At 70.5% G+C, this 115,343-nt stretch carries 96 protein-coding genes, 9 pseudogenes, 2 CRISPR repeat arrays and 2 riboswitches (2 of these 109 cut by a window edge); of the genes and pseudogenes, 59 read left to right on the top strand and 46 right to left on the bottom strand.

Features of this window, described 5'->3' with window-relative positions:
* Positions 1–87, bottom strand: a pseudogene (locus QM809_RS17790) (CdaR family transcriptional regulator); its annotated part reaches 1,308 nt to the left of the window's first position; the annotation flags it as partial.
* A gap of 209 nt (positions 88–296) precedes the next feature.
* On the opposite strand from QM809_RS17790, the gene QM809_RS17795 reads away from it, so the two are divergent.
* The 3 genes from QM809_RS17795 (at position 297) to QM809_RS17805 (ending at position 6,906) form a co-directional block, all read left to right on the top strand.
* A complete protein-coding gene (locus QM809_RS17795; protein ID WP_415047191.1) occupies positions 297–3,890 on the top strand; it encodes a bifunctional proline dehydrogenase/L-glutamate gamma-semialdehyde dehydrogenase in 3,594 nt (1,197 codons plus the stop codon).
* A 135-nt stretch (positions 3,891–4,025) separates the two neighbouring features.
* Positions 4,026–5,567 carry a sodium/proline symporter PutP gene (putP, locus tag QM809_RS17800; RefSeq protein ID WP_415047192.1) on the top strand — a complete coding sequence of 514 codons (1,542 nt, stop codon included), beginning with the start codon at positions 4,026–4,028 and terminating at the stop codon, positions 5,565–5,567.
* A 43-nt stretch (positions 5,568–5,610) separates the two neighbouring features.
* Positions 5,611–6,906, top strand: coding sequence for a serine hydrolase (locus QM809_RS17805; RefSeq protein WP_415047193.1), 1,296 nt, complete (start codon positions 5,611–5,613; stop codon positions 6,904–6,906).
* Positions 6,907–7,146: 240 nt separating this feature from the next.
* On the opposite strand, the gene QM809_RS17810 is transcribed toward QM809_RS17805, so the two are convergent.
* The 3 genes from QM809_RS17810 to QM809_RS17820 are packed head-to-tail and all read right to left on the bottom strand — an operon-like array spanning position 7,147 to position 8,758.
* On the bottom strand, positions 7,147–7,662 hold the full coding sequence (locus QM809_RS17810) for a histidine phosphatase family protein (RefSeq protein ID WP_415047194.1): 516 nt from the start codon (positions 7,660–7,662) through the stop codon (positions 7,147–7,149).
* 1 nt (position 7,663) lies between these two features.
* Positions 7,664–8,494 carry a CbtA family protein gene (locus QM809_RS17815; protein WP_415047195.1) on the bottom strand — a complete coding sequence of 277 codons (831 nt, stop codon included), beginning with the start codon at positions 8,492–8,494 and terminating at the stop codon, positions 7,664–7,666.
* 27 nt (positions 8,495–8,521) lie between these two features.
* Positions 8,522–8,758 carry a CbtB domain-containing protein gene (locus QM809_RS17820; RefSeq protein WP_415047196.1) on the bottom strand — a complete coding sequence of 79 codons (237 nt, stop codon included), beginning with the start codon at positions 8,756–8,758 and terminating at the stop codon, positions 8,522–8,524.
* Positions 8,759–8,797: 39 nt separating this feature from the next.
* Positions 8,798–8,924: riboswitch (cobalamin riboswitch) on the bottom strand.
* 38 nt (positions 8,925–8,962) lie between these two features.
* On the opposite strand from QM809_RS17820, the gene QM809_RS17825 reads away from it, so the two are divergent.
* The 4 genes from QM809_RS17825 (at position 8,963) to QM809_RS17840 (ending at position 17,852) form a co-directional block, all read left to right on the top strand.
* Positions 8,963–14,122: a DNA glycosylase AlkZ-like family protein gene (locus tag QM809_RS17825; protein WP_415047197.1), complete on the top strand. Its 5,160-nt coding sequence runs from the start codon at positions 8,963–8,965 to the stop codon at positions 14,120–14,122.
* A complete protein-coding gene (locus tag QM809_RS17830) occupies positions 14,115–14,978 on the top strand; it encodes a DNA-formamidopyrimidine glycosylase family protein (RefSeq protein WP_415047198.1) in 864 nt (287 codons plus the stop codon). Before QM809_RS17825 ends, QM809_RS17830 begins: the two co-directional genes overlap by 8 nt.
* A 61-nt stretch (positions 14,979–15,039) precedes the next feature.
* Positions 15,040–16,581, top strand: a complete 1,542-nt coding sequence (locus QM809_RS17835; RefSeq protein ID WP_415047199.1) for an ATP-binding cassette domain-containing protein — start codon at positions 15,040–15,042, stop codon at positions 16,579–16,581.
* A gap of 635 nt (positions 16,582–17,216) precedes the next feature.
* Positions 17,217–17,852: a hypothetical protein gene (locus tag QM809_RS17840; RefSeq protein ID WP_415047200.1), complete on the top strand. Its 636-nt coding sequence runs from the start codon at positions 17,217–17,219 to the stop codon at positions 17,850–17,852.
* Positions 17,853–17,916: 64 nt separating this feature from the next.
* Here the strand turns inward: QM809_RS17840 and QM809_RS17845 are convergent, their stop codons facing one another.
* Positions 17,917–18,333 carry a pyridoxamine 5'-phosphate oxidase family protein gene (locus tag QM809_RS17845; protein WP_415047201.1) on the bottom strand — a complete coding sequence of 139 codons (417 nt, stop codon included), beginning with the start codon at positions 18,331–18,333 and terminating at the stop codon, positions 17,917–17,919.
* A gap of 199 nt (positions 18,334–18,532) precedes the next feature.
* A complete protein-coding gene (gene glpD, locus QM809_RS17850; protein WP_415047202.1) occupies positions 18,533–20,275 on the bottom strand; it encodes a glycerol-3-phosphate dehydrogenase in 1,743 nt (580 codons plus the stop codon).
* Positions 20,276–20,324: 49 nt separating this feature from the next.
* On the opposite strand from glpD, the gene glpK reads away from it, so the two are divergent.
* The 3 genes from glpK (at position 20,325) to QM809_RS17865 (ending at position 22,909) form a co-directional block, all read left to right on the top strand.
* Positions 20,325–21,848 (top strand): glycerol kinase GlpK, encoded by a 1,524-nt coding sequence (gene glpK / locus QM809_RS17855; RefSeq protein ID WP_415047203.1) that lies wholly within the window; start codon positions 20,325–20,327, stop codon positions 21,846–21,848.
* A 146-nt stretch (positions 21,849–21,994) separates the two neighbouring features.
* Positions 21,995–22,345 carry an ArsR/SmtB family transcription factor gene (locus QM809_RS17860; protein ID WP_415047204.1) on the top strand — a complete coding sequence of 117 codons (351 nt, stop codon included), beginning with the start codon at positions 21,995–21,997 and terminating at the stop codon, positions 22,343–22,345.
* Between the two features lie 75 nt (positions 22,346–22,420).
* Positions 22,421–22,909 (top strand): SRPBCC family protein, encoded by a 489-nt coding sequence (locus QM809_RS17865; RefSeq protein WP_415047205.1) that lies wholly within the window; start codon positions 22,421–22,423, stop codon positions 22,907–22,909.
* 51 nt (positions 22,910–22,960) lie between these two features.
* On the opposite strand, the gene QM809_RS17870 is transcribed toward QM809_RS17865, so the two are convergent.
* Complete coding sequence (locus QM809_RS17870) at positions 22,961–24,421, bottom strand: MFS transporter (RefSeq protein WP_415047206.1); 1,461 nt, start codon at positions 24,419–24,421, stop codon at positions 22,961–22,963.
* Positions 24,422–24,427: 6 nt separating this feature from the next.
* The gene (locus QM809_RS17875) at positions 24,428–25,831 is read right to left on the bottom strand and encodes an NAD(P)H-quinone dehydrogenase (protein WP_415047451.1); all 1,404 of its coding nucleotides are present in this window, start codon (positions 25,829–25,831) and stop codon (positions 24,428–24,430) included.
* A gap of 137 nt (positions 25,832–25,968) precedes the next feature.
* Here QM809_RS17875 and QM809_RS17880 point away from each other — a divergent pair.
* Positions 25,969–26,461: pseudogene (locus QM809_RS17880) on the top strand (gamma-glutamylcyclotransferase).
* Positions 26,462–26,519: 58 nt separating this feature from the next.
* Here the strand turns inward: QM809_RS17880 and QM809_RS17885 are convergent.
* Together QM809_RS17885 and QM809_RS17890 are read right to left on the bottom strand one after the other, a co-directional pair.
* Positions 26,520–27,764: an amidohydrolase gene (locus QM809_RS17885; RefSeq protein ID WP_415047207.1), complete on the bottom strand. Its 1,245-nt coding sequence runs from the start codon at positions 27,762–27,764 to the stop codon at positions 26,520–26,522.
* Positions 27,764–28,459, bottom strand: coding sequence for an enoyl-CoA hydratase/isomerase family protein (locus QM809_RS17890; RefSeq protein WP_415047208.1), 696 nt, complete (start codon positions 28,457–28,459; stop codon positions 27,764–27,766). Before QM809_RS17890 ends, QM809_RS17885 begins: the two co-directional genes overlap by 1 nt.
* Before the next feature lie 53 nt (positions 28,460–28,512).
* Between QM809_RS17890 and QM809_RS17895 the strand changes: the two genes are divergently transcribed.
* From QM809_RS17895 to QM809_RS17905, 3 genes are read left to right on the top strand one after another with little or no spacing between them, the layout of a single operon-like run.
* On the top strand, positions 28,513–29,325 hold the full coding sequence (locus QM809_RS17895) for a purine-nucleoside phosphorylase (RefSeq protein ID WP_415047209.1): 813 nt from the start codon (positions 28,513–28,515) through the stop codon (positions 29,323–29,325).
* Positions 29,322–30,950: a phospho-sugar mutase gene (locus tag QM809_RS17900; RefSeq protein ID WP_415047210.1), complete on the top strand. Its 1,629-nt coding sequence runs from the start codon at positions 29,322–29,324 to the stop codon at positions 30,948–30,950. The genes QM809_RS17895 and QM809_RS17900 overlap by 4 nt, the downstream gene beginning before the upstream one ends.
* Complete coding sequence (locus QM809_RS17905) at positions 30,947–31,555, top strand: hypothetical protein (RefSeq protein WP_415047211.1); 609 nt, start codon at positions 30,947–30,949, stop codon at positions 31,553–31,555. The genes QM809_RS17900 and QM809_RS17905 overlap by 4 nt, the downstream gene beginning before the upstream one ends.
* 25 nt (positions 31,556–31,580) lie before the next feature.
* Here QM809_RS17905 and upp read toward each other — a convergent pair whose 3' ends face one another.
* Positions 31,581–32,240, bottom strand: coding sequence for a uracil phosphoribosyltransferase (gene upp / locus QM809_RS17910; RefSeq protein ID WP_415047212.1), 660 nt, complete (start codon positions 32,238–32,240; stop codon positions 31,581–31,583).
* A gap of 80 nt (positions 32,241–32,320) precedes the next feature.
* On the opposite strand from upp, the gene QM809_RS17915 reads away from it, so the two are divergent.
* From QM809_RS17915 to QM809_RS17925, 3 genes are read left to right on the top strand one after another with little or no spacing between them, the layout of a single operon-like run.
* On the top strand, positions 32,321–32,620 hold the full coding sequence (locus QM809_RS17915) for a type VII secretion target (protein ID WP_415047213.1): 300 nt from the start codon (positions 32,321–32,323) through the stop codon (positions 32,618–32,620).
* A complete protein-coding gene (locus QM809_RS17920; RefSeq protein ID WP_415047214.1) occupies positions 32,617–33,624 on the top strand; it encodes an NlpC/P60 family protein in 1,008 nt (335 codons plus the stop codon). The genes QM809_RS17915 and QM809_RS17920 overlap by 4 nt, the downstream gene beginning before the upstream one ends.
* A gap of 10 nt (positions 33,625–33,634) precedes the next feature.
* Positions 33,635–34,927: a primosomal protein gene (locus tag QM809_RS17925; RefSeq protein ID WP_415047215.1), complete on the top strand. Its 1,293-nt coding sequence runs from the start codon at positions 33,635–33,637 to the stop codon at positions 34,925–34,927.
* A 21-nt stretch (positions 34,928–34,948) separates the two neighbouring features.
* Here the strand turns inward: QM809_RS17925 and QM809_RS17930 are convergent, their stop codons facing one another.
* Positions 34,949–36,097 carry an adenosine deaminase gene (locus QM809_RS17930; protein WP_415047216.1) on the bottom strand — a complete coding sequence of 383 codons (1,149 nt, stop codon included), beginning with the start codon at positions 36,095–36,097 and terminating at the stop codon, positions 34,949–34,951.
* 95 nt (positions 36,098–36,192) lie between these two features.
* Here QM809_RS17930 and QM809_RS17935 point away from each other — a divergent pair, with 95 nt between their 5' ends.
* Positions 36,193–37,212 carry a hypothetical protein gene (locus QM809_RS17935; RefSeq protein WP_415047217.1) on the top strand — a complete coding sequence of 340 codons (1,020 nt, stop codon included), beginning with the start codon at positions 36,193–36,195 and terminating at the stop codon, positions 37,210–37,212.
* Between the two features lie 84 nt (positions 37,213–37,296).
* Here the strand turns inward: QM809_RS17935 and QM809_RS17940 are convergent, their stop codons facing one another.
* Positions 37,297–38,607 carry a thymidine phosphorylase gene (locus tag QM809_RS17940; RefSeq protein ID WP_415047218.1) on the bottom strand — a complete coding sequence of 437 codons (1,311 nt, stop codon included), beginning with the start codon at positions 38,605–38,607 and terminating at the stop codon, positions 37,297–37,299.
* The gene (locus QM809_RS17945) at positions 38,604–39,014 is read right to left on the bottom strand and encodes a cytidine deaminase (RefSeq protein WP_415047219.1); all 411 of its coding nucleotides are present in this window, start codon (positions 39,012–39,014) and stop codon (positions 38,604–38,606) included. The genes QM809_RS17940 and QM809_RS17945 overlap by 4 nt, the downstream gene beginning before the upstream one ends.
* A gap of 195 nt (positions 39,015–39,209) precedes the next feature.
* Between QM809_RS17945 and sdhC the strand changes: the two genes are divergently transcribed.
* The 5 genes from sdhC to QM809_RS17970 all read left to right on the top strand — a co-directional run bounded on the left by sdhC (position 39,210) and on the right by QM809_RS17970 (position 44,155).
* Positions 39,210–39,617, top strand: a complete 408-nt coding sequence (sdhC, locus tag QM809_RS17950; RefSeq protein ID WP_415047220.1) for a succinate dehydrogenase, cytochrome b556 subunit — start codon at positions 39,210–39,212, stop codon at positions 39,615–39,617.
* Between the two features lie 13 nt (positions 39,618–39,630).
* Positions 39,631–40,059 carry a succinate dehydrogenase hydrophobic membrane anchor subunit gene (locus QM809_RS17955; protein WP_415047221.1) on the top strand — a complete coding sequence of 143 codons (429 nt, stop codon included), beginning with the start codon at positions 39,631–39,633 and terminating at the stop codon, positions 40,057–40,059.
* Between the two features lie 15 nt (positions 40,060–40,074).
* Complete coding sequence (sdhA, locus tag QM809_RS17960; protein ID WP_415047222.1) at positions 40,075–41,829, top strand: succinate dehydrogenase flavoprotein subunit; 1,755 nt, start codon at positions 40,075–40,077, stop codon at positions 41,827–41,829.
* Positions 41,829–42,611, top strand: a complete 783-nt coding sequence (locus QM809_RS17965; RefSeq protein WP_415047223.1) for a succinate dehydrogenase iron-sulfur subunit — start codon at positions 41,829–41,831, stop codon at positions 42,609–42,611. The genes sdhA and QM809_RS17965 overlap by 1 nt, the downstream gene beginning before the upstream one ends.
* Positions 42,612–42,817: 206 nt before the next feature.
* Positions 42,818–44,155 carry a D-alanyl-D-alanine carboxypeptidase family protein gene (locus QM809_RS17970; protein ID WP_415047224.1) on the top strand — a complete coding sequence of 446 codons (1,338 nt, stop codon included), beginning with the start codon at positions 42,818–42,820 and terminating at the stop codon, positions 44,153–44,155.
* 23 nt (positions 44,156–44,178) lie between these two features.
* Here the strand turns inward: QM809_RS17970 and QM809_RS17975 are convergent, their stop codons facing one another.
* From QM809_RS17975 to QM809_RS17995, 5 genes are all read right to left on the bottom strand, one after another.
* Positions 44,179–45,246, bottom strand: a complete 1,068-nt coding sequence (locus QM809_RS17975; protein WP_415047225.1) for a YhjD/YihY/BrkB family envelope integrity protein — start codon at positions 45,244–45,246, stop codon at positions 44,179–44,181.
* Between the two features lie 120 nt (positions 45,247–45,366).
* A complete protein-coding gene (gene trpS, locus QM809_RS17980; RefSeq protein ID WP_415047226.1) occupies positions 45,367–46,389 on the bottom strand; it encodes a tryptophan--tRNA ligase in 1,023 nt (340 codons plus the stop codon).
* Between the two features lie 23 nt (positions 46,390–46,412).
* Positions 46,413–47,255, bottom strand: coding sequence for an exodeoxyribonuclease III (locus QM809_RS17985; RefSeq protein WP_415047227.1), 843 nt, complete (start codon positions 47,253–47,255; stop codon positions 46,413–46,415).
* Positions 47,248–48,573 carry an MFS transporter gene (locus QM809_RS17990; RefSeq protein ID WP_415047228.1) on the bottom strand — a complete coding sequence of 442 codons (1,326 nt, stop codon included), beginning with the start codon at positions 48,571–48,573 and terminating at the stop codon, positions 47,248–47,250. Before QM809_RS17990 ends, QM809_RS17985 begins: the two co-directional genes overlap by 8 nt.
* A gap of 963 nt (positions 48,574–49,536) precedes the next feature.
* Positions 49,537–50,490, bottom strand: coding sequence for a cutinase family protein (locus QM809_RS17995; protein ID WP_415047229.1), 954 nt, complete (start codon positions 50,488–50,490; stop codon positions 49,537–49,539).
* A gap of 611 nt (positions 50,491–51,101) precedes the next feature.
* A riboswitch (SAM riboswitch) is annotated at positions 51,102–51,215 on the top strand.
* A 61-nt stretch (positions 51,216–51,276) separates the two neighbouring features.
* On the opposite strand from QM809_RS17995, the gene QM809_RS18000 reads away from it, so the two are divergent.
* Both QM809_RS18000 and metX read left to right on the top strand, forming a co-directional pair.
* Positions 51,277–52,578: a bifunctional o-acetylhomoserine/o-acetylserine sulfhydrylase gene (locus tag QM809_RS18000; protein WP_415047230.1), complete on the top strand. Its 1,302-nt coding sequence runs from the start codon at positions 51,277–51,279 to the stop codon at positions 52,576–52,578.
* A 38-nt stretch (positions 52,579–52,616) separates the two neighbouring features.
* Positions 52,617–53,782: pseudogene (gene metX, locus QM809_RS18005) on the top strand (homoserine O-acetyltransferase MetX).
* A 108-nt stretch (positions 53,783–53,890) separates the two neighbouring features.
* Here metX and QM809_RS18010 read toward each other — a convergent pair.
* The 3 genes and pseudogenes from QM809_RS18010 to QM809_RS18020 all read right to left on the bottom strand — a co-directional run bounded on the left by QM809_RS18010 (position 53,891) and on the right by QM809_RS18020 (position 55,614).
* On the bottom strand, positions 53,891–54,229 hold the full coding sequence (locus QM809_RS18010; RefSeq protein ID WP_415047231.1) for a DUF3017 domain-containing protein: 339 nt from the start codon (positions 54,227–54,229) through the stop codon (positions 53,891–53,893).
* A pseudogene (locus QM809_RS18015) lies at positions 54,230–55,094 on the bottom strand (bifunctional methylenetetrahydrofolate dehydrogenase/methenyltetrahydrofolate cyclohydrolase). It lies immediately after the preceding gene.
* Between the two features lie 49 nt (positions 55,095–55,143).
* Complete coding sequence (locus tag QM809_RS18020) at positions 55,144–55,614, bottom strand: hypothetical protein (RefSeq protein WP_415047232.1); 471 nt, start codon at positions 55,612–55,614, stop codon at positions 55,144–55,146.
* Between the two features lie 110 nt (positions 55,615–55,724).
* Between QM809_RS18020 and QM809_RS18025 the strand changes: the two genes are divergently transcribed.
* The gene (locus tag QM809_RS18025) at positions 55,725–56,210 is read left to right on the top strand and encodes a tRNA (cytidine(34)-2'-O)-methyltransferase (RefSeq protein WP_415047233.1); all 486 of its coding nucleotides are present in this window, start codon (positions 55,725–55,727) and stop codon (positions 56,208–56,210) included.
* Positions 56,211–56,234: 24 nt separating this feature from the next.
* Positions 56,235–56,687, top strand: coding sequence for a hypothetical protein (locus tag QM809_RS18030; RefSeq protein WP_415047234.1), 453 nt, complete (start codon positions 56,235–56,237; stop codon positions 56,685–56,687).
* Between the two features lie 5 nt (positions 56,688–56,692).
* Here the strand turns inward: QM809_RS18030 and QM809_RS18035 are convergent, their stop codons facing one another.
* Positions 56,693–56,926, bottom strand: a complete 234-nt coding sequence (locus QM809_RS18035) for a DUF167 domain-containing protein (RefSeq protein WP_415047235.1) — start codon at positions 56,924–56,926, stop codon at positions 56,693–56,695.
* Between the two features lie 134 nt (positions 56,927–57,060).
* Between QM809_RS18035 and QM809_RS18040 the strand changes: the two genes are divergently transcribed.
* Positions 57,061–58,224 carry an alanine racemase gene (locus QM809_RS18040; protein ID WP_415047452.1) on the top strand — a complete coding sequence of 388 codons (1,164 nt, stop codon included), beginning with the start codon at positions 57,061–57,063 and terminating at the stop codon, positions 58,222–58,224.
* A 33-nt stretch (positions 58,225–58,257) separates the two neighbouring features.
* Here QM809_RS18040 and QM809_RS18045 read toward each other — a convergent pair whose 3' ends face one another.
* Positions 58,258–59,163, bottom strand: a complete 906-nt coding sequence (locus QM809_RS18045) for a hypothetical protein (protein ID WP_415047236.1) — start codon at positions 59,161–59,163, stop codon at positions 58,258–58,260.
* Between the two features lie 4 nt (positions 59,164–59,167).
* Entirely contained in the window at positions 59,168–59,704 is a 537-nt protein-coding gene (locus QM809_RS18050) for a hypothetical protein (RefSeq protein WP_415047237.1), read from the bottom strand.
* A gap of 149 nt (positions 59,705–59,853) precedes the next feature.
* Between QM809_RS18050 and QM809_RS18055 the strand changes: the two genes are divergently transcribed.
* Both QM809_RS18055 and QM809_RS18060 read left to right on the top strand, forming a co-directional pair.
* Positions 59,854–60,411: a hypothetical protein gene (locus QM809_RS18055; RefSeq protein ID WP_415047238.1), complete on the top strand. Its 558-nt coding sequence runs from the start codon at positions 59,854–59,856 to the stop codon at positions 60,409–60,411.
* Positions 60,412–60,421: 10 nt separating this feature from the next.
* Positions 60,422–61,204 (top strand): hypothetical protein, encoded by a 783-nt coding sequence (locus QM809_RS18060; RefSeq protein ID WP_415047239.1) that lies wholly within the window; start codon positions 60,422–60,424, stop codon positions 61,202–61,204.
* Here QM809_RS18060 and QM809_RS18065 read toward each other — a convergent pair.
* Positions 61,185–61,841, bottom strand: coding sequence for a LuxR C-terminal-related transcriptional regulator (locus QM809_RS18065; RefSeq protein ID WP_415047240.1), 657 nt, complete (start codon positions 61,839–61,841; stop codon positions 61,185–61,187). The two genes, QM809_RS18060 and QM809_RS18065, sit on opposite strands and share 20 nt — an antisense overlap.
* On the bottom strand, positions 61,838–63,145 hold the full coding sequence (locus QM809_RS18070; RefSeq protein WP_415047241.1) for a PspC domain-containing protein: 1,308 nt from the start codon (positions 63,143–63,145) through the stop codon (positions 61,838–61,840). Before QM809_RS18070 ends, QM809_RS18065 begins: the two co-directional genes overlap by 4 nt.
* A gap of 116 nt (positions 63,146–63,261) precedes the next feature.
* Between QM809_RS18070 and QM809_RS18075 the strand changes: the two genes are divergently transcribed.
* Positions 63,262–64,542 carry a PspC domain-containing protein gene (locus QM809_RS18075; RefSeq protein ID WP_415047242.1) on the top strand — a complete coding sequence of 427 codons (1,281 nt, stop codon included), beginning with the start codon at positions 63,262–63,264 and terminating at the stop codon, positions 64,540–64,542.
* Complete coding sequence (locus QM809_RS18080) at positions 64,539–64,748, top strand: hypothetical protein (protein ID WP_415047243.1); 210 nt, start codon at positions 64,539–64,541, stop codon at positions 64,746–64,748. Before QM809_RS18075 ends, QM809_RS18080 begins: the two co-directional genes overlap by 4 nt.
* Positions 64,749–64,886: 138 nt before the next feature.
* On the opposite strand, the pseudogene guaA reads toward QM809_RS18080, so the two are convergent.
* From guaA to QM809_RS18095, 3 genes and pseudogenes are all read right to left on the bottom strand, one after another.
* Positions 64,887–66,474, bottom strand: a pseudogene (guaA, locus tag QM809_RS18085) (glutamine-hydrolyzing GMP synthase).
* Positions 66,475–66,613: 139 nt separating this feature from the next.
* The gene (locus QM809_RS18090) at positions 66,614–66,991 is read right to left on the bottom strand and encodes a type II toxin-antitoxin system VapC family toxin (RefSeq protein ID WP_415047244.1); all 378 of its coding nucleotides are present in this window, start codon (positions 66,989–66,991) and stop codon (positions 66,614–66,616) included.
* The gene (locus QM809_RS18095) at positions 66,988–67,230 is read right to left on the bottom strand and encodes a FitA-like ribbon-helix-helix domain-containing protein (RefSeq protein WP_415047245.1); all 243 of its coding nucleotides are present in this window, start codon (positions 67,228–67,230) and stop codon (positions 66,988–66,990) included. The genes QM809_RS18090 and QM809_RS18095 overlap by 4 nt, the downstream gene beginning before the upstream one ends.
* A gap of 343 nt (positions 67,231–67,573) precedes the next feature.
* Positions 67,574–68,945: direct repeats of the CRISPR family, unit length 29 nt; unit sequence GTGCTCCCCGCGCGAGCGGGGATGTTCCC.
* A 154-nt stretch (positions 68,946–69,099) separates the two neighbouring features.
* Between QM809_RS18095 and cas3 the strand changes: the two genes are divergently transcribed.
* The 11 genes from cas3 (at position 69,100) to QM809_RS18150 (ending at position 81,327) form a co-directional block, all read left to right on the top strand.
* Positions 69,100–71,898 (top strand): CRISPR-associated helicase Cas3', encoded by a 2,799-nt coding sequence (cas3, locus tag QM809_RS18100; RefSeq protein WP_415047246.1) that lies wholly within the window; start codon positions 69,100–69,102, stop codon positions 71,896–71,898.
* On the top strand, positions 71,895–73,490 hold the full coding sequence (casA, locus tag QM809_RS18105) for a type I-E CRISPR-associated protein Cse1/CasA (protein ID WP_415047247.1): 1,596 nt from the start codon (positions 71,895–71,897) through the stop codon (positions 73,488–73,490). Before cas3 ends, casA begins: the two co-directional genes overlap by 4 nt.
* Positions 73,487–74,131: a type I-E CRISPR-associated protein Cse2/CasB gene (gene casB / locus QM809_RS18110; protein ID WP_415047248.1), complete on the top strand. Its 645-nt coding sequence runs from the start codon at positions 73,487–73,489 to the stop codon at positions 74,129–74,131. The genes casA and casB overlap by 4 nt, the downstream gene beginning before the upstream one ends.
* Positions 74,132–74,162: 31 nt before the next feature.
* Complete coding sequence (cas7e, locus tag QM809_RS18115) at positions 74,163–75,275, top strand: type I-E CRISPR-associated protein Cas7/Cse4/CasC (protein ID WP_415047249.1); 1,113 nt, start codon at positions 74,163–74,165, stop codon at positions 75,273–75,275.
* The gene (cas5e, locus tag QM809_RS18120) at positions 75,275–75,979 is read left to right on the top strand and encodes a type I-E CRISPR-associated protein Cas5/CasD (protein WP_415047250.1); all 705 of its coding nucleotides are present in this window, start codon (positions 75,275–75,277) and stop codon (positions 75,977–75,979) included. The genes cas7e and cas5e overlap by 1 nt, the downstream gene beginning before the upstream one ends.
* Positions 75,980–75,985: 6 nt before the next feature.
* Complete coding sequence (gene cas6e / locus QM809_RS18125) at positions 75,986–76,663, top strand: type I-E CRISPR-associated protein Cas6/Cse3/CasE (RefSeq protein WP_415047251.1); 678 nt, start codon at positions 75,986–75,988, stop codon at positions 76,661–76,663.
* A complete protein-coding gene (cas1e, locus tag QM809_RS18130; protein ID WP_415047252.1) occupies positions 76,663–77,643 on the top strand; it encodes a type I-E CRISPR-associated endonuclease Cas1e in 981 nt (326 codons plus the stop codon). The genes cas6e and cas1e overlap by 1 nt, the downstream gene beginning before the upstream one ends.
* Positions 77,637–77,981: a type I-E CRISPR-associated endoribonuclease Cas2e gene (gene cas2e / locus QM809_RS18135; RefSeq protein ID WP_415047253.1), complete on the top strand. Its 345-nt coding sequence runs from the start codon at positions 77,637–77,639 to the stop codon at positions 77,979–77,981. Before cas1e ends, cas2e begins: the two co-directional genes overlap by 7 nt.
* A 99-nt stretch (positions 77,982–78,080) precedes the next feature.
* Positions 78,081–79,501: a CRISPR direct-repeat array (repeat unit 29 nt; unit sequence GTGTTCCCCGCGCGAGCGGGGATGTTCCC).
* Positions 79,502–79,657: 156 nt separating this feature from the next.
* Positions 79,658–79,810: a hypothetical protein gene (locus tag QM809_RS18140; RefSeq protein ID WP_415047254.1), complete on the top strand. Its 153-nt coding sequence runs from the start codon at positions 79,658–79,660 to the stop codon at positions 79,808–79,810.
* Positions 79,807–80,034 carry a helix-turn-helix transcriptional regulator gene (locus QM809_RS18145; protein ID WP_415047255.1) on the top strand — a complete coding sequence of 76 codons (228 nt, stop codon included), beginning with the start codon at positions 79,807–79,809 and terminating at the stop codon, positions 80,032–80,034. Before QM809_RS18140 ends, QM809_RS18145 begins: the two co-directional genes overlap by 4 nt.
* Positions 80,035–80,436: 402 nt before the next feature.
* Positions 80,437–81,327 (top strand): DUF1524 domain-containing protein, encoded by an 891-nt coding sequence (locus tag QM809_RS18150; RefSeq protein WP_415047256.1) that lies wholly within the window; start codon positions 80,437–80,439, stop codon positions 81,325–81,327.
* An 18-nt stretch (positions 81,328–81,345) separates the two neighbouring features.
* Here QM809_RS18150 and QM809_RS18155 read toward each other — a convergent pair whose 3' ends face one another.
* Entirely contained in the window at positions 81,346–82,047 is a 702-nt protein-coding gene (locus tag QM809_RS18155; protein ID WP_415047257.1) for a TetR/AcrR family transcriptional regulator, read from the bottom strand.
* A 230-nt stretch (positions 82,048–82,277) separates the two neighbouring features.
* Between QM809_RS18155 and QM809_RS18160 the strand changes: the two genes are divergently transcribed.
* The 12 genes from QM809_RS18160 (at position 82,278) to epsC (ending at position 93,310) form a co-directional block, all read left to right on the top strand.
* Positions 82,278–82,865, top strand: coding sequence for an MptD family putative ECF transporter S component (locus tag QM809_RS18160; RefSeq protein ID WP_415047258.1), 588 nt, complete (start codon positions 82,278–82,280; stop codon positions 82,863–82,865).
* The gene (locus QM809_RS18165) at positions 82,862–83,635 is read left to right on the top strand and encodes an energy-coupling factor transporter transmembrane component T (protein WP_415047259.1); all 774 of its coding nucleotides are present in this window, start codon (positions 82,862–82,864) and stop codon (positions 83,633–83,635) included. Before QM809_RS18160 ends, QM809_RS18165 begins: the two co-directional genes overlap by 4 nt.
* A 13-nt stretch (positions 83,636–83,648) precedes the next feature.
* On the top strand, positions 83,649–85,106 hold the full coding sequence (locus tag QM809_RS18170) for an ABC transporter ATP-binding protein (RefSeq protein ID WP_415047260.1): 1,458 nt from the start codon (positions 83,649–83,651) through the stop codon (positions 85,104–85,106).
* A gap of 47 nt (positions 85,107–85,153) precedes the next feature.
* A complete protein-coding gene (locus QM809_RS18175) occupies positions 85,154–86,890 on the top strand; it encodes an ABC transporter ATP-binding protein (RefSeq protein WP_415047261.1) in 1,737 nt (578 codons plus the stop codon).
* Positions 86,887–88,623: an ABC transporter ATP-binding protein gene (locus QM809_RS18180; protein ID WP_415047262.1), complete on the top strand. Its 1,737-nt coding sequence runs from the start codon at positions 86,887–86,889 to the stop codon at positions 88,621–88,623. Before QM809_RS18175 ends, QM809_RS18180 begins: the two co-directional genes overlap by 4 nt.
* 115 nt (positions 88,624–88,738) lie before the next feature.
* The gene (locus QM809_RS18185; protein WP_415047263.1) at positions 88,739–89,161 is read left to right on the top strand and encodes a hypothetical protein; all 423 of its coding nucleotides are present in this window, start codon (positions 88,739–88,741) and stop codon (positions 89,159–89,161) included.
* A 72-nt stretch (positions 89,162–89,233) separates the two neighbouring features.
* Positions 89,234–89,869, top strand: coding sequence for a biotin transporter BioY (locus QM809_RS18190; RefSeq protein ID WP_415047264.1), 636 nt, complete (start codon positions 89,234–89,236; stop codon positions 89,867–89,869).
* On the top strand, positions 89,866–90,546 hold the full coding sequence (locus QM809_RS18195) for an energy-coupling factor ABC transporter ATP-binding protein (RefSeq protein ID WP_415047265.1): 681 nt from the start codon (positions 89,866–89,868) through the stop codon (positions 90,544–90,546). The genes QM809_RS18190 and QM809_RS18195 overlap by 4 nt, the downstream gene beginning before the upstream one ends.
* 78 nt (positions 90,547–90,624) lie before the next feature.
* Positions 90,625–91,071 (top strand): VOC family protein, encoded by a 447-nt coding sequence (locus QM809_RS18200; RefSeq protein ID WP_415047266.1) that lies wholly within the window; start codon positions 90,625–90,627, stop codon positions 91,069–91,071.
* On the top strand, positions 91,068–91,670 hold the full coding sequence (locus QM809_RS18205) for an energy-coupling factor transporter transmembrane component T family protein (RefSeq protein ID WP_415047267.1): 603 nt from the start codon (positions 91,068–91,070) through the stop codon (positions 91,668–91,670). The genes QM809_RS18200 and QM809_RS18205 overlap by 4 nt, the downstream gene beginning before the upstream one ends.
* A gap of 44 nt (positions 91,671–91,714) precedes the next feature.
* Positions 91,715–92,653, top strand: a complete 939-nt coding sequence (cysK, locus tag QM809_RS18210) for a cysteine synthase A (RefSeq protein ID WP_415047268.1) — start codon at positions 91,715–91,717, stop codon at positions 92,651–92,653.
* Between the two features lie 60 nt (positions 92,654–92,713).
* Positions 92,714–93,310 carry a serine O-acetyltransferase EpsC gene (epsC, locus tag QM809_RS18215; protein WP_415047269.1) on the top strand — a complete coding sequence of 199 codons (597 nt, stop codon included), beginning with the start codon at positions 92,714–92,716 and terminating at the stop codon, positions 93,308–93,310.
* A gap of 94 nt (positions 93,311–93,404) precedes the next feature.
* Here epsC and QM809_RS18220 read toward each other — a convergent pair whose 3' ends face one another.
* From QM809_RS18220 to guaB, 3 genes are all read right to left on the bottom strand, one after another.
* Complete coding sequence (locus tag QM809_RS18220) at positions 93,405–95,228, bottom strand: GMC oxidoreductase (RefSeq protein WP_415047270.1); 1,824 nt, start codon at positions 95,226–95,228, stop codon at positions 93,405–93,407.
* Positions 95,229–95,321: 93 nt separating this feature from the next.
* Positions 95,322–96,488, bottom strand: coding sequence for a GuaB3 family IMP dehydrogenase-related protein (locus tag QM809_RS18225; protein WP_415047271.1), 1,167 nt, complete (start codon positions 96,486–96,488; stop codon positions 95,322–95,324).
* A gap of 75 nt (positions 96,489–96,563) precedes the next feature.
* Positions 96,564–98,075, bottom strand: coding sequence for an IMP dehydrogenase (gene guaB, locus QM809_RS18230; RefSeq protein WP_415047272.1), 1,512 nt, complete (start codon positions 98,073–98,075; stop codon positions 96,564–96,566).
* Between the two features lie 64 nt (positions 98,076–98,139).
* Here guaB and QM809_RS18235 point away from each other — a divergent pair, with 64 nt between their 5' ends.
* Positions 98,140–98,529 carry a DUF5319 domain-containing protein gene (locus tag QM809_RS18235; protein WP_415047273.1) on the top strand — a complete coding sequence of 130 codons (390 nt, stop codon included), beginning with the start codon at positions 98,140–98,142 and terminating at the stop codon, positions 98,527–98,529.
* A 128-nt stretch (positions 98,530–98,657) separates the two neighbouring features.
* On the opposite strand, the gene QM809_RS18240 is transcribed toward QM809_RS18235, so the two are convergent.
* The 3 genes and pseudogenes from QM809_RS18240 to QM809_RS18250 form a co-directional block, all read right to left on the bottom strand.
* Positions 98,658–99,548 (bottom strand): anti-sigma-D factor RsdA, encoded by an 891-nt coding sequence (locus QM809_RS18240; protein WP_415047274.1) that lies wholly within the window; start codon positions 99,546–99,548, stop codon positions 98,658–98,660.
* Positions 99,545–100,118, bottom strand: a pseudogene (locus tag QM809_RS18245) (sigma-70 family RNA polymerase sigma factor). Before QM809_RS18245 ends, QM809_RS18240 begins: the two are co-directional and overlap by 4 nt.
* 122 nt (positions 100,119–100,240) lie before the next feature.
* Positions 100,241–101,098: a hypothetical protein gene (locus QM809_RS18250; RefSeq protein ID WP_415047275.1), complete on the bottom strand. Its 858-nt coding sequence runs from the start codon at positions 101,096–101,098 to the stop codon at positions 100,241–100,243.
* 263 nt (positions 101,099–101,361) lie between these two features.
* Between QM809_RS18250 and QM809_RS18255 the strand changes: the two genes are divergently transcribed.
* Entirely contained in the window at positions 101,362–101,661 is a 300-nt protein-coding gene (locus QM809_RS18255) for a WhiB family transcriptional regulator (RefSeq protein WP_415047276.1), read from the top strand.
* A 229-nt stretch (positions 101,662–101,890) separates the two neighbouring features.
* Here QM809_RS18255 and groES read toward each other — a convergent pair whose 3' ends face one another.
* Positions 101,891–102,190: a co-chaperone GroES gene (gene groES, locus QM809_RS18260; protein WP_415047277.1), complete on the bottom strand. Its 300-nt coding sequence runs from the start codon at positions 102,188–102,190 to the stop codon at positions 101,891–101,893.
* 171 nt (positions 102,191–102,361) lie between these two features.
* A complete protein-coding gene (locus QM809_RS18265) occupies positions 102,362–103,477 on the bottom strand; it encodes a YncE family protein (protein WP_415047278.1) in 1,116 nt (371 codons plus the stop codon).
* Positions 103,478–103,534: 57 nt separating this feature from the next.
* Here QM809_RS18265 and QM809_RS18270 point away from each other — a divergent pair, with 57 nt between their 5' ends.
* A complete protein-coding gene (locus QM809_RS18270; RefSeq protein ID WP_415047279.1) occupies positions 103,535–106,246 on the top strand; it encodes an AMP-binding protein in 2,712 nt (903 codons plus the stop codon).
* Positions 106,176–108,710 carry a thioesterase domain-containing protein gene (locus QM809_RS18275; protein WP_415047453.1) on the top strand — a complete coding sequence of 845 codons (2,535 nt, stop codon included), beginning with the start codon at positions 106,176–106,178 and terminating at the stop codon, positions 108,708–108,710. Before QM809_RS18270 ends, QM809_RS18275 begins: the two co-directional genes overlap by 71 nt.
* A gap of 6 nt (positions 108,711–108,716) precedes the next feature.
* On the opposite strand, the gene tsaD is transcribed toward QM809_RS18275, so the two are convergent.
* The 7 genes and pseudogenes from tsaD to QM809_RS18310 form a co-directional block, all read right to left on the bottom strand.
* Positions 108,717–109,745 (bottom strand): tRNA (adenosine(37)-N6)-threonylcarbamoyltransferase complex transferase subunit TsaD, encoded by a 1,029-nt coding sequence (gene tsaD, locus QM809_RS18280; protein WP_415047280.1) that lies wholly within the window; start codon positions 109,743–109,745, stop codon positions 108,717–108,719.
* Positions 109,742–110,218 carry a ribosomal protein S18-alanine N-acetyltransferase gene (gene rimI / locus QM809_RS18285; protein ID WP_415047281.1) on the bottom strand — a complete coding sequence of 159 codons (477 nt, stop codon included), beginning with the start codon at positions 110,216–110,218 and terminating at the stop codon, positions 109,742–109,744. The genes tsaD and rimI overlap by 4 nt, the downstream gene beginning before the upstream one ends.
* A 10-nt stretch (positions 110,219–110,228) precedes the next feature.
* Positions 110,229–110,955 (bottom strand): annotated as a pseudogene (gene tsaB / locus QM809_RS18290) (tRNA (adenosine(37)-N6)-threonylcarbamoyltransferase complex dimerization subunit type 1 TsaB).
* A 181-nt stretch (positions 110,956–111,136) separates the two neighbouring features.
* Positions 111,137–111,544 (bottom strand): annotated as a pseudogene (gene tsaE, locus QM809_RS18295) (tRNA (adenosine(37)-N6)-threonylcarbamoyltransferase complex ATPase subunit type 1 TsaE); the annotation flags it as partial.
* Positions 111,541–112,639 (bottom strand): annotated as a pseudogene (locus tag QM809_RS18300) (alpha/beta fold hydrolase). The pseudogenes QM809_RS18300 and tsaE, both read right to left, overlap by 4 nt.
* 110 nt (positions 112,640–112,749) lie before the next feature.
* Positions 112,750–113,931 carry an alanine racemase gene (gene alr, locus QM809_RS18305; RefSeq protein ID WP_415047454.1) on the bottom strand — a complete coding sequence of 394 codons (1,182 nt, stop codon included), beginning with the start codon at positions 113,929–113,931 and terminating at the stop codon, positions 112,750–112,752.
* Positions 113,932–114,001: 70 nt separating this feature from the next.
* Positions 114,002–115,343, bottom strand: partial view of an NAD(P)H-hydrate dehydratase gene (locus tag QM809_RS18310; RefSeq protein ID WP_415047282.1) — the 3' portion only. 188 nt of this gene lie beyond the right edge of the window; only the last 1,342 of its 1,530 coding nucleotides appear in the window; its start codon lies off the right edge, out of view — the gene reads right to left on this strand; it ends in the stop codon at positions 114,002–114,004.

Raw genomic sequence — 115,343 nt, forward strand, 5'->3', positions numbered from 1 at the left:
GAACGCACCGGCGTCCACGCCGACCAGCAACAACAGGTCGACGTCGGGCCACGCCCCCGCGGAGGCCAGTCCGTCGCCGTCGGCCATGGCGACCGAGGCGATCTCCGGGTCGCCGCCCAGCACCGTCCCGGAGACCCCCGAGTCCAGAGCCGTCACCAGTTCGCTCAGCGGTACTCCACGGGATCCTCGCACCGCTCCACCCTCGCACACCCTTCGGTCGTATGCACGACGATGGGGCCGATACTTCGTCCGACTCGACGATGACGTGTCCCCGATCACCGGAGTTCACTACTCGCATGTCTCAGCTCACGTCCGTTGCCCAGAGCAGCGATCCCACCGCCGTCCGGGCCGAACTGGCCGATCTGGACGCCCGCGCCCAGGACCTCGTCGCCCGCTGGCTCACCGCCACCGCGGCCACCGCGAGCAAGCCGCACCCGTCGGCGGCCCGGCTCGCCTCGATCCTGTCGGACCCGAAGGGGCTCGACTTCACCGTCGGCTTCGTCGACCGCGTGATCGGCACCGAGGACGAGGCCGCCGCCGCCCGCGCGCTCGCCGAGATCACCGCGGACCTGCCCGCATCCCTCAAGGCCGTCGACCGCGCCCAGCTGCGGATGGGCGGCCGGCTCGCCACCGCGATGCCGAACGTGGTGATCCCGGTGGCCCGCGCCCGCATGCGCGCCATGGTCGGCCACATGATCGTCGACTCCCGGGACAAGCAGTTCACCAAGACCATCGCCCGGCTCCGCGCCGGCGGCCACCGCCTCAACGTGAACCCGCTCGGCGAGGCGGTCCTGGGCGAGGCCGAAGCCGACCGGCACCTGGAGCAGGCGCGGGCGCTGCTGCGACGCGACGACGTCGACTACGTCTCGATCAAGGTCTCCTCCATCGCCTCGCAGCTGTCGATGTGGGCCTTCGACGAGACCGTCGAGTACGTGCTCGACCGCCTCACCCCGATGTACCTGGAGGCCGCGCAGGCTCCGGCGGGCACCAAGTTCATCAACCTCGACATGGAGGAGTACCGCGATCTCGAACTCACCATCGAGGTCTTCACCCGGCTGTTGAGCCGCCCGGAGCTGGAGGACTACGAGGCCGGGATCGTCCTGCAGGCCTACCTCCCCGATGCGCTGGGCGCCATGGAGCGGCTCGCCGACTTCGCCGCCGAGCGGGTCCGCGGCGGCGGCGCCGGGATCAAGGTGCGCCTGGTCAAGGGCGCCAACCTCGCGATGGAGAAGGTCCACGCCGAGGTGATGGACTGGCCGCTGGTCACCTGCGAGTCCAAGCTGGCCACCGACGTCAACTACAAGCGCGTCCTGCACCAGATCCTGGACCGGGGGAAGATGACCGGTCTGCGCCTCGGCGTCGCCGGCCACAACCTGTTCGACATCGCCTTCGCGCATCTGCTGTCCGACCGGCGCGGCGTCGCCGACCGGGTCGAGTTCGAGATGCTGCACGGCATGGCCACCGAGCAGGCCGAGACCGTCAGCGCCGACGTGGGCCGCCTGCTGCTCTACGTGCCCACGGTGTCGCCGAAGGAGTTCGACGTCGCGATCTCGTACCTGGTGCGCCGCCTGGAGGAGAACGCCGCCTCGGAGAACTTCATGTCGGGGATCTTCGATCTGGCCCCGGGCAGCGAGTCCCACCGGCGCGAGGCACGACGGTTCAGCGCCGCGATCGAAGCGCTGGCCGTCGCCCTGACCACCGGCCCCCGCGTCCCCGGCCCCAACGACCACCAGAACCGGACCGCGGAGGAGTCCGCCGATCCCGACCATCCCCTGAGCGATCCCACCCGCTCCCTGAGCACCGTCGAAGGGTCCCCCGCCCTCCCGCCCTTCCACGGCGAACCGGACACCAACCCCGCCCTGCCCGCCAACCAGGCCTGGGCCCGCGCCGCACTCGAGCGCAGCGCGCAGCCCGGCTGGCTGGAGACCGTTCCGGTGCCGGAGACCATCGCCGAGGACCGGGTCGACGACGTCGTGGCCGCCGTCCGCGCCGCGGCCGCCGAGTGGGCCGCCCGCCCGGCCGCCGAACGCGCGGAGATCCTGTCCCGCGCCGCCGACGTCCTGGCCCGCCGCCGCGGCGAACTGGTCTCGATCGCCGCCGCCGAGGCGGGCAAGGCCGTCGCGCAGTCCGACCCGGAGATCTCCGAGGCCGTCGACTTCGCGCGCTACTACGCCCGACGCGCCCTCGACCTGGAGGCCGTCGACGGCGCCGAGTTCACCCCGGACCGCCTCGTCGTGATCACCCCGCCGTGGAACTTCCCGATCGCCATCCCGGCCGGCGGCACCTTCGCCGCGCTGGCCGCCGGCGCGGGCGTGATCCACAAGCCGGCCCGCCCCACCCCGCGGTGCGCCCAGGCCGTGATCGAGGCGCTCTGGGAGGCCGGTGTCCCGCGCGAGGTCTGCGTCGGCATGTTCCCCGACGAGGGCCCGGCCGGGAAGCGGCTGCTGAGCCACCCCGACGTCGACCGGGTGATCCTCACCGGCGCCTCCGACACCGCGGCGCTGTTCGCGTCGTGGCGCCCCGAACTGCACATCAACGCCGAGACCTCCGGGAAGAACGCCCTGGTGATCACCCCTTCGGCGGACCGCGACCTGGCGATCAAGGACCTCGTCTACAGCGCCTTCGGCCACGCCGGACAGAAGTGTTCCGCGGCCTCGCTGGGCATCCTCGTCGGACCGGTCTACCGGTCGGAGCGTTTCCGTCGCCAGCTGGTCGACGCGGCGTCGTCGCTGGTCGTCGACTGGCCGACGAACCTCTCGGCCACCGTCGGCCCGCTCACCGAGGACCCGAGCGACAAGCTCCGCCGCGCCCTCACCACCCTCGAGCCGGGTGAGCGCTGGCTGCTCGAGCCCAAGCCGCTCGACGACTCCGGCCGCCTGTGGTCGCCGGGGATCAAGGACGGGGTGGCGCCCGGATCGTTCTTCCACCGCACCGAGGTCTTCGGACCGGTCCTGGGCCTGATGCAGGCCGCCGACCTCGACGAGGCCCTCGAGCTGCAGAACGCCACCGACTTCGGTCTCACCGCGGGTCTGCACTCGCGGGACGTGAAGGAGGCCGAGGTCTGGGTCGACCGCGTGCAGGCCGGCAACCTCTACGTGAACCGCGGCATCACCGGCGCGATCGTGCAGCGCCAGCCGTTCGGCGGCTGGAAGTACTCGTCGGTGGGGCTGGGCTCCAAGGCCGGCGGCCCCAACTACCTGATGCTGATGGGCCGCTGGTCCGACGCCGGACCGCTGCCCGGCGGCGACGCGCCGGCCGCTCCGCGCCTGCCGCGGGTCGCCGGATTCGTCGACCGGGTCGCGGCGACGTTCGACGACGCCGACGCCGCCTGGCTGCGCGCGGCCGCAGCCGACGACGATGCCGCCTGGTCCGCCGAGTTCGCCACCGGACGGGACATGACCGGCCTGACCTGCGAGGCGAACGTCTTCCGGTACCGCCCGGCCGAGACGACGATCCGCCTCGCCGCCGATGCCGAGCCCGTGCAGGCGGCACGGGTCCTGGCGGCCGCGGCCCGCGCCGGGGTCACCCCGCGGATCTGGGTCGCCCCGACGCTCGACGCCGCCCATCCGGTGGGCGCCCTGCTCGAGACCGCCCGGCGCGTCCTCGGTCTCGGGGCGCCGGTGACCGCCACCGACGCCGAGTTCGCGGCGCGGCTCCCGCAGCTGACCGAGGGCCGGATCCGCCACCTGGGAACCGTGAGCGACGTCGTGCGCCGGGCGATCGCCGCCCGCCCCGAGGTCGCCCTGCTCGACGACGCCGTCGTCGTCTCCGGGCGCGTCGAACTGCGGTACTGGCTGGCCGAGCAGTCCGTGTCGATCACGCTGCATCGCTTCGGCAATCCGGATCGCCCGTTCGGGGAGTTCGCCGCCGCGCTGACCACCCCGGCCTAGGTCCGATCCGTCCCCCTCGCTTGGTAGGTTTCAGGCGAGGGGGGCGGTCGTCTCCGCCCCCACAGATCCTCTCGGATTCCTTCGGCTCTCCATCTGGAGTGACCACCATTCAGAGCTCACCTCAAGGAGAGTCGCATGTCCATAGCGAGTACCGGACTGGGCTGGCAGTACACCGCCCTGGTCCTCTATTTCGCGGCGATGATCGCCATCGGCTTCTACGCCTACGCCAAGACCAAGAACGATCTCGACGGCTACATGCTGGCCGACCGCGGTCTCAAACCGTGGGTCGCCGCGCTCTCCGCAGGCGCCTCGGACATGTCCGGCTGGCTGCTCATGGGTCTGCCCGGCGCGATCTACCTCAGCGGTCTGGTTGAGTCGTGGATCTTCATCGGCCTGATCATCGGAGCCTGGCTCAACTGGACCTTCATCGCACCGCGCCTGCGCTCGTACACCGAGGTGGCCGGCGACGCGATCACCATCCCGAGCTTCTTCGGCAAGCGCCTGCACGACGAGACCAACATCGTCCGGATCGTGTGCGGCGTGGTGATCCTGGTGTTCTTCACCTTCTACATCTCCAGCGGCATGGTGGCCTCCGGGAAGTTCGCCGAATCCGCGTTCGGCTTCGACTATCTGTGGGGCATGCTGCTGGTCGCCGCGATCACCATGCTGTACACCCTGTTCGGCGGCTTCCTCGGCGCCTCGCTCACCGACGTCGCCCAGGGTCTGCTGGTGGTGGTCGCCCTGCTCGCGGTGCCGATCATGGGCATCATCGACCTGGGCGGTCTGGGCGCCACCGTCGACGGCATCCAGGCCGTGGATCCGGAACGGCTGAGCCTGTTCGCCGGCGGCAGCGTCCTGGCCGTCGTCTCGGCACTCGCGTGGGGCCTCGGCTACTTCGGCCAGCCGCACATCATCGTGCGCTTCATGGCGCTGCGCGCACCGAGCGACGTCCCGGTGGCCCGCCGCATCGGAATCGGCTGGATGCTGCTCTGCGGCGTCGGCGCGGTCGGCACCGCCCTGGTGGGCATCGCCTACTTCGGCAAGTCCGCGAACCCCGACCTGAACGACGCCGAGACGGTGTTCCTGGTGCTCTCGCAGCTGCTGTTCCACCCGTTCATCGCGGGTCTGGTGCTGGCCGCCGTGCTCGCCGCGGTCATGTCCACGATCTCCTCGCAGCTGATCGTGTGTTCGTCGGCGCTCATCGAGGACCTCTACAAGATCGTCGCCGAGAAGGCCGGATGGAAGGAGCTGTCCCCGGTCGTCTACGTGCGACTCGGCCGTCTCGGCGTGCTCGTCATCGCGGTGATCGCGGTGCTCATGGCGCTCTCGCCGTCGAACAGCATCCTGGCCCTCGTCGCCTTCGCCTGGGCCGGTTTCGGCGCCGCCTTCGGCCCGGCCGTGATCCTCGCCCTGTACTGGCGGCGCCTGACCGCGTGGGGCGCGCTCGCCGGCATCGTCGCCGGTGCGCTGGTCGCCTACGTCTGGGGCCAGACCTCGCTGCACGACAGCCTGTACGAGATCATCCCCGGGTTCATCGCGAACTTCCTGGTCGCCGTCCCGGTGAGCCTGCTGACCAAGCGCGACGCCTCGGAACAGATCGACGCCGAGTTCGACGAGGCCGCCGAGCTGGCCCGGCGCAAGCGGGGAAAGGAACGCCCGGTCCTCGAGTCCGCCTGAACTCCGCGCTCCGGTCCGCTCCGGCGGCAGTAGCCTGGCTGTCGTGACCGCACCAGCAGAACTGTGGCCCGGGCGCATCCACGCGCCCGACAGCCTCACACCCGATCACCTCGCCTCGCTCACCGACGTCGCCGACGAGACCCCGCTCCCCGACGACCACCGTGCCGCGGACCGGATCTGGGAGGCGGCCGAGCACTGGTATCAGGCCGGGACCCAGCCCGGGATCGGCGTGTGCCTGCGGGTCGACGGCGAGGTGATCCTGGACCGGGCGATCGGGCACGCGCGGGGCGTCGTCGTCCGGGCCGCCGACGGCGCCCCGCCCGCCGGATCCGGATCCGGGGAGGCGCTCGAACCGTTTCGGACGGACACCCCGGTGTGCGTGTTCTCCTCGGCCAAGGCGATGGCGTCGACGGTGCTGCACATGCTGATCGAGCGCGGTGACCTGCGCCTGAGCGACCGGGTGGACGATCTGATCCCCGGTTACGGCGCCCACGGGAAGTCTCGGACGACGATCGACCACGTCCTCACCCACCGCGCGGGCGTCCCGATCCCCACCGGCCCGCGGGTGGATCTGCGCCGCAGCGAGGACAGCGCGTACACCCGTGCGATGCTGTCGCAGCTGCGGCCGATCTATCCGCCCGGGACGCTGCACTTCTACCACGCGCTCACCTGGGGTCCGCTGGTCCGGGAGATCGTGGCGGCCGCGACCGGCCGCGGCATCCGCGACGTCCTGGCCGAGGAGATCCTCGATCCGCTCGGGTTCCGGTGGACCAACTTCGGGGTCCGGCCCGACGACGTCCCGCTGGTGGCGCCCAGCCACCCGACGGGACCGCCGTCCGGCGGGATGGCGGATGCGGCGTTCACCCGGGTGGTCGGCGGCACCCTGGCCAAGACCGTGGAGCGGGCCAACACCCCGGCGTTCCTGACCGGGGTGGTGCCGTCGTCCAACGCGGTCTCCACCGCGCACGAGCTCTCCCGCTTCGCCGAACTGCTGCGGCGCGGCGGCGAGCTCGACGGGCATCGGGTGCTGTGGCCGGCCACCGTGCGCGCGGCCGTCCGGCAGCGGCGGCGGCTGCGCCCCGACGTGGCCACCGGCGGCGCCCCGCTGCGCTGGGGCACCGGATTCATGCTGGGTTCGCAGCGGTCGGGCCCGTTCGGCCGCGATGCTCCGGCGGCGTTCGGCCACACCGGGCTCACCCAGATCGCGATGTGGGCCGACCCGCAGCGACGACTCTCCGCCGCCGTGGTGTCCACGGGCAAACCGACGGACCATCCCGAGAGCGACCGCTACGGCGCACTCCTGGACACCGTCAATCGGATGATCCCGAAGACGAGTTGAGCCGCACCTCTCCACGACGAGGCTCCACTCCAGTCGTGGGGAGCCGACCTCTCCACCGCAGAGCTCGCTCCCTCGGTAGGGCTCGCTTCCGCAGTAGGGCTCGCTTCCGCAGTAGGGCTCGCTTCCGCAGTAGGGCTCGCTTCCGCAGTAGGGCTCGCTTCCGCAGTAGGGTTCGCTTCCGCCGGCCGAGCCGGGTCGCGAACGCAGTGAGCGGCCCGTGTCGAAGCCCCCGCTCCCGGCTCAGGGACCGGGTACGACTCGATCGGAGGACCGGTCGTGGCGGAGAAGGACCCCGGGGCGTACCTCCGTGCGGAAGAAGGACTCCGGGGCCTCGCACAGCAGCGCCTGGACCACGGGTTTGGCGACGACCAGGAGCGTGTCGTCGTGCATCGCCGTGACCGCGGCCCGGATCCGGGTGACGAAGGCGCGCACCGACTCGCCCCCGTGCGGCACGGCGTCGGGGTCGGTGAACCACGCACCGAGGTCGGGGCCGGGGATCTGTTCGGGGGTCCGGCCGCGCCAGGAGCCGACGTCGAGCGTGGCGAGCGCCGGGTCGACGTCGCTCCCGTGTCCCAGCAGTTCCGCGGACTGCCGCACCGACCGCTCCGGGCCGACCCGGACGACGGATCGGCCCGGAGGCGGTTCGATGTGCAGCGCCTCGATGCTCGCGATGCCGCGGGCATCGAGCACGTCGTGCTCACCGCCGAATCGCACCGACCGGTTCGGGGCGGTGCGTCCGGCGACGATCAGCAGCACGTCAGGCGGCGGCAGGTTCGGCGGCGCGCTCGGCGGTGTCGGCGCCGCGCTTCATCAGCACGCCCAGCACCAGGCAGAAGACGGTGACCAGCACGGCCCACAGGATCACCTGGTTGGCGATCGCGTAGACGCGGAAATCGGCCACCACCTGGCCGGGGAAGCCAGCGCCGTAGATGACGCCGTCGTGCTCCACCGGGCCGGGGACCTCGTGGAAGGTCGGCAGCAGCGCAGCGGTGATCGTCATGACGACCAGGTAGCCGACGGCGGCGGCGATCCCCGACAGCAGGCCGCCGAGACGATCCCACAGAGTCATCGCGAGCCACACCGCGCCGGCGGCGACCGCCAGCGACACGATCGTGATGATCAGGTACGACGTCGAACGCGACCCGATGGTGTCCTCCTCGCCGACGGCGGGCGGGTTCGGCGGGTACACGAAGTACGGGACGCCGATCACGGCGACGAAGCCGATCACGCCGAGGGCGCCGGCGACCAGGCGCGGGTCGACGTCGGCGAAACGACGGCCGACGTAGGCCCACAGGACGGTGAAGGCGACGGCGAAGAAGGCGCCGATGCACAGCGCGAAGATCACCGTGCCGATGCCCGCGCCGATGTTCTCCTGCACCGAACGGGTGAACAGTTCACCGTGTTCGTGCCCTTCTTCGACGGCGTGACCCATCGCCGCGTGCATCTTCTCTTCGGCGTGCGCGCGGTAGTCCTCGTAGTCGATGGCCTTGGCGACCTGCGGCTCGATGAAGATGCGCGCGTAGACGAAGGCGACGATTCCGGCGATCAGGCCCGAGAGCAGACCTGCGCCGACGAATGTGCGTTCCATGTTCCGTTGTCCTCGTTTCCGTCGGTACTAGTGGCAGGGGAAGCCGAGGAAGTGGCGGGCGTCGTGGATGAACTCGTGCACGTGGGCGTCCTCGCCGAACACCGACACGGCGCCCTGGTCGTAGCCGAGGAAGTAGTAGGCCAGCGCGGCGACCAGCACCGTCGCGGTGAGGAAGAGCGCCGTCGAGACCGTCTCGAGGTGCGGTACGGCCAGGCTGCGGACGCGCTGGGCGCCGGCGTCTGCCGAATGTGCGGATGCGGTCATGAGAGAACCTGCTTCCGGGATCGTGCGTCCCGTCGTGGTGGATGTGCGGGTGCCCGCCGCGGTGCTCTGACTCGGTCTCGTGCTGTCGTACGAGTCCTCACAGTGGCGCGACCGTCCCGGAATCTCACCGGGTTCCCCGCGTCGGACTGCGCTCAGAGTACTCTCAGGGTCCGATTGTCGTACGCCTGAGGTTCAATGGTCGCCATGGCGGGGAAGAACATCTGGGCGGACTTCGGCCCGGCGACCCGTCGCTGGTTCACCGGCGCGTTCGGCGAACCGACGGCGGCGCAGGCGGGGGCGTGGCGGTCGATCGCGTCCGGCGACCACACCCTGGTGATCGCGCCGACCGGTTCGGGCAAGACGCTGGCCGCCTTCCTGTGGGCGATCGATCGGATGGTGAGCGCTCCCCGGCCGGAGCGGAAGGGCGTGCGCGTCGTCTACGTGTCGCCGTTGAAGGCTCTCGCCGTCGACGTCGAACGCAATCTGTCGGCGCCGCTGGTCGGGATCGGTCACGCCGCGGCGGCGCTGGGTCTGCCCGCCCCGGAGGTGACCGTCGGGGTGCGGTCCGGCGACACCCCGGCCGCCGCGCGCCGAGCACTGGTGAGCAGTCCGCCGGACATCCTCATCACCACCCCCGAGTCGCTGTATCTGATGCTCACCTCGGCCGCGCGCGAGACGCTGCGCACCGTGGAGACGGTGATCGTCGACGAGATCCACGCGCTGGCCCCGACCAAACGCGGCACGCATCTGGCGTTGTCGCTAGAACGTCTGGATCTGCTCACCGAGCGCCCGGTGCAGCGGATCGGGTTGTCGGCCACGGTCCGGCCGCCGGAGACGGTCGCCCGGTTCCTCGTCGGCGCCGGGAGCGCAGCGAGCGGGCCGAACGTCACAGACGCCGGGAGCGCAGCGAGCGGGCCGAGTGGATCCGGTGCCGGGAGCGCGGCGAGCGGGCCGCAGGACGACGCCGAGGCCCCCGCGGCGTGCACCGTCGTCCGTCCGCCCGCGGCGAAGACCTTCGATCTGAGCGTGCAGGTCCCGGTCGAGGACATGACGAACCTCCCGGTGCCGGAGCACGATCCGACGACGGGCTTCGGCGACCGGGAGCTCGACGACGCCTTCTCCCCCACGGCGGGGTCGCTGTGGCCGTTCGTCGAGGCGGCGATCGTCGACGCGATCGCGGAGAACCGTTCGACGATCGTCTTCGCCAATTCGCGGCGTCTGGCCGAACGGCTGACCGCGCGGCTCAACGAGATCTGGGCCGAGCGGCTGGGTCTGGATGCGGACGAGTTCGATCCGCATCGCGCCAATCCGGCGGTGCCCGGCGGCATGCCGGCGATGATCACCGGTGCGGTGGCGACCGGCGGGGCTCCCCCGATCCTGGCCCGCGCCCATCACGGTTCGGTGAGCAAGGACCAGCGGGCCGAGATCGAGGATACGCTGAAGACGGGACGACTGCGCTGCGTGGTCGCGACCAGTTCGCTGGAGCTCGGGATCGACATGGGCGCGGTGGATCTGGTGATCCAGGTGGAGACCCCGCCGTCGGTGGCGTCGGGGCTGCAGCGGATCGGCCGGGCCGGGCATCAGGTCGGCGAGATCAGCCGGGGCCTGGTGTTCCCCAAGCACCGCACCGATCTGATCGGCTGCGCGGTGACGGTGTCGCGCATGCTCGACGGCGCGATCGAGCAGCTCACCGTGCCCCGGAATCCGTTGGACATCCTGGCGCAGCAGACGGTGGCCGAGACCGCGGTGGCGGACGTGGACGTCGACGAGTGGTTCGACACGGTACGACGCTCCGCGCCGTATGCCGCGCTCACCCGCGACGTCTACGACGCGGTGCTGGACCTGATCTCCGGGCGCTATCCGTCCGACGAGTTCGCCGGGCTGGCCGCCCGCGTCGACTACGACCGCGCCACCGGCACCTTGACCGCGCGCCGCGGCACGCTCCGCACCGCGGTGACCTCCGGGGGAACCATTCCCGATCGCGGCATGTTCGGGGTGTTCCTGGCCACCGGCGAGGCCGTCGAACGTCCGAGTTCGGCCGGGGGTTCCGGTGCCGCCGACGCCCGGGGCCCGCGCCGCGTCGGCGAACTCGACGAGCAGATGGTCTACGAGTCGCGGGTCGGCGACGTCTTCGCGCTCGGCGCCAGCAGTTGGCGGATCGTCGAGATCACCCACGACCGCGTCCTGGTGATCCCCGCGTTCGGTCAACCGGGGCGGCTGCCGTTCTGGATCGGCGACGCCGTCGGACGCCCCGCCGAGCTCGGTGCGGCGATGGGCCGGTTCGTCGGGGCCGCGGGGAATCCGGACGAGTTCGACCGGCTCGCCGACGAGACCGGGCTGAGCCCGAACGCGCGAACCAATCTGCGGTCGCTGCTCGACGATCAGCGCGCGTCCACCGGCGTCCTCCCCACCGACCGCACGCTCGTCGTCGAACGGTTCCGGGACGAGCTCGGCGACTGGCGGCTGGTGCTGCACTCCCCGTACGGGCTGCGGGTGCACGCGCCGTGGGCGTCGGCCATCGCGACGAAGCTCAGTGAGACGCTCGGGCTCGACGGCGTGGCCACCGCCGCCGACGACGGCATCATCGTGCGCCTGCCCGACACCGACGACGCTCCCCCCGGTGCGGAGGTGTTCGACGTCGACCCCGACGAGATCGGCGACATCGCTCTGCGTGCGCTGGCCGATTCGTCGCTGTTCGCGGCCCGGTTCCGGGAGTGCGCGTCCCGGGCGCTGCTGCTCCCGCGCCGCGATCCGGGCAGGCGGGCGCCGCTGTGGCAGCAGCGGCAGCGGGCCGCGGAACTGTTGGCGGTCGCCGCGAAGTTCCCGGACTTCCCGATCATCCTGGAGACCGCCCGCGAGTGTCTGGAGGACGTCTACGACCTCCCCGCGTTGACCGGGATCCTCTCCCGGATCAAGAATCGCCGGATCCGGCTGGCCGAGGTGGAGACGCCGTCGCCGTCGCCGTTCGCGGCCTCGATGCCGCTCGGGTACGCCGGGTCGTTCATGTACGACGACGACGCGCCCCTCGCCGAACGCCGCGCCACCGCGCTCACCCTGGACACCTCGCTGCTCGCGCAGCTGCTCGGCCGGGTGGATCTGCGCGAGCTGCTCGATCCGGTGGTGATCGCCGACACCGTCGCCCGGCTCCAGCGCACCGCCCCGGAGCGGCAGGCCCGCGACGGCCAGGACGTCGCCGACCTGCTGCGCTGGCTGGGTCCGCTCACCGGCGCCCAGATCGCCGAGCGGTATCGCGGCGAGGAGGCTCTCGACGAGGTCCTGGCCGAGCTCGCCGGTCTGGGTCGGATCGTCACCGTCGTGCTGCTGGGGGTGGAACGGTTCGCCTCGATCGACGACGTCGCCCGGCTCCGCGACGGTCTGGGCACCCCGACCCCGCTCGGTGTGCCCGCGGCGTATCTGGAGTCTCCGGCCGACCCGGTGGGTGATCTGATCCACCGGTACGCGCGTACGCACGGGCCGTTCACCGCAGGCGACGTGGCCGCCGAGCTGGGTCTCGGGGTGGCGGTGGTGCGCGAGGTCCTGGTCCGGCTCGCCGGGCGACGCACCGTGATCGAGGGCGAGTTCGTGGTCCGCGAGCCCGGTCCGGGCGACGATCGCGGTCAGTGGTGTCACACCGATGTGCTCGGCCGGTTGCGGCGCGGTTCCCTCGCCGCCGGGCGCGCCGAGTCCGAGCCGGTCGACCACGGCGCCTACGCACGCTTCCTGCTCGACTGGCAGCACGTGGCCCCCGACCCGCTCTCCTCCTCGACGAGCGAACCGAGTCGTCCCCTTTCGGCAGTCGAGCGAAGTCGTACCCCTTCGACGATCGAGCGGAATCACGCCCCTTCGGCAGTCGAGCAGAGTCGTACCCCTTCGGCAGTCGAGCGGAGTCGTACCCCTTCGATGGTCGAGCGGAGTCGAGACCCGCGCCTGCGCGGCATCCACGGCCTGATGTCGGTGATCGAGCAGCTCGCCGGACAGCCGGTCCCGGCGTCGGCGTGGGAGTCTCTGGTGCTGCCGAGCCGAGTGGTCGACTACCGGCCGGCGATGCTCGACGAACTCCTGGCCGGCGGCGAGGTGGTCTGGTCCGGTCACGGACGGATCGCCGGCGCCGACGGCTGGATCGCGCTGCATCCCGCCGACTCGGCACCGCTCACGCTGCGGCCGCCCGACGAGTTGGAGATCTCCGGGCTGCACCGGGAGATGCTGTCCGGACTCGAGGCGGGGGCGCTCCGCTACGCCCAGTTGGCGGCGGGCCTGGACGACGGCGTCGACGACGAGGCCCGCCACACCGCGCTGTGGGATCTGGTGTGGGCGGGTCGGGTCACCAACGACTCGTTCTCTCCGGTGCGGGCGCTGCTGACCCCGGGCCGGTCCCGGAGCGGATCGTCCACCCCGTCGCACCGGGTCCGGGGCGGCGGACGCGCACCGCGACTGCGGTCGGCGCGGCTCTCCAGCCGCTATCTCGCGGGTGCCGACGCCTCCGGAGGCGTCCCGGTGCCGCCGCTCGTCGGCGGCCGCTGGGCGCTTCTGGAACGCGTCGAGATCGATCCGACCAAGTCCGCCGCGGCGATGTGCGAGATCCTGCTCGACCGCTACGGCGTCGTCACCAAGGGCCCGGTGGTCGGCGAGGAGGTCCCCGGCGGTTTCGCGCGGATCTACCGGGCGCTGAGCGTCTTCGAGGACACCGGTCAGGTGCGGCGCGGCTACTTCGTCGACGGTCTCGGCGGCGCGCAGTTCGCCGCCGGACACACCGTCGACACTCTCCGCGAGCACGCCGTGGCGTCCCGCGGCGACGCACTCTCCGCCGTCGTCCTGGCCGCGACCGACCCCGCCAACCCGTACGGCGCCGCCCTCACCTGGCCTGACCCGCCCCCGGACACCCCCCGATCGCGCCCCGCACCGGGCGACGCAGGAGTCCCGACACGATCGCGCCCCGTACCGGGCGACGCAGGGGGCCCGACACGATCGATCCCTGAGCCGGGTGACGCAGGGGGCCCGACACGATCGATCCCTGAGCCGGGTGACGCAGGAGCCCGAGTCGAAGGGTCCCGCCGTCAGAACACCGGTCACCGTCCGGGCCGCAAACCCGGCGCCCTCGTGGTGCTCGTCGAAGGCCACGCGACGCTCTTCGTCGAACGCGGCGGCAAACGGATCCTGACCTTCTCCGACGACGCCGATCGCCTCGAGGCCGCCGCGGCCGCGCTGGCGACCGCGGTCCGCCGGGGCCGGGTCCCGCGGATCCACGTCGACCTGGTCGACGGCGATCCGGTCCGGAGCACCGAGCTGGGCGGACTCCTCGCGGACCGGGGTTTCGCCGCCACCCCGCGCGGTCTGCGCATGAACTACGACCCGCGCCATGCCTGAGGGCGACACCGTCTACCGCACGGCCCACCGACTCCACCGGGCGCTGGCCGGGAAGACCCTGATCAGCAGTGATTTCCGGGTTCCGCAGCTGGCGACCGAGGATCTCTCCGGCGCCACCGTGGAAGGTGCGCGGGCGGTGGGCAAGCATCTCTTCCTCGACACGGCCCTCGCCTCGTCTCGACCGATCGACGAACCAGTCGATCCGGTCCCTGCGCCGGGCGACGCCGGAGCCCGAGTCGAAGCGGCTCCCCGCCGGGCCTCCGTCCACTCCCATCTGAAGATGGAGGGCGTCTGGCATCTCTACCGTCCCGGCGAGCGGTGGCAGCGTCCGGGTTTCACCGCCCGCGTGGTGTTGCGGACCGACGACGTCGAGGCCGTCGGATTCTCCCTGGGGATCCTGGAACTCACCGCGGACCCGGATCGGGCCGTCGCACATCTGGGCCCGGATCTGCTCGGCGACGACTGGGACCCCGACCGCGCCGCGGCCAATCTGTCCGCCGACCCGGCGCTGCCGATCGGCCTGGCTCTCCTCGACCAGCGCAATCTCGCCGGGATCGGCAACGTCTACCGCAGTGAACTGTGCTTCCTGGCCGGAATCCATCCCGCGGCCCCGGCCGGCGACGCCGACGTCGCGCGGATCGTCGCCGACGCGCATCGGCTCCTGACGGCGAACGCGCTCAGCCCGGTGCGGGTGACGACGGGTGATCGTCGTCGCGGTCGCGAGTTGTGGGTGTACGGGCGGGAGCGTCGCGCCTGCCGCCGGTGCGGCACCGGAATACGGCGGGACACCCTCGGAACGGCGGGCCACGGTCCCGCCGCCGAACGCATCGTCTACTTCTGTCCGCGCTGCCAATGAGCGGTTCCGCCCGGAAAACCGGTGGACGCGAGTCCGCGACGATCCGTAGCGTCGCGGTCGTATGCTTCACGACACCTCTTCCACCCTCACCGCGGTCGGCCTCGGTTTCTCCTGGCCGGACGGCAGCGAGATCCTGCACGACGTCGACCTCTCCCTCGAACCGGGACTCTCCGCACTCGTCGGCGACAACGGCGCGGGCAAGACGACGCTCCTGGAGATCCTCGCGGGCGTCCGGGCACCCGGCCGCGGCACCGTCGTCGCCGACGGCGCCGCGGTCCTGGTCCGGCAGGAGTCCGCGGCGCCGGGCGCCGGCACGCTCGCCGACGGCCTCGGTGTGTCGCCGGTCCTCGCCGCCCTGGCTCGTATCGAGCACGGCAGCGTCGATCCGGCGGACTTCGAGATCGTCGGCGACGACTGGGATCCCGCCGCACGCGCCGTCTCCCGGCTGGATCGGCTGGGCCTACCCACCGACCTCGAGCGGCCGCTGACCAGCCTCTCCGGCGGCCAGTTCCGGAGTCTCGCCCTGGCCCGGGCGCTGCTCGCCGACCCGGAAGTCCTGCTGCTCGACGAACCCACCAACGACCTCGACGCCGACTCCCGCGCCCGGCTGGGCCGGATGCTCACCGAGTTCGGCGGCGCGATCCTCGTCGTCAGCCACGACCTCGCGCTGCTCGACACCGCGGAACGCATCCTCGAACTGCGCGACGGCCGGTTGCGGGTGTTCGGCGGGAACTACACCCGTTACCGGGAGGTGCTCGACGCCGAACGCGCCGCGCACGCCGAACAGACCGCGGCGGCCGCCGCCTCCGTCCGCCGCGAGCAGCGGCAGTTCGCCGATGCGCAGACCGCGCTGGCCCGGCGTCGTCGTACCGCGGCGAAGGCGCGGGCGGAGAAACGGGTCCCGCCGGTCGTCGCCGGAATGCTGGCGAACAAGGCTCAGGTGTCGGCGGGCAAGCTCGAGCGCGGACAGCGTGATTCGGTCGCCGCGGCACGCGCCGAGCTCGACGATCTCCGGAGTCGGCGCCGGAATCCGACGGCACCGGCGATCCGGCTCGGCACACCCGCTGTCGCCTCGGGAACACAGATCATCACCGATCCGCGGCTTCCGGTCACCGGCCCCGACCGGGTACGCCTCGCCGGCCCGAACGGATCGGGGAAGTCCCGGCTCCTCGCGGCACTCGTCGCCGACGACGCGATCGCCGTCCCGTACGTGTTCGTCCCCCAGGTGGTCTCCTTCGCACACCTGGTACCCGAATCGTCGACCGTCGCCCAGGCCGCCCGCACCGCCGCGCCGGGTCGCGAGCCGGAGGACGTGCACGCCCATCTGGCCCGATTCGGGTTCACCGGCGACACGTCCGAACGCGTGCTCCGGGATCTGTCCGGCGGCGAGCGTCTGCGCGCCGGTCTGGCGCTCGCGGTGCTGGCCCGCCCGGAGGCGAAGCTGCTGATCCTCGACGAACCGACCAACAGTCTCGACGTCGGCACCGTCGAGAGTCTGCTCGCGTCGTTGTCGGCCTGGACCGGCGCGCTGGTGCTGGTCTCGCACGACCCCGGCTTCGTCGCCCGCGCCGGGATCACCCGGACCGTAGACATGATCGTCTGACCCCGTGTGGACCGGAGAAGGACGACGCTCTTCGGTCTCGACTCCGCTCGACCAGCGGGGGATCTCGACGGAGACCCAGATCGCGTGGAGTCGTTTCCCCGCCGGTCGAGCCCCTTCTCGCCGGTCTAGCCCCTTCTCGTCGGTCTAGCCCCTTCCTCGTCGGTCGAGCCCTTCCTCGTCGGTCGAGCCCTTCCTCGTCGGTCGAGCCCTTCCTCGTCGGTCGAGCTTCTTCTCGTCGGTCGAGCGAAGTCGAGACCCCCCTTCGTAATCGTTCTCGGTGGGCCCCGTCGACTCGACTCGTCACTGCGTTCCTCCTCGGCTCGGGGAGCGGAAGGAAGGACATCTCCATCGGCGATCCGGCGCAGGCTCGAGAGAGCGGAAGACCTGAGCGGGGTGCTCCTGGTCGGTCGTTGCGAAATAGCGGGCCACGAGGGATATCTGCCCTCGTCACCCGCCATTTCGCAGTGGCGGACCATGCGGCCGCCGGTCCCCGCACCGGAGGCTTCGACTCGACTGGTCCCCGCCCACGACGTCAGGCCTCCGCAGCGTCGGACCGCACCGGTACTACCGTAAGTAGTAATCACGCGTGTTCCGGTCTCCCGGTCGCGCCCCGATTCGAGAAGAGCGAGATGCCGATGAACGATCCCACCGCAGCACCGGCGACGACGACCACGTCACCGGAGTCCAAGCAGTTCCGGACCGGCGCCACCGCAGCGGCGTTCGCCCTGGTCCTGCTGGCGGTGACGCTCGTCGGCCTGTTCCTGCCGTGGTACCGGTTCCTCGTCTCGTTCAGCTTCCGCGAATCGATCTCGGTCTCGTCGCTCTCCATCACCCAGGAGATGAACGGTTTCGGCCTGGTCCATCGCGACGACGTCGCCGAACATCTGGAGACCGCGGACACCGGGTTCGGGGTCCCGTTCCTGGTGCTGGCGATCATCGCCGTCGGCACGGTGGTCGCGGCGATCGCCCTGATCCTCCTCTCCCGCCACCGGTTCCTCGCCGGTGTCCTGCTGATGGTCGGCGGCCTCGCCCAGGTGCTCAGCGCGGCGCTCGACTTCCTGCTCAACGGCAAGGATGCGATCGTCGCCGACCTGGAAGCGGAACTGCCGACCCTGATCGCCCGCAACCTGCGCGACGTCGGTGAGCACTCGTTCGGCGGCGGCGTCTACGCGGTGCTCGCCGCCGGTGTCGGCCTCATCGTGCTCGGGGCCGTCTACGTGCGCGTCGTGCGGCTGCTGGACACCCGCTCCTCCGCACTCGCCCGATCCTGAGACGACGGAACGCCGGTGGGTGTGCGCACCCGCGCACACCCACCGGCGTTCCGTGATCCGGGGACTACACCGGGTAGCGGTCGGGCTCCGGGCCGAACTTGAACCGGCGGCCGCTGATCTCGGCGACGTCGATCACCACGTAGTTCATCTTGAGCGTCGGCACCCAGGGCTTCAGCGGCAGCTGGTCGGCCTCGGCGATCTCCCGGGTGCCGGTGAGGATCCGCGCGGCACCCTTGGCGACGACGCTCCAGCCGATCTTGCTGGTGAAGCCGTCGGTCTCGAAGGCGACCCGGCCGTTCACCGCGATCTCGGAGAGCTTGGTGCCCTCTCCCGTCCGGAAGTAGATCTTGCCCTCGTGGGCGTAGGCGTTGACCGGGAAGATCTCCGGCTCGCCGTCGACGCTGAGCGCCAGTCGGCCGAAGACGCTCTCGGACAGCAGGTTCCAGCACTGATCCGCGTCCAGAACGGTGATCGCTTCCATCTCTCCTCTTTTCCACGCACCGCGGCAGAGGGGCTGACACGCGGCTCATTCTGATGTAAAACCCTATGCCGCCCATCTTCGTCGCGCCGGTCGAATCGGGACAAGGGGCCTTCGTCCCCGGTGCGCGACATCACGCGCACCGGGGACGAAGGTCCCTCGGCGGCAGGCAGGTTTCCGGAACAGCGAGGAGTCCGTGCCGTCACTCCGGCGCGGGCACCGGCTCCAGGATCTCGCGGCGCGCCTCCGGAGCGGCCACCCGCAGGGCGTCGGCGGAGGCGTCGTCGGGCTGGCGCTGCGACTTGATCTCGGCGTCCACGCGGGCGCAGTAGTTCTCGATCTCCCAGGCGCGCGTGTCGTCGTCCCAGCCGAGCGCGGGCGCGATCAAATCGGCCACCTCGTCGGCGCAGTCGACGCCCCGGTGGCTGTACTCGATCGCGATGCGCGTGCGACGGGCCAGCACGTCCTCCAGGTGCAGGGCGCCCTCGCAGCGTGCGGCGTACACGGCCTCGACGCGCAGGTACTGGGGCGCCGCGGTGATCGGATCGAGCAGCGAGGCGTCGTCCTTGGCCAGGCTCAGCACCTCGTCGAGCAGCGAGCCGTAGCGGTTGAGCAGGCGGCGCACCCGGTACGGGTGCAGCCCGTAGTGCTCGCCGAGGTGCTCGCACTGGTTCACCAGCGCGAAGTAGCCGTCGGCGCCCAGGAGCGGCACCCGCTCGGTGACCGACTTCCCGACGCGGTCGGGGATGAACTCGGCGGCGGCGTCCACCGCGTCGGCCCCCATCACGCGGTAGGTGGTGTACTTGCCGCCGGCGATCGAGATCAGGCCCGGGGCCACCGCGGCGACGGCGTGCTCCCGGGAGAGCGCCGACGACGACTCGTCCTCCCCGGCCAGGAGCGGGCGGAGTCCGGCGTAGACGCCCTCGATGTCGTCGTGCGTCAGCGGCGTCACCAGTTCGGCGTTCACCCGCTCGAGGATGTAGTCGATGTCGGCGCGAGTGGCGGCCGGGTGCGCCAGGTCGAGGTTCCAGTCGGTGTCGGTGGTGCCGATGATCCAGTGGGTCTCCCACGGGATCACGAACAGCACCGAGTTGGCGGTGCGCAGGATGATCGCGGTCTCGCTGACGATGCGGTCGCGCGGCACCACGATGTGCACGCCCTTGGACGCGCGCACCGTGAAGTGGCCGCGCTGGCCGGAGAGCTGCTGCACCTCGTCGGTCCAGACGCCGCCGGCGTTGACGACGCTGTGCGCCCGGACCTGCGTGGTCTCGCCGGTCTCGCTGTCGCGCAGCTTCACGCCGGTGACCCGATCACCCTCCTTGAGGAAGCCGACGGCCTGGGTGGAGGTGCGGATCACCGCGCCGTAGTGCGCGGCGGTGCGCGCCAGGGTCAGGCTGTGGCGGGCGTCGTCGACGACGGTGTCGTGGTAGCGGATGCCGCCGACCAGGGCGCCGCGGCGCAGGCTCGGCGCGATCCGGTGGGCGCCGGCGCGCGAGACGTGCCGCTGGCCTGGCACCGACTTGGCGCCGCCCATCCGGTCGTAGAGGAACAGGCCGGCCGCGATGTAGGGACGTTCCCAGACCCGTTTGGTGATCGGGAACAGGAACGGCAGCGGCTTCACCAGGTGCGGGGCCAGCAGACTGAGCGAGAGCTCCCGCTCGCGCAGCGCCTCGCGCACCAGGCCGAACTCCAACTGCTCCAGGTAGCGCAGACCGCCGTGGAACATCTTCGACGAACGGCTCGACGTCCCCGAGGCGATGTCGCGCGCCTCGACGAGGGCGACCCGCAGACCGCGGGTCGCCGCATCCAGCGCGGTACCGACACCGGTGACGCCGCCACCGATCACGACGAGGTCGAATTGTTCCTCACTCAATCGCCGCCATGCCTCGGCACGCTGTCCGGGGCCCAAATCCGCAGGTCGTTCCTCGTTGTATTCGTTCGACACGCCCGAAATGCTACCCGAGGGTAACCGCAGTCGTGGCACACTGACGCTCGTGACAACGCCCACCGCCTCCCCCGCCGCCCGCTACGTCGCCGCCATCGACCAGGGAACCACCTCCACCCGCGCGATCGTCTTCGACCGCCGCGGTCAGATCGTGGCCAGCGAGCAGGTGGAGCATCGGCAGATCTTCCCGCGCGCCGGCTGGGTGGAACACGACCCGATGGAGATCTGGCGCAACACCCGGCGGGTCTCCGCCGCGGTCCTGGCCGCCGCACAGGTGAGCACCAGCGAGATCGCCGCGTGCGGCATCACCAACCAGCGCGAGACCACCGTCGTCTGGGACCGCACCACCGGAAAACCGGTCTACAACGCGATCGTCTGGCAGGACACCCGGACCGCCGAGCTGTGCGAGGAGTTGGCGGGCGAGGCCGGCGTCGACCGCTACCGCGCCGTCACCGGCCTGCCGCTCTCCACCTATTTCGCCGGCCCCAAGGTCCGGTGGATCCTGGACAACGTCGACGGCGCCCGCGAGCGCGCCGAGCGCGGCGACCTCTGTTTCGGCACCATCGACAGCTGGCTGGCCTGGAACATGACCGGCGGCGTCGACGGCGGACGGCACATCACCGACGTCACCAACGCCTCGCGCACCCTCCTGATGGATCTGCGCACCCTCACCTGGGACGAGCAGATCTGCGCCGACCTGGGCATCCCGATGTCGATGCTGCCGGAGATCACCCCGAGTTCGGCGGTGCTGGCGTCGCTGCGGACCCGCGGATCGTTCCCGGAGGTCCCCCTCGGCGGCATCCTCGGCGACCAGCAGGCCGCCACCTTCGGCCAGGCCTGCCTCACCCCCGGCGAGGCCAAGAACACCTACGGCACCGGCAACTTCCTGCTGCTCAACACCGGCACCGAGCCCGTCTTCAGCGATCACGGTCTGCTCACCACCGTGTGCTATCGGCTGGGCGACGAGCCTGCGCGCTACGCCCTGGAGGGCTCGATCGCCGTCACCGGTTCGCTGGTCCAGTGGCTGCGCGACAACCTCGGCCTCATCGGCTCGGCCGCCGAGGTGGAGACCCTGGCGGCGCAGGCCGACGACAACGGCGGCGTCTACTTCGTACCCGCCTTCTCCGGTCTGTTCGCCCCGCGCTGGCGTCCGGATGCGCGCGGCGTGATCGTCGGACTCACCCGTTTCGCCGACAGGCGGCACATCGCCCGCGCGGTCCTCGAAGCCAGCGCATACCAGACGCGCGAGGTGATCGAGGCCATGCAGGCCGACTCCGGCGTCGCCCTGACCACCCTCAAGGTGGACGGCGGCATGGTGGTGAACGACCTGCTCATGCAGTTCCAGTCCGACGTCCTCGGCGTCCCGGTGATCCGCCCCGAGGTCACCGAGACCACCGCGCTCGGCGCCGCCTACGCCGCCGGACTCGCGGTCGGATTCTGGGAGAGCACCGACGACATCCGCACCAACTGGGCCGAGGGCAGGCGGTGGGAGCCGTCGATGTCCGACGACGAGCGCGCCCGCCTCTACGCGGGCTGGAACCGCGCCGTCACCCACGCCTTCGACCTGGCCTGAGACGCCCTCCGCGAAGGGCCTCCGAGAGCTGCGACCACCGAGTGGTCCCGGATCTCGGAGGCCCTTCGCGCATCTCCGGACCCGATCGGTGCAGGTCGGGGCGGAGAACCTCTTGACATACAACCAAATGGTTGTATGTTTGACGTGTGACCGAGGACGACGAGGACAGAGCCGACGCCCTGTTCCACGCACTCTCCGATCGGACCCGCCGCGACATCCTGCGGCGCGTCCTGGCCGGTGAGCACTCGGTCACCGCGCTCGCGGAGGAGTACGACATGAGCTTCGCCGCGGTACAGAAGCACGTCGCCGTGCTGGAGAAGGCGGGCCTGCTGACGAAACGTCGCAGCGGGCGCCGGCAACTGGCCTCCGGAGACGTCGCCGCTGTGCGTTCGGTGCGGTCGATGCTCGGCGACCTGGAACAGATCTGGCGCGGCCGGATCTCCCGGATCGACGAGCTGCTCGCCACCGGACACGCCGAACCACCGCCGCCCGACTGATCCCGTACGCACCCCGATCCCGCGCGGCGCCCCACCGTTCCCGGCGCCCGCGTCCGAATCCACCAGGAGCCGACCATGCCCGTCATCGACGTCACCCCCGACCTCGACGCCCTCACCCTGACCATCACCGCGGAGTTCGCCGCGCCGCGCGACCGGGTCTGGGACGTCTACGCCGATCCCCGCAAGCTCGAAGCGATCTGGGGCCCGCCCGGCTACCCGGCCACCTTCGTCGAGCACTCCCTCGTCCCGGGCTCCCGCTGCACCTACTACATGACCGGCCCCGAGGGCGAGCGGTTCGGCGGATGGTGGCTGATCACCGCCGTCGACGCCCCGTCGTCGTTCGCGTTCGACGACGGTTTCGCCGACGCGGACCTGAATCCCGCCGCGGACATGCCGGTCTCGAAGAACGTCTACACCTTCACCGAGCGGGACGGCGTCACCCGCGCGGTCTTCGTCTCCGCCTACGCCGACGCGGCGGGCCTGCAGCAGGTCCTCGAGATGGGCATGGTGGAGGGCGCGAGCGCGGCGATCAACCAGATCGACGCGCTGCTGGCCGCGGCCTGACCCGACTCGTGATCGCGGTCCGGCGGCGCACCACGGGCCGCCGGACCGCGATCACCCGGCGAGCAGCGCCCGGTGGCGGCGCGCGACCGCGAACTCGCGGACGGCGATCAGCACCGCGACCACCCCGATCATCGCGTATCCGAAGCCGAGGGTCCGCGCCGAACCGACCGGGCTCGGACCGCCGAGCGACACCAGCAGTCCGGCCAGCGCCGATCCGAACGCGGTCGCGATCAGCTGCGCGGTGTTCATCCCCGCCGAGACCTGCGCGGCCTCGGCGTCGTCCTCGGGGACCCCGCCGGTCCCGGGGACCTTCAGGCCCGCGGTGAGCCAGTGCGCCATCGCCATGCCAATGCCGCAGCCGGACAGGAACAGCGCACCGAACCATCCGACGATCGCCCACGGCGACGGATCCGTCGTCTGCAGCAGGCCGTAGACGACGAGACCGGCCGAGACGCACAGCGGTCCCACCACACGCACCACCCGTTTGCCGCGCGGACTCACCACGCTGGAACTGCTGATCGACGCCACCGTCCACCCCCACGAGACGGCCGCGCCGAGGAATCCCGCCGTCAGCGGCGCCATCCCGCCGAGTTCCTGGCCGAACAGCGGGACGAAGGTCTCCACGGTCGACGCCAACGTCATCACGCCGATCGCCAGGTAGATCCAGCGCAGCGGCGACGGCCCCCGGTACGTCGCCGCCGGGAGCACCCGCGCCCCCTCAGTCCGGCGTTCCCGCCACACGAACAGCCCGGCCGTCACCGCGGCCGCCGCCAGGAGCGAGGCCACCGTGCCGCGTGCCGAGGCGATCGACGCGATGCTGACCAGCAGGGCCGCGACGGCCAGCAGGGTCAGCGCCGCCCAGGGCACGCCGTCGTCGGAGCCCGGTCGCCGCTCCCGCACGGGCAGGGCCCGGGAGGTGAGCACCGCGAGACCGAGCGCGATCGCGGCGAGCAGCACGAACGCGCCCCGCCAGATCCCGAACTGGGCGAAGAACCCGCCGATCACCGGGCCGAGCAGATTGCCCACGCCCCACATCGCCGACATCAGCGCGACCGCCCGCTGCCACAGGCGCTCGGGCAGCACCAGCCGCAGCACCGCGAAGCCGAGACCGGCCAGCAGACCCGCGGCCAGCCCCTGCACACCCCGGCCGACCAGCATGATCGGCATGGTCGTCGACGCGGCGGCGACCGCCGTCCCGGCCGCGAACACCCCGAACCCGACCAGGTACGACGTCCGCCCGCCCCACCGTTCCAGTGCCCGGCTCACCAGCATGGAGCTGATCACCGCGGCCACCACGAAGAGCGTCATGGCCCACGCGTAGAGCCGTTCGCCGCCGATCTCGCGGACCGCGCTCGGCAGCAGGCTGGTGGTGACGTAGGTGTTCGTCGCGAACAGGCCGACGCCGCCGGCCAGCACGATCACCGGGGCGCGGTGCTCGTGGGCGAAGAGTTCCCGCCAGGTGCCGGCGCGCGCCGATCCGCCGGGCCGGTCCGGCCCGGTGTCCCCCGTCACGCTCCGTCAGTCGAGGTCGTCGTGCCGCACGAGCTGGCGAGCGGCCTCGGTGATCGACCCGGACAGCGACGGATACACCGAGAAGGTGTTCGCCAGATCCGAGACCTGCAGCTTGTTCTCCACCGCGATCGCGATCGGCAGGATCAGCTCGGACGCGTTCGGTGCGACGATGACGCCGCCGATCACCACGCCCGTGGCGGGACGGCAGAAGATCTTGACGAAGCCGCGCCGCAGTCCGCTCATCTTGGCGCGCGGATTGGTCGACAGCGGGAGCATCACGGTGCGCGCCGGGTACTCGCCGGCATCGATGGCCTTCTGCGAGACGCCGACGGTGGCGATCTCCGGCCGCGTGAAGATGGCCGACGACACCGTCTTGAGCCGGATCGGGCTCACCCCCTCGCCGAGCGAGTGGTACATCGCGATGCGGCCCTGCATGGCGGCCACCGACGCCAGCGGCAGCACCCCCGTGCAGTCGCCCGCCGCGTAGATGCCCGGCACCGACGTGCGCGACACCCGGTCGACGGTGATGTAGCCGCCGCGGTCGAGGTTCACCCCGGCCTCCTGCAGCCCGAGGAACTCGGTGTTGGGGATCGAGCCGACGGTCATCAGGACGTGCGAGCCGGTCACCTGTTTTCCGTCGGCGAGGGTCACGGTCACCTCGTCGCCGTCGCGGACGACGCTCTCGGCGCGCGCATGCTTGATCAGCGTCACGCCGCGCTCGGCGAAGGCCTCCTCCAGCACCAGCGCGGCGTCCTCGTCCTCGTGCGGCAGGACCCGGTCGCGGCTGGACACCAGGGTCACCTTGACCCCGAGCTCGGTGTACGCGTGCACGAACTCGGCGCCGGTCACCCCGGAGCCGACCACCACCAGGTGCTCGGGCAGCTCGTTCATGTCGATCAGCTGGCGCCAGGTGAGGATGCGCTCGCCGTCCGGCCGGGCCGCGGGCAGCTCGCGCGGGGAGGCGCCGGTCGCGATCAGCACGACGTCGCCCCGGTAGGTCTCGGTGGAGCCGTCGGCCAGGGTGGCGACCACCTCGTGTCCGCCCTCGGGCGGCCGGACGCCGGTCAGCCTGGCCCGGCCGACGACGATCCTGACGCCCTCGCTCACCAGCCGCGAACGGATGTCCGACGACTGCGCGCGAGCCAGGTCGCGGACGCGCTGATGGATCTGCGGGACGGTGATGGTGGCCGCATCGGCCTCGATGTGGATGCCCAGGTCGGCGGCCTTGCGCACCTCGGTCCGCACCCCGGTCGAGGCGATGAACGTCTTGCTGGGCACGCAGTCCCACAGCACGCAGGCTCCGCCCACCCCGTCGGAGTCGATCATGGTGATGTCGGCGCCGTAGGCGGCTCCGGCGAGCGCCGCCTCATATCCAGCGGGTCCGCCGCCGATGATCACGATCCGGGCCACTTCGACTTCTCCTCGTCTGCGCGGGGCTGCACGCATGGGCGCTGTTGCCTTCCCAACCTATCCGCTTCCGGACCCGGATGCCCGCTTCCCGGGGAGACCTGTTTCCTCCCTTGCGGCGACGGCATAAGCTAGCGCACGTGCCCCTCTATGCCGCCTACGCGTCGAACATGGATCCCGCTCAGAATGCTGCAGCGGGCCCCGCACTCACCGATGTCGTCCACCGGCTGGCTGCACGGCTGGCGACTGACCTTCGCCGGCGACGACATCGGCTGGGAGGGCTCCCTCGCCACCGTCACCGAGGACCGTGAGTCGCCGGACTCCAAGGTCTTCGTCGTCCTGTACGACGTCCCCGCCGAGGACGAGACGAACCTGGACCGCTGGGAGGGCACCGAACTCGGGGTCCACCGCAAGATCCGCGCGCGCGTGGAGACCGCCGACGGACCCGTGCTGGCCTGGCTCTACGTGATCGACGGCTACGAGGGCGGCCTGCCCTCGGCCCGCTATCTCGGGGTGATGGCCGATGCCGCGGAGGTCGCGGGAGCGCCCGCCGAGTACGTCCAGCGGCTGCGTCTGCACGAGGCGCGCAACGTGGGCCCGGGCCCCGACGAGCCGATGGACAACCAGGACTGACGACGCACCGGGACCGGACGACGCACACCGCGCGGGTCCCGGACCCGCGCGGCGCCGCTCAGACCCGCAGGTCGCCGTCGAGCACCACGCCCGCCAGCGTCGCGACGCCCACCCCGAGGGCACGCTCGTCGACGTCGAAGTTCGGCTGGTGCAGATCGCACTGCGGTCCGACGCCGGACCACACGCCCAGGCGCGCCATCGCCCCCGGCACGTGCTGCAGATACCAGGCGAAGTCCTCGCCGCCGGCCGACTGCGGGGTGTCCACCTCGGCGTCCGGTCCCATCGCCACCACCGCGCGGCGCAGCAGGCCGACGGCCTCGTCGTCGTTCACCACCGGCGGCACGCCGCGGACGTAGGTGAGGTCGTAGCTGACGCCGAGCGGCGCCAGGAGCTCCCCGACGATGCTGCGGACCAGCGGTTCGAGCTCGTCCCAGACCTCGTGTGAGCCGGTGCGGACGGTGCCGCGCATGCGGCCCTCCTGCGGGATCGCGTTCGGGGCGTCGCCGGAGTGCACCGCGCCCCAGCTCATCACCGTGCCCGAGCGCGGGTCCACGCGGCGCGCGAGGATGCCCGGCAGGCCGGTGATCAGGGTGCCCATCGCGTAGACCAGGTCGGCGGTGAGGTGCGGACGCGAGGTGTGCCCGCCCGGACCGTGCAGGTGGACCTCGATCCGGTCGGCGGCCGAGGTGAGCGGGCCCGAACGGAGGCCGACGGTCCCGGCCTGCAGGTGCGGCTCGCAGTGCAGCGCGAAGATCCGCGACAGCCCGTCGGTGACTCCGGCGTCGATCGCGTCGAGCGCGCCGCCGGGCATCACCTCCTCGGCGGCCTGGAAGATCAGCCGGGCGCTGAACGGCAGTCCCGCACCGGGCGTCTGGGCGGCGCCCGGTTCGTCGGAGCCGACCCCGGCGAGCAGGCAGCCGACGCCCATCAGGATCGCCGAGTGCGCGTCGTGCCCGCAGGAGTGCGAGACGCCGTCGACCCGCGAGGTGAACGGCAGCCCCGTCTGCTCGGGGACCGGCAACGCATCCAGGTCGGCGCGCAGGCCGATGCGCGGACGGTCGGCCGGCCCGATGTCGCAGACCACGCCGGTGCCCTGCGGCAGGACCACCGGGCTCAGCCCCGCCCCGGTCAGCACGTCGACCACCTTGGCGGTGGTGGCGAACTCCCCGCGGGAGAGCTCCGGCGCGGCGTGGATCTCCCGACGCCAGGTGATCACCTGGTCCAGGTTCGCCTCGAGCCACGACGTGATCGCCGGGTGGACGTGCGCGGTCGACATCACCGCGGGGACGGGACCGTCGTGCATCAGAGCAGGGTGGCCGGGGTCGGCACGTCCAGTGCTTCCAGGAGCGGGAACCGCAGGCCGCGCTTGATGACGGCCTGGTTCGCGTTCACCAGGCCCGCGCGCTCGCGGGCCACCTCGGCGGCCCGGTCGAGCAGCGCCTCGGCGTCGACGGCCTCGTCGACGATCCCGGCGGCGACGGCGTCGTCGGCGCCGTAGCGGCGGCTGGTGAGCATCGCCTCGGTGGCGGTCGCGTCGGGGACGCGGGTGCGCACCAGAGCGGCCATGCCGCGGGTGAACGGCATCGAGAGCGCGGCCTCGGGCAGCGACCAGTAGCCGCGGCCGGTGCGCATGATCCGGTGGTCCGCGCAGAGGGCGAGCATGGCGCCCGCACCGAAGGCGTGGCCGTTGACCGCCGCGATGACCGGCGCCGGAACCGTCAGCACCTTGGTGTAGAGCGCGTGGACCTTGTCCAGGTAGGCGGGCAGCTCGCTGAAGTTCGCCGCGACGTAGTCGGTGTCCAGACCGTTGGTGAAGAACTTGCCGGTGGCGGTCAGCACGACCGGCTTGTTCGCGGCGACGGCCTCGTCGAGGGCTGCGACGGCCTCGTCGATCCACTGCAGGCCGAACCGATTCTCCGGATTGTTCTCGTCCAGCTCCACGCCGGGCGAGCCCAGGAAAACGACGGCGGCATCCTCGGTGAGGTTCAGATATGGCATGGCACAGACTCTATCGCTGCCGGGTGTCGTACCCGGCGTTTAGGGTTGGCGGCATGGACCCCACCCATGAACCGGACGCCGCCGCCTTCGCCGCCGCGGCCACCATCGCCACCGAAACCGATTGCCGCAGGCATGATGTCGCGATCGTGCTGGGGTCCGGGTGGGCGCCGGCCGCCGACGCCTTCGGGCCGCCGATCGCCACGCTCCCGATGACGTCGATCCCCGGTTTCAGCTCACCGTCGGCGCGCGGCCACGGCGGCCGGGTGCTCTCGGTGCGGGTCGGCACGTCGCGGGTGCTGGTGATGCTCGGCCGCGTGCACGCGTACGAGGGGCATGCGCTCGCCCGCGTGGTGCATCCGGTCCGCACCGCGGCCGCGGCGGGGGTGCACACCGTGGTCCTGACCAACGCCGCGGGCGGCATCCGCGACGACCTCACGGTGGGCCGGCCGGTGCTCATCAGCGATCAACTCAATCTGACCGGGCGCTCACCGCTGGCCGGGGCGCACTTCGTGAACATGGTCGACGCGTATTCGCCGCGGCTGCGGGAGATCGCGCGCGAGGTGGACCCGACCCTCGCCGAGGGCGTGTACGCCGGGCTGCCGGGCCCGCAGTACGAGACCCCCGCGGAGATCCGCATGCTCGCGACGATGGGGGCCGATCTGGTCGGGATGTCCACGGTGCACGAGACCATCGCGGCCCGGGCCGCCGGGATCGACGTCCTCGGGCTCTCCCTGGTCACCAATGCGGCGGCGGGGATCACCGGTGAGGCGCTCGATCATCAGGAGGTCCTCGCCGTGGGCCGGGAGTCGGCGACCCGGATGGGTGCGCTGCTGGTCGAGACGGTCGCGGCGCTGGGCGACCGGTGACGCTGCGTTTCGGCACCGCGGGCCTGCGCGGCCCGGTCCGCGAGGGGCCGGACGGGATGAACGTCGAGACCGTCACGCGTGCCACCGCGGGACTGGCCGCGTGGCTCCGCGCGCGCGGGGAGGCCGGCGGGACCGTGGTGGTCGGGCGCGATGCGCGCCACGGTTCGGAGGCCTTCTTCGCCGCGACCACCGAGGTGCTGGCGGCGGCGGGGTTCGACGTGGTCGCGCTGCCCGAACCGGGTCCGACGCCGCTGGTCGCGTTCGCGACGCGTCGGCTGGGCGCGGTGGCCGGGGTGATGATCACCGCGTCGCACAATCCCCCGGAGGACAACGGCTACAAGGTGTATCTCGGCGCCGGGAGCGAAGCGAGCGGGCTCGGGGTCGCCGGGGCACAGCTGATCGAACCGGCCGATCGCGAGATCGAGGCCTGCATCGACGCCGCGCCACCGGCGCGGGCGGTCGCGCGACGGCCGGTGACCCCCAATGCGCGGGCGCGGCGGGTGCGGGCGCAGTACCTCGATCGCCTCGACGAGCGGTTCGGGCCCGCGGTGGCCGGGACCGTCCGGATCGCGCTCACGCCGATGCACGGGGTGGGCGGCGCGCTGGCCTGCGATGCGCTCGTGCGGGCCGGATTCGACCGCCTCCACGTGGTGGACGAGCAGTTCGCGCCCGATCCCGATTTCCCCACCGTCGCCTTCCCGAACCCGGAGGAGCCCGGTGCCACCGATGCGTTGTTGGAGCTGGCGGCGGACCGGAACGCGGATCTGGCGATCGCGCTGGACCCGGATGCCGACCGGTGTGCGGTCGGCATCCGGGAGTCCGACGGCCGCTGGCGGATGCTCACCGGCGACGAGACCGGTGCGCTCCTGGGTGCTCGGATCCTCGACGATCTGGGGCTCGACGACCCCGGCGAGCCCGACGGCAGCGTTCCCGAGGAGGCCGGTGAACGCGGGGACGGAGGTCGTCGGGACCGGGCCGCCCGACCGGTGATCGCGTCGTCGATCGTCTCCGGGACCCTGCTGCACCGCATGGCGACCGCACGGGGCGCCGATGCCCGCCGCACGCCGACCGGTTTCAAGTGGCTGGTCCGGGCCGGGGAGCCGCTGGTGTTCGCCTACGAGGAGGCGCTCGGTCACTGCGTGGACCCGGAGGCCGTCCGGGACAAGGACGGGATCAGCGCCGCCGTGGCCCTGGCCCGGATCGCGCAGGGGCGCGCCGACCGCGGGAGCTCCCTCGCCGAGGCCCTCGCCGAGTTGCGGACCGGCTACGGCACGCACGTCACCGCGCAGCGCAGTCTGCGCATGGGCGATCCGGCCGACATCGCCGCACTGATGGCCGACTTCCGGACCGCGCCGCCGACCGCACCGGGCGGCTTCGGCGTCGTCGTCCGTGATCTGCTGTCGGCGGAGCCGTCGATCGATGCCGTCGAGTTGACCGGAACCGATCCGTCGGGGTCTCGGCTGCGTATCGTGGTGCGGCCCAGCGGCACCGAACCCAAACTCAAGTACTACGGGGAACTGGCGACCGCACCCGGTGCACCTGGGACGGCGGCGACCCTGACCGCGCAGCTGACCGGGATACTGGAAGAATTGCCGGACCGGCCCCGGAGGAGGAACACGCCATGAGTTACGGCTATCAACACGGATACCCGATGGCACCGCCTCCACCTCCGCCGAATCGGACACCGCAGATCCTGGCGGGTGTCGCGGTCGCGGTCGCGCTGATCGCCGCCGTCGTCGTCGCGTTCCTGTTCCTCGGCAAGAACGAGAACGACGACCGGGCCGTGGCCGACACGCCCACGGTGGTGACCGTGACCGAGTCGACGGCGGGGCAACCGGCCCCGGGCACCGTCACCACGGTGGTGCCGCACACCGTGACCACCACGCCGCCCGACACCGGCACCGGCGCGGTGAGCGTGTCGGGAGCCGATCAGCGCGGGTTCTTCTCCGGACCGCGCTGCAACGCCGCCGACGACCCGGCGATGTTCATCGGTCAGACCGGACGCTCGCGCGTGGTGATCTGCCAGGTGGGCGCCCAGACCGGGCGGTACTACTACCTGGGACACGCGAACGGGAACACCATCGAGATCGGTTATCCGACGCGCTCGGGTTCCACGTTCACCGCGGTCAACGGCGGCACCAGCTATGTCGTGTCGCCGTCGGCGCTGGTCATCACCCAGGGCGGCCGGACGCTCTCGAACGAGCCGATGGTGCAGTCCTGGGTGCGGTAGACCCGATCCGGGCGGGTCGGCGCGGTCAGATGTTGCGCGGACCGAACTGCCGGTCTCCGGCGTCGCCGAGTCCCGGCACGATGTAGGAGTCCTCGTTCAGCCCGGCGTCCACCGCACCGATCACCAGGCGGAGGGTGCGGCCGGGACCGGCGTGTCCCGAGTCCCGGAGCGCGGCGACGCCCTCGGGCGCGCCGACGACGCAGACCGCGGTCACGTCGGTGGCACCGCGGCGGGCCAGGATCTCCAGCGTGTAGATCAGTGAACCGCCGGTGGCCAGCATCGGGTCGAGCACGTACACGTGCCGTCCGGCGAGGTCTTCCGGCAGCGAGGCCAGGTACTCGTGCGGGAGCGCGGTCTCCTCGTCGCGCGCGACGCCCACGAAACCGACCTGCGCATCCGGGACCAGGGAGAGCGCGGCGTCGAGCATGCCGAGTCCGGCGCGCAGCACCGGGACGAAGAGCGGCTGTCCCGCCAACTCCACCCCGTCGGCCGGGCCGACCGGCGTCCGCACCCGTATCGGTGCGGTGGGCTCGCCGGCGAGCGCCTCGTAGATCAGCAGCTGACTGATCTTGGTGAGATGCGTGCGGAACTCTCCGTTCGGGGTGCTTTCGTCGCGCAGCACCGCCATCCGGGACTGCACCACCGGGTGCATCACGACCTGCAGATCCAGCGAAGCGTCATCCATGCCGAGAAAGACTACGGGCCGGGCGGCGATTCGTTCGGCGCGTCGTGGAACCGAACTCGCCTCCGCTGCGTCTAAACACCATGAAGCCACTCATCGTCACCGAACCGACCCTCACCACCATCGCCGGCCGCCAGACCGCGGCCGCCGGACTCGTCGCCGAACGGGCCGCCGCCGAGCGGTTCGACGCCGCCGTGTTCGCCCCCGCCTTCGGGCTCATCGGAGCCCCGTTCCTGTCCGCGCTCGCCTCGACCATGAGCACGCGGGCCGCCCGCCTCGATGCGCTCGCCGCCGCACACGCGGGCCAGGCCGCCGGCACCACGACGGCCGCCGCCCTCTACCGCGGCACCGACGCCGCCGGAGCGACGGAGATGACGGCATGAGCTTCGAGTTCCTCATCGCGCCCCTGCGGATGCTCATCTCCGCGCTCGGCACCGGCGAACTGCCGGCCGGTGGCCCGGTCAGCACGTTGGCCGCGTCCCGGTCGGCCCTCGATCAGGCTGCCGGACTCGCCCGCGGCGTCGCGGCCGAGGCCTCGGCGGGCTGGCAGGGCCGGGGCGGACTCGCCGCCGGAGCCCGGGCGACCACGTCGGCCGCCGACGCCTCGACCACCGGGTCCGACGGCGCCGACATCGCCGCGCTGGTCCAGAGCGCGGCCGCCCGCGTGAAGCAGGCCAACACCGAGCTCAACGCCCTCGCCGACGGGTTCGTGGCCGCAGCGAACACCGCCGCCCCCACCATGACCCCGGCCGCGCTGCTCGCGTTGGTGCCGATCGCGGCCGAGCACGTCGGACGCGGTCTCGGTGTCGTGAACCGGACGCAGTCCGAGTTGGCCGCCGACGCGGAGGGGCTGACCCGATATCAGGCCCCCGCCGAGGTCGCGGCCGTCGGCACCGCCGGTGCGGGCCCTGACTCCGGAGCATCGGCCGTTCCCGCTTCCGACCCCGCGACTTCCGACCCCGCGGCCTCTGACCCCGCGGCCTCCGCCGCTCCCGGCCGGGTACCGATCACCCTGCCCGACGGATCGGTCTCGTACGCACCGAACGAGCGCGCGGCCAAGGCCGTCCAGGCCGCGCTGAGTCAACGCGGAGTGCCCTACGTCTGGGGCGGCACCACGCCTTCCGGGTTCGACTGCAGCGGCCTCACCCAGTGGTCCTACCGGCAGGCCGGCCTGGAGATCCCGCGGCTCGCCCAGGAACAGGACACCGCCGGTTTCGCGGTCACCCAGTCGCAGTTGCAGCCGGGTGATCTGGCGGTCTGGAGCGGCCACGTCGCGATGTACGTGGGAAACGGTCAGATGGTGGAAGCAGGCGATCCAGTGCAGGTGGGTCCGGTCCGGACCACCAACCTGGACCAGACCTTCGAGGGCTTCTACCGGCCACGGTAGTCTCTTGCGCATGGCCGGAGACATCGTCCCCATTGAACTCGGACTGACCGACGGAAATCTGTTCACCCTGTGGGCTCCTCGCTGGCGCGAGGGCGAGGACGAGTGGGAGGCGTTCCTCGGTCTCGACGAGGACCTCTACGGCTTCGACTCGGTCGCCGCGCTCGCCGCGTTCGTCCGGACCGACGACGAGAACGACCTCGCCGATCACCCGCAGTGGGAGACCGTCAAGAAGCTGCAGGCCGAGGAGCTGATCCCGGACGGCAAGCACAGCTACGACCTGATCGGGGTCCCCGAGCTGGCCGCCGAGGATCCGCGCGGCGAGGTGATCGCCGAGCTCGAGAACGCGCTGGAGATCACCCGGATCATCGGTGAGGTCTGCGATCTGGCACCGATCAACAAGTTCTTCACGGCCAATCAGATCCTCTCGGCGGTCACCATCGGCACCGAGAACTTCCGGGGCCGCGAGGGCGTGGACCTGTGGGTGCGCATCGGCCGACTGATCGCCAAGCACTGGGACGACGTGATCGATGCGCTCGACGACGTCGTGAGCACCCCGGAGGTCGACGCCGACGCGCTGACCGTCGCCGAGGACGAGCTCGACGCCGCGGCCTCCGCCGAGGACGAGGACGAGCCGGAGTTCGATCCGGTGGATCCGCTCCACGCCGACGACTCCGACGATCAGGACGAGGACGAGTCCGACGACGAGGATGCGGAAGACGACGCCGAGGACGAGGAGGACGAGGATCTGGGTTTCTGGGGCGAGGTCGGTATCGACCCGATCCGGGTCTACACCGACGAGGGCGAGTTCCTGACCCTGCGCTGCTACATCGGCGAGGACTACAAGCCGCTGTTCCTGGGCAGCAAGGGCACCGTCTACGGCTTCACGTCGGAGCGCTCGCTCACCCGTTTCCTCGCCGAGAACAACAGCCATTCGCTGGCCAAGCTCTCGACCTTCGATCAGGTCCGGTCCCTGGCGAACGGCGGCGAGCTGACGTACGACGTGCTCGAGGAGAACGTGTACGCGTTGCCCGGCCTCGACGAGGACCTGCTGGCCGGTCCCCGTGCGGTGGACGGCCGTCAGCTCGACCTCGCCGTCGAACTGCTCAGCGATGCCGCCGAGTACGCCGGTGTCGACACCGTCGACGAGGCGCTGGGCAAGACCACTCCCCTCGGTTGGCTGGTCGACTACGCGATCAACCCGGATCCGGACCGGCTGGCGCCGTCCGGCCCGTACGACAACGAGTCCGAGGCCTGGCGCGCCCTGGTCAACGACTTCGAGGAGCGCTTCGTCCGACGCGGCTGACCGGGGCGCGTGCGGCGACGCTCAGCCGATGAGGACCGCGTACCCGGGTTTGATCACCTCGTCGATCAGTGCGAGTCGCCGGTCGAACGGCAGGAACGCCGACTTCATCGCGTTCACGGTGAACCGCTCGAAATCGGCCCACCCGTAGCCGAAGGCGTCGTGGAGCACCATGAACTCGTTGCTCATCGTCGTATCGCTCATCAACCGGTTGTCGGTGTTCACGGTGACCCGGAACCGCAGCTGCGCGAGCACGTTGAACGGGTGCTGGTCGATCGAGGCCACCGCCCCGGTCTGCACGTTGCTGCTCGGGCACAGTTCGAGCGGGATCCGCTTGTCCCGCACGTAACTCGCGACCGGCCCCAGCACCGCGCCGGGATATCCGCGCTGGTCCGGCGTCGAACCGGAGGGCAGCGTGATGTCGTCGATCACCCGGACGCCGTGCCCCAGCCGGTCGGCCCCGCAGAACGAGAGCGCCTCGCGGATCGACGGCAGCCCGAACGCCTCCCCGGCGTGGATGGTGAAGTGCGAGCACTGCGACCGCATGTAGTCGAACGCCGCCTGGTGCCGGGTGGGCGGGTTGCCCGCCTCGGCGCCGGCGATGTCGAACCCGACCACTCCCCGGCCCTCGAACCGGACGGCGAGTTCGGCGATCTCCATCGACCGCGCCGCATGGCGCATGGCGGTCAGCAGACAACGGACGACGATGGGCCGCCCCGCCGCCCGGGCCAGCTCTTCGCCCTCGGCGAACCCCTCCAGCACGGCCTCGACCACCGCGTCCAGCGACAGCCCCCGCTCGGTGTGCAGCTCGGGCGCGAAACGGACCTCCGCGTAGACCACGCCGTCGTCCGCCAGGTCTTCGGCGCACTCCCGGGCCACCCGGGTCAACGCCGACGCGGTCTGCATCACGCCGACGGTGTGCGCGAACGTCTCCAGGTAGGTCTCCAGCGATCCCGAGTTCGCCGCCGTCGCGAACCAGGCGCCGAGTGCGGCCGCCTCGTCCGCGGCTCCCCCGGGTCCGCTCGATCCGCCGACCGGCAGTCTGTCGTAGCCCGTCTCACGAGCCAGTTCGAGCACCGTGGCGGGCCGCAACCCGCCGTCGAGGTGGTCGTGCAGGAGCACCTTCGGGGCCAGCCTGCACCGTTCCGGAGTGAGCGATTCATGAGTACCCATGCCCCCACGGTAGGCCCCGCACCCGACTCCGGCTCGTCGAGCGGAGAGGGCGCTCCTCCGGCGAGGAGAAAACGGACGAAAGGCATGATGGTCGTATGAGTGGACCCGACGAACCGCGCCCCGCACCGGACGACGACGCCCCGCCGGAGACGACGCTGCCGGGCACCCCCTACGACCAGAATCCGTCCGGCGGTCTCCCCGGCACCCCGTACAGCGCCGATCCCTACGACCGGAACCGGTACGACGCCGACTCGTACGGTCCGGGCCGGTACAGCGCAGATCAGTACGGTGCAGATCAGTACGGTTCGGGCCCCTATGGCGCGGACCCGTTCGGCCATCAGTTCGGCGCCGATCCGTTCGGGGTGTTCCCGCCGGCCGCACCGCTGCACCTGGCGCCTCGGCAACCCGAGCTCGGCACCGCCTTCCGCTGGGCGTGGACCAGGTTCAAAGCCGACGCCGGGGTGCTGGTCGGCGCCGCCGCGCTCTGGGCCGCGATCGTTCTCGGCGTGATCCTGGTGGTCTCGGTGATCGTCGGCGCGGTCGTCGTTGCCCTCGTCGGCGCCGACCTCGATCCCACCGACACCGACCTCGCCCTGCCCTTCGCCGGGATCGTCGCCACCACGATCGTCATGATCGTCGTGATGTCCGTGCTCATGGGCACCGCGGTCTCGTGCTGGATGGGCGGGATCCTGGCGATCGCCGACGGCGAGCAGGTCGACCTGGGTCACTTCTTCCGGCCGATCGCTTTCGGGCCGATCATGGCCGTCACGGTGATCGTCACGGTCTCCTCCGGCGCGTCCGACCTGTTCTTCAGCGAGTTCCTCGGCCTGCCCTGGATCTCCACCGCGGTCTCCCTGGTGATCAGCTTCTTCACCGTGTGGATGGTGTACTTCGCCGCCGATGTGCGCGCTCCGGTCGGCGACTCCCTGACCCACGGCATGAACCTCTCGACCGGCAACGCCGGCCCGACCATCGTGGTGCTTCTGATCTCCTCGCTGATCGTCCTCGCCGGGATGCTCGCCCTCCTCGTCGGCCTGCTCGTGGCGCTCCCGGTCTCCGGCCTGCTGATGGTGTACTACTTCCGCGCGCTGACCCGGCGTCCGCTCGCCCGATAGCCGACCCCGTCGTCGTGGTTCTTGCCGCCCACCGACAAGAACCACGGCGCCCGGCGCACCGACCGACGGGAACCGCGACGTCGTTCAGCCGATCCGGCCGAGCACCCGATCGACCGGCGGCGACACCCGCGCCGACGGCTCGGCGGTCACCTCGCAGGCGTCCGCCAGTCTGGCCAGTGCCGCGGCGAACCGTTCCGGGTCGTCCGCGTGCAGGGTCAGCAGCGGCGCCCCCGCCGCCACCGGGTCGCCCACCGACGCGTGCCAGGTGACCCCGGCCCCGGCCGAGACCGACGCCCCCGGCGTCGACCGTCCGGCTCCGAGCTCCCACGCCGCCAGGCCGACCGCCAGCGCGTCGAGCCGCACCAGGCGCCCCGAACTCGCGGCCGTCACCGTGTGCCGGTGCGGCGCCGCGGGCAGCGGCGCGGCCGGATCGCCGCCCTGTGCCGCGATCATCGCGCGCCAGGTGTCCATCGCCCGGCCGTTCGCCAGGTGTTCGGCGGGGTCGACGTCGCCGCGCCCCGCGACGTCGAGCATCTCCCGGGCCAGGGCCAGCGTCAGCTCCACCACGTCGCGCGGTCCGCCGCCGGAGAGCACCTCGATCGCCTCGGCCACCTCCAGGGCGTTGCCCGCCGAACGGCCGAGCGGCGACGACATGTCGGTCAGCAGCGCGCGCGTGCGCACCCCGGCGTCGGTCCCGAGTTCCACCATGGTGCGGGCGAGGTCCGCGGCGTCGTCGTACGTCGTCATGAACGCCCCCGACCCGACCTTCACGTCGAGGACCAGCGCCCCGGTCCCCTCGGCGATCTTCTTGCTCATGATCGACGCCGCGATCAGCGGGATCGAGGCGACCGTCCCGGTGACGTCGCGCAGCGCGTAGAGCCTGCGGTCGGCCGGCGCCAGCTCGTCCGACGCCGCGCAGATCACCGCGCCCACCTCCTCCAGCTGTGTGCGCAGTCGGGTCGGCGACACCCGCGGCGACCAACCGGGGATCGCCTCCAGCTTGTCCAGCGTCCCGCCGGTGTGCCCCAGCCCCCGGCCGGACAGCTGCGGCACGGCGAGCCCGTACGACGCGATCAGCGGCGTCAGCGGCAGCGTGATCTTGTCGCCGACACCGCCCGTGGAGTGTTTGTCGACGGTGGTCAGCGGCGCGCCGTCGCGCTGCAGTCCCGCCAGGTCCAGGGTGATCCCGGAGGCGATCATGGCCGCGGTCCAGTCGGCGATCTCCCGGCGGCTCATCCCCCGCCAGACGATCGCCATCGCCAACGACGCCATCTGTTCGGGCGCCACCGTCCCGGCGGTGAACCCGTGCACCACGGCGTCGATCTGCGCGGTGGAGAGCTCTCCGCCGTCGCGCTTGACGCCGATCACGCTGACCGGGTCGGTCGCGGCGCTCATCTGTCGCCTCGCCCGCGGGCCAGGTCTTCGGGACCGAAGGCCGCCGGCAACAGTTCGCCGAGCGGCCGGGGGCCGTCGGCGGAGTCGACGAGAAGTCCCGGACCCCCGAATTCCAGGAGGACCTGCCGGCATTGGCCGCACGGCGTCAGGATCGCGCCTCGGGCATCGCACACGGACACCGCACTCAGATGCCGGACACCCGCCGAAACGGCTCCCGCGACCATCGAGACTTCGGCGCAGACACCCAGACCGTATGAGACATTCTCCACATTGCCTCCGACCACGATGTGGCCCTGTTCACCTACTCCCGCAGCACCGACGGGAAAGCCCGAGTACGGCGCGTACGCCCTGGTCATCACCTCTTTCGCCGCCTCTCGGAGGGCATCGAAGTCGATTTGAGCAGTCATCGGATCTCCTTTATCACGAAAAACTAAAAGGTAAGGCATACCTAATATCCAGACGGGTGGTAGGTCACATTGTTCCGGAGATTTATGACAACCCTCAGCATGGGTTTAAAGTCAGGTGACATCGGGCCCGGAGCGCTGCGCTGCGCGCTGTTCGAGTCCCGGGCAACAGTCGAGACACTGGAGGCGTACAACGCGATGAGCACCCCCACTGAGGTCGCACCGGATCCGGTGCGCAAACGCTCCCTCTACCGCGGAGATCCCGGCATGTGGGCCTGGGTGCTTCAACGCATCACGGGCGTCACCGTCTTCTTCTTCCTCTTCGTCCACGTGCTCGACACCGCGGTGATCCGCATCAACGCGAACACCTACACGGAGATCATCGACACCTACAAGACTCCGCTGATCGGCCTCATGGAGATCGGCCTGGTCTTCTGCGTGCTGTTCCACGCGATCAACGGCATCCGCGTGATCCTGATCGACTTCTGGGGCAAGGGCCCGAAGTACCAGCGGCAGATGCTCTGGGTCGTCGGAGGCGTGTTCGCACTGCTGTTCACCGCCGCGACCGCCCGTCTGCTGCAGATCCTCATCAGCCACGCCCTGTAGGAGTCTGAGAAAAATGACCTTGGAAGCAAAGACCTTTCAGACGGACTACGACCGTCCGGCGAGCCTCGACGCCCCCCGCGCACCGCGCACCGGCAGCCGCTCCAACTTCGAGAAGTGGGCATGGCTGTTCATGCGCTTCTCCGGCATGCTGCTGGTGATCCTGGCCCTCGGCCACATGTTCATCATGCTGGCGTGGGACGACGGCGTGCACCGCATCGACGCCTCGTTCGTGGCCGCCCGCTGGCGCGAGCCGTTCTGGCAGGTCTGGGACCTGACCATGCTGTGGCTCGCCGAACTGCACGGCGCCAACGGCCTGCGCACGGTGATCTCCGATTACTCGCGCAACGACCGCACGCGCTTCTGGCTCAACGCTCTTCTGCTCATCTCGGTAGTGGTGGTGCTCCTGCTCGGCACCTACGCGCTCCTCACCTTCGGCTCTTAAGGAGATTCGACCCTCATGCAGGAACACCGCTATGACGTGGTCATCGTGGGCGCCGGCGGCGCCGGGATGCGCGCGGCCATCGAGGCTGCACCCCGCGCCCGCACCGCCGTCCTGACCAAGGTCTACCCGACCCGCAGCCACACCGGCGCGGCCCAGGGCGGCATGTGCGCCGCCCTGGCGAACGTCGAGGAGGACAACTGGGAGTGGCACACCTTCGACACCGTCAAGGGTGGCGACTACATCGTCGACCAGGATGCCGCCGAGCTGATGGCCAAGGAGGCCATCGACGCCGTGCTCGACCTGGAGAAGATGGGTCTGCCGTTCAACCGCACCCCGGAAGGCCGCATCGACCAGCGCCGTTTCGGCGGTCACACCCGTGACCACGGCAAGGCTCCGGTCCGCCGCGCCTGCTACGCCGCCGACCGCACCGGCCACATGATTCTGCAGACGCTGTACCAGAACTGCGTCAAGCACAACGTCCAGTTCTTCAACGAGTTCTACGCGCTCGACCTCAACCTGACCGAGGACGAGAACGGCGAGCCCGTCGCCAGCGGCGTCGTCGCCTACGAACTGGCCACCGGCGAGATCCACGTCTTCCACGCGAAGTCGATCGTGTTCGCCACCGGCGGCTCCGGCCGCATGTACAAGGTGACCTCCAACGCCCACACCCTCACCGGTGACGGCATGGGCATCATCTTCCGCAAGGGCCTGCCGCTGGAGGACATGGAGTTCCACCAGTTCCATCCGACGGGCCTGGCCGGCCTGGGCATCCTCATCACCGAGGGCGTCCGCGGCGAGGGCGGCATCCTGCGCAACGCCGACGGCGAGCGTTTCATGGAGCGCTACGCCCCCACCATCAAGGACCTCGCGCCGCGCGACATCGTCGCCCGCTCGATGGTGCTGGAGGTGCTCGAAGGTCGCGGCGCCGGCCCGAACAAGGACTACGTGCTCCTGGACGTCACGCACATCCCGGAAGAGACCCTGATGGCCAAGCTGCCGGACATCATGGAGTTCTCGCGCACCTACCTCGGCGTGGACCCGGTGACCGAGCTGGTGCCGGTGTACCCGACCTGTCACTACGTGATGGGCGGCATCCCGACCACCATCACCGGCCAGGTGCTCGCCGACAACGAGCAGGTGGTCCACGGTCTGTACGCCGCGGGCGAGTGCGCCTGCGTGTCGGTGCACGGCGCCAACCGCCTGGGCACCAACTCGCTGCTCGACATCAACGTCTTCGGCCGCCGGGCCGGGATCTCCGCCGCCGAGTACGCCAACTCGCACGACTTCGCTCCGCTGCCGGAGAACCCCTCGGCCATGGTCGAGGAGTGGATCGCCGCCATGCTCAGCGATCACGGCAACGAGCGCGTCGCCGACATCCGGACCGAGCTGCAGCAGTCGATGAACGACAACGCCGCCGTGTTCCGCACCGAGGAGACCCTCTCCCAGGCGCTGGTCGACGTCCGCGCGCTCAAGGCCCGCTACGACCACGTCACCGTCACCGACAAGGGCAAACGCTTCAACAGCGACCTGCTCGAGGCCATCGAGCTCGGCTTCCTGCTGGAGCTGGCCGAGGTGACCGTGGTCGGCGCACTGAATCGCAAGGAGTCGCGCGGCGGCCACGCCCGCGAGGACTACCCCAAGCGCGACGACGCGAACTTCATGGTGCACACCATGGCGTACAAGAAGGGCGACGGGCTGCTCGCCGAGATCGAACTCGGCACCAAGCCCGTGGTCCAGACCCGTTACGAGCCGATGGAGCGGAAGTACTGATGACTGCCACCCTCGAAAACACGGTCGCGAACCAGCCGCCGCTGCCCCCGGTGCCGGATGAAGCGATCATGGTCACGCTCAAGATCTACCGCTTCAACCCGGAGAACCCGGACGCGCAGGGCTTCGAGAGCTTCCGCGTCCCGGCCCTGCCGGCCGACCGTCTGCTGAACCTGCTGCTGTACGTGAAGGGCTACCTGGACGGCACGCTGACCTTCCGGCGCAGCTGCGCGCACGGCGTGTGCGGCAGCGACGCGATGCGGATCAACGGCGTCAACCGGCTGGCCTGCAAGCTCCTGATGAAGGACCTGCTGCCCAAGGACACGTCCAAGGAGATCACCATCACCATCGAGCCCATCAAGGGCCTGCCGGTGGAGAAGGATCTGGTCGTGGACATGGAGCCGTTCTTCGACGCGTACCGCGCGATCAAGCCGTTCCTCATCACCGACGGCAACGAGCCGACGCGCGAGTACATCCAGTCGCAGACCGACCGCGCCCGGTTCGACGACACCACCAAGTGCATCCTGTGTGCGTGCTGCACCACCAGCTGCCCGGTGTTCTGGACCGAGGGCTCGTACTACGGTCCGGCCGCGATCGTGAACGCGCACCGCTTCATCTTCGACAGCCGCGACACCGGCACCGTCGAGCGCCTGGACATCCTGAACGACTCCGACGGCGTGTGGCGCTGCCGCACCACCTTCAACTGCACCGACGCATGCCCCCGCGGCATCCAGGTGACGCAGGCCATCCAGGAGGTCAAGCGCGCACTGATGTTCTCGCGCTGACGCCGGGAACGCAGTGAGCGGGTCGCAGGCCCGCTGACGCCGGGAACGCAGTGAGCGGGTCGCAGGCCCGCTGACGCCGGGAACGAAGTGAGCGGGTCACAGACCCCGCATGACGCAGTCTTTCTCTGCAGCCCAGAAGAGCGCCCCGCCGGTTGATCCCGGTCGGGGCGCTCTTCGTCTTCTCCGCCGGTAGACTGACAGCCCTGATGCGTTCTTCCACTGTCGTCCGGTCCCTGCTCGTCGCGGCCTCCACCGCTCTCGTCGTGGCTGCGGCCCCTCCCGTCTCGGCCGGCGCCGACCCGTCGTCGACGTCGACGTCGACGACGCACGGCACCGTCGTCCCCACCGGTTCGCCCACCGCCACGACCGTCGACGGCCCCTGCCCGCACCGGGTGAACACGCCGCCGGCGATCGACGACTCCGAGGTGGTGGCCCCCGGCAAGACCGCGCCCGCTCCCCTGCCGGTGCCGTCCCCCGCGATCGGCGGGGAACGGCTCGGCGGGTGCGGGGTCGTCGCCGATCCGGCGGCCGGGCCCGTTCCGCGGAAGCTCACGTCCAAGGGGTGGCTGATCGCCGACCTCGACACCGGCACCGTGATCGCGGCGCAGGATCCGCACGGCCGGTACCGCCCGGCGTCGACCATCAAGATCCTGCTCGCGCTGGTGGCCCTGGACGAGCTCGATCTGAAGGACCGGGTCGTCGCGACCGTCGACGACTGGTCGATGGAGGGCGATGCGTGCGGCCTCGGCCCCGGCGGCAGGTACACCGTGGACGACATGATCACGGGCCTGCTCGTCGTCTCCGGCAACGACTGCGCCAACGCGCTGTCCCGGGAGCTGGGCGGCTATCAGCAGACGCTGGACAAGATGAACGCCAAGGCGAAGGAGCTGGGGGCGCTGGACACCCGGGCCGCGACGCCGTCGGGTCTGGACTCGGCGGGCATGTCGACGTCGCCCTACGATCTCGCGGTGCTCTTCCGGGCCGGGATGCAGAACGACGATTTCCGCCGGATGACCGGCCTGGCGACCTACAAGTTCCCCGGCTATCCGCCCCGTAAGGACGTCCCCGGCGACACCGCCCATCCCGGGTACATGATGGCGACGTCGAACACGCTGCTGCGGGACGGGGTGCCCGGCATGACGATCCTGGGCGGCAAGACCGGTTTCACCGACGATGCGAAGAAGACCTTCGTCGGGGCGGCGGAGAAGGACGGCCGCCAGGTGCTGATCGTGCAGATGTTCGGTTTGAACGAGCAGGACAACAGCTACCACCAGCAGGCGGTCCGGATGTTCAAGTACGGGTTCGCGGCACCGGCGTCGGTCGAGGTGGGCACGTTGAACGCCGAGGCGGAGGAGACGACGACGGCGGCTCCGGCGGAGGAGGAGGATCGTTCGGCCGATCCCCGGGCCGCCGACACCGGGAGCGACTCGCTCGCCCTCGGCGCGCTGCCGCTGACCCTGATCGTCGTGGCCGCTCTCGCGGTGGCCGCGACGGTGTTGTTCCGGGTGCGGCGGCGGCGTCGTTCCGCCGAGGACGACGAGTAGCCGGGCTCACGACGACGCGGCGCTCACCCGCCCCGGCGCACCCACCCGTACACGGCGGCGGCCGCCGCGCCGACGCCCGCCGCGGTGAGCAGCGCCCGGGCCCGGGGGGCCTCGGAGGTCTCGTAGACCGGCGCCAGCACCACCTTGTCGGGTTCCTCGGTGACGCCGTCGAGCTCGTCGACGGTGAGGTACTGCCGGTTCTTCGGCGACGACGCGGTCCAGGCCGACGCGTAGAGGACGATCCGGCACGCCAGGTACAGGAACACCATGACGCCCAGGATCGGACCGAAGGCGGCACCGGCCGGGCTGGTGAGCACCGATTTCAGGTACAGGCCGCCGACCTCCTGCAGCAGGTTGAAGATCACCGCGGTGACCAGCGCGGGCCAGCGCACGGCCCGTAACGGCAGCTGCTGCAGCGGGAGTCGCGCGAGGACCACCGAGAACAGCCACCACGAGCCGGCCAGGGAGATCAGGGTCGACGCCCAGCGCACCACGCTGCCCCGGCCGATGAGCCAGTCCAGGGCGAGCCAGTCGGTCAGCACGGTGATCACCGGCCCCGAGGCCAGCGCGGTGAAGGCGAAGGTGAGGACGAACATCAGCCCCAGGCCCACGAACGTGACCAGGTCGAAGGCCTTGGACACCACCGCGCTCCGCTTGATGCGGCCGCCCCACATCTCGCTGAGCGCCGTCCGCACCAGCGACATCCAGGTGATCCCGGTGTACGCGGCGCTGAGCAGACCCACCACACCGACCGTGGCACGCGAGGCGATGGCCGATTCGATGATCCCGGAGACCGTCTTGCCGAGCTGGCCCGGCATGGCCGAGACCACGGCGTCGATCATCTGCTCGACCAGTTCGGGGCGGCTCGCCAGCACGAAACCGGCGGCGGCGAACGTCACCATCAGCATCGGGACCAGCGAGAGGATGAGGGTGAACGAGATCGCCGCGGCGTACGCGTTGCCGCGCCGCTGCTCGTAGCGCTCCACCGTGTCCAGGATGTGCGCCAGCCACGGCCAGCGGGCACGTTTGTCCTCGTACCACGCGGTGATCACCGCGACCAGCTGCTTGACCTTGCTCACCTGTGCACCCATCAGGGTCCTCAGGCTACCGCCTCACCGCGCGGCATGTGCCGCCGGTCACCGAGGCCGTCGTACAGCCGATGCTCAGCGGATGTTCAGTGAGCGCTCAGCGGTCGCTCACCGGCGGCGGGCTCAGCGGGCGGGCAGGAAGCCGATCTTGTCGTAGACGTCGGCGAGGGTCTTCGCGGCGGTCTCGCGGGCCTTGGCGGCACCGGCGGCGAGCACCGCGTCGAGCTCGGTCCGGTCGGCCAGGATCTCCTCGACCCGGCCGCGCAGCGGCGTCACGAACTCGCTCAGCGCCTCGGCCGTGTCGACCTTCAGGTGCCCGTACTGCTTGCCGACGTAACCCTCGACGAGCTCGTCGATCGGGGTGCCGGTGAGCGCGGACTGGATGGTGAGCAGGTTCGACACGCCCGGTTTGGTCTCGCGGTCGAAGCGGATCTCGGTGTCGGCGTCGGTGACCGCCGAGCGGATCTTCTTGGCCGAGCGCTTGGGGTCGTCGAGCAGATTGATCAGACCCTTGTCGGTCTCGGCCGACTTGCTCATCTTGGCGGTCGGGTTCTGCAGGTCGTAGATCTTGGCGAACTCCTCGACGATGAACGCCTTCGGCACGGTCAGCGCCTGGCCGTAACGCTTGTTGAAGCGCTGCGCGAGGTCGCGGGTCAGTTCCAGGTGCTGACGCTGGTCCTCGCCGACCGGGACGTCGTCGACCTGGAAGGCCAGGATGTCGGCGGCCATGAGCACCGGATAGGTGAACAGGCCGACGCCGGCCGCATCCTGTCCGGCCTTGGCGGACTTGTCCTTGAACTGCGTCATGCGGCTCGCCTCGCCGAATCCGGTGAGGCAGGTCAACACCCAGGTGAGCTGGGCGATCTCCGGGACGTGGGACTGGACGTAGATCGTCGACCGCTGCGGGTCGACGCCGACCGCCAGCAGCTGGGCCGCGCTGCGCAGCGTCCGCTCGCGGAGCACCGCCGGATCCTGCGGCACGGTGATCGCGTGCATGTCCGGGATGAAGTAGAACGCCTCGTCGAACCGATCCTGCAGCGCCACCCACTGCTTGACGGCCCCGAGGTAGTTGCCGAGGTGGAAGGAGTCGCTGGTCGGCTGGATTCCGGACAGGACGCGGCGGGGCCGGGGGGCGGAGGTGGTCATGGCCTCCATTCTGGCAAATCCGTTCAGCGCTGCACGACGACGGTCACCGGCGCGTGGTCGGACCACCGGCGGTCGTACGCCGCGGCGCGATCGACGTGGCTCCGCGTCGTCTTCGCCGCCAGCGAGGGCGTCGTCAGGTGGTAGTCGATGCGCCAGCCGGCGTCGTTGTCGAAGGCCTTGCCGCGCCACGACCACCACGCGTACGGACCGGACACGTCCCCGTGGTGCTCCCGCACGACGTCGACCCATCCGCTCGCCAGCCGGTCCGCCACCCATGCGCGCTCGTGCGGCAGGAAACCGGCGTTCTTCCGGTTGCCCTTCCAGTTCTTGATGTCGCGCTCGTCGCGGGCGATGTTCCAGTCCCCCGCCACCAGGACGTCGCGCCCGGAGGTCAGCAGCCCGTCGAGGTAGGGCCCGAAGGAGTCCAGGAAGCGCACCTTCTCGTCGTGCTTCTCGACGTCCTTCGGGTTCTCGGTGCGGGCCGCACCGGTCGGGACGTACACGCTGGCGACGGTGAGCCGGTCGTCGCCGGCGCCGAAGTCGGCCTCCAGGTAGCGGCCGGCGCCGTCGAACTCGTCGCTGCCGTAGCCGACGCGGACGTCCGACGGTGCGACGCGCGAGAGGATCCCGACGCCGGACCGGCCGGCCGCCGACGACTCGGCCATGGTCAGGTGCCAGCCGTCGTCGAGGGCGGGGGCGAGCGCGGTGCGGGCGATCTTCTCCGACGCCCGGATCTCCTGCAGCAGCACCAGGTCCGGCGCGGTCTCGGCCAGCCACGGCAGCATGCCGGGATTGTTCTCGTTGCGCGTCTTCACGGCGGCGCGGATGCCGTTGACGTTGACGGACGTGATCTTCTGCTCAGCCACGGGTATCCACCGTAGCGGGCACCGGCTCGATCAGGTCGACGGGCCGTTCCCGAGGCCGGTCCGCCGAGCCGTCGCCGCTGCGCCGGGCCCGGGCGACGGCCGCGACCGCCACCGCGACCCCGCCGAACGCCAGCGCGGCACCGACCAGCGACGGCGCGCGGTAGCCCAGCCCCGCGGCGATCACCACGCCGCCGAGCCACGCGCCGAGGGCGTTGGCGATGTTGAGCGCCGAATGGTTCATGGCCGCGGCCACGGTCTGCCCGTCCTCGGCGACGTCCATCAGCCGGGTCTGCAGCGCCGGGATGGCCATGCTGCCGGTGCCGCCGACGACGAAGGCGAAGGGCACCGCCAGCCACCCGTTGCCGAGCAGCAGCGCGAACACCGCGAGCGCGACGCCGACGGCGAGCAGACCCGCGATCACTCCCAGATCGACGTTCCGGTCGGCGAGCCTGCCGCCGACGACGTTGCCGGCCACCATGCCCAGACCGAACAGCATCAGGGCCACCGGGACGATGCCCTCCGGCACTCCTCCGACCGAGGTGAGGGCGGTGTTGAGGTAGCTGTAGAAGGCGAACATCCCACCGAAACCGATCATCCCGACCGCCAGGGTCAGCAGGACCTGGGTGTTGCGCAGCGCGCCGAGTTCGGCGCGCATGTCGCTGGTCGCCATGTCGTCGAGCCCGGGCAGCACGCGGATCAGCGCCGCCACGGTCGCCGCCCCGATCAGCACCACCAGGGCCAGCGCGGGACGCCAACCGAGCGCCTGCCCGATCCAGGTGGCCGCCGGGACGCCGAGGACGTTCGCCACCGAGAGGCCGAGCATCACCTGGCCGACCGCTCGGGCGCGACGGCCCGGGGCCGCGACGTGTGCGGCGACCAGGGCCGCGACGCCGAAGTAGGCGCCGTGCGGCAGGCCCGCGACGAACCGGGCGGCGAGCAGGGTCGGGTAGTCCGGCGCCACGACGCTCAACCCGTTGCCCGCGGTGAACGCGATCATCAGCCAGATCAGGAGCCGCCGCCGCGGGACCCGCGCGGCGAACGCGGTGATCAGCGGAGCGCCGACGACGACGCCGAGCGCATACGCGGCGATCAGGTTTCCCGCGGTCGGTTCGCTCACGGTGAGCGACGAGGCGATGTTCGGCAGCAGGCCCATCGCCACGAACTCGGTGGTGCCGATGCCGAAACCGCCCAGCGCCAGGGTCGGGATCACCCAGCCGGTGCGCACCGGCGGTCGACGACCGGTGCCGGTACCGGTGGACGCGCTCCCGGTGTCCGGGGTGCGGGCGGGCGACGGAGAAGGCTGCTGTGAATGACGCACTCCGACCTCAACACACCGTCCCGGACCGACGATTCCCGCCACGGGACATGACTCCTGTCACAGCCCGCCGACCTCGGTCACTTCGAGCCGTAGGTCGCCGACCCGGTGGTCGACGACCGGCCCTTCCCCGGCGCCGTGACCGCGGGACCGGCGGTCCCCGAGATCGACGGCAGGTTCGGCAGACTCGGGACGTCCGGCACGGTCGACGGCAGGTTCGGCACCGGTACGGGCAGGATCTCCTGGATCGGTTCCGGGATCGGCGGAATCGGGATGGTCGGGACCGGCAGCGCAGGCGCCTGCTGGATCGGGGCGGGTGGGATCGGCTGCTGAATCGGCTCCTGCTGGATCGGGGCGGGCTGGATCGCGGGGGCCTGCGGAACCGGCTGCGGCGACACGGGCTGGACCGGAACGGGCGGAATCGGCACAGGAAGGGCAGGCACAGGAAGGGCAGGCACAGGCAGAACCGGAGCCGACTGCGGCTGAGCGGGCTGCGGCTGAGCGGGCTGGGGCTCGACCGGCGGAGCCGGCTGGGGCACGACCGGCTGGGGCCGAGTCGGCGGGACCTGCGCGGGCGGAACCGGGAGTTCGGGTGCCGGGCGATCGAGCGTCGGGAGTTCGGGTGTCGGGAGTTCGGGTGTCGGGAGTTCGGGCGCCCCGGCCGGGGCCTGACTGCGGGCGGCCTCCAGTGCGGTCACCACCTCGACCAGCCGGTCCCGGATCTGCTTCGCCACCGCCACGTCCACCGTGACGTCGACGGTCACCGCCGAGGGCTCCGTCTTCCCCTCGGGCGGCACCGGGTCGAACAGCCGGATCGACGGCGTCACGGTGACCGAGGGCAGCCCCGGTTCGGGGAGCAACGACAGACCGGGGGTCACGATCGACGGCAGGGCGGCGCCCGAGACACCGAGATCCAGCGACCCCGCCAGTCCGGGCCCGAGCGGCGGGCGTTCGGCGCCGGGGTTCTCACCCGGCACCTCCAGTCCGGGTTCCTCGGGGGTGCTCAGTCCCGGCGAGCCCGGGAACAGCGGCCCGGTGATCAGCCGGGGCAGTGCGGGCAGCCCGGCGGAGATCAGCACCGGATCCACCGCGTCGTGCAGCACCTGCACCAGGGCGGGCGGCGACTCGACCAGGCAGTCGGACGTGGACCCGTCCACCGCGGTGTCGCACGCCCAGGGCATCGTCGTGCACCGAGGCGTTCATGCGCGCCGGATAGTAGCCGTGCTTGGTGAAGTAGCCGACCAGGCCGTCGATCGCGCTCAGCGGACGGCGGACCGGCGAGGTCAGATCGCAGATCGGGTCGCCCTGCAGGCAGTACTGGGTCACCGGGACCGAACCGAAGGCGCCCTCGCGCGGACCGGACATGGTCAGACCGGGAATCAGCCCGACCAGCACGTTCTCGATGCCGCGGCCGTCGCTGCCACCGGCGCGTCGCGGATCGGAGTACAACTCGCCGGACAGTCCCTGCGCGGAGACCCCGTTCTCGCCCCGGCCGTTGCCCGCCTCGGACAGGACGTCACCGGCGATACGCGCGCCCTGCGAGTAACCGGCGATCACCACGGGACGTCCCGGGCAGCGTCGCTGGTATCCGGCGACCGCCCGCTCGGTGGCGGCCTTGCCGATGGCCACGTCCTCGTCGTACGGGGTGGGGCCGAGCGGCCAGAGATCTGTCGGATAGTCGACGTAGGTCACCTGGTAGCCCTGGGCGCGGTAACGCTGAGCCACCCCGGTGACTCCACCCGTGGGCAGTCCCTCCGTATTCCGCGGCGCGTTGGTCCCCGCGACGACCACCGCCGCACCCTGGCCGCAACCGACGGGCGCCGCCGCCACCGCCGACATCGTCGTTCCCGCGACGACGGCCGCCGCCACACCGGCGGCCATGACACCGATCCCCGTCCCCACGCTGAATCTCTTCGACATGACAACGAAGAAATCGTGAGATCGGTGGCACGGCAACCCGGCGACACCGCATCCGGCGATCGTTCAAGAGACTGTCACGCAGGAGAGTCTCACGAGACCTTAAATGTCATCCGCGTGTAAACAGGACCTCACAGAACGGCCCACCGTATGACGCCCGTCTCACACGGGTTCACCGGACCGAAACACGCAGGTCGGAAGCCGCCTGCCGAGAACGCCGGGCCGATCGCCGAAGCCTCCGAGCGGCCCCTCCGCAGCGGCCGTCCACCTCTCCCCGTCGGCACGGTCTTCGGTCTCGACGCCGCGTCGTTCCAACCACCGGGTCACGCTCACGACGATTCGATCCCGCCCGCAGCGTCGTTCATCTCATCGCCTCGTCGATAGGGACTCCTTCGCTTCCGGTGGATCCGGACGTCGCCGACCGCACACGCGCCCCGCGAGCACCCACCCCTCCACCATATGACTTGAATCACATCGACGGTAGTCCTCGGAGTGAGATCACGACACCGATCGAATCGGGGCGATACCACGGCTGAACAGGTGCGACCGGGGTTTTACTCACGACGGCATGAGTGTTTCCGGGGCCGGACCGGGGTGCTATATCCTCAATGACAGGTCATGAGCATCAGCGCCAAGCCCCGGCTCGCTGATCGGCAACCCTCCACCGCGGTGGGGTGCTCCGGGTGATGACCTGGTCTTTACCCGAAAAGTATCGACAAGCGCGGGTCCGATGGTCGGACCCTCCCCGGGCGACGGCGCCCGGCCGACCGAGAGAAAGAGCTGACGTCCATGTCTGACGCCAACGAGTGGAGTTTCGAGACCCTTCAGGTCCATGCCGGCCAGGTGGTCGGCGACACCAAGGCTCGAGCCCTGCCGATCTACCAGACCACGTCGTACGTCTTCGACGACACCGACCACGCCGCGAACCTGTTCGCGCTGGCCGAACCGGGCAACATCTACACCCGGATCATGAATCCGACGCAGGACACCGTCGAGAACCGTCTCGCGGCCCTCGGCGGCGGCGTCGCCGCGCTGCTCGTGTCGTCCGGCCAGGCCGCGACGACCTACGCGATCCAGAACATCGTCGAGGCCGGCGGCCACGTCGTCTCGAGCCCGCGCATCTACGGCGGCACCTACAACCTCTTCCACTACACCCTGCCGAAGTTCGGCATCGAGGTGTCGTTCGTGGAGGACCCCGACGACCTCGAGTCGTGGAAGGCCGCCGTCAAGCCGAACACCCGCGCGCTCTTCGGCGAGACCATCTCCAATCCGCACAACCAGATCCTCGACGTCGAGGGGGTGGCCGGGGTCGCGCACGACGCCGGGCTGCCGCTGATCGTCGACAACACCGTCGCCACCCCGTACCTGTTCAACCCGATCGCCCACGGCGCCGACATCGTCGTGCATTCGGCCACCAAGTACATCGGCGGCCACGGCACCGCGATCGGCGGCGTCATCATCGACGGAGGCAACTTCGACTGGCGCGTCCAGCGCGACGGCGAGGACCTGTTCCCCGGCTTCACCCGGCCCGACCACAGCTACGGCGGCGTCGTGATCGCCGACCTCGGCGCCCCCGCCTACGCGCTCAAGGCCCGCATCCAGCTGCTCCGCGACACCGGTTCGGCGATCTCGCCGTTCAACGCCTTCCTGCTGGCTCAGGGCATCGAGACCCTGAGCCTGCGCGTGGAGCGCCACGTCGCGAACGCGCAGAAGGTCGCCGAGTTCCTCGAGGCGCATCCGCAGGTCGCCTCCGTCTCGTACGCCGGTTTGAAGTCGTCTCCGTACTACGAGATCGGCCAGCGTCTCCTGCCCAAGGGCCAGGGTGCGGTGCTCGGTTTCGAGATCGACGGCGGCGTCGAGGCCGGCAAGAGCTTCGTCAACGCGCTGGAGCTGCACAGCCACGTCGCCAACATCGGCGACGTCCGCTCGCTGGTGATCCACCCGGCGTCGACCACCCACAGCCAGCTGTCCCCGGAGGAGCAGCTCGCGGCCGGCGTCACGCCGGGTCTGGTGCGTCTGGCCGTCGGCATCGAGAACATCGACGACATCCTGGCCGACCTGGCCAAGGGTTTCGCGGCGGCGAAGGCCTGAGGACGCATGATGGATCGTCGTTCGGACGGAGGCGAACCGTGTCGTTGAGTTGTGACGCGACCGCCACGATCAGCGGCGCCGACTGGACCTCGGGTCCGGACGGCGTCTCGATCGCCGTGCCGATCGGCGATCTGGCTCTCGAAGTCGGGGCGGCGGCTCGAGGACGTGACGGTCGACTTCCAGCGATGGGGCACCCCCGACGCCGACCGGAGCAACATCGTCCTCGCGCTGCACGCCCTGACCGGGAACTCCCACGTCACCGGCCCGCCGCAGGGCCGGTTCACGATGGCCGGCTGGTGGGACGGCCTGATCGGCCCCGGCTGCGCCGTCGACACCGACGAGTGGTGCGTCGTGGCGCCGAACGCCGTCGGGGGCTGCTACGGCTCCACCGGACCGGGTTCCACCGCGCCCGACGGACGGCCGTGGGGCGGCCGGTTCCCCCGACTCACCGTGCGCGACCTCGTCGAGGCCGAGCGCCGTGCCTTCGAGGCCATCGGTGTGACCCGCTTCGCCGCGGTCGCCGGCGGATCGATGGGCGGTGCACGGGCCCTGGAATGGCTCGTCTCGCATCCCGACCGGCATCGGTGCGGGACTGGTCCTGGCGGTGGGCGCCCGCGCCTCCGCCGACCAGATCGGCATCCAGTCGACGCAGATCGCGGCCATCACCGCCGACCCCGACTGGCAGGACGGCGACTACTACGGCACCGATCGCGCACCGATGACCGGCATGGGCATCGCCCGCCGGATCGCTCACCTGAGTTACCGCTACGACCGGGAACTGGACGAACGGTTCGAGAACTCCCCGCAGGGCGAGGAGAACCCGTTGGTCGACGGCCGCTACTCGGTGCAGAGCTACCTGGACCACCAGGCCAAGAAGCTCAGCACCCGCTTCGACCCGGGCAGCTACGTCGCGCTGACGCACGTCCTCAACAGTCACGACGTCGGGCGCGGGCGCGGCGGCGTCACCGCCGCACTGGGCTCCTGCCGGGTTCCGACCGTCGTCGGCGGCATCGACTCGGACCGGCTGTACCCGCTGTATCAGCAGGACGAGATCGCCACCGGTCTCGGCGACTGCGTCGGCGGCCTGCAGGTGGTGCACTCCGGCGCCGGCCACGACGGCTTCCTCACCGAGACCGAACCGATCGCCGACCTGCTCGCCACGACGATGGACCTGGCCCGCGCGGCGCGCGCAGCGCACTCGTAGGACCGCCGCTCTCCCACCGCGCCCTGAGCCGCACGCGAGCGCAGCGAGTCTGCGTGTCGAAGGGCCGACGCGGTGTCGACGTCGACGGAGCCGCGCGCGGCGTGCCGTCTACAGCTGGTCGCCGGTCCCCAGCGAGTCGATCGAGATCGCCAACCAGATCACCAGCGCACCCGTCGACGCCATCCAGGCGATGTCGAAGGGTTTGCTCCGCACCTGAAGCAGGCCGGCGCCGTCGTTCGACAGCATCGCGCGGATGATCGCGCCGATCACGAACGCACCCCCGAAGATGACGCCGCCGCGACGCCAACGGTCCACGAGGACGAAGACCGCCGCGACCGCGACGATGACGAGCACCACGAGGAACGGGAGCTGCCGCACCAGGCGATACTGCATCGCGCGTTGCCGCAGCCGAGCCCGTCGAGTCGTCTCGACCTCGAAGACCGTCACTTACGCGCCTGCCGCCGCCAGTTGGCGCTCGGCCCGTTCCACCACGTTGACCAGCAGGAAGGCGCGGGTCAGCGGGCCGACGCCGCCGGGGTTCGGCGACACCGCGCCGGCCACCTCCCACACGTCCGGGTGCACGTCGCCGGTCAGACCCGCCTCGGTGCGGCTGACGCCGACGTCGATCACGGCGGCGCCGGGCTTCACCATGTCGGCGGTGATCGAGATGCGGCACGCCCGCGGCGCCCACGACGATGTCGGCGCGTCGCACCTCGGCGGCCAGATCGCGGGTGCCGGTGTGGCACAGCGTCACGGTGCTGTTCTCGCTGCGACGGGTCAGCAGGAGTCCGATGGGGCGGCCGATGGTGACACCGCGGCCGACCACCGTCACGTGCGCGCCGTCGAGCGGGACGTCGTACCGGCGCAGCAGATGGATCACGCCGCGCGGCGTGCACGGCAGCGTCGACTCCTCACCGAGCACCAGCCGGCCGAGGTTGATCGGGTGGAGACCGTCGGCGTCCTTCTCCGGCGCGATCCGCTCCAGTGCGGCGTTCTCGTCGAGGTGCTTCGGGAGCGGGAGCTGCACGATGTAGCCGGTGCACGCCGGATCGTCGTTGAGCTCGTCGATCGCCGCGTTCAACTCGTCCTGTGTGATGTCGGCGGGCAGGTCCTTGCGGATCGAGGTGACGCCGATCTTGGCGCAGTCGTTGTGCTTGCCCTTGACGTACGAGTGCGATCCGGGGTCGTCGCCCACCAGGATCGTTCCGAGGCCGGGCTCGATGCCCGCCGCGCGCAGTCGGTCGACGCGGACCTTCAGGTCGTCGAAGATCTCGTCGCGAGTGGTAATACCGTCAAGTCGAATCGCCGTCACGGTTCCCCATTCTTCCACTTCCGGAGTGCGATCCCCATCCGGGATGCGTTCAGCCGTTCGGGCACTGATTCGGTTCGCCGTACTTGACCACCGACAGGACCGCATCACCCTCGCCGATCCGGGTGCCCGCCGCCGGTCGCTGCCCCACCACGATCCAGTTGCGGTCCCACACCTGCTGTCGCGCCTTGCCGGTGGCGTCCTCGCTGCGGGAGAAGAAGACGCCGCTCTCCTGGACCTTGTTCTGCGCGGCCTGGAGGTTCATGCACAGCACGTCGGGCATGACGGCCTTCTTCGACGAGCCCTGGCCTGCGGCGTCGTCGCTCGGTGTCGCGGCGGACTCCGGCGGCGCACTCGGGTTCTCGACGGTCTCCTGCGAAGGCATCCGCGTCACGGTGCTCGGCGCCGCGGTCACGGTGACCGTCGAGACGGCGTCGTTCGACGACGAGCCGCACCCGGACGCGGCCAGCACCGCGACCGCGACGACGACCGGCCCGACCCGGCGCGAGGACCTCGAGGACATGCCGACGTTTCTACCAGGCGGGTCCGACGGTCCCGTCCCGGCTTCCGCGTCCCGCGCCGCCGCCCGCATCCGCCGACGTCCGCCTCGCGCACCGGTGCGAGAATGGGCGCGTGTCCGACGCCGCGCCCTTCTCCTGCCGAATCGTCTACTACCAGCCCTGCATCCCGCCCAACACCGGGAACGCGATCCGGATCGCGGCCAACACCGGCGCGCAACTGCATCTGATCGAGCCGCTCGGTTTCACGATGACCGACCAGCAGGTACGACGCGCGGGCCTGGACTATCACGAGATGGCGCACGTGACCGTGCACCCGGACCTCGACACCGCGTGGGAGGTGCTGCGCCCCGAGCGGGTGTTCGCCTTCACCGCGCACGCGACCACGTTCCACACCGAGGTGGAGTACCGTCCCGGCGACGTCCTCCTGTTCGGCCCCGAACCCACCGGCCTGCCCGACGAGGTGCTGAACGATCCGCACGTCACCGCGCAGTTGCGTATCCCGATGCTCCCCGACCGTCGATCGATGAATCTGGCCAACGCCACCAGCGTCGCGCTCTACGAGGCGTGGCGCCAGCAGGGTTTCACCGGCGCCGTCTGACGCCGCCCAGTACCGTCGGCCGTGGTGAAAGGAGATCTGGACATGGGGCTGTTCCGCAGGAGGCGTGCGACGACCGGGACCGATGAACTCGCCGACGAGATGACCGCCGTCGCGATGCGTTTCGCCGCCGCCTACGACGGCGACGGCCTGGACTTCGGTCGGGAGTCGCTGGTCCGGCTCGACGAGATCCTCGACGGGGTCCACCGTTCCGGCGCGCAGTCCGCCGACGACGTGGCCATGGGGGCCGCCTGTTACGTCTTCGAGGTCGCGCGGCGGGAGTTCGGCGGCCGGTTCCTCGCGTTCGACGAGCAGAATCCGGTCGTGCTCGTCGTCGGCGAACCGGAGTTCCGGGTCGGACTGTGCGCCATCGGCAAGACCCGCGGCCGGATCACCCTCGGGGCGGAGGACCACATCCCCTTCTTCTACGAGGGCTTCGTCCAGGCCGTCGCCGCGCGACGAGACGCCACCATCGTCTGAGTCCGCTATCCGATCGTGAAGCGCTTCAGCCGCGACGTGGCCCCGCCGACCAGCACCACCGACGACTTGGGCACACCGAAATGCCTGGCCAGCAGCAGCGCGACCGCCTTGTTGGCCTTGCCCTCGGTGGCCGGCTCACGCACGTAGACGGTCATGGCGCCGTCGTCAGCGGTCTCGATCAGCGGCCCCTTCTTGCTGTTGGGCTTCACCTGCACGGCGACCCGGTCGGGAACCTCCATGTCGTCGAGTATCTCAGGCCCGGCGGAACCGCCGCGTGACCGGACCGGAGTTCCTCGACCCGGTCGGGGTCGTCGAGGACCGCCCGGGTCCGCGACAGCTCGCCCGCGCATCCGCGCTGTGCGATTCTGGTCGGGTGCAGCGAGACGACACCCCTTACCTGCTGGTCGACGACGACCGGCTGCGCCGCAACATCGAACGGCTCGCCGAGTGGGCCGCCGACCACGGCCTGCGGGTGCGCCCGCACGCGAAGACGCACAAGTGCGCACAGGTGGCCGCGCGGCAGCTCGATGCGGGCGCGACCGGTCTGACCGTCGCGACGATCGGTGAGGCGGAGGCCTTCGCCGACGCCGGGTTCACCGATCTGTTCATCGCCTATCCGCTGTGGCCGTCCGAGTCCAAGGCCACCCGGTTGCGCGCCCTGGCCGACCGCGCCGCGCTCCGTGTCGGCATCGACTCCGTCGCGGGCGCGCGGCAGCTGGCCGCCAGGCTCCGCGGGGCACCCGTCGACGTCGTGGTGGAGGTCGATTCGGGGATGCGCCGCACCGGCGTCGTCCCGGAGGAGGCCGGTGCGGTCGCCGCCGCGGCTCGCGATGCCGGGCTCTCGGTGATCGGCGTGTTCACCTTCCCCGGCCACGGATACGGCCCCGGATCGGCCCGCGTCGACGCCGCCCGCCAAGAGCTGCAGGCCCTCGCCGCGGCCGCGGAATCACTGCGCCGAGCCGGGATCGAACCGCGGGTGGTCAGCGGAGGTTCGACGCCGACGGTGGCCTTCGCCGACGGCGGTGTGCTCACCGAGGTCCGGCCCGGCGTGTACCCGTTCAACGACGCCCAGCAGCTCGAACTCGGCTCGTGCGACGCCGACCGGATCGCGCTGGTCGCGATGGCCACCGTCGTCAGCGTCGAACGCCCGCCCACCGACCCCGATTCGCCGATCACCGAGCCCGGTTCACCGCTCCCCGACCCGAGTTCGCCGACACCTGAACCCGGTTCGCCGATCCCTGAGCCCCGTCGAAGGGTCGTCCTCGACGCCGGCAGCAAGATCCTGGGCGCCGACCGCCCGGGGTGGGCCTCCGGTTTCGGCAGGCTCCTGGACCATCCGGAGGCGCGGATCGTCTCGCTGTCCGAGCACCACGCCGTGGTCGAGTTCCCCGGCTCGGGGATCCCCGAACTCGGTGCGCTGGTGCGCGTGGTCCCGAACCACGTCTGCACCGCGGTGAACCTGGCCGACGAGCTGATCGCGGAGACCGCGCACGGCCTCGAGCGCTGGCCGGTCATCGCCCGCGGCGCCAACCGCTGAGCCGCACTCTCTCGACCCGGATCGCCTCGCCTCTCATTCGGCGAGCGTGATCCCGCACAGCGGCGTCCGGAGATCGGCGATGACCCGGGTCCGTCCCGGCCGACCGGACTCCGGCAACGCCACCTCCACGATCGTGCCGCCGAGGTCGGAGACGTACACGACTCCGGCGTCCTCGTCGACGGCCAGCCCGATGGCCTCGGTGAATCCGCCCGCCAGGATCTCCGGTTCCTCACCCCTCTGCCCGACGGCGGGGATCCGCGCCCGGTTCAACGTGTTGCCGCCGGATTCGGCGGCGCCGCGGTCGGTCCAGTAGAGCGTGCCGCCGACGAGTTCCAGATCGATCGGTTCGGGCAGCCCGTCCCACAGCGTCTCGACGTCGGACCGGTTCTCCGGCCGCTCGCCCGCGGGCACATCGATTCCGGCGCGGAAGATACGACCGCGACCGCCGTCCGACGGCCCCTTCTGCGTCCAGTACAGGTGTCCGCGTTCCCGATCCACGGCGACGCCGACACAGGAGTCCGACACCGGATCGGTGCCCGGATTCACGATCAGATCCTCCTGCCCGCTCCCGTCCAACCGGACCCTGGAGACCCGGTACCCCTCGCGATCACCCCAGTACAGGGTGTCCTCTCCGTCGAAGACGAGCTGCTTGCCCGTGGTCACCGTGCCGGGCGGAACGAGAGCACGGCGGCCGGAACCGTCCCGGCGCGCGGTGTGCACACCGCCGTTCTTCGCGCTGTAATCGTCGCCGCGTCGTCCGGGACGAGCCGGATCCGGGGACGGCTCCCCCATCGTCGTCCAGTACAGGCGATCGCCGTGTACGACGATGCCGTCCGGCGCCGGGCCGGTGTCGTCGAGCACCGTGTCGACCGCTCCGTCGGCGAGATCGACCGCGTGGACCCGGTCCTTGAACAGCGCGAGCGCATACAGCTTGGTCACCCGCTCATTCGTACACTCCTTCCACGCGCCAACCCGCACCCCGGTGACACAGCAGCAGTGCCCGCCGCTCCCCGGATCCGGGCGGCGGATCGAGCAGCACCTGAGCCCGGGCCGACACCGACACCGGGCGCGGAGACGCGACACCCGCCCCGGTGCCGCCGGTACCGTGCACCCCGACACCGGACCTCCCCGCACCGGGTCTGCCAGAACCGACCCCGCCCGCACCCGGACACCCCGCATTCGGACGCCCCGCACTCGGACACCCCGAGCCCGGCCGCCCGGAACCCGCATGGACACCGCCGGACCGAGCGGGCGCGTCGTCCGGACCGAACGGCCAGGGGCCGGCCCACCAGCTGATCGAGTACACGATGCCGTCGAGCCGGATCTCGACCGGTTCCGCGCTGAACGCTCCGCGCGGAGTCACCGAGACGCTCTCCCCGTCGGCGGCGAAGAGTTCGGCGACACCGCCTGAGGGCGATGCGGGCGACGGTCGGACCGGCGTCTCCGTGGTGCCGACGTCCTTCTCGTCCTGATCTGACATGCGCTTCCCCTCGCTGACGGCTCGTCGTATCGGTCGGATCGACTCGTTCGGCGGTGCAGAAGACACCGTCGTTCGAATCTCTGTTCGAGAGGGTAGTCGTGCCCTCCGACAACCTCCGCCGACGACGACTCAGTAGTAGATTTCAGCGGGTGAAGCAACGGATCTTCGCCGCGGCGATCGCGGCCCTGTCGATCATCGCCATCGCGCTCACCTCGATGGCCTGGGCCGGCACCGGCAGTCTCGGCCCCGACGCCGTCACCACCTGGAACGGCCTCGGCATGCGCAGCGGAAACGCCACCCTCGACGGATTCGCCGACTCCACGGACACGAACTCCGTTGCGCCTCTGGGGATCTGGGTAGTGGTGGCCTGCGTCGTCGCCCTGCTGGCCGCCGGTGCCATGGCGACACGGATGCTGAGCGGTGTCGCCCTGACTCTGCGCTGGGTCGCCGGGGTGTTCGCCCTGGTGGCCGCGGTGGTGCCGATCATCGTCCTGATCCGCCCGATCACCTATCTGACCATGTTCGACTACCTGTCCGACGACGATGCCGCACGGTACAGCGACCTGCTGCGCGAACACGTCCTGCAGAAGCCGACCCTGATCGCGCTCACCGCGGTGCTCGTGCTGGCGTCCGGAGCCTGCTTCGCCGCCGCGCTCACCGCACCGCGACGCGCCTCGACGTATCCGCCCGAACCGGTCACCACGTAAGTTCGAGCGCATGCAGCAGCGCCGCCTCTACTTCTCCGCGATCACGCTCGTCGCGGTCTTCGGCTTCGCCACCGTCGCGGTGCTGCCCTGGCTGCAGCTCCCGGGCCTCGGACTGAGCTGGAACGGTCTCGGTCGCACGTCCGACGAGTCGCTGGCCGCCACCGGGATCACTCCGGAACCGCGCGGCTGGCTCGTGCTCACGGCCTGCCTCGCGGTGCTCCTCGCCGCACTGCCCCTGCTGCGTTCGACGACCCGCGGCACCGCACCGGCGCTCTGGCTGGCCGCCCTCTGCGCCGCCGCGGGCAGCGCCGTCCCGCTGACCGTGCTGATCGACCCCGACTGGTTCCTGGGCGGTTTCCTGAGTGAGATCGGCGCAGTCGAATTCCTCGGCCGCGGCCGGGAGCTGCTCAACGTCCCGGTCCTGGGGTTCTGCGCGGGTGCGATGATCCTGCTGACGCTCCTGTGCGCGGCGACGGCGCTCACCGTCGCCCCGCTCCGCTGGCGGATCAGCATCACCCGCACCGACGCCTCGAAGAAGGACGCCGACCGTCCCGAGCCCTCCCCTCGATCGACCGAGACTTCCTCCCGATCGACCGAGTCCTCCCCTCCCGAAACCGAGTCCTCCCCTCGATCGACCGAGCCGTCCTCTCCCGAGACTGAGCCTTCTCCTCGATGGTCGAGCGAAGTCGAGACCACCCCCGAACCCGAATCCGACACCGACGAGACCCCGGAGTCGGCACCCGGAGAATCGGAACCCGAAGCCGACCGGGCCGCTACCCGATCTGCCGATTGACCGCCCAGCGCGTGAGAGCGTTCCGGTTCGACTGCTGGGTCTTGCGCAGCACGTTCGACGCGTGCGTCTCGACGGTCTTGACCGAGATGAACAGCTCCTCGGCGATCTCCCGGTAGGTGTACCCGCGGGCGAGCAGCCGCAGCACCTCCATCTCGCGTTTGGTCAGCGAGTCCAGTTCGGGATCCAACGCGGGCTCGGGCACCGGCGAGCGCCCGGTGAACGAGTCGAGCACGAACCCGGCCAGTCGCGGACTGAACACGGCGTCGCCCTCGGCGACCCGTCGTACCGCGTCGGCCAGGTCACCCCCGCTGATGGTCTTGGTGACGTATCCGCGCGCCCCGGCGCGGATGGTCGCGATCACGTCGTTCGCCGCGTCCGACACCGACAGCGCGAGGAACACCGGCGCGTCGGAACCGAGCGCATCGGTCACCCCACGCAGCACGGCCACGCCGCCGCCACCGGGCATGTGCACGTCGAGCAGCACCACGTCGGGCCGCTGCCCGACGATCCCGGCGATCGCCTCCGGCACCGTGCCCGCGTCGCCGACCACCTCCATCCGGTCCTCCGACGCCAGTTCGGCGCGGACGCCGGACCGGAACACCGCGTGGTCGTCGACCAGGTACACCCGATAGGTCATGAAGCCTCCTCGTGCTGTTCGTATCGTGCTCGGTCGCCCGGATCCCGCTCCTCGGCGGAGTCCCCTCCGCCGACCGGGTCCGGACCGCCGACGGAGTGCGTCGAGGCCCTCGGCAGCGTCAACGTCACATTGGTGCCGCGCCCCGGCGACGAACGCAGTTCGACGGTCCCGCCCGCCCGGTCCATCCGGGCGCGGATGGACCGGGCGATCCCCTGACGGTCGTCGTCGACCAGGTCCGGGTCGAAACCCCGGCCCCGGTCGCGGACGAAGACCTCCACCCGGTCGTCGAGCACCTCGGCGTACACGTCCACCTTCTGCGCGCCGGAGTGCTTGGCCGCGTTGACCAGGGCTTCCCGGGTGGCGGCGACCAGTGCGGCGGCCGACCGCGCCCAGGCCGCATCGCGCAGCTCCTCCCGGGTGGTGTCGCCGACGGTCACCGCCTCGATCTCCGTCCCGTAGCTCTCCTCGACCTCCGCGGCGAGCGCGGTGATCGCGGCGGCGAACGACTCCCGGTGCTGCGCCGGATCGCCGAAGAGCCACGTCCGCAGCTCGCGTTCCTGGCGGCGGGCCAGTCGGGCGACGGTCTCCGGATCACCGGACCGTTTCTGGATCAACGCGAGGGTCTGGAGCACCGAGTCGTGCAGATGCGACGCGATCTCCTCCCGCTCGGCGTTCCGGATCCGTTCGGCGCGCTCGGCGTCGAGCGCCTGGAGCAGCCGCATCCACAGGGGCACGGTCAGCAGGATGACGCCGGCCAACGTCGCCAACACCGCGAGCATCGTCGAGTTGATGCCGGCCAGTCCCGCGCCCCGGGCCGCCACCAGCACGACCAGTCCGCCGATCACCAGGAGCGCACCGGCCACCAGCCGCAGCCAGGTGACCCAGGATCGTCGTGCATCCTCCAGTCCGGTGACGTCCACCTCGCGCCAGACCAGCGCCGCGCCGCAGAGCACGAAGATCGCCGCCACCAGCTGCTGCGCCGGCGCGTTGGCGGCCAGGGCCCCGCTGATGATCAGGGCGACGACACCCAGCGTCGCCAACCCGTACGCCTGGCGGCGTTCCCGCGGAGCCGGACTCGCCGTGTCGTCGCCGACCGGGCAGAGGAACCACAGCGCCGCATACGCGAAGGCTCCGGCACCGGCGAGCGCGGTCAGCACGACGAAGATCACGCGCACCCGGAAGACGTCGACGTCGAGGTGGTCGGCGAGGCCGCCGGCGACCCCGGCGATCACCTTGCCGCCGTTGCGCCGGACCAGTCTCGGCGTCGTCTCCTGCGCTCGTCCGCGCGTGGTCTCGGTTCTCATCACTGTCGATACTGGCACGCCCCGAACCCGATCCGCCTCTCCCGAGACAGAGTTCAGGGACCTTCTCAGGGTTCTTCCCGATACCTGCCGGTCGCCGCCGGGACCAGGATTGAGTCATGAACACCGAGACCCTCTCAGACCTCTGGGCCACCCGGCCTGTCCGGCGCCGCGACGGCCACAAGGTCGCCGGCGTCTGCTCCGGGTTCGGCGCACGCTACGACGTCGATCCGACGCTGATCCGCGTCGCCTTCGTCGTGGCGACGTTCTTCGGCGGCAGCGGAGTGCTTCTGTACATCGCCGCCGTGATCGCTCTGCCCTACGAACACGGCGACGGCGATCCGCTGCAGTACCGGCGCCGTTCCGGCCGTCCCCGCCGACCGTGGGGGATCTCCCCGGTGGTCCTGTGGATCCTGGCTGCGGTCGTGTTCGTCTCGACGGTGAGCAGCGGCTCGCTGTGGAGTTCCGGCAGTCTGGCGGGTCTGGTCCTGATGGCGCTCGGCTGGTGGCTGCTCTACCAGCGCACCCCTGTCGCACCGGCCGGAACCGGTGCCGACGAGTTCGGCCGGGAGCACTCCGTTCCGGCCGCGGGCTCGCCGGGGCAGGCCGCGCCCGTCGTCGTACCCGGTGGTGCGGCCGAGACCGCCGCGCCCGCCCCCGGTTCCTCCACCGCCGAGACGACGCCCGCCCCCGCGCCGACCGCACCGCACGACGACCCCGTGCCCCCGGCCTGGGATCCGCTCGGTGTGGCACCGTTCGCGTGGGATCTTCCCGAGCCGACTCCGGCCCCGAAGCCGCCCGCCCCGAAGGTCCCGGCGTCGCCGGTCACCCCGATCACGCTGGGTGTCGCCGTGCTGGTCGCCGTCGCCGGAGCCGCGGCGCATCTCGCGGGAGCCGAATGGTTCACCGTCGGCCGGATCGCGTCACTCGCCCTCGCCGTGATCGGTGTCGGCCTGTTGATCGGCGCCCTCCAGCGGCGCCCGGAGGGAGGACATGCGACCGGCCTGATCACCCTGGCCTTCGTCGTGGCGGGCATCGTCGTCGCCTCGACCCTCACGCAGGGGTCCGACTGGTCGACCGCCAAGGGCGGCATCGGTGAACGGAGGTATCACGTGACCGAGCAGTCGCAGCTCCGGGAACGGTACGACCTCACCGTCGGCAACACCGTGCTCGACCTGCGCGACCTCGACGAGATCGATCGGGACACGACGGTCACCCTGAACCAGAACGTCGGCGAGATCAAGGTGCAGCTGCCGCCGGACGTCCGGGTCCGCACCGAATGCGACACGACGATCGGCGACTACGTCTGCCCGGAGGGTGTGGTCGGCGGCCCGAAGGACGGCCCGATCCTGACCATCGACGCCCGCATGGGTGTCGGACACGTGGAGATGAAGCGATGAGCGAGAACACCGAGAACCTGCCCGAACCGCGTCGCGCACCGCTGCTGGCGGTGTTCGGGGTCCTGGCACTGGCCGTGGCCGGCTGGGGTCTGTCCGGCGGACCGGACATCCCCGACCTACGACTGCTGCCGTGGCTCCTGATCGGTGTCGGCACCGTTGCCGGAATCGTGCTGATCGCGAGTGGATTCCGGCGCTCGGGGAACTGACACGTGTACGGCCGACCGATTCTCCCTGCGGTCGGCCGTGACGAAATACGAGGCCACGAGGGCATATAGCCCTCGTGGCCTCGTATTTCGCAGTCACCGACACAGCGGGCCGACGACCACGGTGCGGTCAGCGACCGCTCACTCCCATTCGATGGTCCCCGGCGGCTTGCTGGTCACGTCCAGCACCACGCGGTTCACGTCGGGCACCTCGTTGGTGATCCGGGTGGAGATGATCTCCAGCACCTCGTAGGGCACGCGGGTCCAGTCGGCGGTCATCGCGTCCTCGGACGAGACGGGGCGCAGCACGATCGGATGACCGTAGGTGCGGCCGTCGCCCTGAACGCCGACGCTGCGGACGTCGGCGAGCAGCACCACCGGGCACTGCCAGATCTGGCCGTCCAGGCCGGCGGCGGTGAGTTCCTCGCGGGCGATCAGGTCGGCCTTGCGCAGCAGTTCCAGGCGGTCCTTGGTCACCTCGCCGACGATGCGGATCGCCAGGCCCGGGCCGGGGAACGGCTGCCGGTTGACGATCTCCTCGGGCAGGCCGAGTTCGCGGCCGACGGCGCGGACCTCGTCCTTGAACAGCAGGCGCAGCGGCTCGACGAGTTTGAACTCCAGGTCTTCGGGCAGACCGCCGACGTTGTGGTGGCTCTTGATGTTCGCGGTGCCCGATCCCCCGCCGGACTCGACGACGTCCGGGTAGAGGGTGCCCTGCACCAGGAAGTCGACCTTCTTGCCGTCGGCGGCCTGGTCGCCGAGGACCTCGGAGACGGCGCCCTCGAACGAGCGGATGAACTCGCGGCCGATGATCTTGCGCTTGGTCTCCGGGTCGGACTGCCCGACCAGATGTCCGAGGAAGATGTCCTCGGCGTCGACGGTCACCAGGCGTGCCCCGGTGGCGGCGACGAAGTCGGTCTGCACCTGCTCACGCTCCCCCGCGCGAAGCAGGCCGTGGTCGACGAAGACGCAGGTCAGGCGATCGCCGATGGCGCGCTGCACCAGCGCGGCGGCGACGGCGGAGTCCACGCCGCCGGACAGTCCGCAGATGGCCAGGCCATCGTCGCCCACCTGGGCCTTGACGTCGGCGATCAACGATTCGGCGATGTTCGCGGCGGTCCACGTGGGCGTCAGCCCGGCCACCTCGTACAGGAAGCGGGTCAGCACCTCCTGGCCGTGCGGGGTGTGCAGCACCTCCGGGTGGTACTGGACGCCGGCCATCTTGCGTTCGACGCACTCGAACGCGGCGACCGGGGCGCCCGGCGTCGACGCGGTCACGGTGAAGCCCTCCGGCGCCACCTGCACGGCGTCGTTGTGGCTCATCCACACCGGTTGCGTCTGGCTGAGACCGTGGTGCAGGACGCCGCCGTCGCCGTCGATCTCCATCATGGTGCGGCCGAACTCGCGGCCGCCGGTGTTGGCGACGGTGCCGCCCAGGGCGTCGGTCATCTTCTGGAAGCCGTAGCGAGATGCCGAAGACCGGGATGCCCTGCTCGAAGAGCTGCGGGTCGATGGTCGGGGCGCCGTCGGCGTACACCGACGACGGTCCGCCGGACAGCACGATGGCCGCCGGATCCTTGGCGAGGTACTCCTCCAGGGGCGCGTCGTGCGCGATCACCTCGGAGTAGATGCGCGCCTCCCGGACCCGTCGCGCGATGAGCTGCGCGTACTGGGCACCGAAGTCGACGACGAGGACTGGTCGCGGGTGGTCAGCCGAGGTTTCCGTCACGGGGGACAGTCTATCGGCAGGTTCCGTCGGCACTATTCCGGACTCGCCGTCGATCGACGGTCCTTCGGCGCGGAGAATATCGGCGACCAGAGACTCCTCCCCGATCACAGCACCCTCGCAACCCACATCACCGCACCATTCACAGGAGTTCCACGTGGCAACGTGTCCCCGGAGCCCGAGCGAGGCGGGCATCGACCGTCAACAGCGATTCGACATCGAGCGCTTCGGCGAGCGCCACATAGGCCGCGTCGTATGCAGACAAGTTGTGCCGGAGTTCCCAGACACGCGGCCGAAGCCAGTCCATGGGGTACCGACTGATGTCCATGCCCAAGAAGCCGATCATCGCATCGTTCGCCTGCGCCGACGTCAACTGCTGCCGACGCTCCAATGTTCGCAGAGCACTGATCACCTCACAGTCGATCAGGTGGGGCGCCGCCAGCGGAGCTTCCCCCAGCGACTCCGGAGCGAGACCTCCCACCAGAAGTTGCACGATCGCACCGGCGTCAATGACCTTCACTCTCGCCTGTCCGCCTGTAGCGCCGACAAGATGGTCTCGGAATCGAGGGCGGCGCCCACCGCAACCTGGGTCGCCCGCACCACTTCCGCGTTGCGTCTGACTGATTCCGAGCGCCCGGCGAGCGCTGCGAGTTCCCTTCGCAAAAACTCCGAGAGAGACAGACCTCGCGCTTGCGCAGCACGCGACAGCGCCTCGTGCGTGGCATCCGGCAGCCCTCGGACCTGAACAACCCTGCTCATACCTGGACACTACCGACCCTGCATGCACAATGCACCCACTTCCGACTTGAACATGCCATTAAGATCAGAACTTGCGCCCCACACGATCACGGGCGCAATCCCCAACCAGGGATGATCCGTAGTTTCTTGTGATCGGACACCTGCTCCCCGCCACGGCGGGGGTCGCGGCCGGGTCACACATCAGGGCCCGGCCGCAACCTTTTCACCATTAAATCATATAAATCTCAAACTAGTTACTAGTTATTGGAAGGATCCTTTCCGACCCTGATGTTGGCACCAAATCGCCTCCCACAAAGTCATCCAGAACTCGGTTCGTATCCGGTATTGTTCGTGGTCAGCAAGTGTGCTCCCCGCGCGAGCGGGGATGTTCCGAGCTGGCCGAACGCGCCGATTTGCTGTCCCCGGTGCTCCCCGCGCGAGCGGGGATGTTCCGAGGTCCTGGTCGTTGGGGGTCGGGCCGATCGCGTGCTCCCCGCGCGAGCGGGGATGTTCCCTCGGCCTCGAGGCCCCCCGCGAATGGCCCAAAGTGCTCCCCGCGCGAGCGGGGATGTTCCCGTCGACCCGGTGCGCCCCCCGATCGAAGAGAGGTGCTCCCCGCGCGAGCGGGGATGTTCCCCGCAGGACCGGGTAAGAAGCCTGGTTTCCGCGGTGCTCCCCGCGCGAGCGGGGATGTTCCCACCCCGTCCTCTTGCTCGTCCTGGCCGCTACTGTGCTCCCCGCGCGAGCGGGGATGTTCCCATCGTCGCGTTCCCGGGCGGGGACGTCGACGAGTGTTCCCCGCGCGAGCGGGGATGTTCCCATCTTCCGCAGCCGGGAGATCACCTCGTCCATGTGCTCCCCGCGCGAGCGGGGATGTTCCCGGCTGCGTGCGGGTGCAGTTGTCGCAATGCAGGTGCTCCCCGCGCGAGCGGGGATGTTCCCCTGGCAGGAAATGACGGGGCGATGTGGCACGTGTGCTCCCCGCGCGAGCGGGGATGTTCCCAATACCCTTGTGGGTTGGGAGTGCGGATTAAGGTGCTCCCCGCGCGAGCGGGGATGTTCCCGCATACGGCAGACCGGCGCGGTCACGGCAGAAGTGCTCCCCGCGCGAGCGGGGATGTTCCCCAGGCCGGCTGATCGTTGATCCCGAAGATCCCGTGCTCCCCGCGCGAGCGGGGATGTTCCGGCGGGGCGCGCGCTCTCGGCGAAGAACGAGGCGTGCTCCCCGCGCGAGCGGGGATGTTCCCAGTCCGCCGGTGGTGGACTGGAAGCAGGGCATGTGCTCCCCGCGCGAGCGGGGATGTTCCCAGGCCGCCCTGGCCGGCGCCTGGTTGACGTGCGTGCTCCCCGCGCGAGCGGGGATGTTCCTCTGGCCTGACGGCATCCACTACAAGACCGATGCGTGCTCCCCGCGCGAGCGGGGATGTTCCCGAACTTCGCATGCGACCGCGTCGTACGAATGTGTGCTCCCCGCGCGAGCGGGGATTTTCCATCCTTGTTGTCCATCAGCCACGCCTTTATGGCGGGCTCCCCGCGCGAGCGGGGATGTTCCCGCGAGGCTCACTGGAGCGGCCCGTCGATCGGCGTGCTCCCCGCGCAAGCGGGGATGTTCCCGATTTGCCGCTCGGTTTCCGCATGGGCTACGCGTGCTCCCCGCGCGAGCGGGGATGTTCCCTTCGGCAAGCCCGGATCGACCGCGCCGCCCAGGTGCTCCCCGCGCGAGCGGGGATGTTCCGTATTCTCTTGCGATCGGACACTTGCTCCCCGCCACAGCAGGGAGCGCGGTCGGACCACGACTCGGGGCCGACCGCAACCTCCCAGTCATCCATTCATACTAATATTTAACTAGTTGCTTGTAATTGATGGATACTCACCCATACCATTTCGAGTATGACCCCGATTACACATCCGCCCTACGACAACCCGACCCTCATCGCCGAGTTGTCTGCCGCGGCGCGTGTACTGTGGGCCAAGTCTGACTACCTCGAGGGCATCGACTGGCTGCCCCTTTACCAGCACATCGCCGACTCCGCCGCGGTCGCGGGCACACTCTGGGACGAGTTCCTCCCGTCCGCGACCCAGCGCGTCGTCGCGGACGCGTTCGACGGCGATCACGCCCTCGCTCGGAAGATCGCGGTGTGGCTCGCTGCCAGTCACGACCTCGGGAAGGCGACACCGGCCTTCACCCAGCAGGTCGATCGACTCCGCGAAGAGGTGGAGCAGACCGGGCTCCCCATCCGCGCCAACGCCCTCGGGCGCAACAGGGACCTCCCCCACTCCGCGGCGGGATTCCAGATCCTGAAACGCTGGCTGAAGCAGGAGCACGGGTTCAAACCCAGATTCGCCGCGATGTACGCGTGCATCCCCCTCGGCCATCACGGCTCGTTCCACGCCCCCGCACCCGAGCACGACAGTCTCGACTCCCCACTCCTCGGCGATTGCGCACAGTGGCATGAGGTGCAGCACGAACTCACCCGATTCGCCGCCGCGACCGCCGGAATGACCGACGCCGATTTCGCGCTGATCGCCGGTCGTCCGCTGCCGCAGCCCGCCGCCATCATCCTGACCGCGCTGACGATCCAGTCCGACTGGATCGCCTCCAACACGGGCTTCTTCCCGTTGCGCAGCACCCCGCGCGAGCCCGATGCCGCGGCCGAGGCGATGGCCGCGCTACGACTGCCACCACCGTGGAAGGCCGCTGTACCAGACGATGCCCGACTCTTCTCCGATCATCTCGGGCTCGCCGATCCAAGGCCGCTCCAGACCGGCCTCGTCGACCTCGCCCGGACGCTCCCCCGTCCCGAACTCATGATTCTCGAGGCGCCGACCGGGGAAGGAAAGACCAAGGCCGCCCTCGGCGCGAGCGAGGTGCTGGCTACGAGATTCGACCTGGGCGGAGTGCTGTTCGCACTGCCGACGCAAGCGACCTCGGACGGCATCTTCAGCACCGTCCACGAGTGGCTGCGGACGGCGGGCGGATCGACCGACGTCTCGCTGGCCCTGGCACACGGTAAAGCACAGTTCAACGCCGAGTACACGGCGATCAAGGATCTCCGGCTGTCACCGATCGACGATCCCGACGGCCACGGCGGCATCGTCGCCCACTGGTTCCTCACCGGACGCGGCAAGCTCGCGACGACGTCCGACTTCGTCGTCGGCACCATCGACCAGCTCCTCCTCGGTGCTCTCCGCGCCAAGCACGTCGTCCTCCGGCACCTCGGCGTCGCGGGCAAGGTCGTGGTCATCGACGAGGTCCATGCCGCCGATGCGTTCATGCGCCGATACCTGTGCCGCATGCTCACCTGGCTGGCCGTGTACGACGTTCCGGTGATCGCGATGTCGGCCACGCTGACTCCGTCGATCCGGAACGAGCTGATCGGCGCGTACAACGAGGGCCGCGGGCGGCCGGCGCCACGACCTGAGGACGATGAGGCGATCGTCTACCCGCGGATCACCTGGTCCACCGACGACGGAGCCGCCGTGGTGGCCCTGCCCGCGTCGTCGCGCACCTCGACGCTCACGGTCTCCGAACTCTCCGGGTCGACCGAGGACATCAGCGCCGCGGCACTTGCCGCGGCCCGCGATGGAGGTAACGTCGCGGTCGTCTGCAACACCGTGCGCCGAGCTCAGGACGTCTACCGTTTCCTGAACACCGAGGCCGCTCAGGACATGGACACGATGCTCCTCCACTCGCGGTTCCTCACTCCGGATCGCATGGACAAGGAGCAGGACCTTCGACGCAGACTCGGTCCCGACTCCACGCACGACGATGCGGCCCGCCCGCTGATCGTCGTGGCGACGCAGGTCATCGAGCAGTCGTTGGACATCGATTTCGATGTCATGTTCAGCGACATCGCACCCGTCGACCTGCTCATTCAGCGTGCGGGACGTCTGCATCGTCACTCGTGGAAAGACGAACGACGTCCCCGTGAACACCGCACCGCACAGCTGACCCTCACCGGTTTCACCCGGAACGCCGACGGTCCGCCGACCCTGGATCGAGGTTGCCGGGCCGTCTACGGCGCATCCGCGCTCCTGCGCGCGATCGCCACGCTCGACGAGCATCTCCGCGACCACGAGGTGCTGACCAGTCCCGGAGACGTCGCACCTCTCGTGACCCGGGCCTACGAGACGATCACACCGCCGGCCGGATGGGAGGAAACGTGGCGGAACGCCGACGAGAAGGCTCGGAAGTCGAGCGCCGATCAGAAGCAACGCGCCGACACCTTCCGGATACCTCCGCCCGGGACGAAGTCCCTGGTCGAATGGGATTCCCAGTCAGTCGGGGATCCGAGCGGCGAGCGGGGCGCAGCACAGGTCCGAGACGGCGAGGACTCCATCGAAGTGGTCGTCGTGCAGCGGATCAACGGCCGCCGGGTGATCCCGACCTGGGCACACGAGTACCCGGATGAATCGGTCGATCTCGCCACCGTCACCGACGATCACTTCGCCCTGGCGGCATCGAAGAACACGCTCCGTCTTCCCGGGTTCCTCGGTTCGGACGGACTCGGCGATCAACTGATCGACGAGTTGGAAGACGACTGCATCGACACATGGCAGAACTCGCGCTGGCTTCGCGGCGCCCTGCCGCTCGTCCTCGACGAGAACGGGGATGCCACACACGCGGGATTCGATTTCCACTACGACACCGACCTCGGTCTCGTCGTCACCACCTCGGAGGAGAAATGAGCACACCGTCCTTCAACCTCGTCGACGAACCGTGGATCAGCGTGCGATCGACCGATCGCCGATCCGCTCTCGTCTCACTGCGCGAACTCTTTCATCGCGCGCCCACGATCCGCCGCATCGCCGGTGAACTGCCGACCCAGGACTTCGCCGTTCTCCGCATCGCTCTGGCGGTGATGTACCGGGCGCTGGACACCGACGAGAACGTCGACGAGATCTGGGAGTCGGGAACCCTGCCGCTCGACGAGATCGACGAGTACCTCGACCGATGGCACCACCGGTTCGACCTGTTCGACGGCGAGCACCCGTTCATGCAGGTCGCCGGACTCAAGAGCGTCTCGGGCGATACCAAGCCGCTCGGCATCCTCATGCCGGACTCCCCCGGTCCCGGGCATCTGTTCACCATGCGACACGACATCGAATCGGTGTCCTTCGCCGAAGCGGCCCGGTGGCTGGTGCACTGCCAGGCGTACGACTTCGACGGGATCAAGACCGGGGCGCTCGACGATCCTCGTACAAAAGGCGGCAAAGGTTATCCGGTCGGTATCGGCTGGGCGGGTTGGCTCGGCGGCCTCTATCTCGAAGGCCACGATCTACGCGAGACCCTGCTGCACAATTGGGTACCGTCCAGAGAGAGCGAGCAGCGTCGGGACGACCTCGCACTCTGGGAACTCGATCCACTCACCCCGGCTCCCCGCGACCTCGCGGAGATCGGGCCATTCGGGCCAGCGGGGCTGTTCACCTGGCCAATCCGACACATCCGACTGATTCCCGGTGACGGCCGGGTAAACCGTGTACTGATCTGCATTGGCGATCCGGTCGCGAAAGCCGTCCAGATGCAGAACGAACCCATGACATCATGGCGGTACAGCGATCCACAGACGAAGAAAGAGAAGTCCTCGACTCCGCTGTACATGCCACGCAAACACGACCCGACATGGGCACTGTGGCGAGGACTCGCCTCGCTCCTCCCGACGACGGAACCACCGACGGATACCAAGGGCATCGTCTCGGCACACCCTTCGATGGTCGTCTCACGACTCGCCGAGCGCATCGCCGAAGACAAGCTCCCGAATCGGTTAGTCGCTCTGGTCTCAGTGGGCGTCGAGTACGGATCCCAGATGTCGACGTACTCCCAGATCTTTAGCGACAACCTGGTAGTCCATCCCACCATCGCAAAGGCCGAAGGTGCAGCCCGAGCATGCGTCGTCGACGCTATCAAACGAACCTATGACGCGGTCTCTGCACTCTCTGGACTAGCCGGAGACCTTGCCGTCACCGACGGCGGCAAACGACCGGAAGCCGCGGAACGTGCCCGAGCCACCGCCTATGCCGCACTTGATCAGCACTTCCGTGCATGGGTTCAGTATGTCGGCGATCATCGAGACACCAGCGAATTGTCGAACGCCTGGTACGGCATGGCGACCGATGTGCTCTCCGCCCTCGCCGATACTCTGCTCGATTCCGCATCGCCGCGGTCCCGGGCGGTCCGAATCGTCGACGGGCATCCGGTCTCGGCCGGCCAGGCGGCGAACTGGTTCCGCTACAACCTCTCCAAACATCTTCCGGTCACGCGAAAGGACACAGCGATATGACCGCCACCAGCGAGAACCCCACCAGGCAGGGGATCAATGCGCATGTGGACCGCAGGGCCCGCGAACTCTTCAAAGGGATGCGGGGAAACAACGGCGCGGCGATCGGCGCCCTCGCCAAGCTGCGGCGTGCCGCGACGTCGGACATCGGGGAGGACCCCGCCGCCTGGCAGGTCGCGTTCCTCGGATTCGGTGATCGCACATCGGACGATCTTCCGTTCCCGACCGCACAGGAGACGGGCGTCTACCTGGCGCTCACCACGTTCGCTCTCCATCAGCAGTCGAAGAACGAGTCCATGCACGTCGACGGACCGTCCCTCGGTACCGCGCTGAACCGGCTCGCACACGCCGGCGGAGGAGCCGACGGCCCGAGTGAACCGGTGATCCGCCGGTTCAACGCACTCGTCACTGCCGACTCGGACGAGGAGACGCGCTGGCATCTCCGCAGTCTGATCGGTCAGCTCCGCGCTCGCAGTATCGAGCTCGACTACGGCCGACTGGCCGACGACCTCGCCGCCCTCGCGGGCCGAACCCGGAAGGGCGAGAACGAAGGCGCGGCGCGGCGCCGGGTCCAGTTGCAGTGGTCCCGCGATTTCAGCAGAACCCCGAAGACCGCCGACCCGTCGGCGACCACGAACGACTGACCTTTTCCACCTCGAACACCAGGAGTACCTCATGTCCCTCTTCATCGACCTCCACGCCATTCAGTCCGTCCCGCCGTCGAACATCAACCGCGACGAGGACGGCAGCCCCAAGAGCACCACGTTCGGCGGCACCCGGCGTGCTCGCGTGTCGAGCCAGGCATGGAAACGGGCCATGCGCAACGACTTCGCCGATCACCTCGACGACTCCGAACTCGGTGTCCGGACGCTCCGTATGGTCGACCAGATCGCCGCGCGTATCACCACTCTCGATGCCGCGATCGACGGCGATGCCGCTCAGCAACGTGCCACCGAGGTGCTCACCGCGACCGGAATCAAGGTCGAGAAGGTGAAGCCGCGTAAGAACGACGAGAACCAGGACGAGTACTCGAAGACCGGCGCCCTGCTGTTCCTCAGCAACCCGCAGATCGACGCGCTCGCCGAGTTGGCGGTCACCACCGTCGGCAAGATCGACAGGAAGGCGGCGAAGGCCGTCCTGTCCAAGGGAAATTCGATCGATCTCGCCCTGTTCGGCCGGATGATCGCCGACGCGCCCGACCACAACGTCGACGCCGCGGCACAGGTGGCGCACGCGCTCGGCACACACGCCGTCGTACCCGAGTTCGACTACTTCACCGCGGTCGACGACAAGCAGTCCGACGACAACGCCGGCGCCGGGATGATCGGGACCGTAGAATTCAACACCGCCACGCTTTACCGTTACGCCACGGTGAACGTGTCCGTACTAGAAAAGAATCTCGGTGATCCCGAGGCCGTCGCACGCGGCGTCGAGGCGTTCGTCCGGGCGTTCATCACGTCGATGCCGACCGGCAAACGCAACACGTTCGCGAACAAGACCCTTCCGTCGTTCGTGCTCGTCACTGTACGCACGGACCAGCCGATCAACTTCGCCGGGGCGTTCGAGGAGGCCGTCGATCCGAAGCAGGGGCTGACCACCGTGTCGATCAAGGAACTGCTCGGTGAAGCGACCCGCACGTACACGGCGTTCGATGCCGCACCGGCCGCGTCGTACGCGGTCACCTCCCGGGCCGTCGACGGCCTCGACGAAGTCGCCGCCACGCTGTCTCTCAGGGATCTGGTGACCACGCTCGGCGACGAGACCCGCGCCCGGCTCGGGGCAAGCTGATGACGACGCTCCTGCTGAATCTCGCGGCGCCGCAACAGGCGTGGGGGGATTCGAGCCGCTTCACCCAGCGCCAGACACGACCCGAACCCACCAAGAGCGGCATCGTGGGACTGCTCGCGGCCGCTCTGGGCCGTCGCCGCACCGATCCGATCGAGGACCTCGCCGGACTCACCTTCGGAGTCCGGACGGACCAGGCGGGGACGCTGGAACGGGATTTTCAGACCGAGATCGACTGGCGGACCGGGAAATCGCGGGCACTGACACACCGCTACTACCTCGCCGACGCCAAGTTCGTCGCCGCCGTCGGCGGCGACGAGGATCTGCTCCACGGCCTCGTCGAGGCACTGATCAATCCCACGTTCCCGCTGTTCCTCGGCCGGCGGGCCTTTCCTCCCGCGGGTCCTCTCCGCGGAACGCTCGTCGACGACGATGTGCCGTCTGCGCTGAAGAATGCTCCGTGGACTGCGAGCCCACGGCATCGTCGTGCCCAGGCCGGTCACGTGAGTCTGCCGATCGTCCGAGACGCCGGCCCTGAAGACGACCGGATCGCCGAGTCGATCCGAGATCATCCGGTCAGTTTCGATCCGGATGCCCGCCGATACGAATGGCGGGACGTGGTGCACGACATCGTGCGGATCGACAACCCCGATTCGCAATGTCCGGCGTCCCGGCCCGACTGGCTCGCCGCACTGGGAGGTAGCTGAATGTACATGTCCAGAATCGCTCTGAATCGGCGACGGCGCGGGGCGATGAAGCTGCTCGGCAACCGTCACGCGATGCACGCCGCGGTCATGTCGGCGTTTCCTCCCGGAACGACGACGGAGAGCGCCGAAGGTCGCGTGCTGTGGAGAATCGACCGGCACGGCAGGGATGACATCGAGCTCCTCGTCGTCAGTCCAGCGGAACCGTGTCTCGCACACATCAACGACCAGGCCGGCTGGTCGACCGGATCCGCCTGGGCGACCAGGGACTACGACACTTTTCTCCAGTCGATCTCCGCGGGTCACGAGTACGTCTTCCGGCTCACCGCCAACCCGACGCACCGCGTGTCGATCCCCACCGACGACGGGGTGCGCAAGCGGATCGTCGGCCACGTGACCGACGGGCACCAGCGTCGCTGGTTCCTCGACCGTGCGGAGACGAACGGCTTCAGCGTCGTGGAGAGTTCGTCGAGTTCCGAGGACGAATCACGGTCGGAGCTGATCCTCACCGACCGTGACACAGCGGTGTTCAACCGTTCAGGTCGGCGGGTGACCCTGCAGACCGCGTCGTTCGAGGGCCGCCTGAACGTCGAAGACCCGGACCTTCTCCGCCACGCGTTGACCCACGGAATCGGACGTGCCAAAGGGTACGGCTGTGGTCTGCTGACACTGCTGCCGGTGGACTGATGGCCGAGATCCCCGGAGTCCGTCCGGCGCGTCCCAGCGAGCTGGTCCGTGTTCAAGACCGGCTCTCGTTCATCTACGTCGAGCGGGCGACGATCGGACGTGACGACAGCGCGATCACCGCCACCGACGACTCCGGTGTCATCCATATTCCAGCGGCCTCACTCGGAGCGCTTCTGCTCGGACCGGGGACTCGTGTCACCCACCAGGCGATGTTGTTGATGGCGGACAGCGGTTCGACCGCGGTCTGGGTCGGCGAACGCGGTGTTCGGTATTACGCACACGGTCGGCCGCTCGGCCGCACATCCCGTCTGCTCGACGCACAGGCACGCGCGGTGTCGAACACCCGGGAACGCATCGCCGTCGCGCGCGCCATGTACGAGATGCGGTTTCCGGGTGAAGACGTGTCCGAGTGCTCGATGCAGCAACTCCGAGGACGCGAGGGCGCACGCGTGCGCGGCCTCTATCGAACGCATTCGACCCGCACCGGCGTCGAATGGAATCGGCGGGATTACGACCCGGCGGACTTCGCCGCCTCCGACATCATCAACCAGGCACTGTCCGCCGCACACACCTGTCTCTACGGTGTGGTCCATTCCGTCGTCGTCGCACTCGGATGCAGCCCCGGACTCGGTTTCGTCCACACCGGCCACGATCGATCGTTCGTGTACGACATCGCAGATCTCTATAAAGCCGAGATCACGATCCCCGTCGCCTTCGATGTCGCCGAGATGATGGCACGTGAGGAGATTCCCGACGACGACGTCGGCGGAATCACCCGCCGCGCGGTCCGGGATGCCGTGAAGTCCGGTGCGACCTTGACGCGCTGTGTTCGCGACATCCACCGCCTCCTTCTCCCCGAGGAGAAGGGCAGCGACACACAAGCGGACTACGCGGATGTGATCGAACTGTGGGATGACCGCCACGACAACGTCGTGGGTGGGACCAATTTCGCACCCGAAGACGAGGACCCGTCATGGTAGTAGTCGTGCTCACGAGTTGTCCCGCGAAGCTTCGCGGACACCTGACCCGATGGCTGTTGGAGATCAGCGCCGGCGTGTATGTCGGCCATGTACCAGCACGTGTTCGCGACCTTCTCTGGATCCAGGTCGTCGAGTACGTGCAGGACGGCAAAGCGATCATGGTCCATACCGCCGCGGGCGAACAACGGCTGACGTTCCGCACTCACCGACATGAGTGGGAGCCGGTGGACCTCGACGGCATCACCCTCATGCGGAGACCTACCGACAACGCGGTCACTCGTGGTCGGGTACGGAAAGGCTGGAGCACCGCGGCTCAGCGTCGCCGCCGTAGGTCATGAACGACTCACGAACGTAGTTACGTGGTATCAAGGCAGGTACCACTCACAGAAGTCATTCTAATTTCATCTCATGTGAAGTATTCTTCCTGTTCAGGAAGAGTGTTCCCCGCGCGAGCGGGGATGTTCCCAAATCTGACAGTACACCGGTGTCGGTTTTTGCGTGTTCCCCGCGCGAGCGGGGATGTTCCCTACGCCGCCCTGTCCCGGTGGGCGCACCAACGGTGTTCCCCGCGCGAGCGGGGATGTTCCCGAAGCCGGCTACGCCCCGAATCCGCAGCTGCTGTGTTCCCCGCGCGAGCGGGGATGTTCCCCCCTCCGGGGAAGCTGGTTCTCGCAGCTTCCGTGTTCCCCGCGCGAGCGGGGATGTTCCGGACGGGCGGCGAATCGTCTGCTGCCTGGAGGCGTGTTCCCCGCGCGAGCGGGGATGTTCCCACGAAGTCGCCCTGCGGAGTCTCCCGCTTCCGGTGTTCCCCGCGCGAGCGGGGATGTTCCGTAGCAGACGAGCATGGGTGCGGCACCGAGGTCGTGTTCCCCGCGCGAGCGGGGATGTTCCGTCGTCTATGGCCGTGTCGGGCTTTTCTTCTAGGTGTTCCCCGCGCGAGCGGGGATGTTCCGAACCGCACCATGATCGGCGGTGTCCTCGCTGTGTGTTCCCCGCGCGAGCGGGGATGTTCCCTCGCGGTTCACTTCCATCCCCGACAGCGTCCGGTGTTCCCCGCGCGAGCGGGGATGTTCCCGTCAGCACCACCCGATCCCCGTCGGCGGCGGTGTGTTCCCCGCGCGAGCGGGGATGTTCCCTTCACCGTCACCCTGCTCGTCCCGGGCGAACTGTGTTCCCCGCGCGAGCGGGGATGTTCCCGGATCGTCACCACCGGCGGCGGACGCAGCGCGGTGTTCCCCGCGCGAGCGGGGATGTTCCCAGGTTGGCGATCGGTCCGAGGATCGCGCCGAGGTGTTCCCCGCGCGAGCGGGGATGTTCCCCAGGTGGTTTTCGTCGCGATCAGCACGATGACGTGTTCCCCGCGCGAGCGGGGATGTTCCTGCCTCGCTCCCGGCGTCGCGGAGGCGGAGGCCGTGTTCCCCGCGCGAGCGGGGATGTTCCCAGGACGACCTCGAAGCCGTCGTAGATCGACACGTGTTCCCCGCGCGAGCGGGGATGTTCCCGCAGTACAGCTACGTCTTCCTCTGCGACGAGTGTGTTCCCCGCGCGAGCGGGGATGTTCCCCACGCCTGGTGGAACAGGCCACCGCCGGATGGGTGTTCCCCGCGCGAGCGGGGATGTTCCCCTGTCGGCGGGGACGATCACGATCGCTGAGACGTGTTCCCCGCGCGAGCGGGGATGTTCCCATCGTCGGCGCGCTGCGCTACTACGTCGGCCGGTGTTCCCCGCGCGAGCGGGGATGTTCCCATGGACACGGCGCTGGAGGTGCGAGCGCTGGAGTGTTCCCCGCGCAAGCGGGGATGTGTTGGCCGATCCAGGCGTGGCCGTGTGTGTTCCCCGCGCGAGCGGGGATGTTCCTGTTGGATCGCGGTGCGACACAAGCCGCCACTGCCACCGGGGATTTACTGTCGGCACCGGAAGCGGTGACCAGGTAAGACCGGAGTTCGGCCTTCGCGCTATGAGGGCCGAACTCCGGCACTGTCAGACTTACCCACCACTCACCAAGGAGAAATAGATGAACAAGTCCACCGCGATCTCAGTCGGGGCGACCGTCAGCACTGCGGGCGTGCTCGCACTGGTCGGCGCTTCCTGGCCCGCCTGGACGGCCTGGGGCGGAATCGTCGCCTACCAGGTCGTCACTCACCTGCGAGCCCGCCGCGCAGCATGACCAGCATCTACTTGTCTGCGGCAGAGGTCGCCGAGCGGATCGGAGTCGTCCGCTCGGCGATCTCGCGGTACAAGATGCCCGAGCCGGACGCGCTGATCGGACAGACGCGCGGCTGGTTGCCGGAGACCATCGACGAATGGAACGCGAACAGGCCCGGGCGCGGCGCGCGCACCGATCTTCGCGGCCCCATCGACACCATGCCCACCCGAAAGGAGAGATCATGATCGTCGAAGTCACCGAACGCCCGTTCCCCAGCGGTCCGCGCGGCGCGCTTCTGGTTCCTCCGGCACAGGACCGACGACGGCCGCCCCCACAGCGGTGGGCAGCAGTGTGTCCGCGGGCTCTCCACGCGAGCGGCGACGTTCCTGCGGGCTCCTGTCAGAGGTTCACCACCGGTGGCATGTTCCGCGCTCGCGGGGACGACCGACTCACCTCGACTTCCTGATCCGGGGTCCGAGGCTTCCCCCGAGAAGACAAAGCCCGTCCACGCCGCTTCCACCGGAACGACCCCTCCCCGTGGATTGGACACACCGCGCGTCCCGACGGAAGAGTGAGGACCCGACGCGTACCCGCCCCCGGTCACGCGTCGTTCGTCTGTCCCCTCCCCCAGGAGCAATTCGATCCCCATGCGAATCCGCACTCTCACCGTCGCGGTCGCCGTCACCGTCGGGCTGATCAGCGCGCCGTTGTCGGCCACGACCCCGACCGCCGACGCCGCACCGACGCAGAGGAACACCCTCGCCCTCTTGGCCGGCCTGGACGTGAAGGGCCGTGCCCCGATGACCGGTTACTCGCGCGACCGGTTCGGGCACGGTTGGTCCGACGACGTCGACGTGCAGTTCGGCCACAACGGCTGCGACACCCGCAACGACATCCTCAAGCGCGACCTGTCCGGGGTGAAGTTCAAGCCGGGCACCCGCGACTGCGTCGTCGCCTCCGGCACGCTGAAGGATCCGTACACCGGTGCGACGATCCGGTTCACGCGCGGAAACAGCACGTCGACCGCGGTGCAGATCGATCACGTCGTCGCGCTGGCCGACGCCTGGCAGAAGGGCGCGCAGCGGCTCTCCCCGCAGCAGCGTCGTGCGCTCGCCAACGATCCGCGCAATCTGCTGGCCGTCGACGGTCCCACCAACGGACGGAAGGGCGCAGGCGATGCCGCGACGTGGCTCCCGCCGCGCAAGGCCTACCGCTGCACGTACGTCGCCAAGCAGGTTCAGGTGAAGGCCGCGTACCGCCTGTGGGTGACGCGGGCCGAACGCGATGCGATCAAGCGGACCCTGGAGGACTGCGGCGGCGGTCGACCGACCGAACGCGGCGACGGCGGGCAGGCGCAGCAGCGGAGTCCGCAGCGCGCCGTCCCGCAGCAGCGGCAGCAGCGCCCGCAGTCCGCCCCGCGAGCGACCTACCGGAACTGTTCGGAGGCGCGGGCGGCAGGTGCGGCTCCTCTCCGCCGCGGCCAGCCCGGCTACTCCTCCAGCCTGGACCGTGACGGCGACGGCGTCGCCTGCGAATAGCCCACGACAGCGCGGACATCACGGCGGCGCGGACCGGAGGGTCCGCGCCGCCGACCGCTCCACCCCGTCGAGGATCACCTCGAGTTTCCGGGTCATCCACTCCAGCGGGTCCGCCCCGTACGCCTCGGCCATCGCCTCCCTGATCGCCCGGCGCTCGTCGTCGGTGGCCGCACGATCGGCCGGCTCCTCGACCCGATTCGGATACTCGCCTCCGTGCTCCCGCAGGTGTTCGCCGCCCGCATTCGGGTCCCGCGTGACCAGCTGTTCGACGTTGGCCCGACTGTCGGTGACCATGTCGAACACGATGTCGCAGGCCAGGATGGCGTCACCGGCGGTGAAGCCCTGCCGGATCAGCACCGCGCACAGATCGTCGATCAGCGGCATGGCGCCGAGCGGGATCACCCCGCGCGCCACCTCCGCGGCGGAGCCGGGGTGCGCCTCCCACAGCGTCCACATCGCCCGCGCGTAGCGGCGCATCACCGTCCGCCACGGACCTGCCGTCGACGGCCAGGGCGCCTGTTCCAGTACGTGGCTCAGCCCGATCCGGACGAGTTCGTCGCGATCGGCCGCATACCGGTACAGCGTGGTCTGTCCGACACCGAGCCGCTGCCGGACCGCTGCGACGGTCAGGTCGGCGAAACCGACGTCGAGCACGGCGTGCACGATGGCCTCGCGCGTCAGCACACGGGGCCGCCCCATCCGGGAACTCACGGCAGGCATGCCTCTCGTCGAAGGATTCCGCGGACCGTCGTATCCGATCCCCCACCGAAACTACCGCACCCCGGCGAGTGTCGCGGACGTCACCCGCCACCCCTTCTCACCTGGCTGGACGCTTCTCACACACTTTCGGTAGCCTACTCCCGAAAGTAGGTGAGGACGCCCTCACCGAACATCCCCGCACCGACGCGACACCAGCACCGGAACCGGTACGACGAAGAGAAGAGACGCGGATGGACGAGAACAGCAGACTCGACGGCAAGGACCTGATCGACGTCGGCGTCTACACGGCGATCACCCTCGGCACGGTGTTCCTCCTCGGGCTCCTCAACGCGTTTCCGCCGCTGTACCCGGTGCTGTTCGTGCTGTGGCCGCTGGCCTGCGCGATCCCGATGATGCTCTACTACACCAAGATCACGAAGTTCGGCATGCTCACGATCTCCGGGGTGCTGATCGGCGCGTTCTTCTTCCTCATCGGCTACACCTGGGTGGCCCTGGTCAGCTACACGATCGCGGGTCTGGTCGCCGACGTCGTGCTCCGTCTCGGCGGGTACCGGCGTTTCGCCGCGCAAGCGCTCAGCTACGCGGTGTTCTGCCTCGGCCTGATCGGCGGACCCGCGCTGCTGTGGTTCGCGGGACCGTCGTACTGGGCGGGCATCGAGGAGTCGATGGGCGCCGACTACGCCGAGTCGCTGCGCGGCTTCATGCCTCCGTGGATGTTCTACGTCGCCCTGCCGTGCCTGTTCTTCTTCGGCCTCGCCGGCGCGTTCCTCGGTCGCCGCATGCTGCGCAAACACTTCGAACGGGCCGGCATCGCTTGAGCCCCACCACGCCTCCCGTCCCGACGCCGCCCGTCCCGACACCGCCGCCCCCGGCCCGGCTTCCGGAACGACGCCGGACCGGACTCACCCTCGATCCGCGCACCACACTCCTGCTGATGGGCTTCGTCGCCGTCGCCGAACTGCTGCGCGGCTCCGACTGGTTCGTCGCCGCGGTGGCCGCGATCCCCGTCGTCCTGCTCGCCCAGAACCGGCAGCACCGACTCGCGCTCTGGTACCTGGTGCTGTTCACGCTCGCCGTGCTGGTCAAACGCCATCAGGCCGACCTCTCGATCCCGATGGCGCTGAACATGATCGCCGTCCTGCTCACCGGGTTCGTCCTGAAACTCGCGCCCGCCTTCGCGATGGCCGCCTACTTCCTCGCCACCACCACAGCCTCCGAATTCGTCGCCGCGCTGGGCCGGATCGGGGTGGGCCGCGCGATCACCGTCCCCATCTCGGTGATCTTCCGTCTCCTCCCCACCATGCGCGAGGAGTTCGGTTCCATCGACGACGCCATGCGGATGCGCGGGATCGGGCTCGGCACCCGGAAGTTCTGGCGGAACCCGGCGGCACTCGTGGAGTACCGCTTCATCCCGCTCGTCATCTCGCTGGCCAAGATCGGGAACGAACTGTCGGCCGCGGCGCTCACCCGCGGCCTGGACCGGCCCGGCCCACACACGAGCATCGCCCGGATCGGGATCACGCCCGTCGACGTGATCGTCGTCGTCGCGGCCGCGACCCTGCTCACCACCACTTTTCTCCTGACCTGAACGGAGCTCGGAGATGATCGAATTCCGCGACGTCGGCTTCACCTACGGCGGGAGCACCGAACCCGTCCTGCGGAACGTCTCACTGCGCATCCGCGACGGCGAGACAGTGGTGCTGTGCGGCGAATCCGGCTGCGGCAAGAGCACGCTCACCCGCCTCGTCAACGGCCTGATCCCGCACTTCCACGACGGTGAGCTCACCGGTGAGGTGCTGCTCGACGGCCGGCCGATCGGCGACACGGCGCTCCACGAGCTGGCCGGGCGCGTCGGCTCGGTGTTCCAGAACCCGCGCACCCAGTTCTACAACGTCGACTCGACCGCCGAACTCGCCTTCGGCTGCGAGAACCTCGGCCTCGACCCCGCCGAGATCGAGCGCCGCATCGTCGACACCTCGACCCGCCTGCGTCTCGACGACCTGTTGAACCGGAGCCTGTTCGATCTGTCCGGCGGCGAGAAGCAGCGCATCGCCTGCGGCTCCGTCGACACCGTCCGACCCGAGATCCTGGTGCTCGACGAGCCGTCGTCGAACCTCGACCTCGGCGCGATCGAGCACCTGGCCGCCGCAGTCCGACGCTGGCGCGACGACGGCCGGACGCTGGTGATCGCCGAGCACCGCACCTTCTACCTGACCGACCTCGCCGACCGCTTCCTCTACCTGAAGAACGGCCGGATCGTCGCCGAGTACACCCCCGACCAGTTCCGCGCCCTGTCCCCGACCGAACTCGCCGAACTCGGTCTGCGCGACCCCGACCCGTGGCGCCGGCCGCCGGCCGCCGCACCGGAGCCGTCGACCGAGTCGGTCCGGATCCGCGACTTCACCCGCATCACCGACGGTCGCCGACGGCTGGCGATCGACCGACTCGACCTCCCCCGCGGCGGCGTGATCGGGGTGCTCGGCCGCAACGGCGCGGGCAAGACCACCTTCGCCCGCACGTTCTGCGCGCTCGACCGCGGGAGTCGGGGCACCGTCGAGATCGGCGGCGAGACGTACCGTCCGCGGCGGCGCCGACGCCTCGCCTACCTGGTGATGCAGGACGTGAACCATCAGTTGTTCACCGAGGACGTCCTCAGCGAGATCGTCCTGAGCATGGACGACGACGGTCCCGCCGAGCGGGAACGCGCACGGGAGATCCTGCGCGCGGTGGACCTGGCCGACGAGGCCGACCGGCATCCCCTGTCGCTGTCCGGGGGCGAGAAGCAGCGCGTCGCAGTCGGCGGCGCGCTCGCCGCCGACCGCGAGATCATGATCCTCGACGAACCGACCAGCGGCCTGGACCACCGCCGCATGGCCGAGCTCGCCGACATCCTGCGGGCGCTGAGCGCCGCGGGCACCACCGTCCTCGTCATCACCCACGACGTCGAACTGATCCTCCGGTGCACCACCCACCTCGTGTATCTCGAGGCGGGACGGGTGGTCCGATCGTCTCCCATGGACGACGACGAGGTCACGCATCTCCAGGAGTTCCTCTCATGACGACGCCCCCGAACTCCACACCTCGGAACTCCACACCACGGAACTCCATGTCCCAGAACTCCACACTCCGGATCGTCCGACCGGTCCTGGGCGGACTCGGTGCCGGAGTGGGTCTGCAGGTGATCGGCTCCCTGCTGTCGGCGCTGCCGTACCCGGCGCTCGCCGTGCTCGCCGAACGCCTGATCTCCGGTGACGGCGCGGTGACCGGACCGCTGATCGTCTTCCTCGCCGGTCTCGGCTGCAGTGTGCTCTTCGGCTCCCTCGCGATGACGGTGACCCACTTCGCCGACGTCCGACTCCAGGCCGGGCTCCGGCTGACGCTGGCCCGGAAACTGTCCCGACTCCCCCTCGGCTGGTTCGACGACCGCTCGTCCGGGCGGGTCCGCCAACTCGTCCAGAACGACGTCGACTCCCTCCACCAGCTGGTGGCGCACACCGTCGTCGAACTGGTCGCGGGAGTCCTGACGCCGCTGGTCGGCGTCGCGGTGTGCTTCGCCCTCGACTGGCGTCTGGGCCTGGTCGCCCTGCTGCCGACGATCCTCTACTTCCTGGCGTTCTCCCTGCTCGCCCGGAACGACAACGAAGAGGTGATGGACCGGATCCACGAGGGCCTGGCCGGGGTCTCCGACGCCATCGTCGAATACGTCGACGGTGTCGCGGTCCTGAAGATCTTCAGCCGCGCCGACCAGGAGATGCGCCGGTTCACCCGTCGTTCGGAACGGTTCCTCACCGAGTTCGAGGCCATGGTCGGACCGCAGATGCGTGCGCACTCGGTGGCGACCGTGTTCCTCTCCGCGGCCACCGCGGGCACCCTCGAAGCGGCCTTCGGCGTCTGGTTCGTGCACGCCGGCTGGTCGCAGCCCGCGGACCTGCTGGTGGTCACCGTGATCGCCATGCTGCTGCCGTCGACGATCCTCACCCTCGCCGTCGGAAACCAGTACCGGACACAGGCCGCCGACGCCGCGGACCGGATCTGCGCGATCCTCGACGCGCCCGAACTGCCCGTGCCGGAGACACCCGTCGCTCCGCGCGACGCCTCGTTGCGACTGCGCGCGGTGACCTTCGGCTACGACCCCGCCGAGCCGGCCGTCCGCGACGTCACCGCGACCGTGCCCGCCGGGACCGTCACCGCGCTCGTCGGCCCGTCCGGATCGGGCAAGTCCACCCTCGCCGCGTTGATCGCCCGCTTCCGCGATCCGGGCGACGGCACCGTCACGATCGGCGGCGTCGACGTCCGCGACATCGATCCCGACGTCCTGCGCACCACCGTCGGCACCGTGTTCCAGGATGCGCAGCTGCTGCACGCGTCCGTCGCCGACAACATCCGGCTCACCGCACCCGACGCCGACGACGCCCGGGTGGAGGCCGCCGCCCGCGCCGCCAACATCCACGACCGGATCACCGCGCTGCCCCGCGGCTACGCGTCGGTGATCGGCGAGGACGCCCGACTGTCCGGCGGCGAGGCGCAGCGCATCGGGATCGCTCGGGCCCTGCTCGCCGACACCCCGGTGCTGATCCTCGACGAGGCCACCTCCGCCACCGACCCCGAGTCCGAGACCGCCGTCCAGGAGAGCCTCGACCGACTCACCGCGGGCCGCACCGTGGTCGTGATCGCGCACCGGCTCACCACCGTCGTCGACGCCGACCAGATCCTGGTGCTCGACGCCGGGGCCGTCGTCGAACGCGGCACGCATCGGGAACTGCTGGAGACCGGCGGTCTCTACCGGCGGATGTGGGACGACATGGAACACGAACCGACGAACGACGAGGAGGCCGTCCGATGATCCGCGCACTGCTGGCCCTGTCCGCGGGCGCCGAGGCCCGGAGCCTGCGGCGCGTGGCGGTGCTGGCCGTCCTCGCCGGGATCACGCAGGGCATCGCGGTGCTGCTGATCGTCCCGGTGCTGACCGCCGTGTTCCGGCACGACCGACCCGGCGCGGTCCACGCCCTGATCGTGCTCGTCGCGGCGCTGCTGGTCCACGCCGGACTGATGGTCGCGGCCACCGGCGGCGGATTCGGCGCCTCGACAAGGGTGATCGCGGCCATGCACCGCGGCCTCGGGAGCCGTCTGCTGCAGTTGCCGCTGAGCTGGTTCGGTCCGGAGTCGCAGGGTCGGGCATCGCACATCGCGGTCCGCGGCACCCTCTTCGTCGCCACCGCGGCGATGGACGTCCTCGTCCCGGTGATCGTGAACGTGACCGCGCCGGCGACCATCGCCGTCGGCGCCTGCTTCCACGACTGGCGGATCGGGTCGGCGCTCCTGGCGGCCGCACCCGTCGTGTACCTCTCGTCACGACTCGCGGCCCGCTGGGAGTCGGCCGGTGAGTCGCGGGTCCGCGAGGCTCGCGCCGAGACCGATGCGCGTCTGCTCGAATTCGCTCACAACCAGGAGGTCCTCCGCTCGGCGGGACTCGCGGGCGACTACCCGCCGCTGCGCGCGGCGGTGGACCGGCAGCGGCGGACGGCCGGGAAGGCGCTGTGGCTGTCGGTCGGCGGCATGGTGCTGCAGGGCTGGGTGATCTCGACGATCCTCGGTGCCGTCACCTCCCTCGCCGTCTGGACGGTGACCGGCGGCGGCGCCGACCCGGTCACCGCCGTCACCCTGATCGGGCTGGTCACGCTGGCGGCCGGGCCGCTGCGCGTGCTCTCGTCGATGCAGTCCGCGCTGAGTCAGTCCGCGGCCGAGATCGACGACGTCCGGGCCCTCCTCGAGACACCCGCACTCCCCGAGCCGGACGCGCCCCGGCCGTTCCCGCACACCGCCGAGGTGCGCTTCGATCATGTGGGTTTCGCCTACGACTCCGACGGACCCCGGGTGCTGACCGACGTCGACCTCACCCTCCCCGACCGCTCGTACACCGCGCTCGTCGGCCCGTCCGGCTCCGGCAAGACGACGATCGTCCGCCTGCTGGCGCGGCTGTGGGACGTCTCCTCCGGCACGGTCCTGATCGGCGGCATCGACCTGCGCGAACTCGCCACGGCCGACCTCTACGCACACGTCTCGATGATCTTCCAGGACGTCTACCTGTTCGACGACACCCTGTGGGCCAACATCGCCCTCGGCCGCGAGGACGCCACCGACGACGAGATCCGCGACGCCGCCCGCCGCGCCCGCGTCACCGAGATCGCCGAGCGTCTGCCGCAGGGCTGGGACACCCGTGTCGGCGAGGGCGGGCGGCTGCTCTCCGGCGGCGAACGTCAGCGCGTGTCGATCGCGCGGGCACTCCTGCGCCGCGCGCCGCTGGTCCTGTGCGACGAACCGTCGAGCGCCCTCGATGCGAGCACCCGGCGGGCCGTCACCGCGGCCCTGGCCGAACTCTCCCGGGAGGCGACGGTGGTCGTCGTCGCCCACCAGTTGGAGACCATCCGCGGTGCGGACCGGATCCTGCTGCTGGAGCACGGTCGTATCGCGGCGTCGGGGACCCACGAAGAACTGGCCGCGACCGACGACCGTTATCGCCGATTCTGGTCGCTCCGGGAGGAAGCCGGTCGATGGAACATCTCCGCCGACCGCTGACCGGCACCGGACGCCCGCAGCACGGACCGACCCTGTCCCAGGCATGTGCCATGATCATGCGACACTGCGGGAGACCGCGGTCACACAGATCTCATCGACCCCACAGGACGAAGTCATGCGCAGCCGTTCCACGATCCGACGTCTCCTCACCTCAGCGACGATATTGGCCCTCCTGATCAGTGTGTTCGCAGGTCAATCGGCCCTTTCCTCCGGCGATGCCCATGCCGAACCCGTCGGTCCGTCCGGCCGGATCAGCGACCGAAACAGCGACGTAGAGGTGGCGCAGGCGGCCTACCGAGACCAGACGATGCGCCGGATCGCTCACCAGCGAGCACAGTCGTACGCGCACGGTCGGATGACCGCGAAACAGGCCACTCGATCACTGAACCGGCACCTGGGCCGCTACTGCGCCTCGGCTCGCCTGATCGGCTTCGCCCTCTCCGACCAGCGTTACAACAGCGCCACCGTGCAGAACTTCTATCACCGAAGCGGATGCCCGAGGGCGCCGCGCGTCACGCATCAGACGCCACGGAGCTGACGAACGCTCACCGGCGACTTCATACCCACCCCGGGGAGTCCCCTGCAGAACAGGGCACCCTAACCTGGTCCTGTGCCAGGCTTCCTCAAGTTCTCCGTCAGCGACATCACCCAGGCCGCGGTCTTCGCCGCACTGATCGTGGTGCTCGGCCTCCCCGGTGCGTTCAACCTCTCCAGCGGCGTGCCGATCACCCTCCAGTCCATGGGCGTCATGCTCGCCGGCGCCGTACTCGGGCCCCGCAAGGGCACCCTCGCGGTGGCGATCTTCATGGTGCTCGCGATCGCCGGCCTGCCGGTCCTCGCCGGCGGCCGCAGCGGTCTGGTCGCCCTGGGATCGCCGACGGCGGGCTACTTCGTCGGATACCTCCCCGGAGTCCTCGTGATCGGCCTGCTGACGGCGCTCATGATGCCGCGCTACAACCCGGGGCTCGGCATCGTGGCCAACCTGCTCGGCGGGGTGCTGGTGGTCTACGTCTTCGGCTCGATCGGTCTGCTCTTCCGCACCGACATGTCGGTGCTCGCCACCGTCACCACCAACGGCCCGTTCGTGATCGGCGACGTCCTCAAGGCGGTCGTCGCCGCGCTCGTCGCGGTCGCCGTCCACCGCGGACGCCCCGGATTGATCCACCCGTTGCGGTTCCGCCCCCGAACCGCGGGATCCGGTTCCGGTGTCCGGCCGAGCCTAGACAAGGACCGACCCACGCCATGACCTCCATCGAGTTCGACGCCGTCGGCCACTCCTTCGGCGACCGCCCGGTCCTGAAAGACGTCACCCTCGAACTCACCGAGCACCGGATCGGCATCGTCGGCGCCAACGGCAGCGGCAAGTCGACGCTGGCCCGGATGATGAACGGCCTGGTCCTCCCGGATTCGGGCACCGTCACCGTCAACGGCCTGAACGTCGCCGAGAACAAACGGAAGGTGCGTCGGCAGGTCGGCTTCATCTTCTCCGACCCGGACCGGCAGATCATCATGCCGACAGTCGTCGAGGACATCGAGCTGTCGTTGACCCGCGCGGTCTCGGACAAGCGGGAACGACGACGCCGAGCCCTCGCCACGCTCGCCGACTTCGGTCTCACCGCGCAGGCCGACCAGCCCGCGCACACCCTGTCCGGCGGCCAGAAGCAGCTCCTCGCGCTGGCGTCGATCATGGTGCTCGGTCCGTCGATCCTGGTCGCCGACGAACCCACCACGATGCTCGACCTGCGGAACGCGACCATGCTGCGCGACGTCCTCGCCGGTCTCGACGAGCAGGTCGTCGTCCTGACCCACGACCTCGACATGCTCACCGACTACGACCGCGTCCTGGTCCTCGACGACGGCGAGGTGGTCGCCGACGACGCACCCGCGCCGGCGATCGCCTTCTACCGCGCCCGGATGTCGTAACCCCGGCGCATACTGTGCCCGGGTCTCGAAGGAATCCCTCTCCGAGGCCGGAAAGACCACACAGGACAGGTGATTCCCATGGCCTTCATCCCCTACCTCTTCTTCAGCGGCGACTGCGCCGAAGCCTTCGCCCGCTACCGCGAGATCTTCGGCGGCGAACTCACCGTGATGCGCAACTCCCAGACGCCCGAGCCGATGCCCGGCGCCGGCGACTTCGTGATGCACGCGTCGCTCGTGCTCCCGGACGGGACCACCCTCCTCGGATCCGACGACCCGACCGGCGACGGCGGACCCAAGGTCGGCTTCTCGGTCTCCCACAGCGCCCCGGACGTCGACGCCGCCCGCACCGTCCACGCCGCACTCGCCGACGGCGGGCAGGTCACCATGCCGCTCGAAGAAGACCTTCTTCTCCGAGGGCTTCGGCATGTGCACCGACCGCTTCGGCGTGCCGTGGATGATCGACGTCGCCGGAGCCGCCCCGGATCCGACCGCCCCGGACCAGACGGAGGGCTGACCACCCGATGACCATGCTCGGCACCTACGTGCCCGGCGCCTCGCCGATCCACCGCCTGCCCGCCGGCGTCAAGCTGGTGGCGCTGGCGGCGGCCGTCGTCGCGATGACGCTCACGGTGACGACCCCGCTCGGCGCGGGCATCGCGCTCGCCGGCATGGTCGCGGTGTTCGCGGTCGCCGGAATCGGACCGCGCCGCGCCTGGCCGCTGCTGCGCGGACCGCTCCTCGTCGTCGCTCTCCTCTTCGCCTTCCAGGTGGTCGTCACCGATGGGCGACGCGCGATCGTGGTGTGCGCGGTGCTGCTCGCCTCGATCGGTCTCGCCGCCGTCGTCACGTTGACCACGCGCACCACCGACCTCCTCGACACCGTCGTCCGATGGCTGAAGCCGCTGGAACGTCTCGGGGTGCGAACAGATTTAATCGCCATGGCTCTAGCCTTGACAATCCGCTCGATCCCGCTCATCGCCGAGGTGTTCAGCCAGGTCGACCAGGCACGACGCGCCCGTGGTCTGAGATGGAGCCCGCGGGTACTGTTCGTCCCGGCAGTCCTCGCCGCATTGGATACCGCGGATGGCTTCGCGGAGACACTCGCGGCCCGAGGCCTGGACTAGTCTCGAATCAGACGTATACGACCACCTGAGTCAAAGGATCCACCGTGTCTTCGAATGTCTTCGACGATGTGACCACCGTCGTCGGTCGCACCCCCCTCGTCCGCCTGAACCGGATCACCGACGGCGCCGGCGCCACCGTGCTGGCCAAGCTCGAGTTCTACAACCCCGCGAACTCGGTCAAGGACCGCCTCGCGGTGGCGATCGTCAACGCCGCCGAGGCCGACGGCACCCTGCCCGCGGGCGGCACCATCGTCGAGGCGACCAGCGGCAACACCGGTATCGCCCTCGCCATGGTCGGCGCGGCCCGCGGCTACGACGTCGTGCTGGCCATGCCCGAGACCATGTCCAAGGAACGCCGCGCGCTGCTGCGCGCCTTCGGCGCCGAACTGATCCTGACCCCGGGTGCCGAGGGCATGGCCGGAGCCGTCCGCAAGGCCGAGGAGATCGCCGCCGAGCGTCCCGGCGCCGTGCTGGCCCGCCAGTTCGCCAACCCGGCGAACGCCGCCGTCCACAAGGCCACCACCGGCCCGGAGATCTGGAACGACACCGACGGTCAGGTGGCCGCCCTCGTCTCCGGCATCGGCACCGGCGGCACCGTCACCGGCGCCGGCACCTACCTCAAGGAGCAGAACCCGGACGTCAAGGTGTTCGCGGTGGAGCCCGAGGAGTCGCCGATCCTCAACGGCGGCAACCCCGGCCCGCACAAGATCCAGGGTCTGGGCGCCAACTTCGTGCCCGAGGTCCTCGACCGCGAGGTCTACGACCAGGTGATCGACGTCAACGTCGGCACCGCCATCGAGTACGCGCGCCGCGCCGCCACCGAGGAGGGCCTGCTCGTGGGCATCTCGTCCGGTGCCGCCCTGGCCGCCGCCAGCGAGGTCGCCAAGCGTCCGGAGTTCGAGGGCAAGACCGTCGTCGTGGTCCTCCCCGACTTCGGCGAGCGCTACCTGTCCACCCCGCTCTTCGAAGGACTCGTGGACTAGATGCCCGGACCCCGCGACGTCCCTCACGATGTCTGAGCCCCATGATGTCTGAACCCCGTCATGGCTGAACCGCAGAGCCCACTGATCCAGACTCTGCGCGAGGACCTGCAGGCGGCCTGCGACCGCGACCCGGCGGCCCGTTCCCGCCTGGTCGTGGCGCTGGCCTATCCCGGTGTGCACGCCCTGTGGTTCCACCGGGTGGCCCACCGCATGTGGAACAGCGGCATGCCGCTGCGGCTCCCGTCCCGGCTGCTGTCGCAGATCGCCCGGTTCATCACCGGGATCGAGATCCATCCGGGGGCGACCATCGGACGCCGCTTCTTCATCGACCACGGCATGGGCGTGGTGATCGGCGAGACCGCCGAGATCGGTGAGGACGTCCTGATGTTCCACGGCTCCACCCTCGGCGGCACCAGCATGTCCAAGGGCAAGCGCCACCCGACGGTCGGCGACCGCGTCCTGATCGGCGCCGGCGCCAAGGTGCTCGGCCCGATCACGCTCGGCGACGACGCGAAGATCGGGGCCAACGCCGTCGTCGTGCACGACGTCCCGCCCGGCTACGTGGCCGTCGGCGTCGCCGCGAAGACGCGCCCCGGTTCCGAGTTGAGCGCCGCCACGGAGTTCGACCCGTACGCCGAGCCCGCGCTGTACATCTGATCCGGCGCCCTCGACCCGGCACCGAAGAACGACGGAGGCCACCTCGCGAAGAGGTGGCCTCCGTCGTCGTCTGCGGTCGGATCGGGTTCGACGCTCAGGCGTCGACGTTCCCCGCCTCGACGGCCACGGCGTCCTCCGCCGTCGGCTCCGGCACCGCCACGACCGCCTTGGAGGCCGCTTCCCGCACGGCGGTCGAGTTGACCGGGGTGATCGACAGCCGCAGCGCGCCGGGCGCCCCCTCCGGGACCACCGGCTTGACCGGCTCGACCGGGTTCAGTCGGCGGTACGCCTCCCCCTGGGCCGGCCGCGGATCGGCCTCGCCCTTGTTCGGCCACAGCGACGCCGCCCGCTCGGCCTGCGCGCAGATCGACAGCGACGGGTTCACACCGAGGTTGGCGCTGATCGCGGCACCGTCGGTGACGTACAGCGACGGGTAGTTCCACACCCGCAGGTAGGGATCGACGACACCGGTCGACGGGTCGTCGGAGATCACGCAGCCGCCCAGGTAGTGCGCCGTCATCGGCATGTTGACGATGTCGCCCCAGGTGCCGCCCGCGATGCCGCCGGGCAGCTTCTCCGCCATCCGGCGGGTGGCGTCGTTGCCCTCGGGGATCCACGTCGGGTTGGGCTCGCCGAGTCCCTGCTTGCTGGTGATGTACTTGAACGGTCCGCGTCTGCGCACGAAGGTGGTGAGCGAGTTGTTGTTGTTCTGCATCACCAGGGCGATCACGGTCCGCTCGCTCCACTTGCGCACCATCAGCAGGCGCACCAGCAGGAACGGGTTCTTCGCGATCTCCTTCAGGAACTGACCGAAGCGGTTCAGGATGCTGCCGCCGTCGGTCAACGCGGTCTGCAGCAGTCCCATCGCGTTGCTGCCCTTGCCGTACCGCACCGGCTCGATGTGCGTGTTCGACGTCGGATGGAACGACGAGGTGATCGCGACGCCCTCCGAGTAGTTCCCGCCCGGCTCCACCTTGGCGGCCTGGGCGCCGAGGATCGCCTCGGAGTTGGTCCGGGTCAGCAGACCCACCGCGTCGGAGAGCTTCGGCAGCGTCGTCTCCTTCGCGTGGTGCAGGATCCGCTGGGTGTTGAACGTGCCGGCCGCGACGATCACCTTGTCGGCGGTGAACCGGCGTCGTCGAGCACCGAACGGCCCCCACGACGTCGACGCGTGCGTGGACACCAGCCAGGTGCCGTCGGAACGCTGTTCCAGGCGGTCGACGGTGGTGCGGTCGATGATCTCCGCCCCGTTCGCCTCGGCCATCCCGAGGTAGTTCTTCATCAGGGTATTCTTGGCGCCGACCCGGCAGCCGGTCATGCACGCACCGCACTCGGTGCACGCGGTACGACGCGGCCCGGCGCCCCCGAAGAACGGGTCGTCGACGGTCTGGCCCGGCGCGCCTTCGCCGCCGGTCTTCGCACCGAAGAAGACGCCGACCGGGGTGGGACCGAAGGTGTCCCCCTTGCCCATGTCCTCGGCGATCTGCTTCATGATCCGGTCGGAGTTGGTGAAGGTCGGGTTGGTCACCACGCCGAGCATGCGCCGCGCCTGCTCGTAGTGCGGGGTGAGCTCGTCCTCCCAGTCTGTGATGTGGTTCCACTGCGGGTCGGTGAAGAACGGGGTCGGCGGCTTGTACAGCGTGTTCGCGTAGTTCAGCGAACCGCCGCCGACGCCGGCACCGGCGAGGATCATCACGTCCTTGAGGACGTGGATGCGCTGGATGCCCATCAGCCCCAGCTTCGGAGCCCAGACGAACTTGTTCAGTCGCCAACTGGTCTTCGCGAATTGATCGTCTTCGAAGCGGCGGCCGGCCTCGATCACGCCGACCTTGTACCCCTTCTCCACCAGCCGGAGCGCGCTCACGCTGCCGCCGAAACCGGACCCGATGATGAGGACGTCGTAGTCAGTGCTCGCCATACCGGAAGATACTAATGACCATTGTCACAGTCGGATAGGAAGCATGCCCTTACCTGACGTGCCGGACGCCCCGGAGACGCCCTCCACCGGAGGTCAGCCGCGGACGGAGAGACCGACCTTCTGGAACTCCTTCAGGTCCGCGTAGCCGGCCTTGGCCATGGAACGACGCAGCGCGCCGACCACGTTCAGCAGCCCGTCCGGATCGTCCGACGGTCCGGTGAGCACCCGCTGGAGGCTCTCCCGCTGATCGTCGACCGCGACCTGCAGCAGTGCGCCGCGCGGCGTGTCCGGGTGGGCGGCGGCCGACGGCCAGTACCAGCCCCGGCCGGGCGCCTCCTTCGAGGCGGCGAGCAGCGTGCCCAGGGACACCGCGTCGGCGCCGCAGGCGATCGCCTTGGCGACGTCGCCCGAGGTGTGCAGATCGCCGTCGGCGATGACGTGCACGTAGCGTCCGCCGGTCTCGTCGAGGTAGTCGCGGCGGGCGGCGGCGGCGTCGGCGATCGCGGTGGCCATCGGCACCCCGATGCCCAGCACCTCGTTGGTGGTCGTCGCCCCCTCGGCGGAACCGTAGCCGACGATCACCCCGGCCGCCCCGGTCCGCATCGAATGCAGCGCCGTGCGGTGATCGTGCACGCCGCCGGCGATCACCGGGATGTCCAGATCGGAGATGAAGGTCTTGAGGTTGAGCGGCTCGGCCACCAGGCCGTCCTCGCTGCCGCGGTCCACCAGCGTCACGTGCTCGGCCGAGATGATCGTGCCGTGCACGACGAGGATCTCCAGTCCCGCCTCGAGCAGCGCCGGAGTCAACTCCGGCGCGTGCTGCGGGCTGACCCGCACCGCGGTGGTCACCCCCGCCTCACGGACCTTCGAGACCGCGGAGGAGAGCAGGTCGGGGCGGATCGGGGCGGCGTGCAGCTCCTGCAGGAAACGCACCGCCGCCGACGGCTCCTCGTCGCTCTCGGCGATCGAGATCAGCTCGTCGAGCTTGCTCTCGACGTCCTCGTGCCGCGCCCAGAGGCCCTCGCCGTTGAGCACGCCGAGCGCACCCGACCGGCCCAGCTCGATCACCGACTCCGGCGATCCGAGCGCATCGGTGGGATGGTTCAGGAACGGCATCTCGAAGCGGTAGGCGTCGATCTGCCAGGCCGTCGAGGTGTTCTTCGACGACCGCGTCCGTCGCGACGGGACGATCGAGATGTCTTCGAGTTCATAGGTCCGGCGGGCGGTCCGGCCCATCCCGAATTCGACGAGGTCACGCACGTTGATCGCGCCTTTCTTCTCCGCGGTTGCGCGGTTGGGTCAGCAGGGTCTGCGGGTGGATGTTCTGCGGTGCCGTCAGCGCGAGTAGTAGTTCGGCGCTTCGGCGGTCAGGGTGATGTCGTGCGGGTGCGACTCCTTGAGTCCGGCCGCGGTGATCTGCACGAACTGCGCCTCCTGCAGTTCGGCGATGGTGTGCGCACCGGTGTACCCCATGGCCGCGCGGAGGCCGCCGACCAGCTGGTGGATCACCTGGCCGAGCGGGCCGCGGAACGGCACGCGTCCCTCGATGCCCTCCGGCACCAGTTTGTCCTCGGCCAGGACGTCGTCCTGGAAGTAGCGGTCCTTGGAGTACGACTTGCCCTGGCCGCGGCCCTGCATGGCGCCGAGCGAACCCATGCCCCGGTAGCTCTTGAACTGCTTGCCGTTGACCAGGATCAGTTCGCCCGGCGACTCGGCGGTGCCGGCCAGCAGGGAACCGAGCATCGCGGTGGACGCGCCGGCCGCCAGGGCCTTGGCGACGTCGCCGGAGTACTGCAGGCCGCCGTCGGCGATCACCGGCACCCCGGCGGGCTTGGCGACGGCGACGGCTTCGAGGATCGCGGTGATCTGCGGGGCGCCCACCCCGGCGACGACGCGGGTGGTGCAGATGGAGCCGGGGCCCACACCGACCTTCACCGCGTCCACCCCGGCGTCGATGAGCGCCTGCGCTCCGCCGCGGGTGGCGACGTTGCCGCCGATGATCTGGACCCGGTCGCCGAACTCGGTCTTCACCTTGGTGACCATGTCCAGGACGCCGCGCGAGTGACCGTGGGCGGAGTCGATCACCAGCACGTCGACGCCGGCGTCGGCGAGCGCGCTCGCCCGCTGCCAGGCCTCGTCGCCCGCACCGATGGCGGCGCCGACCAGCAGACGGCCGTCGGCGTCCTTGGTGGCGTTCGGGTGCTGCTCGGTCTTGACGAAGTCCTTGACCGTGATCAGGCCGGTGAGCTTGCCGTCGCCGTCGACGATGGGCAGCTTCTCGATCTTGTGGCGCCGCAGCAGCCCGAGTGCGGCCTCCGCGGACACGCCCTCCTGGGCGGTGATCAGCGGCGCCGGGGTCATCACCTCGGACACCTTGCGTGTCTGGTCGTGCTCGAAACGCATGTCGCGGTTGGTGATGATGCCGACCAGGTCGCCGTCGGCGTCGACGACGGGCAGTCCGGAGATCCGGAACCGGCCGCACATCTGGTCCACCTCGGCGAGGGTGTCGTCCGGACGGCAGGTGACCGGATCGGTGACCATACCGGCCTCGCTGCGCTTCACCTGCTCCACGGCCGACGCCTGCGCCTCGATCGACATGTTGCGATGCAACACGCCCATGCCGCCGGCGCGGGCCATCGCCACGGCCATCCGGGACTCGGTGACGGTGTCCATCGCCGAACTCACCAGCGGGACGTTGAGCGAGATCTCCCGGGTTAACTTCGACGAGGTGTCCACGGCGTTGGGCACCACCTCCGAGGCCGCCGGAAGCAGCAGGACGTCGTCAAAGGTCAGGCCGAGCATCGCGACCTTGTCGGGATCATCTCCACCGGTGCGTACGTGCGTCATCCGTCTATCGTATCGGCGGAGCCGGAAGGCGACTGCAGTGGGCCGAATCCGCTACGGTGGAACCGTGCACGACCACTTCCCTCCCGGCATGCCGCCGGATCCGTTCGCCGACGATCCGAGCGACCCCGCCGCCGCTCTCGACGCGCTGGAGCCCGGCGTGCCGCTCGACGCGCAGGAACGTGAAGCGGTCACCGAGGACCTCGCCGACCTCGACGTCTACGAGCGTCTGCTCGCGCCGCGCGGCATCCGCGGTCTGGTGGTGGTGTGCGAGGACTGCCGCGAAGACCACTTCCACGACTGGGAGATGCTGCGCGCCAGCCTGCACCAGCTGTTGATCGACGGTTCGGTCCGTCCGCACGAGCCCGCCGTGAATCCGCGGCCGGAGGACTACGTCACCTGGGACTACTGCCGCGGCTTCGCCGACGCGCACGCCATCTTCCGCGACCGTCGCTGATTCGAAGACCCCTTCGACGCGTAGGCGAGCCCCGCTCGCCTACGCGGTGCTCGCCTGCGCGATTCTTCAAAGACTCGCCGCCGTTCGCCCGCGGCGCGGGAAACGGCGGCGAGACGCCCGGAGAGACCCTACGAGGTGGGCGCCGGGTCCACCGGATCGGACGCCGCTTCGGCGCTCGTCCGCGCCGATGACGTCGACGTCGGCTCCGAGGTGGCCGTCGGCGTCGTCGTCGACGGCTGCTGTTGCGGTGGCGACGTCGGCTGCTCGGTGGGCTGCGGCGTCGGTGTCGGCGTCGACGGCCTGCTCTGCGTCACCGTCGCGCTGACGGTGTTCGACGGCGTCGTCGGATCGGTGATCGACGACGGGAGCGTCGCGGCGTCGCTCGACGGCGCCTTGGTCGCGGTCCGGGTCGAGGAGACGGCGGGGGCCCCGTCGTCGTTCCGCAGCCGCTTGATCCACTGCTGCATCCGCTCGCGGGTCGCACGATCCTGGACAGGCCCCAGATCCCGCTCGGCACGGGCGACCAGAGCGGCCGCCTTCGCCTGGTCGCCCGAGGCGAGTGCCGCTTCGGCCTGTTCCAGATTGCTCTGCACGTCCACCGTGGCCTGGGTCTGCTCGGCCTCCTCGGCGAAGACGACCTTCTTCACGTTCCACAACGGATCGCCCGGCTGGGAGTTCTCCGACAGCACCAGCAGACCGGCCGCGGCCACCGCGGTGATCGCGGCGGCGCCGGAGACCAGCCGCAGATGACGCGAGGTGGACTTGCGCTTCTCGTCCGCCTTCTGCGCGGCGAGCGCCTTCTCGACGTCGGCGAGGGTCGGCTGTTCCGGCACCGGATCGGCGAGCGACTCCGCCCGCCAGGCGAAGAGCAGTTCTCCCAGTTCCCGTTCGGATCGATCGGAGTCCGGCAACGCGTGTCCGGCGAGTAGAGCGTCGAGGAATCGGTCGTCGTGGCGTACGGCGTTCAGATCGACGGACACGACGTCGGCGGCTTCCCCGCGATAGTCCTGATCGGTCACCGTTCACCTCCCTGAGTCAGCAGTTTCTTGAGTTTCGCCAGCGCCCGATGCTGTGCGACACGCACGGCTCCGGCGCTGCTCCCGACCGCTTCCGCCGTCTCCTCCGCGGACATGCCCACCACCAGGCGCAGCACGAGGATCTCGCGCTGCTTCTCCGGCAGGTTCTCGAGCAACCGGGCCATGCGGCGGCCGGCATCGCTGTCCAGCGCACGCTGCTCGGGTCCCGAGGACATGTCGACCGATTCCGGTACGGCATCGACCGGGTCGGCCTTGACGCGCGAGGCCGAGCGCATGGCGTCGGCCACCTTGTGCGAGGCGATGCCGTAGACGAACGCCATGAACGGGCGCCCCTGGTCTTGGTACCGGGGCACCGCGGTCATCACCGCCATCAGCACCTCCTGAGCTACGTCGTCAGCCGAGAACAGGTGCCGTTCGGCAGCACCCATCCGCGCCCGGCAGTAACGCAGGACCGGTTCCCGCACACTCTTCGAGCACTGAGCTCAGCGCTGCGCGGTCTCCGCGTGCCGCTTCCCGGACCTTCTGGTCCAGCGCCTCACCTGTCAGTTTCATCGTCCCGTTGCACTCGAAGTGTTACATCGCCGTCCAGTGAACCCCGTTCGCCCCACGCGCCACGGAATCCACGGCACCACTCGGGTCGTGGCAGGCATTGTCGGCGGGTCACCCGACTCACCTTATCGACCGTGGCGCTCACCGACCGCCAGGGGCGCGATCGGCATGCCCCGGCGCGCCAGGACCGCCCGCAGTCGGGCGACCTCCGCGAGGTGGTCGCCGCCGCCTGGCGTCACCCCCGCCAGCAGGCTCGCCGCCGCCCACTGCAGGGGCAGCAGCCCCCGCTCGCCGGCCTCTCGCCAGACCTCCGAGGCGTCGTGCCGAGCCCCGGGCGTGTCTCCCTCAGCCGCGGACACCGCGGCGGCGATCAACCGGGTCTTGATCCGGTGCCGCGCGGACGGCGAGGCCGCCGCGAGGGCCTGCGCCCGCGCCGCCGCAGACCGGGCGACGTCGAGGCGCCCCGAGTAGAGACCCCACTCGCTGCGCACCCACGCCACCCGCAGTCGGACACGACCGACCGTGCACCACGGCTCGCCGCCCGGCACCGGTCCGGCGGCCGGGCCGCCGGGGAACCGCTCGTCCAGACGGTCGCCCGCCCGGTCCAGGAGGATCCGTGAGCCGGCGAGGTCACCGATGCCGAGCCCGTCGGCCGCCAGCCCGACCAGGCCGTCGACCCACGCCGCGACGACCCACGGCCGCATCGCCTCCTCCGCCGCGGCGGGCTCCCGGTCCGCGGCCGCCGCCGAGGCGCACGCCCGGCCGTCCGCGGCCCGGGCCAGAGCGTGCCCGCCGGCCTGCCGGGTGAGCGAGGCGCGCGTGCTGTGCGCGAGCGACACGATCGCCGTCGACGTACGACGATCGGCGACGACGTCGTCGAGCAGCGTCCGCGCCGCGGCGACCCGCCCCTGCGCACCGAGCTCGACGGCCCGCTCCCAACGCTCGCTTCCCGCCGGCCTCATCGCCGTGATCCGTGCCGTCATGATCCTCGTCTCAATGGATTTCGCCAGGCGTAACACTCGGTGACCGATCGTCGCCGACGATGCCGTGGAGTTCCCGTCATGTTTACTCCGTGTTACGCGGTTCCGAGGAATCCGCAGGAGCCGAACCTCCCGTTAACCTTTCGGCAAAAATGCTGCTCAAACACCCTTTCAAAGCTGTTTGACTCGCTAGATTTCCACACCCTAGCGTTCCCTGTGTAAGCCAGCTGAAGAAGAACTGGGAATCACGAGAAAAGGGGTGCGCCGTGACCATCACTGCAGACCGACTGCCCGGGCCGAACGCCGATTTCTGGGACTGGCAGCGTCTCGGCGGCTGCCGGGGACTGGACTCCTCGGTGTTCTTTCATCCCGAGGGGGAACGGGGCCACGCACGACTCCAGCGCGAGCGTCGGGCCAAACAGATCTGCGCGGAGTGCCCGGTGATCGAGCAGTGCCGTTCGCACGCGCTGTCCGTCGACGAGGTCTACGGGATCTGGGGCGGGCTCACCGAACACGACCGGCACATGCTCCGGCGCCGACGCCCGGCGCACTCGCTCGCCTCCTGAAGCCACGGGGCGCGGCGGGCCCCGCACCCTCGGGTCCGCCGAACCTCATCGGGGGTCCGCCGGAACGGCGGTGCGTCCGGCGAGCCTCGGGTCCGAGGTCGGCGGAGCACCGGAGAACCGCGACGATCCGGCCGCCGCAGCCAGCCGGAACCACCCCAGACAGACAGCGCAGACAGACAGAACCGCCCCGGCAGGAGAACCTGCCGGGGCGGTGGTCTGTGCTCGGTGATCAGCCGATGACGGCGAGGATGTCGCGCGCCGAGAGGATCAGGTACGACTCACCGCCGTAGGTGATCTCGGTGCCGCCGTACTTGCTGTAGATGACGGTGTCGCCCTCGGCGACGTCGACCGGGATGCGGTTCTCGCCCTCGTCGTCCCAGCGGCCGGGGCCGACAGCGATGACCTTGCCCTCCTGGGGCTTCTCCTTGGCCGAGTCCGGGATGACCAGACCGGAAGCGGTGGTCGTCTCGGCCTCGACTGCCTGAATAAGGATCTTGTCCTCAAGCGGCTTGATGTTCACGCCTGCCACGATGTCAGTCCTTCTCGTTCGTCTGTTCTCAAGGTTGTCGGCCGGGGTTCGGTGCCGCGTCGTCGCGGGTGCCGCAGCGGTGATCCACAGCCACTTGGCACTCTACCCATGCGAGTGCCAGCACTCAACACCGGACACTGATATCGCCGGACGCGTCCTCGCCGACCCGGTTCAGCCGCGCGGGGTGACGACCGTCAACCGATCGCCGATGTGCTGGGTGCCGTAGACCACGCCGGTCCCCTCGTCGACGACGACCGTGTGCACCGGATCGCCGACCTGCAGCGTCGTGAGGAGCGCGCCGGAGTCGGCGTCGAGCACGGTGATCGTCTTCTTCTGCAGGTTGGCCGTGTACACCCGACGCCGCTTCCCGTCGATGGCGACCTTGGCCGGGCTGGTGCCGGTGTCGACGGTCTTCTCGATGGTCAGCGAGTCCGGATCGATGATCGAGATCTTCCCGGTGTCGAAGCTGGCCGCCCACACCCGGCCGGTCGCCGGATCCACCTTCGGCCGCGAATTCGACGGCGTCTTGATCCGCTTGACGACCTTCTCCGTCTTCAGATCGACGACGGCGACGAAGTTGTCCTTCTTGTTCGCGTAGTCCGCGTTGCCCACGTAGAGCCGGTTGCGCGACGCGTCGACGTCGAGGAACGACGCCTTGTTGAGGTTCGGGACGTCCTTGATGCGGCGGCCGGTGGCGCCGTCGATCACGGCGACCCTGCCCGAGCCGTTCAGGCCCACGTAGAAGCGTCCGGTGGCCGGGTTCACGACGGCGCCCATCGGATGCTCGTCGGGCATGGCGGTGAAGTCGCTCGGCGTGACGGCCTTGGCGTCCATCCCGAAGAGGGTGACGCCGTTACCGTGGGAGTTGGTGGTGAGCACACGGCTGCGCTTCGTGTCGAGCGCGATGCCGTCAGGAACCTGCGGGGTGGGGATGAGGCCCTTGTCGCCGATCATCATCAGGCCGTACGGCTGGTTCGACAGATCGATGCCGCGGACCGGCTTCTTCGACTGCGTCGAGAAGACGGTGACCCGCGGGGTGACCGGCTTCCCCGACGGGATCACATCGCTGCCGGTGGTGCGGAACGCCTCGTTGTTGTCGGTGATGAACAGTCGACTGCGTCCCTGATCGATGGCGAGCTCGCCACCGCTGGTCACTCCCGCCGACACCGAGGAGACTCGGTAACCGGGTGCCGCTTCGGCCGGAGCCGGAGTGAAGAGGACACTGGAGAGCACGACGGCACCGGCCACGACCCCGGCCCGCCGCAGAACGGAACTGCTAGTTTTCATGAGGTCAGCCTAACTTGGAAGAACCCGATCAGCTAACCTCCCGAAACACTCACCACCGTGGGAAGCAGCCCTGTGACCGATGATCTGACCGCCGCCCAACACGCCGTGTGGTTCGCCCAGCAGCAGGTCGGCGACGCGCCCGTGTACCAGTGCGTCGAACGAATCGACATCACCGGCCCCTTCGACGTCGACCGTTTCACCCGTGTCCTGCGCGACCGTCTGCGCCGGATCCCGGCCCTCAACGCCCGGTACCGGGACGACGGCGCCGGCCCGCACCGCATCCCCGACGACCGCGCTCACCCGATCCGTCTGCACCTGCTCGACGCCGACGGGGACCCGGCCGCCGCCGCGGCCGCGCTCGCGGAGATCATCGCGTCCACGACGGCTCCCCGGCCGATCGGGACGACGCTCGACGGCGACCTGCTGTCCGGGCACGACCTGATCCGGTTGACGGACCGCCACCACGTCTGGGTTCCGCGGATCCATCACATCGCGGTCGACGGCTACTCGTTCGCCGCCCTGCTGCGGTGGACCGCCGAGTGCTACTCCGCCGATCTGGCGGGGCTGCCGCTCCCCGAATCGCCGTTCTCCCCGCCCGATCCCGCAGGTGGCGACTCGAACGGCGAGGACGCGGAGTTCTGGGCGGGCTACCTCGATGCCGCCCGGCCCGCGTCGATCTCCCGCGCCGAACCGTCCCCGGCCCGCGAGCCCGCGTACCGTCACCGCGTCGAGTTGGCACCGCGCTCGGGGGACGGTCGCCGGGGCTGGGCGGAATCGATGATGGCCGCCCTCGCCTGCTACGTCGGCGCACTGTCCGGCGAAGCCGTCGTGACCCTCGGCGTGCCGTGGGCCCACCGCCGCTGGGGCGGACCGGTGACGATGGAACCCGAGGTGAACATCCTGCCGCTCCGGCTGACGGTCGCCCCGACCATGACGGTGGGCGAGCTCGTCGACGCGGTGACGCGAGAACTCGCCGTCGTGCGCCCGCACATCGGCCATCGCGCGGACCGGCTGCGGCGCGATCTGGGTCTCGTCGGCGCCGACAGCCCGCTCTACGGGCCGTGCGCGAACATCAAGTTCTTCACCCCGGAGCTGCGTTTCGGCGAGGCCGCCGGAACCGTGAGCAACATCTCGATGGGCCCGGTCGACGATCTGACCCTCACCGGGTCGCCGCGCCCCGACGCGGGCTTCCTGCTGGAGGTCGAGGCCGCACCCGCCCGATACACCGCAGAGCAGGCCCGCGACCACGCCGAGCGGCTCGGCGCCCTGCTCGCCCGGATCGGCGCCGCCGACGCCGAGACCCCGCTCGGCGCCCTGCCGATCGCGCTCCCCCGCGAGGCGGAACTGGAGATCGTCGAACGCAATCGCACCGATTCGCCCGCGCTCCGCGCCGAAGCCGAGTCCGTCACGCTCGCGACGCTGCTCGCCGAGGCCGCCGTCGTCCACGCGGACCGGCCCGCGCTCGCCTGGGGCGGCACGACACTCACCTATCGGGAGCTGCGCGCCGCGGTCGCCGATCTCGCCGACACCCTGGCCGCCCACGGCGTCGGACGCGGCGACGTCGTCGCCCTGCGGCTGGAGCGCTCCCCCGAGACCGTCGCCGGGCTGCTGGCGACGCTCGAGTGCGGGGCGGCGTATCTGCCGATCGATCCGGCGCTGCCCGCCGAACGCGTCGTCGACATGCTCGACGACGCGCGGCCCCGGGTCCTGCTCACCGCACCCGACGACGCCGCGCCGGCCGACGGCACCGCGTACTGGCGCCGCGACGCCCTCGCACTCCGGATCGATCCGGGTCCCGGACCGGTCCCGGACACGGTCGTCGGCCGATCGTCGCCGCGCGATGCCGCCTACCTCATCTTCACCTCCGGCTCCACCGGCCGGCCGAAGGGCGTGGTGGTGGAGCACCGCAGCATCGTCAACCGCCTGCGGTGGATGGACGAGATGTTCGGGCTCGGCCCGGACGACCGGGTGCTGCAGAAGACGCCCTACTCCTTCGACGTGTCCGTGTGGGAGTTCTTCTGGCCGCTGATCAGCGGTGCGACGCTCGTGCTCGCGACGCCGGGCGTGGAACGGGACAGCCCGGAGCTGGCGCGGGAGATGGTGGAGCGGGCGATCACCGTGTGCCACTTCGTGCCGTCGGCGCTCGCGGCGTACCTGGCGGCCGACCCCTCCGCCGCCGGCGAGCACGCCCTGCGACTGGTGGTCTGCTCCGGTGAGGCGCTGCCGCCGGAGGTCCTCCGGCGCGGCCGGGAGCTGCTGCCGTACGCGAGCATCCACAACCTCTACGGGCCGACCGAGGCCGCCGTCGACGTGACGGAGTGGGCGCCGGGACCGGACTGGGACGCCCGCGCCGTGCCGATCGGCGTCCCCGTCCCGAACACCGCGGCCTACGTGCTCGATGCCGGCGCTGCGCCCGCAGCCGCCCGGGGCGATCGGCGAACTGTATCTGGCCGGGATCCAGCTCGCCCGCGGCTACCTGCGTCGTCCCGGCCTCACCGCACGACGATTCGTCGCCGATCCGTTCGCGCCGGGCCGCCGGATGTACGCGACCGGGGATCTGGTGCACCGCGACGACACCGGTGCGCTGCGGTACGACGGCCGGGTCGACGACCAGGTGAAGGTGCGCGGACGCCGTATCGAACTGGGCGAGATCACCGAGGCGCTCGCCGACCAGCCCGCGATCGCCCAGGCCGCGGCGGTGACCCGGGAGGTGGCGACCGGGACGGGGACGTCGACGGTCATCGTCGGCTACGTGGTCCCGGCCGGTGACGGCATCGACCGGTCGCAGCTGCGCGATGCCCTGTCCCGTCGACTGCCCCCGTACATGGTCCCCACCGCGATCGAGGTGCTCGACGCCCTGCCGATGACGCGGAACGGGAAGCTGGACCGTCGTCGGCTGCCCGCGCCGACCCTCGGCGACGGTCCGCAGGCCGCGCCGCGCTCCCCGCACGAGGCCGTGCTGGAACCCCTGTTCGCCCGAGCCCTCGGTCGCACGCACGTCTCGGTGACCGACAGCTTCTTCGACCTGGGCGGCACCTCGCTGACCGCTTCGGTGCTGGCCCGACGCTGCGCCGATGCGCTCGGGACCGCGGTGACCGTCGCCGATCTGTTCGCCGCCCCGTCGGTCTCGGCCCTCGCCGACCGGATCGGCGGCGGCGCCTCGGCCGACCCGTTCGGCCGGCTGCTCACCCTGCGGCCCGCTCCCGTTCCCGCGGACGGATCGCCGGACGCCGACTCGGCGGGGCCGGTCTTCGCGATCCACCCGGCGGGCGGGCTCGGCTGGTGCTACGCCGGACTGCTCCCGGAGCTGGATCCGGGCACCGGACTGTACGCCCTGCAGGCGGACGGGCTCGACGGCTCACCGCTCCCGCAGACGCTGCGGGAGGTGGCCCGCGACTACCTCGACACCATCGAGGAGGTCGCCCCGACCGGGCCGATCCAGCTGCTCGGCTGGTCGGTCGGCGGGGTGATCGCGCACGAGATCGCGGTCGCCGCCGCCGCACGCGGACGCCTCGTGAGCCGCCTCGTGCTGCTCGACGCGTACCCGAGCGAATGCTGGGACGGCCGTCCGGCCGCGACCCCCGCCGAGGTGCGCCGCGCCCTGCTGATCATGGCCGGGGCGGACTCCGACAGCGAACTCCGGACCGACGACGACGTCCTGGCCGCCCTGCAGGAGCAGGGGGCGGCGCTCGGCGGCCTCTCCGTCGAGCAGGTGCGGCGGGTGGCCGAGGTGGTCGGACACTTCGCCGTCCTGATGCGCTCGCATCGCACCGGCGTCGTCGACGTCGACGCCCGGCACGTCGCCGCGGCCCGCAGCGCCGAGGACTTCCTTCCGCCGCGGGCCTGGGAACCGCACGTCCACGGCGCGCTCACCTACACCGAGCTCCCGGTGACGCACCCGGGCATGGTCTCGCCCGAATCGCTCGCCGCGGTGGCCGCGATCCTCAACGGCCCCGTATCGGCCGGCCCCCGGGGATCCGGGGACACCGCCGAACCGGAGAGCGGGGGCCGCGCCGCCGAGGCGACCGCGGCCCTGCGCGCGCGGATCGTCGAACATGCGCCGGGGCGGGATGCGGCGGCCGTGATCGACGCGCTCGCCGCGCACGGCACCCCGCTGGTGACCGTCGACCCCGCCGATCCGACGGCGCGGCGGGTCCTGCTCGCCCACGTCGCCCACGAGGGCGCGGCCGGGGTGTACGTCTGGGTCAACCGGATCACCGACGACCCCGACGGACCGGACGGACTGCTGCGCCGGTGGGGTGCGACGAATCTCTGGTTCACCGAGTTCTCGGTGCCGAACGGCACCATGGCGTCGTACCGGTTCTACGCGTACGACGCCGACGATCCCGCCGTGCACGACGGCCGCCTCGAGTACTCCCGGGCGGTGGCCGACGCCGCGGTGGACGACCCCGCCGATCACCGCGCTCCGGACTCGCCGTTCGGCTCCGTGCTGCGCACCCCGGGCGCCCCCGACCTGCGCCGCTGGCGGCGCGGCGCGGCCGCTCGGCCCGGTCCCCGAACCGTGGAGTCGGGGCATCTCGCCGACGGCACCCGGTGGCGCCTGACCGAGCCGATCGGCGACGGCGATGCGGAACCGCGGATCGTCGTCGTCCCGGATGCCCAGAAGTGGTTCGATCGGTGCGACCTGCCCGGGGTGCTGGCCGCAGCAGGTTCGGGCACAGCAGGTTCGGGTTCGGCGGATTCGGGTTCGGGGGATCCGGGTGCCCCGGTGGCGATCCTCGGCGTGGACGCGCCGGGCGACGGTCCCTCCCGGCGGCGGCAGCTCGGCGCCGACCGGGCCTTCCTCGCCTCGATCGCCGACGATGCCCTGCCGCGGGCCCGCACCGTGCTCGGAGCGACCGAAGCGCGGGCCGTCTGGGCCGGTCAGAGCCTCGGCGGCCTCAGTGCGCTGGCCGCGGCCGCCTGGTTCCCCGACGCCGTCGACGAGCTGATCGTCTACTCGCCCTCGCTGTGGTTCTCCCCCGACGGCCCCGCCCGCCCCGCCGACTGGGACGGCGGTCGCCCCTGGATCGCCGACCTCCTGGCCGACGCGGCGCCCCGGCCGACCCGGCTCGCGGTCGGCCGCAACGAACGGCTCCTGGCCGCACCGGTCACGGGACTGGCCCGGGAACTGGCGGAGGCGGGCTGGCCGGTCACGCTGACGACCTACGCCGGCGGCCACGACCTCCCGTGGTGGGCGCACCTGCTCGCGGCGGACCTCCGCACCCGGTGACCCGGACTACAGCTTGCTGACCTGCACCGACATCCCGGGATCGGTGGCCACGGTCAGCGGCGACGGCGGTGCGCCGCCGGCGATCACGTGCGCGCCGAGCGTCGCGACCATCACCCCGTTGTCGGTGCACAGCCGCGGCGCGGGGACGCGCAGCTCCACCCCGGCCGCGTCCGCCCGCTCCCGGGCCAGCGCCCGGATCCGCGAGTTCGCGGTCGCCCCGCCGCCGAGCACCAGGGTGTCGACGCCGCGTTCGGTGCACGCCCGCATCGCCTTGGCGGTGAGCACGTCGGCGACGGCCTCCTGGAAGCTCGCCGCCACGTCGGGCACGCTCACCGCACGACCGGCGCGCACCTCGCCCTCCACGTAGCGGGCGACGGCGGTCTTGAGTCCGGAGAACGAGAAGTCGTACGGCGCGTCCCGCGGCCCGGTGAGGCCGCGCGGGAAGCGGATCGCCTCCGGATCCCCGTCGCGGGCCATCGCGTCGATCACCGGGCCGCCGGGGTAGCCGAGATCGAGCAGCCGCGCGACCTTGTCGAAGGCCTCCCCCGCGGCGTCGTCGATCGTCGTGCCCAGCTCGTCGATGGGCCGGGCCAGATCGTCGATCCCGAGCAGATGCGTGTGCCCGCCGGAGACCAGCAGGGCCACCGACGACGGCATCGGGCCGTGTTCCAGGGTGTCGACGGCGACGTGCCCGCCCAGGTGGTTCACCGCGTACAACGGCACGTCCCACGCCAGCGCGTACGCCTTGGCCGCGGCCACCCCCACCAGGAGCGCACCGGCCAAGCCGGGTCCGATGGTCACCGCGATCGCGTCGGGCCGGTCGATCCCGGCGGCCTCGCGGGCCCGCCGCATGGTCGGCACCATCGCCTCCAGGTGCGCGCGGGAGGCGACCTCGGGCACCACGCCGCCGTAGCGGGCATGCTCGTCCTGACTCGAGGCCACCTCGTCGGCCAGCAGCGTCGCCGACTCTCCGTCCCACGAGACGATGCCGACACCGGTCTCGTCGCACGAACTCTCGATCCCCATCACGATCACGGGCCGGGCTCCTCCTCCCGCGCGGGCCGCACCATGGTGTAGGCGTCGGCGCCGGACGGCTGATAGTAGTTGCGGCGCACGCCCGCCACGGCGAACCCCGAGTTCTCGTACAGTCTGACGGCCGGCGCGTTGTCGGTGCGCACCTCCAGGAACACCGGTGCGCCGTGGGCGTCGGCGACGGCCAGCATGGCATCCATCAACGCCCGACCGCCCCCGGTCCCCTGCCGTCCCGGGGCGACGGCGATGGTGTGCACCTCGCACTCGTGGTCGCCGGGCGGACCCAGCACGCTGATCCCCGCGTACCCGGCGACGGGCTCGTCCGGGGCCTCCCGCAGCGCGAAATAGCGGTTGTGCGGTGCCGCGAGCTCGCTCACGAAACCGGTCAGCGGCCACGGCGAGTCCCCCGCGAACAGCTCGATCTCCAGTTCCGCGCACCGCGGCAGGTCACGCGGGGTGAGCGCGTCGACGATCACGACGGCGTCCTCACAGCAGCGACTTGCGCCGCTGATCCTTCAGCTCGACGGCGTCCGGACGACGCAGATATAGCGGCACCAACGGCTCGGGCGCACCGAGCCCCGAGCCTTCGGATCCGCTCCCCGAGCTTTCCGTCCCGCTCCCTGAGCCTGTCGAAGGGGCGAGCGCCGCGGCCACCAGCGAGGCCGCCGTCGGCACCGTCGCCGACGACACCGGCGGTCCGTAACGATCGGTGAATCCCGGAGTACCGGCCACGACGGCCGCCGCACCCGGTTCGACGACGTCGGGCGCGCTCACCTCGGGGCCGGCGACCCGTGCGCCCCCCGAGTACCTCGCCCAGTACACCTCGCGGCGGCGCGCATCGGTCACCACCAGGATCTCCGGCGACTCGGTCGCCGCGGCCGCGATCGCATTCGAGCGAACACACCCCGTACACCGGGAGATCGAGCGCATCGGCGTACGCGGAAGCCGTGGCCATCCCCACGCGCAGACCCGTGAACGGCCCCGGACCGCACCCGGTCACCACCGCCGCCAGGTCCGCACCGGTGATCCCGGCGTCGGCCAGCACCTCACCGATCAGCGAGGTGAGCACCTCGGCGTGACGACGATGATCGTCCACCTTCCGTTCCGCCCGCGACTCGATCGACCCGTCGGAGCCCAGCCGGACCACTCCGGCCACCACCGACGGGGTCGCGGTGTCCAGCGCCAGGATCCACCGCTCGGTCGCCTCAGTCATTTCTCACCCATTCCCAGGTCGCCGTCCGCACCTCTGATTCGTCGGCCGGGGTCTCCGACCCGCCCACGTCGTTCCCGGCGTCGAACACCCCCGACCCGCTCACGTCGTTCCCGGCGTCGAACACCCCCGACCCGCTCACGTCGTTCCCGGCGTCGAGCGTCCCCGGAGGGTTCGCCTCGGTCCGGCGCAGCCGCACCAGCAGGAACTCGTCGACCAGCCGCTCGGCCACCCCCTCGCCCCACTCCACGACGACCACCGAATCGGCCAGATCCGTGTCCAGGTCGAGCGCGTCGAGGTCGTCGAGCCCGCCGAGCCGGTAGGCGTCGACGTGGATCAGGCCCGGGCCGCCCGGCACTCCGGGGGCGTGCTGGCGGGCGATGATGAACGTCGGCGACGACACCCGACCCGTCACCCCGAGACCGGCCGCGAGACCGCGGGTCAGGGCCGTCTTGCCCGCGCCCAGCGGGCCGTCGAGGATCACCAGGTCGCCGGGTCTCAGGATCGAGGCGAGATCGGCGCCGAGCGCCTCGGTGTCGGCGGTCTCGGGCAGCACCCGGCTGCCGGGGACCCCGCGTGCGCACCCGCTCATCGCGACCCCCGATACCAGCTCGTCACCGGACGCGGCCGGGTCGGCCGCGGATGCGCCGGACGAGCGCGCTCGACCAGCTGGTCGAGCGCGTCGTTCACCAGATCCGGGTACTCCATCGGCAGCGTGTGACCGCAGCCCTCGCCGATCACCAGCCGCGCATCGTCACCGAGTGCGGAGAACATCCGCACCGAGTTCGGCAGCGGGGTGACCCGATCGGCGTCGCCGCACATCACGACGGACGGGACCTGCGCGAGCACCGGGATCGCCGTGGACTCGTCGTGGCGCTCCAAGGCGTGCAGGAAGTTCACCATCGTCGAGATCGAGGTGTTCTGGATCATCTTCTCCGCGGCGCGCTCGGTGGCCGGACTGTAGTAGTCGGGGCCGAAGCTCCCGGCGACCAGCACCGGGTACACGACCCGCCGGGTGACGCCCCGACCGGCCTGGACCAGGCGCGGGAAGTGCCGGACCGAGAGACGCAGAGCGTCGACGATCGGATTGTTCAACCCCTCGCCCAGCCCGGCCTCGGTGATGCCGCGGGCCGCGGTCGAGACCAGGCCGACGCCGCTGACCCGGCCCTCGTGACCGAACAGGTCGGGGTGGCGGCGCGCCAGCGCCATCACCGTCATGCCGCCCATCGAATGTCCGACCAGCACCACCGGACCGGTCGGCGCCGTCGCCCGGATCACCGCCGCGAGGTCTTCGCCGAGTTGCGGGACCGAACAGCTCGCCGCCGGTGCGGGATCGCTCTTGCCGTGGCCGCGCTGGTCGTAGAAGACCATCGTGATCCGCCGATCGGCCCAGCGCCGGGCGAGCTCGTACCGCTGGAAGTGCCACGCCGCCATGCGCAGGGTGAAACCGTGGACGAAGATCACCGTCAGCTCCGGTTCACGCTCGTCGGCGGGGTCCCCGGTCCGACACGTGCGCACCGCCAGCCCGACGCCGTCGTCGGCGATGACGGTGGACGGCTCGTCGTCGTAGATCGTGGTGAAGTCGACGCCGACGTGCGGATCGACGTCGGTGCCCTTGCGCCGGCGGCGACGACGCCGCAGCGACGTTGCCGCCGACGGTGGCGCCGAGCGAGCCGACGTCCTTCAGCCCCGAGGTCAGGGCGCGCTGTGCCTGCGGGCTCTTCGCCGGGGGCGTCTCGACTCCCCGAGCCTCACGAGCCGGGGTCGCCGGCTCCGGTGCCGTCGGATCGGACTCGCTCACCGCGCCGCCTCCCGGGTGTCCGGGCCCGGCGTGTCCGCGTTCTCGGCCGCGCCTCCGACATAGCGACGACGGGCCCGGCCCCGTATCCCGGTGAAGATCTCGTAGTCGATGGTGTCGATCGTCGCCGCCCACTCCGTCGCGGTCGGCACCGGTGGCCGGCCGGACCGGCTCGCGCCGAACAGGACCGCCCGATCGCCTTCGGCGACGCCGCCGCCGTCGGGTCCGAGGTCGATCACCAGCTGGTCCATGCAGACGCGTCCGACGCTCGGGAAGCGCCGGCCCGCGACGTCGACGTCGAACCGGCCGGAGAGCAGACGCGGGATCCCGTCCGCGTATCCGGCGGCGAGCACCGCGATCACCGTGTCCCGCGGGGCGACCCACCGGTGCCCGTACGAGACGCCCTGCCCGGCGGGGATCCGCTTCACCAGCGCGACCTCGGCGGTGAGCGTCATCGCGGGGATCAGACCGAAGTCGCCCCGTTCCGGGATCGGCCGCCCCCCGTAGAGCGCGACGCCGGGCCGCACGAGGTCGCGGGCCAGGTCGGGGCGGGTCAGCGCCGCAGGCGAGTTGGCGACGTGGGTCAGTTCCGGGGTCACGCCGAGTGCGACCAGTTCGCGGGTCGCCTCGTCGAGCCGCTGCGCCTGCGCGGTGTTGAGCGGATTGTCCGGCTCGTCACCGCAGGCCAGGTGGCACATCATCGCGCGCAGCGTGATCGCGCCTTCGGCCTGAGCTCTCGCCAGCGCCCGGGCGGTGTCCGCCCAGTCGGCGTGCCCGATACCGCTGCGACCGAGTCCGGTGTCGACCTTGGCGGTGACCGTGGCCGTGGTCCCGAGCTCACGGGCCGCGGCGACGACGGCGGCCAGCTGCCGCGACGACGAGACCGCGACGTCGACGTCGGCGGCGATCGCGGCGGCGAAATCGGTGGACGGGCTGTGCAGCCACGCCGTGATGTGCGCGTCGATCCCGGCGGCGCGGAGAGCGAGAGCCTCGCTGACGTGCGCGGTGCCGAGTTCGGCCGCACCCGCCGCGAGCGCGGCCCGGGCGACGGGCACCGCACCGTGGCCGTAGCCGTCGGCCTTGACCACCGCGATCGGCGGCACGCCCGCCCGGTCGGTGATCACCCGGACGTTGTGGGCGATCGCGTCGAGGTCGACGGTCACGGTGAGCGGCGCGGGCATGGCCGGGCCCGCGGCCGTGGAAGCGGTCCCCCCGGAGACGGTCTCCCCGGAAACGGTCGGTTCTGTCATGTCAGTCTTCCTCCCCGGAACGGTCCGACGACGGATCCAGCACCCGGCGCAACGCCTCGGGCACCGCCGCCACCAGGTCGGAGGCGCCGATGGGGATCGTGCCGCCGCCGCTGGCCAGCAGCGCGGCCACGGCGTGCACACGCGCCGCGGCCGCCGCGTCGAGCATCGGCGGCCGTTCGGCACCCCAGAAGAGCGACGACGGCCGGTCGACGGCCAACAGCGCTCCGGCGATCCCGGCCAGCACGTCGCCGGCGCCCGCCGTCGCCGCCGCCGAGCCCCCGGCGTCGTTGCCGAGCACCCCGCCGCCCGGTTCGGCGATCAGCGTGATCCGTCCTTTGAGCAGCACGGTGGAGTTCAGCCGCGCGGCGAGCTCCCGGACCGCGGTGAGCCGATCCGCTCCCACGGGCGCCCCGGCGAGGCGTTCGAACTCTCCGGCATGCGGCGTCAGCAGGGTCGGCGCGTCTCGCTCCAGCAGTTCGGGTCGGCGCGCGACGACGGTGAGCGCATTGGCGTCCACCAGCACCGGCAGCTCGGTCGCCAGCACCCGCTCGACGAGTTCCTCGGCGGGACCGTCGGTGCCCAGGCCCGGGCCGACGACCCAGGCCTGGACCCGACCGGCGTCGTCGAAGTCGGTCACCGCCACCACCTCGGGTCGGTGGGCCACCACCTGGGGCGCCGCCGAGCCGACGAAGCGGGTCATCCCCGACGTCGCCGCCACCGAGCCCGCCGTGCTGAGCACGGCGGCCCCGGGATACCGGTCGGAACCGGCGACGATCCCGACGACGCCCTGGGAGTACTTGTCGTCCTGCGGTCCGGGTCGCGGCCACAGCAGGGCGACGTCTCGATCGGTCAGACAGGCGACACCGGGTTCCCTGTTCCCGGTCTCGATGCTCTTCCGCTGCCGCCCCCACCGGTGGACGAGTCGGGTCGACAGGTCGAGGCCGATGTCGATCACCTCGATGCGGCCGCAGGACGGCGCGGCCAGCAGATGCGCCAGCCGGCGTTCGCCGAACGTGACGCAGACGTCCGCCCGCACCGAGGGTTCGTGCACCACTCCGGTGTCCGGGTCGACGCCCGACGGCAGATCCACCGCCAGCACGGGGGCGAACACGCCCGCGAACACCTCGGCCGCGTTCGGGCGCAGCGGTCCGCGCCCGCCCAACCCGACGACGGCGTCGATCACCAGATCGGTGTCCGGTGCGAGACGCTCGGTGACCCGCCCACCGGCCCGGCGGAACGCCGCGAGCCCTCCGGGGTGAGCGGCATCGGGGGCCAGGAGCACCGCGTCGACCGCTACCCCGCGACGACGCAACAACGCTCCCGCGTACAGCGCGTCCCCGCCG

The sequence above is a fragment of the Gordonia sp. (in: high G+C Gram-positive bacteria) genome, assembly GCF_047600385.1.
In the GTDB taxonomy this organism is placed as follows: domain Bacteria; phylum Actinomycetota; class Actinomycetes; order Mycobacteriales; family Mycobacteriaceae; genus Gordonia.

Coding starts and splice junctions, on each gene's coding strand:
- QM809_RS17795 (WP_415047191.1), top strand. CDS start 297: ATGTCTCAGCTCACGTCCGTTGCCCAGAGCAGCGATCCCACCGCCGTC.
- putP (WP_415047192.1), top strand. CDS start 4,026: ATGTCCATAGCGAGTACCGGACTGGGCTGGCAGTACACCGCCCTGGTC.
- QM809_RS17815 (WP_415047195.1), bottom strand. CDS start 8,494: ATGGAACGCACATTCGTCGGCGCAGGTCTGCTCTCGGGCCTGATCGCC.
- QM809_RS17820 (WP_415047196.1), bottom strand. CDS start 8,758: ATGACCGCATCCGCACATTCGGCAGACGCCGGCGCCCAGCGCGTCCGC.
- QM809_RS17825 (WP_415047197.1), top strand. CDS start 8,963: ATGGCGGGGAAGAACATCTGGGCGGACTTCGGCCCGGCGACCCGTCGC.
- QM809_RS17830 (WP_415047198.1), top strand. CDS start 14,115: ATGCCTGAGGGCGACACCGTCTACCGCACGGCCCACCGACTCCACCGG.
- QM809_RS17835 (WP_415047199.1), top strand. CDS start 15,040: ATGCTTCACGACACCTCTTCCACCCTCACCGCGGTCGGCCTCGGTTTC.
- QM809_RS17840 (WP_415047200.1), top strand. CDS start 17,217: ATGAACGATCCCACCGCAGCACCGGCGACGACGACCACGTCACCGGAG.
- QM809_RS17845 (WP_415047201.1), bottom strand. CDS start 18,333: ATGGAAGCGATCACCGTTCTGGACGCGGATCAGTGCTGGAACCTGCTG.
- QM809_RS17865 (WP_415047205.1), top strand. CDS start 22,421: ATGCCCGTCATCGACGTCACCCCCGACCTCGACGCCCTCACCCTGACC.
- QM809_RS17885 (WP_415047207.1), bottom strand. CDS start 27,764: ATGCACGACGGTCCCGTCCCCGCGGTGATGTCGACCGCGCACGTCCAC.
- QM809_RS17890 (WP_415047208.1), bottom strand. CDS start 28,459: ATGCCATATCTGAACCTCACCGAGGATGCCGCCGTCGTTTTCCTGGGC.
- QM809_RS17895 (WP_415047209.1), top strand. CDS start 28,513: ATGGACCCCACCCATGAACCGGACGCCGCCGCCTTCGCCGCCGCGGCC.
- QM809_RS17905 (WP_415047211.1), top strand. CDS start 30,947: ATGAGTTACGGCTATCAACACGGATACCCGATGGCACCGCCTCCACCT.
- upp (WP_415047212.1), bottom strand. CDS start 32,240: ATGGATGACGCTTCGCTGGATCTGCAGGTCGTGATGCACCCGGTGGTG.
- QM809_RS17915 (WP_415047213.1), top strand. CDS start 32,321: ATGAAGCCACTCATCGTCACCGAACCGACCCTCACCACCATCGCCGGC.
- QM809_RS17920 (WP_415047214.1), top strand. CDS start 32,617: ATGAGCTTCGAGTTCCTCATCGCGCCCCTGCGGATGCTCATCTCCGCG.
- QM809_RS17925 (WP_415047215.1), top strand. CDS start 33,635: ATGGCCGGAGACATCGTCCCCATTGAACTCGGACTGACCGACGGAAAT.
- QM809_RS17930 (WP_415047216.1), bottom strand. CDS start 36,097: ATGGGTACTCATGAATCGCTCACTCCGGAACGGTGCAGGCTGGCCCCG.
- QM809_RS17935 (WP_415047217.1), top strand. CDS start 36,193: ATGAGTGGACCCGACGAACCGCGCCCCGCACCGGACGACGACGCCCCG.
- QM809_RS17940 (WP_415047218.1), bottom strand. CDS start 38,607: ATGAGCGCCGCGACCGACCCGGTCAGCGTGATCGGCGTCAAGCGCGAC.
- QM809_RS17945 (WP_415047219.1), bottom strand. CDS start 39,014: ATGACTGCTCAAATCGACTTCGATGCCCTCCGAGAGGCGGCGAAAGAG.
- sdhC (WP_415047220.1), top strand. CDS start 39,210: ATGAGCACCCCCACTGAGGTCGCACCGGATCCGGTGCGCAAACGCTCC.
- QM809_RS17955 (WP_415047221.1), top strand. CDS start 39,631: ATGACCTTGGAAGCAAAGACCTTTCAGACGGACTACGACCGTCCGGCG.
- sdhA (WP_415047222.1), top strand. CDS start 40,075: ATGCAGGAACACCGCTATGACGTGGTCATCGTGGGCGCCGGCGGCGCC.
- QM809_RS17965 (WP_415047223.1), top strand. CDS start 41,829: ATGACTGCCACCCTCGAAAACACGGTCGCGAACCAGCCGCCGCTGCCC.
- QM809_RS17970 (WP_415047224.1), top strand. CDS start 42,818: ATGCGTTCTTCCACTGTCGTCCGGTCCCTGCTCGTCGCGGCCTCCACC.
- QM809_RS17975 (WP_415047225.1), bottom strand. CDS start 45,246: ATGGGTGCACAGGTGAGCAAGGTCAAGCAGCTGGTCGCGGTGATCACC.
- trpS (WP_415047226.1), bottom strand. CDS start 46,389: ATGACCACCTCCGCCCCCCGGCCCCGCCGCGTCCTGTCCGGAATCCAG.
- QM809_RS17995 (WP_415047229.1), bottom strand. CDS start 50,490: ATGTCGAAGAGATTCAGCGTGGGGACGGGGATCGGTGTCATGGCCGCC.
- QM809_RS18000 (WP_415047230.1), top strand. CDS start 51,277: ATGTCTGACGCCAACGAGTGGAGTTTCGAGACCCTTCAGGTCCATGCC.
- QM809_RS18020 (WP_415047232.1), bottom strand. CDS start 55,614: ATGTCCTCGAGGTCCTCGCGCCGGGTCGGGCCGGTCGTCGTCGCGGTC.
- QM809_RS18035 (WP_415047235.1), bottom strand. CDS start 56,926: ATGGAGGTTCCCGACCGGGTCGCCGTGCAGGTGAAGCCCAACAGCAAG.
- QM809_RS18050 (WP_415047237.1), bottom strand. CDS start 59,704: ATGTCAGATCAGGACGAGAAGGACGTCGGCACCACGGAGACGCCGGTC.
- QM809_RS18060 (WP_415047239.1), top strand. CDS start 60,422: ATGCAGCAGCGCCGCCTCTACTTCTCCGCGATCACGCTCGTCGCGGTC.
- QM809_RS18065 (WP_415047240.1), bottom strand. CDS start 61,841: ATGACCTATCGGGTGTACCTGGTCGACGACCACGCGGTGTTCCGGTCC.
- QM809_RS18070 (WP_415047241.1), bottom strand. CDS start 63,145: ATGAGAACCGAGACCACGCGCGGACGAGCGCAGGAGACGACGCCGAGA.
- QM809_RS18075 (WP_415047242.1), top strand. CDS start 63,262: ATGAACACCGAGACCCTCTCAGACCTCTGGGCCACCCGGCCTGTCCGG.
- QM809_RS18080 (WP_415047243.1), top strand. CDS start 64,539: ATGAGCGAGAACACCGAGAACCTGCCCGAACCGCGTCGCGCACCGCTG.
- QM809_RS18095 (WP_415047245.1), bottom strand. CDS start 67,230: ATGAGCAGGGTTGTTCAGGTCCGAGGGCTGCCGGATGCCACGCACGAG.
- cas3 (WP_415047246.1), top strand. CDS start 69,100: ATGACCCCGATTACACATCCGCCCTACGACAACCCGACCCTCATCGCC.
- casA (WP_415047247.1), top strand. CDS start 71,895: ATGAGCACACCGTCCTTCAACCTCGTCGACGAACCGTGGATCAGCGTG.
- casB (WP_415047248.1), top strand. CDS start 73,487: ATGACCGCCACCAGCGAGAACCCCACCAGGCAGGGGATCAATGCGCAT.
- cas7e (WP_415047249.1), top strand. CDS start 74,163: ATGTCCCTCTTCATCGACCTCCACGCCATTCAGTCCGTCCCGCCGTCG.
- cas5e (WP_415047250.1), top strand. CDS start 75,275: ATGACGACGCTCCTGCTGAATCTCGCGGCGCCGCAACAGGCGTGGGGG.
- cas6e (WP_415047251.1), top strand. CDS start 75,986: ATGTCCAGAATCGCTCTGAATCGGCGACGGCGCGGGGCGATGAAGCTG.
- cas1e (WP_415047252.1), top strand. CDS start 76,663: ATGGCCGAGATCCCCGGAGTCCGTCCGGCGCGTCCCAGCGAGCTGGTC.
- cas2e (WP_415047253.1), top strand. CDS start 77,637: ATGGTAGTAGTCGTGCTCACGAGTTGTCCCGCGAAGCTTCGCGGACAC.
- QM809_RS18140 (WP_415047254.1), top strand. CDS start 79,658: ATGAACAAGTCCACCGCGATCTCAGTCGGGGCGACCGTCAGCACTGCG.
- QM809_RS18145 (WP_415047255.1), top strand. CDS start 79,807: ATGACCAGCATCTACTTGTCTGCGGCAGAGGTCGCCGAGCGGATCGGA.
- QM809_RS18150 (WP_415047256.1), top strand. CDS start 80,437: ATGCGAATCCGCACTCTCACCGTCGCGGTCGCCGTCACCGTCGGGCTG.
- QM809_RS18155 (WP_415047257.1), bottom strand. CDS start 82,047: ATGCCTGCCGTGAGTTCCCGGATGGGGCGGCCCCGTGTGCTGACGCGC.
- QM809_RS18160 (WP_415047258.1), top strand. CDS start 82,278: ATGGACGAGAACAGCAGACTCGACGGCAAGGACCTGATCGACGTCGGC.
- QM809_RS18170 (WP_415047260.1), top strand. CDS start 83,649: ATGATCGAATTCCGCGACGTCGGCTTCACCTACGGCGGGAGCACCGAA.
- QM809_RS18175 (WP_415047261.1), top strand. CDS start 85,154: ATGTCCCAGAACTCCACACTCCGGATCGTCCGACCGGTCCTGGGCGGA.
- QM809_RS18180 (WP_415047262.1), top strand. CDS start 86,887: ATGATCCGCGCACTGCTGGCCCTGTCCGCGGGCGCCGAGGCCCGGAGC.
- QM809_RS18185 (WP_415047263.1), top strand. CDS start 88,739: ATGCGCAGCCGTTCCACGATCCGACGTCTCCTCACCTCAGCGACGATA.
- QM809_RS18195 (WP_415047265.1), top strand. CDS start 89,866: ATGACCTCCATCGAGTTCGACGCCGTCGGCCACTCCTTCGGCGACCGC.
- QM809_RS18200 (WP_415047266.1), top strand. CDS start 90,625: ATGGCCTTCATCCCCTACCTCTTCTTCAGCGGCGACTGCGCCGAAGCC.
- QM809_RS18205 (WP_415047267.1), top strand. CDS start 91,068: ATGACCATGCTCGGCACCTACGTGCCCGGCGCCTCGCCGATCCACCGC.
- epsC (WP_415047269.1), top strand. CDS start 92,714: ATGGCTGAACCGCAGAGCCCACTGATCCAGACTCTGCGCGAGGACCTG.
- QM809_RS18220 (WP_415047270.1), bottom strand. CDS start 95,228: ATGGCGAGCACTGACTACGACGTCCTCATCATCGGGTCCGGTTTCGGC.
- guaB (WP_415047272.1), bottom strand. CDS start 98,075: ATGACGCACGTACGCACCGGTGGAGATGATCCCGACAAGGTCGCGATG.
- QM809_RS18250 (WP_415047275.1), bottom strand. CDS start 101,098: ATGACGGCACGGATCACGGCGATGAGGCCGGCGGGAAGCGAGCGTTGG.
- QM809_RS18265 (WP_415047278.1), bottom strand. CDS start 103,477: ATGAAAACTAGCAGTTCCGTTCTGCGGCGGGCCGGGGTCGTGGCCGGT.
- alr (WP_415047454.1), bottom strand. CDS start 113,931: ATGCCCGCGCCGCTCACCGTGACCGTCGACCTCGACGCGATCGCCCAC.